The following is a 113,911-nucleotide window of genomic DNA, read 5'->3' as shown; positions in this document are numbered from 1 at the left end:
GGCAGTGCGGCCTGTTCCCGTTTCATCAGTTATGATGGCCCCGAGGTGACCCGGATCGAGGTGCATAAAAGCAGCCGTCAGATGTATCTGTTCCACAATCAGACGCTGTTGGAGCATTATGAGTTCGAGCTTGGCTTTGCGCCTGCCGGTGACAAGCAGGTGGAAGGCGACGGGCGCACACCCGAAGGGCGCTATTACATCGACCGGCGCAATCCGAACAGCGACTTCTACCTGTCCATCGGCATCAGCTATCCGAATGACGCCGACCGGGCCGAAGCCGCCGCGCTTGGGCAATCACCGGGCGGAGATATCTTTATCCATGGCACGCCGCGCCCGTTTCGGCGCACCGATGACTGGACCTGGGGCTGTATCGCGGTGACCAATGCAGAGATGCGGCAGATTTACGCGATGGTAAACACCGGCACCATCATCGACATTTTTCCCTAAAACACCCCTGCCTTAAACGGTTTCTCTCTAACCGGTCGGCGCATTGGCCGGGCCTGCGGTGCCGCCGTCACCGGTGACAAGGGTCCACCAGATCTTGCCGTTCGGCTCCTGAAAGAAGGCGAATCCCAGATCGCGGGCATTCGGGTCGGTGATGACATCGCGGGTATCGGGCTGCTGCATCCAGGCGGCCACGGTTTCCAGCTCGGATTCATAGGTTTCCGAGATGTTTTCGCCCAGAACCGTGCCCGGATAGCCAACCCGCCGCGCCCGGTCGATGGGGGAAGACCCGTCAGAGCCGAAATGCCACGGCCGGTTCTGCACCGACATGTCACGGGAATGGGTGGCCGCCGCCGCGTTCAGCTCGGCATTCAGCTCTACCTGTGCCGCCCCTGCGGCAGACCGCAGGGAGTTCACACTGTCCAGCACACGAAACTGGATGCGCGCGGTGTCATTGGTGTTGATTCGGTAGATCACCGGCAATGGCTGGCCATCAGATCCAAGGCGCGGGCCGGTATTCGACGCACAGGCCGAAAGCGCAAGCGCCGCTGTCGAAAGAATCATAAACCGTCTGTCCATTGTCGAAATACCTGTCTCAAAGCCCCGTTTATTGCCCAGACCCTTACAGTCCGGCTTGCGGTCAATCAAACACAACCGGCAGATTTCCGCATGTTCACAGCATTGTTTGATTTGCGACTGCGGCCTGTAGGTCATAGTTTGCGCGCCAAGAACGGGCACTGCCCGCAGGAGAACACCATGCCAAAACCATTTTCTTCACATTTGTCCCGCCGTTTGTTTCTGGGCAGCGCCGCTGCCGGGCTGGCCGCACCGGCCCTGGCACAGACCGCGCCTGAAACAACCGAGATCGAACGCGATATATCGCAATCCGTGCGCCACAATATTTCCAGCTTCCGCACGCTGGATTGGCGGCCCTATTTCAGCGACACGCAGAACGGGGCGATTCTGGTGGATATCACCTCGCGGGCGCTGCATTTCTGGAGCGAAGACCAGAACACATATCGTCTGTACCCCACATCCGTGCCGATGACCGATGATCTGACCCGCCGCGGCCGTACCGAAGTGGTGCGTCTGGTGGAAGGCCCCGATTGGCGACCGACACCGGCCATGCAGGAGCGCAACCCGGAATGGCCGGCCTATGTGCCGCCCGGCCCCGATAATCCGCTTGGCACCCATGCGCTTTATCTGGGCTGGACCTATTACCGGATTCACGGCACCCATGACACACGTAAGATCGGGCGCCGGTCATCGAATGGCTGCATCGGGCTTTATAACGAGCATATTGCGGAACTGTTCGGGATGACCAACCGCGGAACACAAGTGTTGCTTATTTGACGACAAATCATCTTTCGTGCGAATTCGGACTATTCCGCAGCATTGCAATCACCTGTCATTGCTGATTAAACCGGACCACGAGGTACAGTCTTGGGTGCCCTAATAGTTGCGCAATTCCGCGCCATAAGGGCGTATCTTGGAGGATACAATGAAAAAACTCGCTCTCGCCGCCACTCTTTCGGTAGCCGCCACCTCCGCTTTTGCAGGCGGCATCGCAGAACCGGTTCTGGAACCTGTTGTTATTGTTGAAGACACATCATCTTCGGCTGGTGGCATCATCGTTCCGATCCTGGCACTTATTTTGATTGCTGCTGCTGCGTCTTAACTAAGTCAGTTACCTGACAGCACAGTTTCAAAAGGCGGCCCGTTAGGGCCGCCTTTTTCTATATAGACAGGGGGCTGCAGGGCTATAAAGAACTGCATTCAATGACCGCCCCCCGCCTTTGACCTGAGCCATGGCATATCACCAATCCCCCGGGGAGAGCCGAAGGCATGGCAGGGTATTTGTGATCCGCGATGTCTCAGGTGTAAGGCAGCATGCTGTAACCGCCTATTCAAACAGGACGCATAGAATCGGAGGAGCCGGTTTCATCCTTCCTCCGCCGGCAGCCCTGCCATTCATCCATTTCAGGACATGGTCCAAAGCTTTGGATCCGCGCTTGCCGCGAAGCGCGATTCTGCTGCGATCAGAGCTTGGTTTCCGCCGCAATCTGCGCCCGCGATTTCCGGGCCCGTTCGGTGGCGGATTTCAGCTGACCACAGGCGGCCATGATATCCTCGCCCCTGGGGGTTCGGATCGGGCTGGCATAGCCCGCCTTATAGACGATATCGGCGAACCGTTCGATCCGCTGCCAGTCTGACCGCTGATAAGGCGCACCGGGCCATTCGTTGAACGGGATCAGGTTGATCTTGGCGGGAATGCCCTTGATCAGATTGACCAGACGGCGGGCATCTTCATCGCTGTCATTCACATCTTTCAGCATCACATATTCAAAGGTGATGCGTTCCGAGTTCGAGGCTTTCGGATAGGCCCGCAACGCGCCCAGAAGCTCCGCAAGCGGCCATTTCCGGTTGATCGGCACAAGCTTGTCGCGAATCTCATCGGTGGTGCCATGGAAGCTGACCGCCAGCATGCAGCCGATTTCATCCGCGGTGCGGGCAATTTCAGGCACCACGCCCGAGGTGGACAGCGTGATCCGCCGACGGCTGAGCGAGATACCTTCGGGGTCCATGGTGATTTTCATCGCATCGCGGACATTTTCGAAATTATACAGCGGTTCGCCCATGCCCATCAGCACCACATTGCTGAGCAATCGGGGCCGCCTGTCCGCGCCCTCGCCGGGTTCGGGCCATTCATCCAGATCATCCCGGGCCAGCATGACCTGACCGACAATTTCGCCTGCCGTCAGGTTGCGCACCAGTTTCTGCGTGCCCGTGTGACAGAAGGAACAGGTCAGCGTGCAACCGACCTGGGACGAGATGCACAGCGTCCCGCGATCTTCCTCGGGGATATAGACAACCTCCACCTCATGACCGCCGGCGATGCGCACCAGATATTTGCGGGTGCCATCGGCAGACACCTGACGCGACACCACCTCGGGCCGGGCAATGACAAACGCCTCTGCCAGCTCTGCCCGGTAGGATTTGCTGAGATTGGTCATCGCGTCGAAATCGCGGATGCCTTTCTGATAGATCCATTGCCAGATCTGTCCCACCCGCATTCTGGCCTGTTTCTCGGGCGTGCCATGGGCGATCAGCACGTCGCGCAAGGCATCACGGGTCAGACCCACCAGATTGACGGGCCCGTCAGGCAGTTTGCGCGGAAGGGTCAGAACGTCCTGTGTAACAGGGGCGCTGGCAGTCATGGCGTGCATCCTCTGGGTCCAAGCGGCTGACATATAGCGCGGCGCGCCCCAAGGCAAACCCCCGGGGATGCAAACCCCGTGATCAGCCGCCGCAACGGGCCTCGGCATCCTCGACCGCAGCGGTAAAGCCAAGAAGCGAAAAGGTATCCTGCGTTTGCGTCCCGCGGGAGGACCGCGCGGTCAGAACCGCCTCGGCGCCGCGTTTCATCGCCGTGACGATGCGCTGATCATCCTGCTCGGACGCGGCCCAGGCCATTTCGCCATCGGTGAACATCTCAAACGTGGTGCCGCCGATCTCCATCGTGACGGTGGAGCCTGGCGCAAACGGATAGCCGCCGGTGAACGAAACCTCGCCGCGTTTTTCCTCGGCCGGCCAATAGCTGATAAACATCAGAATCTCACCCCGGCGCACGGCCACAACACGGCCATCGCGGGTATTGACGGTTTCACGGGGGGTGGAAACCACCCAGCACTGGGTCGGGTCATCTTCGACAAAGACGCTCCAATCCGTTTCGGCGTTCACCCGGTTTGAGGATTCTTCCTGCGCCGCGACGTCATATGCCGTCAGGAACAACGCAATCCCGGCCAGCGCACAAAATACTCTGTGTCTCATCTTCCCTATCGCCTCCAGCCTTACTCTGCCTCGCGCCGTTCCTGGCATTATCTGCTCTTGCTCGGTGGATCGGGCGTTTCTCTTTTAGCTGTTGCAGATTAACCTGAATCACAAGGCGTGGGAAAGCCCCGGCGGCATAAATTCGCCGGGAGGTGAATGGGAGCGGAAAAATGCCGAATGCGGAAACACTGGTTGAGGTCTGGCGCGGGTCGATCTGCGAAAGCCGACACCGGGGGCATGCGGTGATCTGGGATGCGGGTGGCGATGTGGTGGCGGCCTGGGGGAACCCCGATATGGTGATCCTGCCGCGCTCCTCCTGCAAGATGATCCAGGCCCTGCCGCTGATCGAAAGCGGGGCGGCGGATGCGTTCGGGTTGAACGAGGCACATCTGGCCCTGTCCTGCGCGTCTCATCAGGGCGCCCATATCCATACCGATATGGTGGAAACCTGGCTGGGATCTCTGGGGCTGGACGAAGCGGCGTTTCGCTGCGGCCCGCAGATGCCCAATGACAAGGAGGCCCGATACGGGTTGATCCGCGCCGGGGAAGAGCCGGGCCAGCGGCACAACAATTGTTCCGGCAAACATTCCGGTTTTCTGACGCTCGGCAAGCATCTGGGCGCGGGGCCGGAATATGTGGATCTGGATCACCCGGTGCAGCGCGCCGCAAAAGCCGCGTTTGAAGAGGTGACAGGAGAGGACAGCCCCGGGTACGGGATTGATGGATGCTCTGCCCCGAATTTCGCCTGCACCCTGACCGGGCTGGCCCGTGCCATGGCCGGGTTCGCCGCCGCACAGGGTACGGGTACTGCCCGCGACAGGGCGCAATACCGGCTGACCCGGGCGATGGCCGCCTATCCGCATCTGGTGGCCGGGGAAGGCCGGGCCTGCACCCGTCTGATGCGCGCGATGGAGGGCCGCGCCTCGATCAAGACCGGGGCCGAGGCGGTGTTTGTGGCGATTTTGCCGGAGCAGAAGCTTGGCATGGCGGTCAAGATCGAAGATGGCACCACGCGCGGGGCCGAGGCGGTGATCACCCGGCTTCTGATCGGCGCGGGCCTGCTGGATGCGGACCATCCCGACGCAATCCACTATCGCCACGGCCCGATCCGCAACTGGCGCGGGATCGAGACCGGCCAGTACCGGGTGACAGACAGCGTGACAGGCTGGACCTTGTAAGAGCCTGCTATAGCGTTTCGAGTTAAACATGAATCACTTTTTCGCTGCCTCTCCCTTCGGTCGAACGCGAAAAGTGATGACATATGTCTCAGGTTAAACTCGAAAAGCTTTATTGCACCGGCCTCTGAAAGGCCGGGTTTCCCGTGAACCGCAAGGGCCGGAATTCTGCAGAATTCCGTGTGGAAAACTGAAGTTTTCCACCTGTGCAGCGCATTTCGGGTTTGAACCGGAATATATTACCCGTTTTGCACAGATACCTCCGCACTCGGGGTCAGAGACAGGATTTTATCCATAATCTCTTTTTTCTTCAAAGGCTTGGTCAGGTAATGATCAATGCCTGCCTCAAATATCCGCGTCTCGTCCCCGGCCATGGCATGGGCCGTAATGGCCACAATCGGCACCCGGGGCAGACCGTTTTCAGCCTCATATGCGCGGATCGCCTGTGCCGCCTCCAACCCGTCCATCACCGGCATGGAAATATCGGTGAACACCAGATCAGGCGGGTTGGCGACATATGCCTCAAGCAACTCACGGCCATTATCGGTGATCTGAAGATCAAGCGTGAGACTCTGGATCATCTTTCGGAAAATCAACTGGTTGGTCTTGTTATCCTCTGCGGCCAGCAGGCGGGGTGCGATCTTCTCCCCCTGTCTGTCATCTGTCAATTCTGCGGGCGCGGGCAGCGTGTCAACGGGTGTGGATACACCCCCGGGATCCTCTTCCTGCCCTTCCGGCAGCGAGACGCAGAGACGAAGCCCGAAGGCAGACCCGGCCCCCGGTTCACTTTCCAGCCACATCTCCCCTTTCATCTTTGTGATCAGCTGGCGCGAGATCGCCAGACCAAGCCCGGTGCCCTCGAACCTGCGGTTCGCCTGATCCTCGACCTGATTGAACTGACCGAACACATGGGCCTGCATCTTGGCGGGTATGCCGATGCCCGTATCCTCGACAATCAGGCGAAACCTCACCTGCCCCTCGGACCTGTCATCGCAGATCACCCGGACCAGCACATGCCCGGCCTCGGTGAATTTCACCGCATTGCCGATCAGATTGGTCAGAACCTGCCGGATGCGCCCGCGATCCGCCACGATCCGGTCGGGCATGAGCATGTCGTAATCCATCTTCAGCAGCAGATCACTGCCCTGGATGCCCGGACGCAGAAGCCGGAAAATCTCGTTGATCATATCCTGCAGATCAAAGATTTCCGCCCGGAATGCAATCTTGTCAGCCTCGATCTTGGAATAGTCGAGCACATCATTGATGATCACCAGCAAAGCCTCGCCCGAGTTCCTGATCGTCTCGGTATAAAGCCGCTGTTCTTCGTTCAGCTCCGTCTCGCACAGCAGATCGGCCATCGCCACGACACCATTCATCGGCGTGCGGATCTCATGGCTCATATTCGCCAGAAAGGCCGATTTGGCCCGGGTTGCAGCCTCGGCCAGATCGCGGGCCTGCCGCAGGTCATGTTCCCGGCGAATCGTATCGGTGATGTTGATCGCAAGCGACACCACATCGCCCTGGGGGGTGCGTTCATCATGCAGGCGGATATAAACACCGTTCCAGAGCTTCAGCGTCCGTTCCGGGATATCATCCGCCTCCCAGCGGGCGATCATGTCATCAACCCAGTCATCCGGGGCAACCCCTTCCAGATCGACGATGCCTTCATCCACCGCAATGCGCAGAACAGCGTCATAGCTGGTTCCGGGGGCGATGTCGGACAGGCCGTCGAAGACAGAGACAAAAGCCGGGTTTGCCGCGATCAGCCGCCAGTCATTGTCGAAAATCGCGAACCCGTCTTCGATGGCTTCCAGCGAATCCCACAACCGACGTTCTGCCACCACGGCTTTTTCGGTGGCAACCTCAAGCTCGGCCTTGACCTGGGTCGTCTGGCCTTCCAGTTCCGCATGGGCCTCGCGCTGTTCGATGACCTGATAAGACAGGGCATTGGCATGATCGGCGAGCTTCCTGTTGACGGCATAAAGTTCCTCGGACTTCTGGGCCAGCAACCGTTCGGCAGCCAGTCGCAGGCGCCGTTCCTGCGCCAGACGGTCATCCGGTCCCGCGCTGCCCATACTGATCCTGTATCTTGTCTTGCCGTCAGTCGCGCAATCATCCGTCAGCAGGCTGAACATTGGCTTAACACTGAACCACGGAAATCGTGGACAGAAAGCGGACAGTCATGGCAGCATGGGGCATATTTTCTTTTTTGATCTTTTGGGGAGGCTGCCATGCGCCCGCTTTTTGCTTTTTTGATATGTTTTCTTTCTGCACTTCCCGCCCTGGCGCAAGAGGCCGTGCCGGATCGCTATATCGCCATCACCCGCGATATGGATTTCCCCGGCGGCGATCTGCGGCCCCTGTTTGATACAAGTTTCGAGGCCTGTTCCACCGCCTGTCTGACCGACCCGGATTGCAACGCCTTCACCTTCAACCAGCGGTCCAATGCCTGTTTCCCCAAAACCGCCATGCTTGCACAGGAGCCCTATGAAGGCGCCCTCTCGGCACAGGTTTACCCCACCGATCCCGCTGTGCTTTCCCGGCTTGGCGGTCGGGTCGCGGCGCTGTCCTTCCTGCAATCCGGCGATCTGGCCAGCGCGCGAAACCAGGCCGAGGGGCTGGCCACACGCCAGTATGCCGGCACCTGGACCGCCGATCAGCTGGTGCAGGCCGCCCGCGACGCGGCAGGGCGCGGCGACAGGCAGGCCGCCATGCGCCTGACCGGGGCGGCGATCACCCGCAGCGATGCACCTGCACTCTGGTCTGAATATGCCCGTCACCAGCTGGCGTTGGGCAATCTAAGCGACCAGCTGCGTTATCAGCTGGAAACCGGCGCCATCCATGCCGCGATCAACGCCGCCTTGCGCGCGCCTGACGGGCCGGTTCTGGCCGATGCGCTGGATGTTCTGGCCCAGGGGCTTGAACGCCGCGGGCGCGGGCGCGACATGATCCCCGCCCTGCGGCTGGCGCTGGCGCAGGGGTATCGCGATGATCTGTCTCAGGCGCTGGACCGGGCGATCGGGCTTTACGGGTTCCGCGTGGTGGAAACCCAGGTGGATAATGAGGCCGCCCTGCCCCGCATCTGTGTGATCTTTTCCGAAGATCTGGCGCCCGGCGGCGTCAGCTACGGGGATTTTCTGCAATCCGCTGTCACCGGTCTGAGTGTCGAGGCGGAAGAGCGGCAGCTTTGCATCTCGGGCGTCAGCCATGGCCAGCGCTACGAGATGACCCTGCGCGCAGGCCTGCCCGCCGCCTCGGGCGAGGTGTTGCAGGCCCCGGTGTCGATCCGGCAATATGTGCAGGATCGCACGCCGGGCGTCCGCTTCCCCGGGCGTGCCTATATCCTGCCGAGAAGCGAGGCCGCCGCGATCCCGGTTGTGGCGGTGAACACCGATGCCGTGGCGCTGCGCCTGTTCCGGGTGTCCGACCGCAATCTGGTGCGCAGCCTGCAGGAAGAATATTTCGGCCGCCCGCTGAACGCCTGGGAGATTAACCGCTTCACCACGGAACTGGCCGAAGAGGTCTGGACCGGCACGGGCGAGGTTGCCCAGGACCTGAACCGCGATGTCACCACACGCCTGCCCATGGGCGATGTGCTGGCCGATCTGGGGCCCGGTCTTTATGCGCTGGAGGCACGCGCCGCAAACCTGCCTGCCCGCGACACCGCGGCGGCCACGCAATGGTTTCTGGTCAGCGATCTGGGCCTGTCCGCGATGAGCGGGGCCGATGGCGTGCATGTGGTGGTGCGCGGCCTGTCGGATGCGGGCGCGCGGCCCGGGCTGACCGTCAGCCTGATCTCGGAATCGAACCGGGTGCTGGGCGAGGCGGTGAGTGATGCCGATGGCTATGCGCTGTTCGAGGCCGGTCTGGCGCTTGGCCGGGCGGGGGCCGCACCGGCGATGGTCACCGTCACCGATGGCGATGTGGATTATGCCTTTCTGTCGCTCCGCGAGGCCGAGTTTGACCTGTCGGATCGCGGGGTGGAGGGGCGCGAGGCCGCAGGCGCGATTGATCTGTTCCTGACCACCGAACGCGGCGCCTATCGCGCGGGTGAGACGATCCATGCCACGGCGCTGGCCCGCGACGGGCAGGCCGGGGCGATCACCGGTCTGCCGCTGACCGCTGTTCTGACCCGCGCCGATGGGGTGGAATATACCCGGCAGCTGCTGGAAGAGACCGGGGCGGGCGGGTTTGTCTTTGCCCTGCCGCTTGGAACAAATGTGCCGCGCGGCACCTGGCGGCTGGCCGTCCATGCAGATACCAACGCGGCGCCTCTGGCCAGCCGGACCCTGCTGGTCGAGGATTTCCTGCCGGAACGTATAGATGTGACGCTGAACCTGCCGGAGGGGCCGATCCGCCCCGCCGGTCTGCTGCCACAGCTTGAATTGCAGGCCGATTATCTTTTCGGCGCGCCCGCAGGCGATCTGCCGATTGAGGGAGAGCTTGCGCTGCGCGCCCGGGCCACACTGGAAGACTGGCCCAGTTACCGGTTCGGACGTCATGATGACAGCCCCCAGCCCCGCTTTGCCGAACTGCCCGGGGGCACCGTCACATCCGCCGATGGCAGCGCCATGCTGCCCCTTGATCTGCCCGATATCAGTGGCCCGCCCCATCCCCGTGATCTGACGGTGACCCTGCGTGTCTCGGAAGGGTCGGGCCGCCCGGTGGAACGCCAGATCACCCGCAATGTGGAGCCGCAGGGCGCGCTGATCGGCATTCGCCCGCTGTTCGACGGCGCGCTGCCCGAAGACAGCGAGGCCGCTTTCGATCTGATCGCGGTCAATGCCAATGGGGCGCTGCCCGTAACCTGGACCCTGAACCGGGTTGAACGCCGCTATCAGTGGTATTCCCGGAATGGTGCCTGGAACTGGGAACCGGTGACAAGCCGCACCCGGATCGCCACGGGCGAGGCCGTATTGGGCAATGACCCGGTGCGGATCACCCAGGCCCTGCAATGGGGGGAGTTCGAGCTGCGGGTGGAAAGCAGCTCGGGCGCCTATACGACAAGCTCGGTCGGGTTCAGCGCCGGGTGGTATGCGCCCGCCGGGGCCAGTGGCACACCTGATGTGCTGGATGTTTCACTGGATGCCGAAAGCTATCGGCCCGGCGATACCGCGGAATTGCGGATCGTGCCGCGCCGGGGCGGCACTGCCCTGATCCGGGTGATGTCGAACCGTCTGATCGACATGCGGATCGTGGAACTGGGCGATGACCCGGTGGAAATTGCCCTGCCGGTGACCGATGACTGGGGCAGCGGGGCCTATGTCTCTGCCACGCTGCTGCGGCCCGTATCCCGGATCGACACCCAGACCCCGGCCCGCGCTTTGGGTCTGGCCCATGCCCATATCGACCCGGGCGAAAGGGCGCTGGATGTGGCGCTGGACGCCCCGGCAGAGGCCATGCCGCGCGGCCCGCTGGACATTGCCCTGCGCGTCGAGAATACCGCCCCCGGGGATACGGTGTATGCCACGATCGCCGCTGTTGATCTGGGCATTCTGAACCTGACCGGCTTCGAAAGCCCCGACCCGGCGGGCCATTACTTTGGCCAGCGGCGGCTTGGAATGGCGCTGCGCGATGTTTATGGCCGCCTTATCGACAGCCGCAGCGGGGCCGAGGGGCGCGTGCGGTCCGGCGGCGATGGCGGCAGCGCCGGCCGCATGCAGGCCCCGCCCCCGACCGAGGCGCTGGTGGCGTTCCAGTCCGGCGCGCTGACCGTTGGGGCCGATGGGTTGGCCCGGGCCCGTTTCGACATTCCGTCCTTCAATGGCACGGTGCGGGTGATGGCCATCGCCTGGTCGCAGACCGGGATCGGCCAGGCCGAGGCGGATGTGCTGATCCGCGACCCGGTTGTGCTGAGCGCCAGCCTGCCGCGGTTCATGGCCCCTGGTGACACCGCACGCATGCTGCTGGAAATCACCCATGCCACCGGTCCGACCGGCCCGGTTACCATCGGGATCAGCAATGGGGAGGGCCTTGATATCGGGGCCTATCCTGTCTCTGTCACTCTGGGTGAGGGTCAAACCCAACGCCTGTCTGTACCGGTCACCGCCGGGACGGGAACCGGATTGCAGGAGATCACGGTGGCCCTGACCACGCCCGATGGCACAGTGCTGACCAAACCACTGGCCCTGCCGGTGCAGGTCAATGACCCGGAACTGGCCGAAACCAGCCTGATTGCCCTGAACCCGGGTGAGGTTTTCACCCTTGATGCCAGTGTCTTCACCGGGCTCCGGCCCGGATCGGGCCGCGCCACGCTGTCCGCCGGTCCGCTGGCGCGGTTCGACGCGCCGGGTCTTCTCCAGATGCTGGACCGTTACCCCTATGGCTGCACCGAACAGGTGACCAGCCGGGCGATGCCGCTGCTTTACCTGTCTTCCGTGGCAGAGGCGATGGAGCTGACCACAGCAGCCGATCTGGATCTGCGGATCGCTCAGGCCATTGATGAGGTGCTGGTCAATCAGGCGGGCAATGGGGGTTTCGGCCTCTGGGGCGCGTATTCCGGCGATCTCTGGCTTGACGCCTATGTCACAGATTTCCTGTCCCGCGCGCGGGCGCAGGGGTATCAGGTGCCCGATCTGGCCTTCAGCCGCGCCATCGACAATCTGCGCAACGAGGTTTCATTCTATCCCGATTTCGAGACTGGCGGCGAAGATCTGGCCTATGCGCTGATGGTGCTGGCCCGCGAAGGCACTGCCTCGATGGGCGATCTGCGCTATTATGCGGATGTGAAAGCGGTGGAGTTCAGCAACCCGATGGCGCTTGGCCAATTGGGGGCCGCTTTGGCGATGTATGGCGATCAGCCGCGCGCCGATGCGATGTTCCGGGCCGGATATGCCCTGCTGCGCAGCAAACAATCGCAGCCCGAGTTCACCGGCTGGCGCGTCGATTATGGCAGCAACCGGCGCGATGCGGCGGGGCTGCTGACGCTGGCGGTGGCTGCCGGTTCTGATGCGGTGCCGGTCTCTGATCTGGCCACCGCGCTCAGCCCGGCGGGTCATGCACTTTCCACCCAGGAGGCGACATGGAGTCTTCTGGCCGCCCATGCCCTGATCGACGCAGACCCGATTTCAGACCTGCAGATCGATGGCCAGCCGGTCACCGGCCCGCTGGTGGAGGTTTTGCGCGCCGGCGACAGCACCAGCCGTGCAATCACCAATGCAGGGACCAGCCGTCAAAGCCTGACCTTCACCCGCTTTGGCGTACCCGCAGGCGCGACCGAGGCCTTTGGCAACGGGTATCGCATCACCCGCAGCTATGTCACGCTGGAAGGCCAGCCCGCCGATCCGGCCGATGTGCCGGTCGGCACCCGGCTGGTGGCCCTGTTGACCGTGACCCCGTTTGAAGATCGCGAGGCCCGGCTGATGGTCAATGACCCGCTGCCCGCCGGGTTCGAGATCGACAATCCGAACCTGATCCGCGGGGGCGATATCCGCGCGCTGGACGGGGTCGCGCTGGACGATGTGGCGACCCATACGGAGTTTCGGCAGGACCGGTTCCTTGCCGCTGTCGACTGGCGCTCTGACCGCAGCTTCCGTCTGGGCTATATCGTGCGGGCGGTGACGCCGGGTGATTTCCATCATCCCGCCGCCAGTGTCGAGGATATGTACCGCCCGCAATACCGGGCGCAGACCGCCTCGGCCCGCCTGATGGTGACGGGGGAGTAAGACCGGTGCGGCGGTTGCGCACCCCTTTGATCACCCTGGCCCTGCTTGCGACACTCATCGCGGTGGGGCTGGTCCGGGTGAACGCCTGGATCGCGGCCACCGACCTGCCGGGTCTGGTGCCTGATACGGGCATTGAAGTGGTGGATCGCGAGGGCAGGCTGCTGCGCGCCTATACGGTCGAGGATGGGCGCTGGCGTCTGCCGGTCCGCCTGGCCGAGGTGGACCCGGGCTTTATCGACATGCTGGTGACCTATGAAGACCGCCGCTTTCGCACCCATTCCGGCGTCGATCTGCGCGCCTTTGCCCGCGCCGGTTGGCAGGCGCTGTGGAACCGGCGGATCGTTTCGGGCGGGTCGACCCTGACGATGCAGGTGGCCCGCCTGCTGGAAGACAGCGGCACCGGTGCATGGGGCGGCAAACTGCGCCAGATCCGGGTCGCGCTTGCCCTTGAACGGGTGCTGAGCAAGGATGAGATCCTGACGCTTTACCTGCATCTTGCCCCCTATGGCGGCAATTTGGAAGGCATCCGCGCCGCCAGCCTCACCTGGTTCGGCACCGAACCCCGCCGGCTGACCGCTGCCCAATCCGCGCTTCTGGTCGCCCTGCCGCAGGCGCCCAACAGCCGCCGCCCCGACCGCTTCCGTGGGGCCGCGCGCCTTGCCCGGAACCGGGTGCTGGACCGCGCCATCCGGTTCGGCGCCCTGACCGAGACCGAAATCACCTGGGCCCGCCGCGCGCCGATCCCGTCAGCGCGGCGGGATTTCCCGGCACTGGCCCCGCATCTGGCCGACCGGGTCGTGCAGGACCGCCCGACCGCCACGCGCCATGACCTGACACTGGACGCAGAGCTGCAAGCCCGGATGGAAACGCTGGCCGCGCAGGCCGTTCAGGGCCGCGATACCCGGCTGACCGCCGCGATCATGGTCATGGACCACCGGACAGGCGCATTGCGCGCCTCGGTCGGGGCAGCGGCGTATAGTGATGACACACGGCAAGGCTTTGTGGATATGACACAGGCCCTGCGCTCGCCGGGCTCCACCCTCAAACCGCTGATCTACGGGCTGGGCTTTGAAGCTGGGCTGATCCACCCCGAAAGCCTGATCGAGGATCGGCCCATCCGGTTCGGCAGCTATGCCCCGCAGAATTTCGACAATGCCTTTCGCGGTGAGCTGAGCGTGCGCCGCGCCTTGCAGGCCTCGCTCAACATTCCCGTTGTCAGCCTGCTGGACGCAATCGGCCCGGCCGAGTTGCTGACCCGGATGCGCCGCGCCGGGATGCGGGCGGAACTGCCCCCGGGCGATCCCGGTCTGGCCATCGGCCTTGGCGGGCTTGGCACACGCATGGAAGACCTGATGCAGCTTTACGCGATGATTGCCCGGGGCGGGAACGCAGCACCGTTGCGCATCCGCACAGAGGATCCATCAGGTGAGGGCACACGCGTCCTGTCACCCGTCGCTGCCTGGTATCTGGGCGATATCCTGTCCGGCGTCACACCGCCGCCCAATGCGCCGCGCAACAGGCTCGCCTATAAAACCGGGACCAGCTATGGCCATCGCGATGCCTGGGCCTTCGGGTTTGACGGGCGTCATGTGGTCGGGGTCTGGCTGGGCCGTGCCGATGGCGCTTCGGTCCCCGGCGCCTTTGGTGCGGATATTGCCGCACCGCTGCTGTTCGAGGCCTTCGCCCGGCTTGGCACTGATCTTGCACCGCTGCCGCCACCGCCTCTGGGCGCGCTGACCGTCCCCCGGGCAGAGCTGCCGCCGCCGCTCCGCCGGTTCCGGCCACAGGGCGGGGGGGCCAGAGATACAGATGCCCCCGAAATTGCCTTTCCCCCCGACGGGGCCGTGCTTGCGGGGTCTGCGGATCTGCCGCTTCTGGCGCGGGTTGATCGGGGCACGCCGCCTTTTACCTGGCTCTGGAACGGGCGGCCGGTGGCCACAGGTGTCTTTGACCGTCAGGTTGATCTGGGCTCAACCCGTCCGGGATTTGTGGAACTGACCGTGATTGATGCGGAAGGCCGCGCCGAACGCGGCTTTCTGGAGATCGCGCGGTAAAGCACCCCGCCCTGAACCTGCATCACCCATACCCTGCCACGCCTTTGGCGTTCCGGGGCACATTGGCGATACGACATCGCTCAGGTTAAAGGCGGGGCGCTGTATCTTATGACATTGATAAATTAACGGCTTCGCCAATGTCGATACCCGCATTGGCGGCTTGGTATAATGGTCGTGGCGGGTTTTTTGTCGTATCAACTTCGCGGGACACCCAACGGCTTTCCTGTAGCTGTCGAAGTGATTGCGACAATGCTCTGTCTGTCACCGAGACGAGTGCGGTCTTTATTTCGCTGAAATACCGTGGTTTTCGACTTACGGCCAACACCGGAACGGTCCATGCCCGACGTAATATTGCGCTTTGTGTCTCGCCGGGGACTGCGGTTTTTATTTTTTCTGCGATCACCGCAATTTCCGCGCCTTTGGAGGTCAGTCGGTACTCAGGCCGCAACGGATGGCCGTGACCAGGGTTTCGTTCCAGCAATCCAAGATTGACCAAATGAACCAAGCTTGGCGCAAACGCGGTTCGGCTGGCACCTGATGCAGAAAGCAGGGGTGCCTGTCGGCCTGGTATGCCGCTGTGCATGAGCGCAAGTATGTTCAGTGACCAGGCCCGCGACGTCACCTTGACAAGCATATCGATGTCCATAAAGTATAGCTTATATATTTTCAGGTCAAAGGAAAGCACAATGTCAGTCGTCGCGCTTGATAATACGATAACCATCGCCCTGTCCGTGCGAGATCGCCATGCCAGCGCGCGTTGGTATACTGATATGCTGGGATTTGAACTCAATTACCACATTGATGAAGCTGGATGGAGTGAGCTCTACACCAAAACAGACGGTGTAACCTTGGGGCTGGGGGAACATGTGGAGCCCGTACCAGGTAACTCTGTGCCGGTTTTTGGGGTCGCGAACATTGATGCGGCACGTCGTGATCTGGAAGCGGTAGATGTGAAGTTTGATGGCCCGACAGATGTGGTCGAGGGAATGGTCAGTACCGCTACATTCTACGATCCCGACGGGAACGCGCTGATGTTGGCCCAGGACCTGACGAAGGTGGTGTGACATGCCAAAACCGCTCCGGCTTTGCCGGATGGTCCGGCCTGCCGCCGTATTATTGAACCGCGACCTGCCCCCTTGCGACCCAAGGTCAGGTTCGGATCATCAAGGAGACCCGCCATCATGACCCATCTTCTGCGTCTGACCGTTCTTTTGCTCTGTTTCGCCGCCCCGGCCTTTGCCCAGGATGTGGCGGGCAGTGCCGATCACCCGCTGGTGGGGCGGTTCGATGGCAGCACGATCCGCAGCTATGAGACCCAGGAATTCGATGAGGTCCATGTGGCCCGCACAGCCGGGGAGGTCAGCACAGTTGAAGGCGCGGTGACGCGGCTGTCTTACGCCTACCCGGCAGAGACCTCGCTGTTGCAGATCACCCGGAATTTTGAGATCGCGCTGGAAGATCGCGGTTTCGATATCCTGCTCAGCTGTGATCAGGATGATTGCGGGCGGATCAACTACGATGTTGAGCAGTTCGGCAATTCACCTTCCTGGGCCGATGCGTTCAACTATCGCTATGTGATGGCCAGTCGCACGGGTCCCGAAAGCACGGCCCATGTCAGCCTGTTTCTGTCGGTCAATAACCGCAATACCTATTCCGTGGTGACCGTGACCGAGGAAGAGGCGATGGCGATCCGAATGATCGACGCCGCTGAGATGCAAAGCAGCATCGGGGACACCGGCCGCGTGGCGCTTTATGGCATCACATTTGATACAGATCAGGCGACAATCCGGCCTGAAAGCGCCCCCACCATTGCCGAGATGGGGGCGTTTCTGGCCACTAACCCGGATGTACGGGTGGTGATCGTGGGGCACACGGACAATCAGGGCGCGATGGCGTATAATCTGGCCCTGTCCGCCCAGAGGGCCGAGGCGGTTGTCGCGGCCTTGCGCGATGATCACGGGATCGAGGCGGACCGGATGGCCCATGCCGGGGCCGGGTTTCTGGCACCCGTGGCGGTAAACACAACCGCCGAGGGCCGGGCGCTGAACCGCCGGGTCGAGATGATCGCGCGTTAAAGCGTTTTGCGTTTTATATGAGGCACCCCATCGAAAACCGCGTTCGACCCGAAGGGGAGAGGCCGCGGTTTTCGGTAAAGATCGAATGCAAACCGCTATAAATCGCGCGCCACACCCCCCTTTTCCCGAATCAACCGGACGCCCTGTTGTGCCTGATGCGCGGCGGGGGTGTGCTTTGTGTTGCATTTCTCACGGGTCTGCGAGGGTAACCGGCTGTTTTCGTGAGGGATGTTGCCATTTCTCACGGAACCGAGAGGGCCCGTGTTTCAAGGGCAACCGGTGCAGGGTTTATGTGCATATACGCACCATTATTCGGTATTTATCACGGGTTCGTGGGGTGAAACACAGGTCCGCCTGCCCTAAATTCATCTCATCGGAAGCACAGACTTCCACCAACATACGACCAACACACACGACCAAACACACACACCCGAAAGGACCATACCCATGAAACGCTTCGCTCTCACCACCGCTCTCGCCCTGGCCGTTGCCGCACCTGCTTTTGCAAATGACCAACTGGCCGCCTCGCTGGGCGTCGATGCCGGGGACTACACTGTCGCCGAACTGATCCATCTGCGCGACGCACAGGAAAACGGTGATTATTCCGTGGCCCGCTACATCCGCAACGGCGGCGGGTCTGAAACCATCTCCACCCAGTCCTTCGGCGGCACCTCGGCGTCCGATTTCGCGCTGCGGGTTCTGGAAGAAGGCGATGACCATATCCGCGCCAATTTTGTCCGCAACGGCGGCGCCGAGACGGTTTCGACCCAAAGCTATGGCAGCAACCCGGTGGTGGACGCTTTCATCCTGCGCAACCTGCAGGAAGATGACGACCACATCCGCGCCTTCAACCTGAGCCATAACTAAGGCACATCGCCTGACCATACCAAGAACGGCCAGACGGGGCCCTCCCTCCCCCGATACGGCCAGACAAAAAAGCCCCCCGGCAAACGCAGGGGGGCTTTTTTAGAGCGGTTTGCGTTTGATCTGGCCTGAAAACCGTTGCCTCCCGGCGGTTCAGAGCCGCTCAATGGCCAGCGCGATGCCCTGGCCGCCGCCGATGCACATGGTGATCAGCGCCTTGCGGCCGCCGGTCCGCTCCAATTCATACAGCGCCTTGACCGTAATGATCACGCCGGTGGCGCCAACCGGATGGCCCAGGGCGATGGCCCCGCCATTGGGGTTTACCCTGGCCGGATCAAGACCAAGCCCTTTGTTCACCGCCAGCGCCTGCGCCGCGAAGGCCTCATTCGATTCGATCACATCGAAATCGGTGATCGACAGGCCGGTGCGGGTCAGCAAAGCCTCAACCGCGGGCACCGGGCCGATGCCCATCACCTCGGGGCGCACACCTGCATGGGCATAACCCAGAATACGGGCGCGCGGGGTCAGGCCAGCGGCTTCTGCCGCCTCGGCCCGCGCCAGAACCATCGCGCTGGCCCCGTCATTGATGCCACTGGCATTGCCTGCGGTCACGGTGCCGTCTTTCTGGAACACCGTGCGCAGCCCGCCCAGCATCTCTGCCGTGGTGGATTTGGGGTGTTCATCCGTGTCAAAATCGACCATCTCGCGCCTCACCCGGACGGGGACCGGCACGATCTGATCCTTGAAATACCCCGCCTTGATCGCCCTGGCCGCGCGGGTCTGGCTGTCCAGCGCAAACGCATCCTGTGCGGCGCGGCTGATATCATGTTCGGCGGCCACATTTTCGGCGGTCACCCCCATATGGCCGGTGCCGAACGGGCAGTTCAGCGCGCCCAGCATCATGTCCTGCGCACGGGTATCCCCCATTTTCTGGCCCCGGCGCCCCACAGGCAGGATATGCGGCCCCCGGCTCATGCTTTCGGCGCCGCCCGCCAGGCCAAATTCCGCATCGCCCAACATCAGGGATTGCAGGACCGAGACGATGGCCTGCGCGCCGGAGCCGCAAAGCCGGTTCACATTCATCGCCGGCACCGTATCGGGCACGCCGGCCTCCATCGCGGCGACGCGGGACAGATACATATCGCGCGGTTCGGTATTGATGACATGGCCAAAGGCCACATGGCCAATCTGGGTGCCTTCGACACCCGCACGGTCCAATGCGGCCCTGGCAACGATGGCGCCCAGATCAATCGGCGCGGTTCCCGCCAGTGCGCCGCCGAATGTGCCGATTGCCGTGCGCGCGCCCGACAGGATCACGATATCACTCATTCATTCTCTCCTCCGTCAATCAATACTGGATCTGTCGCCGGACAGCTTGTCTATCCCGGCCAGAAACCCCCCTGCCTCAGCACCCAGACTGGCCAGCAGTTCCGCCTGGAATGCCTGCGCCAGCGGCGCCAGTTCCGCCATCATCCCATGGCCCTTTTCGGTCAGGGCCAGTTCGACAAGGCGCCGGTCGGTCGCATTGGTGCGTTTGGTGACATAGCCCGCCTCTTCCAGCCTTGTGGCCGCCCGGCTGACCTTGGATTTATCCATATCCACGCGGGCATGAATTTCACGCACGGACACGGCGGTTTCCTGGCTCAGATGGGCCACCACCCGCCATTCTGCCCGGTTCAGGCCAAATCTTTCGCGATAGATGCGCGCATAATCGCGGCTGAGCTGCCCGGCCAGAACCGACACCCGATAGGGAAGAAACATATCAAGGGTGAAAGGCGTGGTCATCAGGGTTCCATCGCATAAGCTGCCATCACAGACTGGCGCGAAACCTGCGCCGGTTCAAGCGCATGACCGCCCCCGGCACAGATGCGCCGGGGGCGAAGAGATCATATCAGGCCGCAGAAAACTGCAACGGGCGCACCTGCTGGAACATGCCGGTGGCGCGCAGTTTTTCCAGCACCGGGGCGGGCGGCTGGTCATCCAGATAGAGAAGCGCAATCGCATCCTGCCCGGCCCCTGACCGGCCAAGGGTGAAGTTCGCGATATTCACCCCGTATTCGCCCATGGTCTGGCCCAATGTCCCGATGATGCCGGGGATATCGTCATTGGTGGTGTAGAGCATATGCGCCCCCACTTCGGCGTCGATATTGATGCCCTTGATCTGGATGAAACGCGGTTTGCCGTCGGAAAAGACCGTACCGGCGATGGAGCGTTCCCTCTCGGCGGTTTTCACCTGCAAGCGGATATAGCCGTCGAACACACCGGTCTTGTCCTGGGTCGTGGTGGAAATCTCGACCCCGCGTTCCCTGGCGATTATCGGGGCACTGACCATGTTCACATCGGGGTTTGTGACCTTCATGATCCCGGCCACCGCCGCACAGTTCAGCGCATCAAGATTCATATCCTTGACCAGCCCGTTATAGGTGATCGAGACCGCCATGATCGCCTCATCGGTCAGTTGCCCGACAAACTCCCCCAGATTTTCGGCCAGTTTCAGCCAGGGGCCCATCACCGCAGCCTCTTCAGCGGTGACCGAGGGCATGTTCAGCGCGTTCGAGACCGCACCGGTCAGCAGATAATCCGACATCTGTTCGGCGACCTGCAGGGCGACATTTTCCTGCGCCTCGGTCGTGGCCGCGCCCAGATGCGGGGTGACCACGACATTCGGCAGGTTGAACAGCGGGCTGTCGGTGGCCGGTTCCACCGCGAACACATCAAACGCCGCACCGGCAACACGCCCGTCTTTCAACGCCAGGGCCAGCGCCTCTTCATCCACCAGACCGCCGCGGGCGCAGTTCACGATACGCACACCGGGTTTCAGTGTGGCGATGTTTTCAGCACTCAGGATGTTCCGGGTCTTGTCGGTCAGCGGCACATGCATGGTGATGAAATCGGCGCGCGGCAGAAGCTCCTCAAGCTCGACTTTCTCGACACCCATTTTCATCGCCCGCTCTTCACTGAGGAACGGGTCATAGGCGATGACTTTCATCTTCAGCCCCAAAGCCCGGTCACACACGATTGACCCGATATTCCCGGCCCCGATCACGCCAAGCGTCTTGTTGGTCAGTTCCACCCCCATAAAGCGCGACTTTTCCCATTTCCCCGCATGGGTGGAGGCATTCGCCTCGGGGATCTGCCGGGCCACGGCCATCATCATCGAAATGGCATGTTCCGCCGTGGTGATGGAGTTTCCGAAAGGTGTGTTCATCACGATGATCCCCTTCTTGGAGGCCACGGGAATATCCACATTGTCGACGCCGATCCCGGCGCGGCCCACAACCTTGAGATTGCCGGCGGCGGCGATGATCTTTTCGGTCACCTTGGTGGCGGACCGGATGGCAAGACCATCATATTCGCCAATCACGCTCAGCAGTTTGTCTTTGTCCTTCCCGATAGCGGGATCGAAGGTCACATCAATGCCGCGGTCGCGGAAAATCTGTACGGCGGTTTCGCTCAGCTTGTCGGAAACCAGAACTTTGGGGGCCATGTCAGGCACTCCTTTGTCTAAAACAGGGTCTGATAAGGGAAGTCAGGCGGCGGTGGCCTGTGCTGCAATCTCGGCCTCGAACGCCCGGGACAGCCAGGGCAGCATCGCCTCTATGTCCGAACGCTCAACCGTCGCACCACACCAGATCCGCAATCCCGGGGGAGCGTCGCGATAGGCCCCGATATCCAGCGCGATGCCTTCCGATTCCAATCGTTTGGCCACGGCTTTGGCAAAACCGGCACCATCGCTGATCCGGCTATCGTTGAATTTCAGACAGACGGAGGTATTGGACCGGGTTGCCGGATCAACCGCAAGGTTTTCGATCCAGGGTGTTGCGGCAATGAAATCGAAAATCGCCTGCGCATTGGCATCGGCCCGGGCCATCAGGGCCGGCAACCCGCCAATCTCCCGCGCCCAGGTCAGGGCGAACAGGTAATCCTCGACCGCCAGCATCGAGGGCGTGTTGATCGTGGCGCCGGTAAAGATCCCCTCGATCAGCTTGCCGCCCTTGGTCAGCCGGAAAATCTTCGGCAGGGGCCAGGGCGGGGTATAGCTTTCCAGCCGGTCCACGGCACGCGGCGACAGAACCAGCATGCCATGGGCCGCTTCACCGCCCATGACCTTCTGCCAGGAGAATGTGGTGACATCCAGCTTGTCCCAGGGCAATGCCTGCGCAAAGGCGGCACTGGTGGCATCACACAGCGTCAGACCGGCACGCTTCTCCGGGATCGCCTCGCCCGAGGGCATCCGCACGCCCGAGGTGGTGCCATTCCAGGTGAAACAGACATCGTGATGATAGTCCAACGCGGCCATATCAACGATATCGCCATATTCGGCGGTATGAACCTTCGCCTCGATCTTCAGCTGCTTGACCACATCGGTCACCCAGCCCGCGCCAAAGCTTTCCCAGGCGACCATGTCCACCGGGCGGGCGCCCAGCAAATTCCACATCGCCATCTCGAACGCGCCGGTATCGGAGGCCGGCACGATCCCGATCCGGTAATCGGCGGGGATGCCCAGAACCTCGCGGGTGCCTTCAATGGCCGCTTTCAGCTTGTCCTTGCCAATCGCCGCCCGGTGCGACCGGCCAAGGGCCGCATCCGACAGGTGATCAAGCGACCATGTGGGGGGTTTGGCGCAGGGGCCAGACGAAAAACGCGGATTGACCGGCCGCGCGGCCGGGGTGTTCGTAACCATCGGTGGTATCCTCACAGATATGCGCCCCTCGTTGGGGAGGGGTGTCCCACTGGTCGGATACCCGAATCCCAGAAAAATATGCAAGCGATAAAAGCACCTATAGCGCAGGTTGTCGCAAGTTGATGGAGAATGGATCGAGAACGGCACAGGTAGATCCGTGCAATTTGTTCCCTACCTGTTCTGTCGCTTCTTCTTAGCATGGTTCGAAAGAAAAACCCCGCCGACGCTGTAACGTCAGACGGGGCCGATCTGAAACTGAAAGCACGGCCCTCTCTCATCGGGACTGTTGCATTAAACGGCTAGGACGCGCGCGCCCTGAGCGCCGATGGCGTGGTACCCATCTCTCGCTTGAACGCATTGTAGAAAGACGAACGTGAATTGAATCCCACATCATAGGCGATGACCAGGATCGTCTCTTCTGTATCGTGCAGTTGTTTGACGGCATCCTGAATGCGCCACTTGTTTACGTAGTCAAAGAAGTTGGACCGCAACGTCGTGTTCAGCGTTTGCGAAACATAGTTCGATGTCACTTTGATATGCTTTGCCAGATCCCACAGGGACAGGTTTGGATCGCGATATAACAGGTCCTTGATCATCGCCTGTTCGATCTTGCCCGCAATCCGCTTTGCATGCTCATCGGTCAGGGCAGATCGTTCATATTTTGACTTGGTTTCCTCTGATCTTTCTGGAAACGTCTTGCCATTCATCGGCTCTCTCATCAGCCCCGGCTGTTGGCGCACGCCCCAGATGGCAATCACCCATGTAATCGCAACACTGACAAGGCGGTCCATCAGATCGGATGCATTCAGAAAAGACTGAGGGATCGCCAGCCCAGACAGTTCCACGCCGAGCTGACCAACACTCAGCAGCAAATAGGCGCTGACGGTTGTGGTGATCCACCAGATCCAAGAGAGTTCCCTGTTTTCTGTTGTAGCAAACAGATCCTTGAGCCGAGCACGATAGGCCGACATCATCCGCATGGTCAGAAACAGATAGACGGCGAGTTGCCCGTAAAAGACAATTGCCACCACCTGAACGTAGATGAAGGTGGACTGGGTCAACAGGCTGAAGCCATTGAAATCCAGGATGTCCTGTTCGAAAGCGGACCTTGGCAGCATGAACATCAAAGGAATCCCGATGAGGGACAGCACCAATGGCAATGCATGCCAGCCCTTGTGGGCGATCCGGTTCGCGCCATCCTCAGACGTCAGCGCCCGGACATATAGCCAAAACAACAAAGGCTGCGCCAGCGTGGCAGGAAGGGTTATACTTCCCCACCGCGCGATCATCACTTCATAGCCGTACTGGCCCCACAAAAGATCGATGATGCCGACGAGGAAGTTGATCGTTTGCGCGGCAAAGAATAGCGCCAAAGGCACATAGATCCGTTGATTGCGCTGATGCAGAAAAAGTTGATTCGCGCAAAAGAGCGCAACGCCAAGTTGAAATGCCAGTATTATGGGATCGTATGTATTTCCGGCCATATCCAGCCTCTTATTGGATCTGAGGGGGTGCGATTTACCAACACATTGCCGCGGAAAACAGGGGTTGGGGATTGAAGCGATGTCCTCACCGGCAGGCGACTACAGTTTTGATCTTAAAGCCTTTCGAGTTTTCGTTGAGACATGATCATCGCTTTTCGCGTTCGACCGAAGGGAGAGGCAGCGAACAAGTGATTCATGTTTAACTCGAAACGCTATAGGGTCTGGGTTCATCCGTTTATAGCAAGACCAAGATGGTCGCTGTGAGTGCGATCCGAAGCTTGCTGATCGAGAGACAGCCCAATCGAAAACAGCAGTTGAACCTTGGGCGAAAGACAATGGAAGCAAACGCAACCGCGTTCAACACGCGAGCTCTCAGGCCACCATCTGTTCGGCTTTTTTCAGGTCGACGCTGACCAGTTGGCTGACGCCCTGTTCGGCCATGGTCACCCCGAACAGCCGGTCCATCCGCGCCATTGTCACCGCGTGGTGGGTGATGATCAGGAATCTTGTATCCGTGCGGCGGCACATCTCGTCCAGCAGGTCGCAGAAGCGCGCGACATTGGCGTCGTCCAGGGGCGCATCCACCTCATCCAGCACGCAGATCGGCGCGGGGTTGGCCAGGAATACCGCGAATATCAGGGCCAGCGCGGTCAGGGTCTGTTCTCCACCAGACAGCAGCGACAGGGTGCTCAGCTTCTTGCCCGGCGGCTGACACAGAATTTCCAGCCCCGCCTCCAGCGGGTCATCGCTTTCCACCAGCACCAGCTTGGCCTCGCCGCCGCCAAAAAGATGGGTGAAAAGCACGCCGAAATTCCGGTTCACCTCTTCAAACGCGGTCAGCAGCCGTTCACGCCCCTCGCGGTTCAATGCGGCAATACCGGAGCGAAGCGTCTTGATCGCCTCTTCCAGATCCAGTTTTTCCGCCTCCAGCGTGTCATGTTCCTGCCGCACGGCCTCTGCATCTTCCTCGGCGCGCAGGTTGACCGCACCAAGCGCATCGCGCTGGCGGCGCAGGCGGACCACATCCGCCTCGATCCGTTCTGCCCCCGGCATCTTCTCAGGATCCGCGTCGAGGCTTTCAAGAAGCGCCTGCGGGGTCACCTCCATCTCCTCCATGATCCGTTCTGCGGCCTGATCCACGGCCTCCGATGCCGCATCCCGGCGGGCCTCGGCCCGGGCGCGGGCCTCGCGGGCATCGGATGCGGCGCGCTCTGCATCACGCTCCGTGGTCACGGCGGTTCTCAACGCGCCTTCGGCAACCGATAACGCATCACCGGCGGCGGCCCGGCGGGTTTCGGCCTCGGCAATCGTTTCGGCCAGGGCGTCGCGTCGCGTGGTAATCTCGGCGGGCAGGGCCCGGGCTGTTTCAAGCTCGGCTTCAGAACTCAGCTTACGGCTGTCCAGCTCTGCGATCCGGGTTTCGGCAGTGGCCAGACGTTTGCGCCAGGTCTCCACCTCGTCTTTTATCTGGGTGATCCGTTTCACCCGCGCCTCGCCATCACGTTTCAACTCATCAAACCCGGTGCGTTTGGCCAGCATGGTCAGGCGCGCGGCCTCGACCGTGATCTTGGTTTCCGCCACCTGATCACGAATGCTGTCCAGATCATCCAGTTCCGCCTGCGCGGCCTGAGCATCGGTGAGATCGCGGCGCGCAGTGGCGGCGTCTTCCTCATGGCGCTGCGCTGCGCCGCGCAGGGTTTCCAGCTTGCCGGCCAGAATGTTCCGCTCGGCCTCGGCCCGGCTGAAGGACCGGCTGGCCTCTGCCACCTGAGCGTCTGCGGCGCGGCGGGCCTCCCGCGCGGCCTTGTCGGCCTGGGTCAGATCAGACAGGCGCGCGGCATTGCTGTCATGGGCCGCCCGGGCGCGGTCGGCGGCGGTGGTGGCGCGTTCCAGCTCTGCCGACAGATCATTCAGCTGGTTGACCTGGCTCAGCCGCCGCGCCGCAGTTGAGGACCCTTCGGAGGCAGGCAGGGCAAACCCGTCCCAGCGCCAGAGATCACCCTCGCGACTGACCAATCGCTGACCGGGCAATAAAGTGGCCTGCAAGCGGGAGCCATCTTCCTGTGCCACCACACCGACCTGCGACAACCGACGGGTGAGAACCCCGGGCGCATCCGCATACCCGGTCAGGGCCGAGGCGCCGGCGGGCAAGGGTTGTTCAGCCTCATAAGGGGGGAGATCGGTCCAGCCGCTGGCCCCTGTCTTTGAAGCGAGGGGCGCTTTCAGATCATCGGCAAGGGCGGCGCCAACGGCGGCCTCAAACCCCGGGGCAACCTGCACCTGATCAAGGATCTGATCGCCGCTGCCCCGCTCCCGATCCAGCAGCTTTGTCAGCGCACGCACCTCTGCGTCCAGCGTGCCCAACTGCCCCTCGGCCTCGGTCCGGGCGGCGCGGGCCTCGCCTTCGCTGGTCTGGGCCCGGGCGCGGGCGGTTTCGGTTTCGGTAAGCGTCGCATCGGCACGGGCGGCGAGATCGGTTGCGGCGGCAAGCGCGGTCTCCGCCTCTTCATGGTCGCGGGTCAGCAAGGTCAGCCGGTCCTCGGCCTCGATCGCCGCACCCCTGGCCTTTTCCGCCTCGCTGGTGTTGCGGGCCTCGGCCCGGGCCGCATCTTCGACCAATCGCCCGGCCGATTGGTGGCGTGCGGCAAGGCGTGCGGCATCTTCGGTCAACTGGCTGAGCGCATTTTCCCGATCCGCAAGAACACGCGCGGCCTCTGTCGCTTCGGTCGAGGCGTTGGTCAATGCCGCCTCATGCCCCTCCGTGGCGGCTTCCAGATCGCTCTGCTCCCCGGCCAGCCGCGCAATCGTGTCACCGGCATCCGCGTTCAGATGCTGTTCACGCCCGATATCATGGGTCAGCTGTTCGATCCGGGCGGTCAGGGTTTCGATGGTTCTGGCCGCGCGGGCGTCCTCATCATCCAGTGCGGCACGCTCCACTGTCACGCGCTGCAACAGGGCGGCGGCAATGGCCTCCTCTTCGCGTTTTGGTGGCAGATCGGCCTCGGCGGCCTCGCGGGTTCTGGCCGCCTGTTGCGCCGCTGTTTCCGCCCCGGCGGCGATACGCAGGGCCTCTTGCAGGGCCATATCCGCGCTTAACCGCGCCTGATCCGCCTCGCGCCAGCGCAGATACAGCAACAACCCTTCGGCATGGCGCAGATCAGCGCCGATCTCGCGATAGCGCGCGGCCTGTTTCGCCTGACGCGCCAGTTGTGACAGTTGCGCGGCCAGTTGTTCCAGCACATCGTCGATGCGCGCCAGATTGGTTTCGGCCCCTTTCAGCTTCAACTCTGCCTCATGGCGCCGCTGATAAAGGCCCGAGATACCGGCGGCTTCCTCCAGCACCCGGCGGCGGGCTTTCGGCTTGGCGTTGATCAGTTCAGAAATCTGCCCCTGCCGGACCAGCGCCGGGGAATGCGCACCGGTCGAGGCATCGGCAAACAGCATCTGCACATCGCGGGCGCGCACATCCTTGCCATTGGTCTTATAGGCACTGCCCGCATCGCGGGTGATCCGGCGCACGATTTCAAGCTGGTCCTCGCTGTTGAAATTCGCCGGTGCCAGACGTTCGGAATTGTCGATGATGATCGACACTTCCGCGAAGTTCCGCGCCGGGCGGGTGGCGGCGCCTGCAAAGATCACATCCTCCATCCCGCCGCCGCGCATCGCGGTGGGGCGGTTTTCGCCCATCACCCATCTGAGCGCCTCCAGCAGGTTCGACTTGCCACAGCCATTGGGGCCGACCACGCCGGTCAACCCGTCCCCGATCAGCAGATCGGTCGGGTCGACAAAGCTTTTGAAGCCATTCAGTCTGATCTTCGAGAAGCGCAACTGCCTGCCTGCGGTGATTCCGTTGATCGCTGATTGTCTGGCCCCGATGCCCCCCAAGTCAACGAAGAACCCCTTTATCTGCCCCTATTCGGGTGATTATCCACAAGATATAGGCAATTTTCTGCGTTATTGCAGCGATTGATCACTCAGGGCAGTGTGTTCGCATGGTTACAGTGACCCGCACCGATCCTGTCTCAGATGATGCGCTCCGCCTTATTGCGGGCAGCGAGGCTGAACAAGCAGCGCTATACCCGCCCGAAGACCGGTTTGCGGCATCGCCTGACCAACTGGTTGCCGATGATGTGCGGTTTTTCGTGGCGTATTTCGAGGGCGAGGCGCTTGGCTGCTGCGGGTATGCGGTATGTGACGGGTATGGCGAGTTGAAACGCATGTATGCCGAACCGGCGGCGCGCGGGACCGGCATTGCCTCGGCCCTGATCGAGGCGGTGGAAACTGCGGCCCGTGCCGAGGGTATTGCCCTGATGCGGCTGGAAACCGGACAGTTGAGCCCCGCAGCCATCGGGCTTTATACGCGCCATGGCTATATTCGCCGGGGGCCGTTTGGTGATTACCCGGAAAACGGCAGCTCGGTCTTCATGGAAAAGCCGCTTTGATACGGTTTGCGTTTGATCTGAACGCAAAACGCTGCCTCATACAGACCGCAACCCGGTATGATCTCGGTCGAGGTTCCTTTTGCGCTGTTCGGTCTTACGCGCTGGTCTGCCCCGGGGCGGCCTCAAGCAGGTCGCCCGGCTGACAGTCCAGCACCGCGCAGATCTTCGCCAGCGTCTCGAACCGGATCCCTTTGACCCGGCCGCTTTTCAGCAGGCTCAGATTCTGTTCGGTGATGCCGATCCGGGCCGCCAGATCGCGGCCCTTCATCTTGCGGCGTGCCATCATCACATCAAGCCGGACGATGATTTCCATCAGATAAACCCCCGGTTCTCTTCGGCAATCTGCGCGGCTTCGCGCATCACCCACCCGATCACCACGATCAGGCCACCTGCCATGAAGAACCCGACATGGCCATCGGTGAAACTGATCGAAAGGGTCCGTTCCCCCGGAGGGTTGCCCATCGTCAGAAGCAGGACAGTCACCGTATTGGACAGGATGCCGACAATGCCGACCGCGACCAGGCCCTGCCCGATGCGCAAGATCCGGTCAGCACATTGCGCGCTGAGGGTCTCCCCCTTTTTGTAGCAGGCGAAAAGCCCGCGCATTTGCCACAAGACATAGACGGTCAGAAGAATCCCGACCAGTTGGATCGCAAGGATTGTCCCGTAGGTGCCGGTTCCGATCACATCCGGCAGACGGTATTCCGCATAGGTTTCGCGCAGATCGCCAATGCCCGCCTCACCAATGGCAAAGGCCACGACAATCAGGACAGGCAATGCGATCAGCCCCAGTGTCGTGGCCAGATGCAGCAGTCGTGCAAGCGAGATGATGCGGTTAAGGTCAGATGTAGACATTTGATATTTCTTCTTTCCAGATTTATATTTATTACTGTATTACAGTAAAAAATGATTCGGAAAAGAGGAAAATGAAATGACTGAACGATTCATGTTTTCGACCGCTATCGCGATCACGGCCCTTGTGTTGAGCATAACCTTGCTGAAAGCCGATCCGGTTGAGCCGGTTGACCCTTTGATGGCTGACCCAAATGGCGTTGCGGCGCAGGTCATCCTGCCTGACAATGTGGCGCTGCCCGAAGACGGGGCGGTTATGGTGGTGTCGGGCGTGAACACCCTGACCCGGGCGGTTTCCAGTGAACAATATGTGCTGATCCCCTCGGAACAGCGTGATCTCTATGTGCTGAGCCGGGATGACCAGACGCGACTGGCACAGCAACAGGGGCTGATCCTGGGCTGGATGGCAGAGGATATCGACGTGGATGGCGCGTTCAATTTCACAATTGCCCCCTGCCAGACGGGCGGGGAGCCAGACGGGCAGGCACGGGTGTCTATCCAGTTACGGGCAGAGGTTGAGGGACCGTTTTTGCCAATTGTTGAAAATATGCGTCTGCGCAGCCTTCTGGGGCATGATCTGAGCGAGTTACAGGTCTGTTCCCGGGCTGGTTGAGATGGGCCTTTCCCTCTTGACCCGGGCGGATTGCGACACGTCCACCAGACGGCGCGTGCCCTTCGTGCCACCGCAATCCGCCCAATTCGCCACACACCGTTGAGATCGGCGATGGCCGATGTTATCTTTGGCATATGCCCGGCGCCGGGGCTTTTGACGGCGCGTATTATGGAGGACATTGTCCTGGCTGGACCAACCCTTGCGGCTTCGCAGAAAGCCGCACCTGCGGCGCCAAACGCGCCCGAACTGCAAGATGTGACAAGCGAAGAACTTCTTCAGCGTATTCTTGCCTCTCTAAACGATGACAAGGCCGAAGATGTCGTGCAGATCGACCTGCGCGGCAAGTCATCCATGGCCGATTACATGGTGATCGCCACCGGTCGGTCGACCCGGCAGGTTTCGGCGATTTCCGAGAAACTGGTGGATCGGCTGAAAACCGTCACCGGTCGCCGGTGCAAGATGGAAGGCAAGGATGCGGGCGATTGGGTGCTGATTGATGCGGGCGATATCATCGTTCATGTCTTCCGCCCCGAGGTGCGGGAATTCTATCAGCTTGAAAAAATGTGGATGCCGGGCCAGGCCGCTGCGGCGCCGCAGTAAGCGCGTATGCGGGTGCATCTGTGTGTTGTGGGCCGGCTGCGGGCCGGTCCTGAACGCGAACTTATCGACGATTATCTGACGCGGTTTGACCGTACCGGACGGGCCCTGGGGCTTGGCCCCGCACGGGTGGTTGAGGTCGAGGACAAGAAAGGCGGCGGACCGGATGCCGAGGCGGCTCTGTTGCGCCGGGCCCTGCCCGATGGCGCGGCCATCTGGATGCTGGATGAACGGGGCCGGGTGATGACTTCGCCCGAATTTGCAACCGCAATGGGCGATCTGCGCGATCAGGGTCGGGGCGATCTGGCCTTTGTGATTGGCGGCGCGGATGGCTTGACCCCGTCATTTCGGGCAGAGGCCGGTCGCGCAGTCTCATTCGGGCCGATGGTCTGGCCGCATATGCTGGCGCGTGTGATGTTGGCCGAACAGCTCTACCGCGCGGCCTCTATTCTGGCGCAAAGCCCCTATCACCGGGTGTGATCCTTGCCTGTGCCGACGGGCTTGCGTAGAACGCAGGCCATGAGCAATCCGAAACCTGTCGTTCTGTGTATTCTTGATGGCTGGGGGATAAACCCGGCGATCGAAGGGAATGCCCCTGCGCAAGCCGCCACGCCGCATTTTGACCGGCTGATGGCAGACTGCCCCCATGCAGAACTGACCACCCATGGCCATGATGTGGGCCTGCCTGCGGGGCAGATGGGCAATTCCGAGGTTGGCCATACCAATATCGGCGCAGGCCGGGTTGTGGCAATGGATCTGGGGATGATTGATCTGGCCATTGAAGATGGCAGTTTCTTTCAGAATGCTGCCCTTCTGGCCTTCATTGACGCGCTGAAAACCTCAGGCGGGGTGGCGCATCTGATGGGGGTTGTGTCTGACGGAGGCGTGCATGGGCATCTGAGCCATATCCTGGCCGCCATACAGGCGGTGACCGATGCAGGCGTGCCAGTTGTGATCCATGCAATCACCGACGGGCGCGATGTGGCCCCTAAATCCGCCGACGGGTTCATTGCCGCGTTAGAGGCTGACCTGCCCGAAGGGGCGCGGATCGGCACGGTGATTGGCCGCTATTTCGCGATGGACCGCGATACAAGATGGGATCGTGTGGCGCAGGCCTATGCCGCGATGATCGGCGGCAAGGGGGCCCATGCGGACAGCGCGGCGGCGGCGGTTGCGGCGGGATATGCGACCGGCAAGACCGATGAGTTCATCCCGGCCACGGTGATTGGCGATTTCGCCGGTCTGACCGATGGTGACGGGTTCTTCTGCCTGAATTTCCGGGCCGACCGCGCGCGCGAGATACTCAGTGCAATCGGCGACCCGGGGTTTGACGGGTTCGACACCGGGCCACGGCCCGAACTGGCAGGGCTGTTGGGGATGGTGGATTATTCCGACACCCATACCGGGTTCATGACCACCGCCTACCCGAAACAGAAACTGGTCAACACACTCGGCGCCTGGGTGGCCAGACACGGGTTGCGGCAGTTCCGGCTGGCCGAGACCGAGAAATACCCCCATGTGACGTTTTTCCTCAATGGCGGCAAAGAGGTGCCGGAGGCGGGGGAGGATCGGTTCATGCCGAAATCCCCCGATGTGGCGACCTATGATCTGCAACCCGAGATGTCAGCGCCCGAGGTCAGTGACAGCTTCGTGGAGGCGATTGAAGCAGGGTATGATCTGATCGTGGTGAATTATGCCAATCCCGATATGGTTGGCCATACCGGCGATCTGGAGGCCGCGAAAAAGGCCTGTGAGGCCGTGGATACCGGGCTGGGGCGGGCTCTGGCAGCGCTGGAGGTTGCCGGAGGCGCGATGATTGTCACCGCCGATCACGGCAATTGCGAGGTGATGATTGACCCGGAAACCGGCGGCCCCCATACGGCGCATACGCTGAACCCGGTGCCGATGATCCTGGTGGGCGGGCCGGAAGACGCGCAAATGCAAAACGGGCGGCTGGCCGATCTGGCGCCCACCCTGCTTGCGCTGATGGGTCTTGATCTGCCGCCCGAGATGACCGGAAAGAGCCTGATCATATGAGCCGAATGGTCCGTCTGGTGCTGATCGGTCTTCTGGTCTGGCCCTTCTCCGCCTGGCCCGATACCGACCCGGCATTGACCGCGCAGAATGCGGCCCGGATGCTGGATGCGGCCGCCACCTCTCTGGTTGAGGCCGATGGCGCCCGCGACCGGGTCGAGGCCTTGACCGAAACCGTGCGCGCCTATGAGGAAGGCTTGCTGGCGCTGCGCGAAGGGATTCGCCGCGCCGCGCTCAGGGAACAGACCATTCTGGTGGTGTTCGAGGCCGAAAGGGACCGGCTGGCGCGTCTTCTGGCCGTGCTGCAAACCATTGAACGCGCCCCGGCGCCCTTGTTGATGCTGCACCCTTCCGGCCCGCTTGGCACCGCCCGTTCTGGCATGATCGTGTCGGATGTCAGCCCGGCCATCGCCGGTGAAGCCGCGCGGTTGCAGGGGCAGCTAGAGGAAATCAGCCTGATGCGCACCTTGCAGGACAATGCGCTGGCACAGTTGCGCGATGGGCTGAACGGCGCGCAGGAGGCCCGCGCGCAACTGTCCCAGGCCATCGCCGACCGCCGGGTTCTGCCGGAACGGTTTGAGCTGAACACCGATGCCATGCTGCAACTGATGGAAAGCGTCGATTCGCTGGACAGTTTTGCCGAAAGCCTGCGCGAACAGCCCGCCGGGACGGATTTAAGCGGATTTGACCTGCCGCAATTCGCCGAAGCCCGGGGCGCATTGCCCCTGCCGGTTCTGGGGCGGGTTTTGCATGGATTTAATGAACAGGATGCCGCCGGCATCGCCCGGCCCGGTCTGGTTCTGGCAACCCAGCCCCAGGCCATCGTCACCGCGCCCTGGCCCGCAACTGTCCGATATGCCGGGCCTTTGCTGGATTACGGCACGGTCGTGATCATAGAACCCGATGGCGATTACCTGCTGGTTCTGGCAGGTCTGGCAGATGTTTTTGTCCGCGCGGGCGAGGTGTTGCCACCCCAGGGCCCGATCGGGTTGATGGGCGGCGCGCCAGAGGCCAGCGAGAGCGTTATTATCACAAATGCGCAAGGTGGTGGCGGAGATTTGTCAGAAACGCTTTATATAGAACTCAGAGAAGCAAATGTGCCCGTGGACCCAAACGTGTGGTTCATCACTGAATAAGAGATGAGGATAAGGCTCAGATGAAAAGATTTGTCATGGCGGCTCTTGGCGGAACGGCGGCAAGTGTCTTGCTGACCACACAAATCGCCGGCCCACTGATTGCACAGGAAAATGACCGCAATGCCTCGGTCTATGAACAGCTTGACCTGTTTGGCGACATCTTCGAACGGATCCGCGCGAATTATGTGGAAGAGGTGGACGAGGCCGACCTGATCGAGGCCGCCATCAACGGTATGCTGACCTCGCTTGATCCGCATTCCAGCTATCTGCCACCACGCGATTACGACACGATGCAGGTGCAGACCCGGGGCGAATTCGGTGGTCTGGGCATCGAAGTGACCATGGAAGAGGGGTTTGTGCGCGTCATTACGCCGATGGATGACACCCCCGCGATGGAGGCCGGTGTCGAAGCGGGCGATTTCATCACCCATGTGGATGGCGAGGCGCTGCTGGGCCTGACCCTGGAACAGGCGGTTGATCTGATGCGCGGGCCGGTCGGCTCGGAAATCGTGATCACCCTGGTGCGCGAAGAGGTGGATGAACCCTTTGACGTCACTATTGTGCGGGACCGTATTCGCCTGACCGCCGTACGGGCGCGGCTGGAAGGCACGACCGCAATTCTGCGCGTCTCAACCTTCAACGATCAGACCTATCCGAACCTGCGCGAGGGGCTGGACGAGTTGATTGCCGAGATTGGCGGGCTGGACAACCTTGATGGTGTGGTTCTGGACCTGCGCAACAATCCCGGCGGGCTGCTGACCCAGGCGATCCGGGTGTCGGATGCGTTTCTGGAACAGGGCGAGATCGTCTCGACCCGGGGGCGTGACCCGGAAGAGGGTGAACGCTATAACGCCACCCCCGGCGACCTGATCGAAGGTCGCCCGGTGGTGGTGCTGATCAATGGCGGCTCGGCCTCGGCCTCGGAAATCGTTGCAGGGGCGCTGCAGGACCATCGCCGCGCGGTGGTTGTGGGCACCAACAGCTTCGGCAAAGGCTCTGTCCAGACGGTGATGCCGTTGCAGGGCGAAGGCGCGATGCGGCTGACAACCTCGCTGTACTACACACCCTCGGGCCGGTCGATTCAGGCCCTGGGCGTGGCGCCGGATATTCTGGTGGAACAGCGTGAAAGCGTCGAGTTGGAGGACGGCCGGCCAGAGCGGACCGAGGCCAGCCTGCGCGGATCGTTGCAGAACTCCACCCTGACCGAGGATGAACTGCGCCAGCTGGAAGAGGAACAGGCCGTTGCCGAAGCCACTGCCGCGCTGCGCAATGAGGATTATCAACTGGCCTATGCCATCGACATCCTGACCGGTCTGAATGCGCTGGCCCCCGGCGCGCAGTAACGGGTCGTGACGCCCGAACAGATCGCCGCATTGCCCTACAGGCCCTGCGTCGGCGTTGTTTTGCTCAACGCCGACGGTCTGGTGTTTGCGGGCCAGCGGGCAGATATGGCAACACCGGCCTGGCAGATGCCCCAGGGCGGTGTGGACAAGGGCGAAAAGCCCGAAACAGCGGCCTATCGGGAGCTTCTGGAAGAAACCGGGGTGGATGCCGGTCACGTAACCCTGATCGGCCAGACCGCCGACTGGCTGTATTATGATTTGCCGGCGGAGGTTGTGCCAAACCGCTGGGGGGGGAAATATCGCGGCCAGAAACAGATGTGGTTTCTGATGCGATTGGAGGCAGAGGATCGGGTGATCGACCTGTGCCACAAGGATGTGGAATTTTCCGACTGGCGCTGGATATCCGCCGCCGAATTACTGGATGTGATCGTGCCCTTCAAACGGGGCATCTATACCCAAGTGCTAAAGGAGTTTGCCCTGTGCTGAAACGCCTGTGTCTGACCGCCATTCTGGCCCTGACCCCGATCACCCCGGCGCTGGCCCAGACCTGCCAGCCGCCAGATGTCACCGACAGTTTCAACACCGCCGGGGCGCGGGAAGAAACATTCGTGATGGTGGTGGGGGAACTGGTCCGTACCGGGCCCGAAACCCTGTTGCCCGATGAGGAGCAGACCGCGTCAGAGGGTGACCCTGCCTCTTACACGTTTCCCGGGCAATTCCTGGGCCGTGTCGCCTCGGCCAACGGGTTTGTGGATGAGGTTGATGTGTCCGTGACGGTCGATGTCACCTGCACCGCGGACGGGTGCGGGGCACCACCGCTGGAAACATATGCGCTGTTCTTTTTGCGCCGTGATGCCACCCGTCTGGTGTTCGAGGCCAATCCCTGTGATCCGTTTTCCTATGAAAACCCGACCGAAGAGGAATTGCTGGAGGTTATAGGCTGCGCCCTTGGGGAGGCCTGCGGACCCGCAGAATAAAGCGTAAATCTTGGATAGAGCGTCGGCTCAAAATTCTGCACCACACATATTACGCAGAGGGCATCTCCCGCGCCCCGTGGGGGCGGCTCAGACGCTGCCCGGCGGTGCCGCTGGGCGGGAGGGTGATGTGGGGGTGGTTCAGAGTTTCAATCCGATACTAAAGCACCCTGCCTGAAACTTGAATCACAAATGCCCTGCCACGCTTCGCGTTCTCGGGACATTTGTGATGAGCGATGTCTCAGGTTTAAGGCAGGGTGCTCTATAAGCGTCGGAATTCTCCAGAATTCCATGTGGAAAACTGGAGTTTTCCACCCCGTCGCTGACGGTGTATTTGCATCTGACGCTCCTGTTCTACACCGCCCCGGAACCTCAGCCATGACGTATCGCCACTATCCCCAAGAGCACCGAAGGGGTGGCAGGTTTAAGACGGGGTGCTTGCAGGTATTCGCAAAGATGCTGCGGGCTCAGAGATCATATGTCCGGCGCTGCTGAACCACCGCTTTCATCACCCGGATCAGTTCCTGGCTGATCCCCGGCTCTGACAGGGCGTGACCTGCGGTCTTGATCATCTGCAATCGGCCGCTCTTCCACCCCTGGGCCAGCAGAGTGGCCGACATCGGCGGGCAGATCATGTCATAGCGGCCCTGCACGATGGTGCCGGGGATATGGGCAATACGGTCAAGATCGCGCAGGATCTGGCCGTCTTCCTCCAGAAAGCCGCGATTCATGAAATAGTGGTTTTCCAGCCGGGCAAAGGCGCGGGCATAATCCGCCGGGCTTTCGCCGCCAGCACCATCGCTTTCCATCGAGGCCAGCGCGTTTTCCCAGGAGGCCCAGGCGCGCGCAAACCGGGTTTCGACCATCAGATCGCCCGAGAACAGCCGCCGGTGATAGGCCGCAATCAGATCATCCTGTTCCGCATCAGGCACCAGCGATGTGAATTTCGCCCATTGTTCCGGCCAGAACTGCCCCGCGCCCCCGCCATAGAACCACTGCAACTCCCGCTCGGTCGACAGGAACACACCGCGCAGCGCCAGATAGGCCACGGATTGCGGATGGGTCTCGGCATAGATCAGCGCCAGGGTCGCCCCCCAGGAACCGCCAAAAACCGCCCAGCGATCAATGCCAAGACTGGTGCGGATACGCTCGATATCCCCGACCAGATGCCAGGTTGTGTTGGCATGGATTGCCGCATGGGGCCGCGACCGGCCGCAACCGCGCTGATCAAACAGGATGATCCGCCAGTCTTCGGGGTTGAAATACCGCCGCATCGCCGGGCTGCACCCGCCGCCGGGGCCGCCATGCAGCACAACCACCGGGGCGCCCTTCGGATTGCCGCATTGCTCTACATAGACGTGATGGCCATCGCCCACATCCAGCATCCGCTGATCATAGGGGTCTGTTGGCGGAAACAGATATGCGGCTGCGCGCTTTTGGCCAGAGAATTTGTCCATACCGATCCTATATAGACTTATGTGACGGGTCCGACATGGGCTCCAGAGTGACAAGATCGGGAAGGGATGTCCATGAACAGCGCCACGCAAACCGTGGATGCCGGTGAGATCGCCAAATTCGAGGCAATGGCCGCCGAATGGTGGGACCCGCACGGCAAATTCAAGCCGCTGCATATGCTGAACCCGACACGGCTGGATTACATCACCTCACAAATCGCCGCGGAGTTCGGGCGGGACCTGAAAACCGATATGCCGTTTGACGGGTTGCGCATTCTCGATATCGGCTGTGGTGGCGGGCTTCTGTCAGAGCCCATGGCGCGGTTGGGCGCCGATGTGGTGGGCGCCGATGCGGCCGAGCGGAACATTCCCGTGGCACAACTCCATGCGGAGCAATCGGGGCTTCAGATCGATTATCGCTTTACCACCGCCGAGACGCTGGCCGAAGCGGGGGAAGAGTTCGATGTGGTGCTGAACATGGAGGTGGTCGAACATGTGGCCGATCCGCAAGGGTTTCTGACCGCCTGCCAGACCCTGCTGAAACCCGGCGGGCTGATGATCTGCTCGACCCTCAACCGGACCCCCAAAAGCTTTGCCATGGCGATTGTGGGCGCGGAATATGTGATGCGCTGGCTGCCCAAAGGGACCCATGACTGGCAGAAATTCATCACGCCCGATGAGCTGTTCACGCTGATCCGGGGGGCGGGTCTGACACCGGTGGACCGCAAAGGGTTTGTGTTCACCCCGATCACATGGGCATGGCGCCTGTCAGACCGGGATTTGAGCGTGAATTACGTGACCGCAAGTACAAAAGCGGACTAGCGGGGGCCTGAGGTCCGCACCTGACCACAACTGTCTGTGGACCATAAGAGTATAGATTTTAAGAATATGCATGCCGGTTCAAACCTCTCCTGAGCAACCGAAAAGGCCCAGATGAGGTCAGCTTTTTCATATCAATTGATTTATTTGATACTGGAGCAGTCGCGGCGGCTCAGCAAAACAGAGCCGCACATCATCACGTTCTCAGCTGGTTCGGATGTCAGGCAGTTTGCTCAAAGTGAATTGGGTTCTGCACTCTGATCGTGACCTATTCATTTCTTGGACTATTCCCAATAGTTTGCCTCATTGCCCTCCAATGTCAGGAGTGCAGTATGTCAGATCAGTTTTGGCTCAGTGAAGATCAGTTGACGCGGATTTCCGGGTTCTTTGCGTTGCCGCACGGGGTGCCCCGGGGTGATGACCATAAGGTGATCAGCGGCATCATCCATGTCATCCGCAACGGGTTGCGCTGGCGGGATACGCCTTCCGTCTAGCCGAGAGGAATACCTTTGGGCATCTGTCATATCGTGTTGCGACGCGGCGCCAGTCCTTTATAGCGTTTCGACTTTACATTGAAGCAGTGCAACGGCTTTCGCGTTTGAGCCAAAGGCGAAAGACAGCGAAAGGCGTTTCAACATAAAGTCGAAACGCACTAGGGTCTGTTGAGATTCACATTCAAGATCAGCAGTTTGCTGACCTGGAAGCAGAGAATTTTGATCAGATTAAACGATTTCTGCTTTAAGCCACAAGCTGGGTGCCCGATTTCCCCGTGATCCGCGCGGTGATGATCTGGCTTTCGGGCTGGTCACGGGCAAAAGCAACCTCGGTGAACTGCTCTGTCCGGCCCATATGCGGGGATTCCATCAGGATCTGATGGATCTGGCCGATCTGCGCGTCCAGATGGGTTTGCACACGCGCGGCCCCGGCATCGCGCAGGCGGGCAGCGCGGGTTTTGATGTCAGGCCCCTGAACCTGCGGCATCCGCGCAGCGGGGGTGCCCGGGCGCGGCGAATAGGGGAAGACATGGAGCCAGGTCAGATGGCAGGCCTCGACCAGGCTCAGCGCATTTTCGAACTGCGCTTCGGTCTCGGTCGGGAAGCCCGCGATGATATCGGCACCATAGGTCATATCCGGGCGCAGGCGGCGCGCCTCTTCGCAGAACCGGATCGCATCATCGCGCAGATGGCGGCGTTTCATCCGTTTCAGGATCAGATCATCACCGTGTTGCAGGCTCAGATGCAGATGCGGCATCAGCCTTGGTTCCGTGGCGATGGCCATCATCAGATTGTCATCCACCTCGATCGAGTCAATTGAACTGATCCTGAGGCGCGGCAGATCCGGCACCAGTTTCAGGATGCGCATGACAAGATCGCCCAGCTTTGGTGTCGCCGGCAGATCAGCCCCCCAGGAGGTCAGATCGACCCCGGTCAGCACCACCTCGTTATAGCCGCGATCCACCAGGCGTTTGATCTGCTCCACCACCACACCCGCAGGGACCGACCGGGAATTGCCCCGCCCATAGGGGATGATGCAGAAGGTGCAGCGGTGATCGCAGCCGTTTTGCACCTGCACATAGGCGCGGGACCGGCTGCCAAACCCGTCAATCAGATGCCCGGCGGTCTCTGTCACCGACATGATGTCATCAACCTGCACCTTTTCGGTGGCGCCGATGAAATTCGCACCCGCAAGATTGCGCCAGGTCTGTGCCGCCATCTTTTCGGTATTGCCGATGACCCGGTCGACCTCCTCCATCGCGGCGAAGGTCTGCGGTTCGGTCTGCGCGGCACAACCGGTGACAACCAGCATTGCGTCCGGGTTTTCGCGGCGCAGTTTGCGGATTTCCTGACGCGCCTTGCGCACGGCTTCGGCGGTCACGGCGCAGGTGTTGACGACAACCGTATCGCCCAGACCGGCACTGGCCGACAATTCCCGCATCGCCTCGGTCTCATAGGCGTTCAGACGGCAGCCAAGGGTGTGAAAGACGGGCGCGCGACGATCCATTTTCAGAGCGCCTCAAGAAACTCAGGGGTCAGCGTGCCCGAGAAGACATGCGCCGTGGGGCCGGTCATCCACACCCCGTCCTCGCGCCAGTCCACCGCGATATCACCCCCGTCCAGGGTCATTGTCACCGCCCGTCCGGTCAGCCCGCGCCGGGCCGCCGCCACCGCCACCGCGCAGGAGGAGGAGCCCGAGGCAAGGGTCACCCCCACCCCCCGTTCCCAGACCCGCATACGCAGATGGTCAGGGCCGATCAGATGGGCGAATTGCACATTGGTGCGCTCAGGGTAAAGCGGGTGATGTTCCATCCCGGCCCCGCGCGCAGCCAGATCCACCGCCTCGGCATCGCTGACAAAGAAGGTGCAATGGGGGTTGCCCATGCCGGTGGCGACCGGGTCCCCCTTTATGGGCAGGTGCAGGCTGTCCATCGCGCTGGCCAGGGGAATATCCTGCCAGTCAAGCTGCGGCAGCCCCATATTGACCGCGGTCAGCCCGTTGCCTGCATCTTTTGCCTGCAACACCCCCCTCTCGGTGCGCAGGGTCAGGGCGCTGACACCTGTCCGGTCCATCTCATAGCGCGCAATGCAGCGGGTCGCGTTGCCACAGGCCGCCGAGAGCGAGCCGTCAGCATTGAAGAATGTCAGGGCAATATCAGCTATGTTGTGCTCAGAGATCACCGCCAACTGGTCGAATCCGACGCCCCTGTGACGATCTGCCAGCCCACAGGCCAGTTCCGCCGTGATCACCACAGGCCTCGCCCGGGCGTCGATCACCACGAAATCATTGCCCAACCCATGCATCTTCATGAAGGGCTGGCCTTTATTTGCAGGCATCTGGTCCATCCGCGCGCATATAGACGCATCCGCACGCATTTGAAATCCCCCACCCGGATTTCCGCTTGACGGCTTGGCCCTGCCTTTCTAGGTAGTCGCTTCGTGTGGGCCCTTAGCTCAGTTGGTAGAGCAACTGACTTTTAATCAGTGGGTCGCAGGTTCGAATCCTGCAGGGCTCACCAATATTTTCAGGTTTTTGTCAGTAGACCATAAGAGTGCAGATTTGGAGCATAAGCTTACTGATCTGCCGGTTTGGTCAATTTTCCACACCAATTTGATACTGAAATCGAGATGACTCGTCGCTTTGGGCTAGCGGAGACAATCTCGGTGGACCGTTGAGTTGGTAAGGCAACGCTTTTTGATAGGATGTACTGTGGGTTCGAATCCTACCACCCCAGCCAGCTTTCCTGTGTATGCCGTCCGGCGTGAATCGTAACTTTTGGCGGATAAGAACGCAACTTCGTGCATTTACTTCAATTTGGTGCCCTTTCGAGTTGTCTAGGATACCTGTTTGCGAGTTTCTGATAATTGTCCCGAACACACCCGATAGTCACTGTGTTCGCAGCAAATGACGACCAAAGCTGATTCCGTGGCAATCGAATGTTGGCCTCCTTGGTAGGCAAACGGCATCCCCAAAACAGCCAGCCGTTTTCAATCCTGAAATTTGTAAACTTCGATGTCCTGGCGTGCCATATAGAATGCCATTGGTACAAATTCGGTATACAAGTCGTGCCCAGCAGTAAGAAGCATTCGATGGGTATTTTTGTGCGAGATACCTCCATGGGGGAGTAAACAACTAGGCAGCGTACTTACAAAGAGCTTCACGTTTCCAGCCTGTTATGATTCATTTCCCGCAAGACAATATGCGGAGCAGTGGAATGGCGCGGTCAGATTTGAGCGATTTGGAGTGGGAGTTCATCAAAGCAGTGCTCCCAAATAACAGCCGAGGGGTTAAGCGTGTCGATGATCGGCGTGTGATCAATGGCATCTTCTATGTCTTGCGCACAGGCATCCCGTGGCGCGATTTGCCCGATCAATACGGCCCCTACACAACGATCTACAACCGTTTCAACCGATGGACTTATGCGGGCATTTGGGATCGGGTAATGGAGGCGGTCGCCGATGCGCACAATATCGACACCGTGATGGTGGATGGCACATCGGTTCGGGTTCACCATTCTGCAGCGACGCTCAAAAAAACGACCCGCGTCGTTGCATGGGCCGGTCGCGGGGTGGGTTAACCACGAAAATACATGCACTTACCAATCAGGACGGGTTGCCGATCCGCTATGAACTGACGCCGGGCCAAGCCCACGATGCACCCCCATGCGAACAGCTTTTGGACGGGCTGCAACCTGGCCAATACGTTCTGGCTGACAAGGCATATGACGCGGATTCGATCCGCAAGATGATCTGGGAACAGGGCGCCATCGACGTCATCCCGTCCAAATCCAACCGCAAACTGCCCGCCGAGTTCGACGTCGATATCTATCGCGAGCGCAACAAGATCGAGCGGTTCTTTGGCCGCCTCAAAGCTTCCTTCCGCCGTATAGCCACCCGATACGAAAAGACATCTGCCAACTTCTTGGCGATGATCAAACTCGCATCCGTCAGGCTATGGTGCCAGTTTTATGAGTCCGCTGCCTAATCCTTCCAACAAAGTTCAACATACCTTCTTGAGCTATGCGGTCGAAGGTTGCCTCCGTGGCTTCAGTGAACTTATGAGCGAGGCTCGCAACCTTATCCTCTCCTCCTCCAGAGATCGCGAACTTGTAGAGCTCTTGACTGAAGTCTCGGTACCCTTTGAAGTCACCACTGAATGCAAGATCTGCAGCTTGTGGTGAATTTAGTACAAAACGGTGTTCTGCCTGTTCGAATAGCTTCGTCAATACGGCAGTCTTAGGGATAACAATGCCAAGATCGCGCCGTTGGGCCTTTTGGAGTTCTCGCCATCGGAACAAGCTATCGGTAACTATAAATGCGCCAGTTATCTGGGCCAGATACAAGGTCATCTCAAAATTCGGTGACATGTTTAGCATCAACAATTGCCCGTTGCCTGTTTCGGACTTGTCCTCATGATCCTTAATTATGGCAAGCGGATCGGCTTCATTTTCCCTAGCAATATGCTCTAGAAGCCTGTCTATTCCAGCGTCGTCGATGTCCGGTATCGCATCTATTATGTTTGACCGCCTGAAGCTTTTGGGCATCGTTCTGATCGACCTGCGCATATCATCCATTTGTGCCCATTTTGAGCGTAGATCGTCATCTATGTTGTGTTCTTCGCCTGCGTTACGCTGCCGTGAAAGTGAGAACATTTGCTCTCTTAAGTGTTGATCAAAAGTACATGGGTCAGGAATAAAATTGATGACACCAGACTCGATAAACGGCATCAATTTGAGCTACCCCCCGAAATTTGGACACTGACGTAAGCTATGATTTGCTGTCTGCTGATCTCCGACGAAGAGGAGATCAGAGATGTCGAAACGGAAGAACCACAGCGCTGAGTTCAAGGCGAAAGTTGCGCTTGAAGCTTTGAAGGGGGAACGCACTGTTGCTGAGCTGTCGAGCCAGTTTGGCGTCCATCCCACGATGATCCACAGTTGGAAGCGGGCGCTGTTGGAAGGCGCGTCAGGCGTGTTTGAGCGGGGTGGAAAGAAAGCCCCAGAGATCGACGAAGAACAGGTCAAAGAGCTGCACGCAAAGATTGGGGAGCGGGCGGTGGCCAACGATTTTTTGTCACGAAAGCTCAAGCCCTGGGGCCTGAAGTGAGGCGCGGCATGGTCGAGAAGGACAATCCCAATTTGTCGATTGGCAAGCAGTGCAATCTGCTGTCGATCTCGCGGTCGTCGTTTTACTACCAGCCCAAAGGCGAGACGGCGATGAACCTGATGTTGATGCGCCAGATCGACGAGCAGTTCCTGGAAACGCCGTTCTTTGGTGTTCGCCAAATGACCTGGCATCGCTGATCCCATGCTTGCGGCACAATTCCTTTGCGCCAAGCCCGGCTTGATGTTCCTTCAAGATACCAATGATCTGTTCTTCGCTGAAACGGCTTCTCTTCATCGTCTGTCTCCTCAGGTGGAGAACAGGCTAACCTCAAACCGAGGACATTTCAGGGGAGCAGGTCAATCATGACCGCGGAGTTTGCCTTCGTCGAAGTGACGCGCGAAAAGGCGGTGGAGATATCTAGAGCCATCGCCGCGGCAGGGCGGGCTTGGCATATCCATGCGCTCCATCCCGGCTGCCGGTTCAATCCGCGTCCCGAGGGCCACTGCTTCGTCGTCGAGGATACAGATGCGGCGGAAACCTATTGCGCCTTTTCCGATCAGCCCTTCACCAAGGAGTGTCACGAACTGGTGCAACTGCTGCATGGCAACTCTATCCTCAATTCAGATTGCAGCACCGGAGATGCCAAAGATCAACCGATCGTCAAGTCCGCCGCCGAAGCGTTTGCGAAGGGAGAGAAATGGCATCACCACATGATGAAACCCGGCTGCGTGCTCAGTCCGTTACCGTCCCACTACGTCATCACGCTGGAGCGCGAAGGCAGCGACGAAGTGGAAACGCGGACGAGTGACCTGCCATTGGACGATACCCTACGAGAGATCGAATTGCTGTATTTTAAACAGTACGACTGATCGGTCATTTTGAGGCTGGCGGGTTGAAGAAACAGGATCAGGAGCAATCCGTTGTTCTTTCCGACCGATCGACAAACCCTCAAAAATAGCAATGGAAATGAAGTAGAAGTCTGGATGTCGACGTTTGTTTGGATTTTGATGCTACAAACATAATTGAATTATCAGATTCGCGAAAGTCCGCCTGTAATTTCCGACAGACACAGCTGCCCCTCGAGAGAGAGACCGATCAAGCTTTGTTCTGCACTCTGATCGTGACCTATTCATTTCTTGGACTATTCCCAATAGTTTGCCTCATTGCCCTCCAATGTCAGGAGTGCAGTATGTCAGATCAGTTTTGGCTCAGTGAAGATCAGTTGACGCGGATTTCCGGGTTCTTTGCGTTGCCGCACGGGGTGCCCCGGGGTGATGACCATAAGGTGATCAGCGGCATCATCCATGTCATCCGCAACGGGTTGCGCTGGCGGGATACGCCTTCCGTCTATGGGCCGCATAAAACCTTGTATAACAGGTTCACGCTGGTCACGGATGGGTGTGTTCGACCGGATATTCACGGCACTGACGGCCGAAGGTGGACCACCTGACCGGCTGATGATTGATGCCACCCAGCTCAAGGCACACCGCACGGCATCCAGCCTGCTCAAAGGGGGGATGTTCCCCGGGCTATCGGGCGTACAAAAGGCGGTTTGAACTCGAAATTGCATGCGGTTTGCGATGGTTCGGGTCGTCCGGTGCGCCTGCTTTTGACGGAAGGACAACAGAGCGATCACAAAGGCGCTGCGACCCTGCTGCCTGATCTGCCAACCGCATCCGAGCTGATCGGCGACAAAGGCTATGACAGTGACGCCTATCGCAGCGCCCTGATACTGTCGATCAATCAACGTCGATGCCACGTTCTGCGAGCAGATCAACCACATCCTGATATGACAGAGGATACCGCAAAACCAACGAACGGCGCAAAGAATGATGTCCCGCGGGAAACGATGATGTTTAAACGGAGATTTGCGCGGCATAACCAACATTATTGAATCGCTTGTTCGCGGCCTCTCCCTTCGGTCGAACGCGAAAGGCGATGATCATGTCTCAATGAAAACTCGAAAGACTTTAAATGCCAAAACATGACCAAAAGAGCCGTTTAATGCAACAGTCCCAATCGAAACGCATCAGGCGTTTTGCAGCAAACTCAACGCGACCGCCGCCGGGGAGCTTACACCGCCCAGGCTGGCGATCTGCGCCCGGCTGGTAAAGGCCTGGATCAACGCCTCCACCTCGAACCGGTCGTTGAACCGCGACAGGTCTGAACTGCCCAGAACCGCCTCGGACCGGTCCTTGAAATTGGTCAATTGCTGGTCAAGATCAAGCGTCCCAATCCCCGAGGGCAGGCCCAGTGCGGTTTCAAACACCCGGCGCAGGGGCGGATTGCCCAGAACCGTAAACCAGGCCGCGTCATTTGATATGTTGCGGGCTGCAAGTTCGGGCAATTCCCGCTCTGCGCTCAGGGCCAGGCGCATATCCTCATTCTCGACACCGATGGCCAGTTCAAATTCCTGCCGTTCAAACCCGGCGAGGATTTTATTGGCAAATCCCGGGAACCCGGTTTTCGCGGGCAGGGATGTGCCAAAACCAAACGCCTCGGAAAACGCATGATAACGCTTGTCGGTCAGACGGTTGGCCAAAGCATCATCGGCCAGAACGCCATCATCCAGAACCTTCCTGATGAAGGCTTTGTTGGGCACATCATCCTGCAGGCCGAACGCCCCCAGTGCCACGCGCAACAACCGATAATCTTTTACAAGATCTTCGCTGTTTGTCACCGCCCCGATATTCTCGCGGAAATATTGCATATCGCGATCAAGCGCAGGCGATCTGGAAAATGCCGCCGATTGCTCGGCCATCGTGCGGGTCAGGAAGGTCCAGCCGGAATATCCGCTGGAGGGAACAAAAGGTTGAAAATTCATGTCCGGGCCGTCGCCAGATACCGGTCTTCGCGCGGCAGCAGGCTGCGCAGGGATTTCAGCGCCTGATAGGTCTGGCCATTGACCAGATGATCGGTGGCTGTGGCCAGTTGCGCCCGGCTGTCAGTGTCTGTAAAAACCCGGCTCAACTGCTCCATCCCGCGCAGAATCTGCGGTTTGGCGTCTTCGAATTCCGCATCCCCCGACAGGACAAGCTGCGCAATATAGCAGACCCGGCGCACGGGTGTGGTAACCTCATCCGGGTGAAGCGCATCGCGCAGCCGCAGGATATGCGCATTGGGGGTGATGATCGACAGGCGCGACCGGCGATCCCCATTCTCGATCACGGCCCCGTTGATCAGCACCCGTTCTTTCGGGCTGAGTTTCAGAACCAGACCGCTCATGCTGCCTGCGCCTCACCGCGCAAGCCGCGCATCACGGCAGTGTTGATGTCGATCAGAGGCGCTGGCGAGGCACCGGCATTCAGAACCTTGCGGCTATGAAGGCCGGTAAATTCACAGAGATACAGAATCTGCGCCCGCAACGCCTGTGGCAATGCATTGTCAGTACCTGCCACATCCGAGGCCAGTATCGTCCAGAGCTGGCGGTTTTCATGGATCGCGGCGGCCATTTGCCCGATGGCGGCACCGGGTTTGGCCGCCTGGGTCAGGCGGGCGGTGATCTGCTCGAAAATGGCGTATTCGGTGCTGCGATCTGTGCGCACGGGCGTGCCGGTCTGGCCATAGGCAGAGCGCGCCATGTTGGTGCTGTTCACGAAAATGTCTCCTTCCCGGGGGCGGGATTATCTTGAAACAGGGGAAGTCACCGGGGCCGGTCCGGGCCCCGGTGATGCCTAGGTTTACCGGAACAGCGACAGAATACTCTGCGGCGCCTGATTGGCGATGGAAAGCGACTGGGTGGCCAGCTGCTGCTGCACCTGCAATGCCTGCAACCGGGCCGAAGCCTCCTCCATATCCGCATCGACCAATGTTCCGATCCCGGATTTCATCGAATCGATCAGAGAGCCGACAAAATCAGACTGGTTTTCAACCCGGCTTTGGGCCGAGCCGAACGCAGCCGCCGAGTCGATCGAGGACTGGATCATCGTCTCGATATTCGCCAGTGCCGAACTGGCCCCGCCATTTGTGGTCACATCGATCGCGTCCAGACCGAAGAGACCACCCGACGCGGTGCCCCCATCCATGGCCGCCGTTGCAAGCGCCTGGTCCGAACCGCTATTGTCGATTTTCAGACTGGCCTGACCGGTGGAGGCATTGATCGACACCTGGGTGGAAATCCCCTCGATCCCGGCACTGTCGACGGCGGTTTTCAGGCCACGGGCCACATCTTCGAAGGTTTCATTTTTACCGGCTGTGTAAAAATATGCCTTCCCGCCGATCGAGGCCTGATAGCTGTTGCCCTCTGCCACGCCAGCCCCGGTGGTGAAGAAAACCTCTTCCGCCCGCTGGTCAATCGCCCCGCTTTCGGTGGTGGTGTTCCCCGTCGCGGCGCCATTGATGGTGTGGATATAGGTATTGCCATCCCCGCCTGAAACAGAATCGGTGATTGCAACATCCAGCGCCTCAAACGCCCGGGTTGAGGTGACGACAATCTGGTTGGTGCTGTTTGACGCGAATGTCACATTCTCCAGATCCAGGGCCTGAAGACTTGTCAACAAGGCATCCCGGGCATTGGTTTCGGTCTGGTCCGCCGCAGCGGAGGTATAGCTGACACTCTGCCCGCCGATACTGATTGTCGTCGAATCGCCCGCATCCCAACCATCGCTCTGGGCAAACTCGATCACTGCGGTATTGCCGGTGGCCGACAGGGTGCCGCCCGAATAGGCCGAGCCCGCCGCCGCATCCAGAATTTGGCCGGACAGATCGGTGCCGCCGCTGCCGACGCCATTGGTTCCGGCGCTGGTGCCCAGATCCTGTCGGCTGACCGTGATGCTGGACGCGGTCACCGTGCCCGAACCGGAGCGGTCAAGCGAGGAAAGGATATTCACGTCATCGGTGCCCTGCACCAGATTGAGGCCGTTGAACTGCGCGGCCCCCACAATCGAGCCGATCTGCCCCCTGAGGGCCTTGATATCAGTCTGGATCTTTTCACGATCCACATTCTCTTCCTGAGATGCGACGATCTTGCCTTTGATATCGGTCAGCAGGTCGGTGACTTTTTCCGAAGCGTTCCGCGCCACGGCAACGGTGGATTCCCCCAGGCTGAGGCTGTCGGAGATTGCCTTGAACCCCATCACATCGGATTCCATGACTTTCGAAATGGCCCAGACCGCGGAATTATCCTTGGCAGAACCGACGGATTTACCGGTAGAGATTTCGCCCTGCACATTCTGCAGGTTCGAATTGACCTGTTTCAGGGTCTGCAATGCCACCATTGCGCTGTTATTCGTCAGAATACTGGACATGTATTGCCCTTCCTTTTTGCATTCATGGCGCAGGTTCTGCGCCGGGATCAGTCACCGCCCCCACGGGCAATGCGGAACGTCTTTCTGACGCTTGCAACCCGGGCCATACCCGGATCACGCCACCATCTGGTGCGTGCCCGACACTCGTCGCAAAGCTCTAATAAGCTCCTAAGCTTTCAGGCTCTTTGCGAAGGATTTTAGGGCTTTTCGATTTGCATTTGAGTCATCGTCGCACGATCTCATCCGCGCGTGACGGGAAGCGGCTGTGGAATTAGAGCAGAAATCGTTTAATCCGAATCAAAATTCTCTGCCTCCGGGTCAGCAAACTGCTGATCTCGAACGCGAATTTCGATGAGTGATGGTGCAGATTAAAACGATTTCGCTCTAGCTGCGCTGTTCAACACATGGGCGCGCGGTGCCGATTTCAGAGGATCGGCCAAGCGCGTCATAGCCTGTAAAACTGCGGGCAGATGCCGGGGCCAGCAAGGCATTTGCCGATTTGAACCCGTCCAGCGTCGCCGCAATCAACGCGCCATTATGTCGGGCAGCATCGCGCAAAGCGATCAGGTCAGTCTCATCCTCCCCGCGCGCGGGCCGGCCATGCAGAAGGGTTTGGAACGCATGTTCAAGCACAGGCCCGAGTTTGGCCACCGCCGACAGATCCCCCTGTCGCAATGCCTGCCCCTGACGCTCCAACAGCAGGGTCATATTGCGCATACGGGGGGCTGCGGTGCTCATACGCCTGCCCCGGTCCGGTCACGCGCGACAAGCGACCGGAACAGGTTTTCGGCCAGCCCGATCCCCCGGCGGCGGCCATCTGCCGGGCATGTTCCAGCCTCAGGAACGAGGCGAATTGTTCTTCGCCCGCACCACCGCCAAACGCCCCCCGTGCTTCGCCGAATCGCGCCTGTTTCAGCATTTCGGCAAGGAATGTCGCCTCAAGCTCCTGCGCGGCCTGTCGCAAACGGGCTTCATCCTCCGCAGATACCGGCGCGGGTGCCGCATTTGGGCGGGCGGCGGGAAGGGCGGCAGGGATCGCATCAGAGCTCATGGCCAATACACTCAATTCGAAACATTTCGACCGCATCATGACCGGTTGAGGTAAAGAATTGGTAAGGCCCGGAGGCGATGCTTGGTGCAGGTGATCACTTCAATGGGCCGCATAGAACATGCAACCAGCACAGATATTTGCCGCAATGCAGACCGTTTCCCCCCACGGGGAGGGAGAGGTGATTGCAGACGCAGACAACACCGGGACAAGGTTTGAAACCCTGTTTCAGAACCGCAAGACGGGAGCAGCGGCACAGGCCGGCACCAGCGGTCTATGGCCCATCCCCCTGTCGCAGATCGCCATGGCACCGCAGGTCGCGGGGCCTGCATCCATCGCGCCCCTGTCCTTACCGCAGCAGACCGGGGCAGAGGGTGAAACGCCCCCGGGTCAATCCGATGACAAAGCAGCAGAGCCTGAAATCGCCCTGGATCTGCCGGTCACGGCCCTGCCCCTTTCATCCGAAGACGCCATGCGCGCAGATATGCCGGGCGATGAAACAGCGCTGACTGTCCCGATCACGGAATGGACCGGTGAGACCGGCACAGAGATTGCAAACCCGATATCGGCAGAAGGCGGGCAGGCGGCACTGGCACCCCAAATCACGGGTGCCCCTTCTGCGCCCGTGACGCAGATATCCGTTGCGCCTTCGGCATCAGACCCGGCAGTGGATACCCCTTTGGGGCAGACGGATGCATCGCGCGCGCCCACGACGCGTGACGCACAACCGATCCCTGCACATGCAGGCTCTGCAAGCCGAACGTTTGCCCCTTCATCACCTCAGGAATCGCAAGGCCCCCTCCCTGCAAGGGCCGAAACATCAGGGCCTGCATCCCCCCCGGACATCACCGCGAACCCGCCTGCCCCCATGCCGCACGAGAACCGGCCTGACAGTGGCGCGGCATGGAACAGAGGGGAAGTCGCCCGGCAACACCACGCATCCCTCCCAGTATCTGAGGCGATGGCGCAGGGGGACACCGGGGCGCGGAAAGCGACAGCCGAGGCCAAACCGGAAACCCCTGTGCCACAGCAGACAGAGCTGAGGCCTGCATCACCCGCCCCTGCTTTCCAGATACAGAGGCACAGGATGATGTCTGCGCAACAGGGCATATCGGTCCCGCCGGACGGCACGGGCGCACCCGACATGAACAGCGACGCGCCAGTTATATCGCCCAGACCAACCGCCAGTTCCGGAAACATATCTGCACCGCCACCGCCGGCAGGGCCGGGCGACGCGTTGGCTCAAACGCCGGCACCGGTCCGTCTCTCCTCTGGCCTGCAGGAAGAGGCCCCCCAATCCAGTTCATCCGGGATGCAAACCAAACCTGGCGGGTCAGACATATCCCCACCCATCCCGCAGCAATCCCCAAAGGTCGCCCCTGAGGGTCTGGCCGCACGCCCCTCGCAGGCATCGGTCAGCCCCGTGCAGACCATCGCACTCGACACCATGCATGCGCCCCGTGGGACGATTGCCACAGTGCAGACACCGCCATCCCTGCCCCCCCGCGCGCCTGCATCGCCCAATCCACTTGGTCCATCCATGGAACCGCTTGCCCGGCATCTTGCAGCGGGCAGTGACCTGCCGCTGACAGAGCTTCTTGCCGATCCTTCGATCCTCTCTCATACGCCCGGGTCATCCGCGCCGCTCAGCACGATCCCCGGCCCGCAAACCACCATTGCCCAAAGTGCCGCGACGCAGATGGCGGCGGCCCTGCACCCCCAGGCAGGCCGTCCGGTCCTGGATCACCCCACAGAGATCGCACTGGACCCGCCGGAACTGGGACGCGTGCGCATGGTCTTCAACCAGATTGATGGCGTGATGGCCCTGTCAATCACCGCTGACCGGCCCGAAACGCTTGACCTGATGCGCCGCCATGCAGACCTGTTGGCGCAGGAATTCTTCCGCGCCGGGCTTGGCGATACCGCATTCAGCTTCCAACAGCGCGAGGACAATCCCGCCTCGGGTTCCCCGACCACCGGGGAGCAGGGTACAAAAACCCCTGCCCCGGAGGACCCCGCGCCCGTAACCGGCCCCGGGCACAGCACCCATGACGGCGCGCTGGACCTGCGCCTTTAAAGCAAACCACCCCGGAAAGGAGACCGTATTATGGACGCCGTTCAAACCGCGCAATCAAACAGCACCGGGCCCCAGCCCACCCCGGATCCCGCATCAGATGACCGTCTGCTTACGTCGGATTTTCAGACCTTCCTGACCATGCTCACCACCCAGATGCAAAACCAGGATCCGCTCAATCCGATCGAATCGACCGATTTCGCCACCCAGCTCGCCACATTCTCGGGCGTTGAACAGCAGATCCGCACCAATGATCTGCTGACCAGTCTACAAAGCAGCCAGGACCTGATGAACATGGGCCAGCTTAGCGGATGGGTGGGGATGGAGGCCCGCGCCGAAATGCCCGCCACCTTCACCGGCACCCCGATCAATCTGGTGATCACACCCGATGACCGGGCCGACCGGATGGCGCTGGTGGTACGGGATGCAAACGGTGCCGAGATACAGCGCCTTACCTTTGCGCCCGGCGATGATACAATCACCTGGGCCGGGGTCGACGCCGATGGAAACCCGATGCCCCAGGGCATCTACAGCTTTACGGCAGAGGCTTATGCCGATGACATATTGATCGAGGAACAGCCGGTGCAGGTCTATGCAGATGTGGAAGAGGCGCTGATCCGCGATGGCGAAACCTGGCTGATCATGGCCGGGGGCGTCAATATCCGCGCCGATCAGGTGCAGGGCATCCGCAACCCCTGATCCGATGCGGCCGTCACATCAAAACCACCCGATAAGCAGCATCAGCAAGGCACCTGCCGCAACACCGACCAGGGCAAACAGGGCCCGGTCCGGCCAGCGCGAGGACGCGGGTTCCGGTCGCGGCTGATTTTGCGCCAGAAGCGCGGCCTCGGCCAGTTGCGGCAGGCGCGGGCCAAAGCGCGACAGAACCCGCGCGGTTCTGATCAGGTCCGAGATCAATGCCCTGGGCCCGATGCTGCGGGTGATGTAATCCTCGACCACGGGGCGGGCCACATCCCAGATGTTGATATTCGGGTCCAGCGAGCGCGAGACCCCCTCGACCACCACCATGGTGCGTTGCAGCAAGATCAGTTCGGTCCGCGTCTCCATCCCGAACTGCTCGGTCACGTCGAACAGATAGGCCAGCAGACGCGCCATGGAAATGCGGCTTGCATCCATGCCGAAAATCGGTTCCCCGACAGAGCGGAGCGCCTGCGCAAACTCGTCGATATCGCGGTCCGCCGGCACATAACCCGCTTCAAAATGCACTTCGGCGACACGCCGGTAATCCCTGCGGATAAAGCCCATCAGAATCTCGGCATAGACCCGGCGCGTATATTCATCCAACCGCCCCATGATCCCGAAATCAAGCGCGATAAGGTCACCGTTCGGCCCGATCTTCAGATTGCCCTGATGCATATCCGCATGGAAAAACCCGTCCCGAAGCGCATGGGTCAGAAACATCTGCAGGGTGCGCGCCGCCAGCAGCTTGCGGTCATGGCCCGCGGCCCCAATCGCCTCGGCCTCGCCATAGGGGATGCCCCTGGCCCAGCCCAGGGTCATCACCTGACGGGAACACAGGAACCATTCCACCGGCGGCACCTGAAACCCCTCATCCCCGATGGTGTTGGCGGCATATTCCCCGGCTGCCGCCGCTTCGATCCGCAGGTCCAGTTCCCGCAGCACGACCCCCTCGAAATGCATCACCACATCTTTGGGCCGCAACCGGCGCGATGCCGATGACAGGGTCTCCACCAGCCATGCGATCAGATAGAATGCGTCAATATCCTTGCGAAAGGCCCGCTCAATCCCGGGGCGCAGCACTTTCACCGCCACGTCCTGCCCGGTCTCGGCCAGGGTCGCGCGGTGGACCTGCGCGATAGAGGCCGCGGCAACCGCATCGGAAAATTCGGAAAACAGCGCCTCCAGCGGGTGTTCCAGCTCATGGGCGACAATGGTTTTGGCCTGATCGGTGGGAAATGGCGGCAGTTTGTCCTGCAAAACCCGCAACTGGGTGGCCAGATCGGGGCCCACCACATCGGGCCGGGTCGAGAGGATCTGCCCGAATTTGATATAGGCAGGCCCCAGGGCGGTCAGCGCGCGGGTGATCGGCGGCAGGTTGATATCGCCCTTCAGGCCCAGCCATTTGAACGGCCAGCCCAGAACCCGCGCCGCGATACGCAAGATCGGGGGGCATCAACCGCCTCCAGCGCCACACGCATCGCACCCGTCCGTTCAAAGGTCGCACCGGTGCGGATCACCCGCCAGATATTATGGGGACCACGCATGGGTTAAAGCTTCCACCCCGAATGCAGCGCGGCGATGCCCATACTGAGATTGCGATATTTCACCTGCCCGAACCCGGCATCGCGGATCAGATCCGCGAACCTGTCCTGATCGGGGAAATTGCGGATCGATTCGACCAGATACTGATAGCTGTCACGATCATTGGCGATCACCTGCCCCATGCGCGGGATCACGTTGAAGGAATACAGATCGTAAAGCTTTTGCAGCCCCTGATTGGGCAATTGGCTGAATTCCAGCACCATCAACCGCCCGCCGGGGCACAGCACGCGAAACGCCTCGGCCAGCGCATCGGGAATGCGGGTGACGTTCCGGATGCCGAAACTGATCGTGTAGGTATCGAAGCTGTTGGCCTCGAACGGCAGCGCCATCGCATCGCCCGCAACCCAGTCCAGCCTGTCATCGAGGCGCGCGGCCTCGGCCCGTTTCTGCCCTTCGGTCAGCATTGATTCGGTCATATCCAGCACGGTCGCCACGGCCCCGGGCGCGCGTTTGAGAAACCGAAACGCGATATCGCCGGTGCCGCCCGCCACATCCAGAAGCTTCTGCCCGTCGCGGGGGGCCAGCCAATCCATCATCGCGTCTTTCCAGACCCGGTGAATGCCGACCGACATCACATCATTCATCACATCATACCGCGAGGCGACATTGGTGAAAACGCCATGCACCATGCCCGCTTTCTTCTCCTCATCCACGGTCTGGAAACCGAAATGGGTGGTGCGGGTGTCATTCTCGCTCATGGGCCCTTGCCCTCCTGATCCTTGTGCCCTTGTAATGCAGAGCCCATGCAGCGGATACACCGCGCAGCCATAACAAGGAAAGCCTGCTTTGCCCGAACTTCCAGAGGTCGAGACAGTGCGTCGCGGGTTGGCCCCGGTGATGGAGGGGATGCAGATCGCATCGGCCGAGGCACGTCGCCCCGATCTGCGCTGGCCCCTGCCCGCCCATATGGGCGCGCGTCTCACCGGTGCCGTGGTCACCGCGCTGCGGCGCCGGTCGAAATATATTCTGGCCGATCTGGACACAGGCGAAACGCTGATCATCCATCTGGGCATGTCCGGGCGCATGCTGATCTCGGGTGTGGCGGGCCGGGACATGCAGGGGCAATTTCACCATACCCATCCGGCGCCCGAAAAACACGATCATGTGGTGATCGACATGGCGAACGGCGCGCGAATCACATTCAACGATGCAAGGCGTTTCGGCGCGATGGACCTGACACCGACCGCAGCGGTTGAAGATCACTGGCTGCTTGCCAATCTTGGCCCTGAACCGTTGAGCAACACTTTCAACGAAACCTATCTTTCCCAGCGTCTTGCAGGGCGCAGGACACCGATCAAAACCGCCCTGCTGGATCAACGCATCATCGCAGGCCTTGGCAATATATATGTCTGCGAAGCCCTGCACCGCGCCCGTATGTCCCCCAAACGTCTGGCGGGCAATATCTCTGCCCCGCGCATCGCAACATTGGTTCCGGTGATCCGCGAGGTGATCACGGAGGCGATTGAGGCGGGGGGCTCTTCGCTCAGGGATCACCGCCAGACCAATGGTGAATTGGGGTATTTTCAACATAATTTCCGGGTCTATGACCGCGCGGGCCAGACCTGCCCAACCCCCGGATGTGGTGGGGAAATCCGCCGGATTGTGCAATCGGGCCGATCCTCCTTTTACTGCGCGTCATGCCAAAGATAGCTTGAACCCGCCTATCAGACTGCTAACCCTAGCGGCTTGAGACCACAATCAAAGGCACCCGACCGCATGGCCTATGAGACCCTGATCGTCGAGATCGAAGACCATATTGCGCTGATCAGGCTGAACCGGCCCGATGCGATGAATGCGCTGAACAGCCAGTTGCTGGCAGAATTGTCGAAAGCTCTGAAATCGGCCGAACAGAATGACAAGGTCCGGGTTGTCGTGCTGACCGGATCGGACAAGGCCTTTGCCGCCGGGGCCGATATCACCGAGATGGCCGGGAAGACCTTTGTCGAGGCGTTCACCAGCGACCTGTTCGGGGAGGATGTGGATCAGCTTCTGAAATGCCGCAAACCGATCATCGCCGCCGTGGCGGGTTATGCGCTTGGCGGCGGCTGTGAACTGGCGATGATGTGCGATTTCATCATCGCCGCCGACACCGCCAAATTCGGCCAGCCCGAGATTAACCTGGGCACTGTGGCGGGTATCGGCGGCACCCAGCGGCTGACCCGCTTTGTCGGCAAATCGAAATCCATGGACATGCATCTGACCGGCCGGTTCATGACCGCACAGGAAGCTGAACAATCCGGTCTCGTCAGCCGCGTGGTGCCCGCCAAGAAGCTGATGGAGGAAACCATGGGCGCGGCCACCAAAGTGGCCGAGAAATCCGCCCTGACCGCGATGGCGGTGAAAGAGGCGGTGAACCGCAGCTATGAGACAACCCTGCGCGAAGGCATGTTGTTTGAACGGCGCCTGTTCCACGCGTTGTTTGCCACCGAGGACCAGAAAGAGGGCATGGCGGCGTTTCTGGAAAAACGCGAGGCGCAGTTCCGCGACAAGTGACCCGAAAGGGCGCCGGAAAACTGCAGTTTTCCACCTGGATTACGCGCGTAATCCGGCCCGTCCCGGGGCCAGGTGCCCAAAACGCGCAAAATCCCTTCCCTTCCGGGCACGAATCCCGTATGCGGCGCCGATACATGCGTGTGAGGCCCGCCCTGGCCAGAGTGGTCCGGTTTATCAAACCCGGTGGCAGGTCTTATGACGCGTTCGATATTCATCTGACCCGAAGGGGACCTGACACATGGCCAACTCGCCACAATCCAAGAAACGCGCCCGCCAGAACGAGCGCCGCTTTGCCATCAACAAAGCCCGCCGTTCGCGCATCCGCACCTCTCTGCGCAAAGTCGAAGAAGCAATCGCGTCCGGCGATCAGGCTGCGGCGCAGGCTGCCCTGCGCGAAGCACAGCCTGAACTGATGCGCGGCGTGACCAAGGGGGTGTTGCACAAGAACACCGTCGCCCGAAAAATGTCGCGGCTTTCCTCCCGTGTGAAGGCTCTTGGCGCCTGATTACGGGTCTTGATCCGTCCTTGTTTTATAGGTGTTCCGGCCGAGGCATTTTTTTTCGATTCAAAATATGATGTGGGATCAAGGCGCTAAATTCCTCATCGAGATTCGATTGCCTTAATTGGCCGGAGTCAAGAACGAAGAAACGTTGCCTGACCTCCCGGACTCCCGCTAGCTTAGCCTTGTGATTCAGATTGTCTGGGGGGACAGAACGGATAGGCGCGAACCGGGGTCGTGCATCGCCTGGCAGTGGCTTGACGATGCAGGAATGTGCTTTTCGGCTTGCGATTATCAACATCAAGGACAGCACCCGAACGGGCACGTTCGGTCTGTTTCAGATGTTGCCCTACGCCCGGGATGCGCCTGTCGCAAACCCGGGGCCTGGGGCCAGAAATGTCTCGATACCTGAACTGTGTTGAAACGCTGTTGGCATGTGTCCCGGTCCTTTTGACCTGGGGGTGCATGCCAGAGCAGGGTTTCTTGCATCGGTATTGCTGTGGCATTTGCCATGGCTGGCAGTGATCCGGCGAGGGGGCAATGATATGCAGTGCATATGTAGCCGCCGGGCTGTGGTGCAGACCGTCTGAAGCACAGGAGAACTTATAACAGGGCCGCCTCACAGAGGCCGCCTGCGGATTGGGTTGGCACTGGTCCGGGATAACAAAAAGACGGGTATAAGATGACAGACGAGATTTGGGGACATGTTCGTAACGAATTGATGAAGTCGATCGGGAAAAACAATTTTTCAGCCTGGATCGAACCGATCACCTTCCACAGTTTTGATGATGGCATTGTACGGTTTCTTGTGCCTGCGAAATTCATCGGCTCCTGGGTGTCTCAAAATTTCGGCGATGTGATTCTGCGCCATCTGATCTCTGCCGGGATCGGCGCGGACAGGATCGAATTCAAGGTCGACCCGAGCGCAATGGCCTCTGCCGGAAACGCCAATAACGCCCCGGCATCCGATATGCAGAGCCCGGCCGAAACCGCCAATCTGGGCAGCGGCGGGCGTTCAGGCGGCAATGGAAAGGGCAGCACTCTGCCCGCCGCCACATTGAACCCGAATTTCACATTTGATGCGTTTGTCGTGGGCAAACCGAATGAACTGGCCCATGCCGCCGCACGCCGCGTGGCCGAAGGCGGCCCGGTCTCGTTCAACCCGCTGTTTCTTTACGGCGGCGTCGGCCTTGGCAAAACCCATCTGATGCACGCCATCGCCTGGGAGCTTCAGACCCGCCAGCCACAATTGCGCATCCTTTATGTCTCGGCGGAACAGTTCATGTATCGTTTCGTCCGCGCGTTGCGCGAGAAGGACACAATCGGGTTTAAAGAGATGTTCCGCTCTGTCGATGTTCTGATGGTTGATGATGTTCAGTTCATCGCGGGCAAGAACTCCACGCAAGAGGAATTCTTTCACACATTCAACGCCTTGATCGAGATGGGCAAGCAGATCATCATCTCTGGTGATCGCGCCCCGGTGGATATGGAAGACCTCGACAACCGCATCGCCTCACGTCTGGCCTGCGGCCTGGTCGTCGATCTGCATCCCACGGATTATGAGCTGCGCCTTGGCATCCTGCAAACCAAGGCCGAAACCTATCGCGCACGCTATCCCAACCTGCATATCGCGCCCGGCGTGCTGGAATTTGTGGCCCATCGGATTTCCACCAATGTGCGCGTGCTGGAAGGCGCGCTGACCCGGCTGTTCGCCTTTGCCGATCTTATCGGGTCTGAAATCACCATGGATCTGACCCAGGAATGCCTGAGTGATATCCTGCGCGCCACCGACCGCAAGGTGACGATGGATGAGATATTCAAGAAGGTCTGCGAACATTACAATATCCGCCAGGCCGATCTGATCGGCCCCAGCCGCGCCCGCAACAATGCGCGGCCCCGGCAGATGGCCATGTATCTCTGCAAGAAACTGACCACACGTTCCCTGCCCGAGATCGGGCTGAAACTGGGCCGACGCGATCACACCACCATTCTGCATGGTGTCCGCAAGATCGAGGAACTGATGACGGTGGACAGCCAGATCGCCGAGGATGCGGAACTGCTGCGCCGGATGCTGGAGGCGTAAACGTCTAAAATCGCGGGAAATCGGGCCGAAACCGCGCTGAACCCCATTGACGCGGCGGCCCGAACCGCGACACTCCAACAAAACACTTGAGCCTGCGGGTGGAGGGGGTACTCTCACCGCCCTGTTATCTGTCGGAGCCCGGGCATGAAAATCTCGATCGAACGCGCCACATTGTTGAGCGCGGTAAGCCAAGCGCAATCCGTGGTCGAACGCCGCAACACCATCCCGATCCTGGCCAATGTGCTGATCGAGGCCGAAGGCGATGCGGTGTCCTTCCGCGCCACGGATCTGGATATCGAGGTGGTCGACAAGATCAACGCCCAGGTTGAACGGGCCGGCGCCACAACCGTCAGCGCGGTGACCTTGCATGAGATCGTGCGCAAGCTGCCTGACGGGGCGCTGGTGCAACTGAGTGATGATGGCGCTTCAGGTCGGCTGACGGTGGAGGCCGGACGCTCGAACTTCTCGCTGGCGACCCTGCCCAAGGAAGATTTCCCGGTGATGACCTCAACGGAATATTCCGCGAATTTCTCGGCCAAGGCCCCGGATCTGCGCCGCCTTTTCGACAAATCCAAATTCGCAATCTCGACGGAAGAGACGCGGTATTATCTGAACGGCGTCTATTTCCATGTGGCCGATGGTGAAACCGGCAAAGTGCTGCGCGCGGTTGCCACCGATGGGCACCGCCTTGCACGCGTCGATACGACCCTGCCAGATGGGGCCGAAGCGCTGCCCGGCGTCATTGTGCCCCGCAAAACCGTGGGCGAATTGCGCAAACTGCTGGAAGATGATGACGCTGAGATTGCGGTTTCCGTGTCCGAGACGAAGATTCGCTTTGCCACGCCCGAGATCACGCTGACCTCGAAAGTCATCGACGGTACCTTCCCCGATTATTCCCGCGTCATCCCCACCGGCAACACCCGCAGGATGGAAGTGGATGCCGGTGATTTCGCCAAAGCCGTGGACCGGGTGGCGACCGTATCTTCCGAACGGTCGCGCGCGGTGAAACTGGCACTGGATGAAGACCGCCTGATCCTGTCGGTCAACGCCCCTGACAGCGGCAATGCCGAGGAAGAACTGGCCGTGGCCTATGGCGATGAGAAACTGGAGATCGGGTTCAACGCGAAATACCTGCTGGAGATCGCCTCTCAGGTCGATCGTGAGAATGCCGTGTTCCTGTTCAATTCCGCGGGCGACCCGACCCTGATGCAGGAAGGCGGTGACAGTTCCGCCGTCTATGTCGTCATGCCGATGCGCGTGTGACAGCGCGCCGGAAAACGCGCGTTTCCCACCCCGTTTTCTTCGAAGAAAACGCCTCCCCGCGTTGATGGGATGCCGCGATGAAGGTCTTTCTTACCCATCTGCACCTGTCCCATTTCCGGTCCCATAAACGGGCGGATCTGGCGCTTGATGGCCGCCCTCTGGCGCTTTACGGCCCCAATGGCGCAGGCAAAACCAATATATTGGAGGCGGTTTCCCTGCTGTCACCCGGTCGCGGTCTGCGCCGGGCCACAGGCGATGACATTGCCCGCAAACCCGAATCCCTTGGCTGGAAAATCAGCGCCGGGATCGCCGGTGATCTGACCCATGAACTGACCACCGGGGCCGAGACGGGCCAGCCCAGAACCCTGCAGATTGACGGCAAAACCGCGCCGCAAACCGCGCTGGCCCGGATTCTGCCCATGGTCTGGCTGGTCCCGGCGCAGGACCGGCTCTGGATCGAGGGGGCCGATGGGCGGCGGCGGTTCTTCGACCGGATGACGATGAGCTTCACCCCCGCCCATGCCGAGGCCGTTCTGGCCTATGACAAGGCCATGCGGGAGCGTAACCGGCTGCTGAAAGACATGGTGCGCGATGCCCATTGGTATGACGCGATCGAGGTGCAAATGTCTGATGCGGCGGCGAAAATCACCGGCAACCGCCATGCGGCGCTCAGCCGGATCAGCTCTGCCCAGCAGGGTGCGCAAACCGCGTTTCCCACCGCCGATCTGACCCTGAGAGAAGCCGAAGGCGGCGAAGCCCTGCGCGCGGCCGGGGATTTCGCCGCGGCTTTTGCCGCCTCCCGCCCCCGCGATCTGGCGGCAGGGCGCAGCCTGATCGGCCCCCATCGCAGTGACATTGCCGGTATCTATGCCGCCAAGGGCGCCCCGGCGGCGCAATGTTCCACCGGCGAGCAGAAGGCGCTGCTGATCTCGCTGATCCTCGCCAATGCCCGGGCGCTTCGTGAAGACACCGGCACCGCGCCCCTTGTCCTGCTGGATGAGGTCGCCGCCCATCTGGATGCCAGCCGCCGCGCGGCCCTGTTCGACGAGATCTGCGCGCTGGACACCCAGGCCTGGCTGACCGGCACAGGCGCCGACCTGTTCACCGATCTGGGCGACCGGGCGCAGCATATATCTGTCACTGAACGCAGCGGTGTCTCCGCCATCCATTTCTCATGAGCCTTACACTCGCCCAGATCGCGCTTTATGCAGGTGCGCTTTTCATCCTGTTCGTGACGCCGGGGCCGGTCTGGCTGGCGCTGACCGCGCGCACCCTTGGCCATGGCATACGCGGGGCGATCCCGCTGATGCTGGGCGTGGCAATCGGTGATATGGTCTGGTCACTTCTGGCGATCCTGGGTCTGGCCTGGATTGTCGGCAGCTATGCCTGGGTGATGGACCTGCTGCGCTGGCTGGCGGTGCTGGTTTTCGCAGCCATGGGCCTGCTTCTGATCTACCATGCGGATAAACGCATTGACACCGACAGCCGTCTGAACCGGCCCGGGCAATGGGCAGGTTTTGCTGCCGGGCTTGCCGCGATCCTCGCCAATCCGAAAGCCGTGCTGTTCTACATGGGGATGTTGCCGGGTTTCTTTGATCTGACGGCGATCACCGCACCCGACATTCTTGCCATTGCGGTGATTTCCGTGATTGTGCCCCTGCTTTGCAATTTTGCCTTCGCGGCCTTTGTGGATCGTGCCCGGCTGCTGATCGCCTCGCCCGGGGCGCTGAAACGCACCAATCAGGTCGCCGGTGTGCTGCTTATGACTGTCGCTGTGGCAATCGCCCTGACCAACCCCTAAATCTTGTGTCATCTGCGTGACATCCCCCCAAACCCCCTATAAATTACCTATAAGAACAACAGAGGTCCGCATGGCCGAAAATGCACCTGCGTCTGAAGAATATGGCGCCGATTCCATCAAAGTTCTCAAAGGGTTGGAGGCGGTCCGCAAACGCCCCGGCATGTATATCGGTGACACCGATGATGGCAGCGGCCTGCATCATATGGTGTATGAGGTCGTGGATAACGGGATTGACGAGGCCCTGGCGGGCCATGCGGATGCCGTAAACGTCAAAATCCACGCCGATAACAGCGTTTCGGTCAGCGATAATGGTCGTGGCATTCCCGTGGGTATTCACGAGGAAGAAGGTGTATCGGCGGCCGAAGTCATCATGACCCAGCTTCATGCGGGCGGCAAATTCGACCAGAACTCCTATAAGGTGTCCGGTGGGTTGCATGGCGTCGGTGTGTCGGTCGTCAACGCGTTGAGCGACTGGCTGGAACTGCGCATCTGGCGCGATGGCAAGGAACACAGCGCCCGGTTTGAAGGCGGCTTTACCACCAAACATCTTGAGGTTCTGGGCGATGCAAACGGGCGCAAGGGCACCGAAGTGCGGTTCATGGCCTCGGCTGAGACCTTTTCGAACCTCGATTACAGTTTCAAGACGCTTGAAAACCGCCTGCGCGAACTGGCCTTCCTGAATTCGGGCGTGCGTATCATTCTGGAAGATGAACGCCCTGCCGAGCCGCTGCGCTCGGAACTGTTCTATGAAGGTGGCGTGCGCGAATTCGTGCGTTATCTCGACCGGTCAAAAACCTCTGCCATGGAAGAGCCGATCTTTATCACCGGCGAAAAGGACGGCATCGGGATCGAGGTCGCCATGTGGTGGAATGACAGCTATCATGAAACCGTTCTGCCCTTCACCAACAACATCCCGCAACGCGATGGCGGCACCCATCTGGCCGGGTTCCGCGGCGCGCTGACCCGGACGATCAATCTTTATGCGGGGTCTTCGGGGATTGCGAAGAAGGAAAAGGTAAATTTCACCGGCGATGATGCACGCGAAGGGCTGACCTGTGTTCTCAGCGTCAAGGTCCCTGACCCGAAATTCTCAAGCCAGACCAAGGATAAACTGGTCTCGTCCGAGGTGCGCCCGGCGGTTGAAAGCCTGATGAACGAAAAACTGTCGGAATGGTTCGAGGAACATCCCAACGAGGCCCGCGTCATCGTCAGCAAGATCGTCGAGGCCGCGCTTGCCCGCGAGGCGGCACGCAAAGCCCGCGAACTGACCCGTCGCAAAACCGCGATGGATATCGCCTCTCTCCCCGGCAAGCTGGCCGATTGCCAGGAAAAGGACCCGGGCAAATCCGAACTGTTCCTGGTTGAGGGCGACAGTGCCGGCGGATCCGCCAAACAGGGCCGGTCCCGCTACAATCAGGCGGTTCTGCCACTTCGCGGTAAAATCCTCAACGTGGAACGCGCCCGGTTTGACCGGATGCTGGGCTCACAGGAAATCGGCACCCTGATCACCGCACTTGGCACCGGTATCGGCCGCGATGAATTCGACATCTCGAAACTGCGCTACCACAAGGTCATCATCATGACCGATGCGGATGTGGATGGTGCCCATATCCGTACCCTGCTGCTGACCTTCTTCTTCCGGCAGATGCCCGAACTGATCGAGGGCGGGTATCTCTACATCGCCCAGCCACCGCTGTACAAAGTCGCGCGCGGCAAATCCGAGGTCTATCTGAAAGATCAGGCCAGCCTTGATGATTATCTGATTCAGCAAGGTGTCGAGGGGGCCACCCTGCGCCTGCAATCGGGGAAGAGATTGCCGGGGCCGATCTTGCCCGCGTGGTCGATGCCGCCCGCGCCTTCAAACGGGTGCTGGATGCTTTCCCGACCCATTATCCGCGCCGGATTCTGGAACAGGCCGCCATCGCCGGCGCCTTCGATCAGGGCCGCGCCGATACCGACCTGCAGGGCGTTGCCGATGATGTGGCCAAGCGGCTTGATCTGGTGGCGGTCGAATACGAACGCGGCTGGCAGGGGCGCATTACCCAGGATCACGGCATTCGCCTGTCCCGCGTGCTGCGCGGTGTCGAGGAGATTCGCACGCTGGACGGCGCTGTCCTCCGCTCGGGCGAGGCGCGCAAACTCTCCTCGGTCTCGAAAGACAGCCGCGAGGTTTACCGCGACCCTTCGCATCTGTCCCGCAAGGATCGTGACGTGCTGATCCACGGGCCGACCGAATTGCTGGATGCGATCCTTGAGGAAGGCGCCAAGGGGCTGAGCCTGCAACGTTATAAAGGCCTGGGGGAGATGAACCCCGACCAGCTTTGGGAAACCACGCTGGACCACGAGGCCCGGACCCTGCTGCAGGTGAAAATCGACGATCTGGCGGAGGCCGATGACATTTTCACCAAACTGATGGGGGATGTTGTGGAACCAAGGCGCGACTTCATCCAGCAAAACGCGCTGAGCGTGGAGAATCTGGATTTTTGAGGGCAGGGCAGACTGCCAGGCTCAAGCTTGTGGATGCTACACATAACCGAGGCGCCTGTCTCAACCCAAACGATAAACCTACAGTTTCGCGATGGTGTTTTTCACCAGCGCGGCGCGATCTTCTTTCAATGCGCGTGCAAAATCCTTTGGAACTTCAGTCTGATCATCCCAGGTTTCTGACCAGCACATGATTTCCAGAAGCACTGGAACCAGCCCTTTGCCCTTGTCCGTAAGACCATACAGGTAACGCGCCTTGTTGCCGGGGTCCTGCGCTTTGGTCAGGATGCCTTCCGCCTCAAGCTTCGACAGCCGGGACGCCAGAATATTGGTCGAAATGCCCTCTCCTGCATTCAGGAAATCCGCATAATGCCGCGCGTCTTTGAACATGATGTCCCGCAAAATCAGCAGAGACCAGATATCGCCGAAAATCGCGCCACCATAGCGGATCGGACATCCGTGCCATTCCGCTGAAGATTTTTTCACCATACGGATATCATAGCCCGGGCCGATGGCGCTTGCAAAAAGAAAGCACCTTAGCTATCAAGACGTCACTTGCAAATCGCAAGCGAAATAGCAGATGGAGGATCCCCGATGTTGCAGCATGTCTTATCGGTCGTGGCGTTCATGATCGTGTCCTTTGCCGCGCAGGGGCTTTCGCATTTCGTGATCAACAAGGATCACTTTGCCTCCGTAAGCTTCATGCGCCCCGATCCGGTCATCCCGCTTGGATTGCTGGTCATAGTCTTTCAGGGCGCGCTGCTTTCCATGGCTCTGCATGTCTGGAAAGGTGACGGGGTGCGCGTCGCAGACGGGATATTGGTCTCCCTGATTTTCGGCGCATTTCTGGTCAGCTACATCGCGATTGTGGAGCCGTCAAAATACCTTGTGCCATCAATCGGGGCCTGGGTTCGGGTTGAACTGCTTGTCGGCTTTGCCCAATTCGCCATTTTTGGCGTCATATTGGGGTGGATACACCAGAAACTATAGCGTTTCGGGCTTTCACCCCAAATGCCGCTCCCCCCGCGCTTTTGCCAGCGCGATCTGTTTCTGCCGCTCGCGGAACCGGGCGCGGTCGGCGTCATCATGTTCCCCCAGACAATGGTGGCACGATACGCCCTCTTCATATTCCGCCCGCGCCAGATCTGACGGGGTCAATGCCCGTCGGCAGGCACGGCAAAGCACATGGCCGCCTTCCGTCAATCCATGGCCGACGGAAACCCTTTCATCGAACACGAAACACGCCCCGCGCCAGAGGCTTTGTTCCTCCGGCACCTCTTCGAGATATTTCAGGATACCGCCTTTCAGGTGATAGACCTCTTCCACCCCCTGCCCCATCAGATAGCCGCTTGATTTCTCACATCTGATCCCGCCGGTGCAGAACATCGCAATGCGTTTGTTGTGGAACCGGTCTGCATTCGCCTCCCACCAGGCGGGGAAATCGCGAAAACTGCCCGTGCCCGGGTCCACCGCGCCTTGAAACGTGCCGATCGCCACTTCATACCCGTTGCGCGTGTCGATCACCGCCACATCGGGCGCGGTGATCAGCGCGTTCCAATCCGCCGGGTCCACATAGCGCCCGACGGCGCAGGTTGGGTCCACCTCCGGCTGGCCCATGGTCACGATCTCCCGTTTCAGGCGCACTTTCAACCGCCCGAAGGGCATCTCCCCGGCAAGGCTTTCCTTCCAGTCCAGGGTCTGGAACCCCGGCAGCCCGCGGATATGCGCCAGAACCGCGTTGATCCCCGCGCGCGGGCCCGCAATCGTGCCATTGATGCCCTCGCGCGCCAGCAGCAGCGACCCTTTCACCCCACCCGCCTCGCAGACATTCCGCAAGGGCGTGCGCAGGGCCTCGGGGGTTTCAACCCTGGTGAAATGATAAAGGGCGGCGACGATGAACATGGGGTGCGATGTAGACCTTTGACCGACAGGCATGCAAGTCATCACATGCCGCTCAGACCCGGTGGAGGTCGGGCATCTGGTCCGCAGCTATGGCCAGACCATCGGCAATCGCGGTAAAGGCATCGCCGCGCGCCATTTCCGCCCCCGGGCAAAGCCGCTGCAATGCCTGCTCCACCACCTGCATCAGGCTGGACCCGCCGACCAGAACCACAACATCCACCTGCCCCGCTGTCACCCCGGCCATCTCCAGCGCGGCAGAGGCGGCGGTGCTGATTTCTGCGGCATAGGGGCCAAGGGCCATTTGCAGATCACTCAACCCCATGGCGGCCCCAAGCTCAGGCTCAACCATATCCAACTGAATCTCGACCGCATCGCCCGCGTTTACGGCAATCTTCGCATGCTCCACCGCGAAGGCCAGATCATGGCCCAGTTCATGCTCCAGCACGCTGGCAAGCCGCCCGATCCGCGCAGGCTCCACCGCAAGTTTCAGCAGATCTGCCACATCCCGTCTGACTGCGGCGGTATACAGAAAGGGAATCTTCTCCCATGTGGCCAGATCCTGAAAAATCGCGTTCGGTGCGATATGGGTGTCGGCCCCGAACACATGCCGGATTTCCGAGCCCTGGCCCAGCAGGGGCATCACAAGCCGCAGGCTCAGCGCCTTGTCGAAATTGGTGCCGCCAAGACGCACCCCGTGGCTGGCCAGTATTTCCATACCCGTGTCGCCATCGCGAAACACGGTGAAATCCGAGGTGCCGCCGCCAATATCCACGATCAGCCCCGTGCGCCCCTCGGCCAGATGGCCATAGCCCAGCGCTGCCGCCTCGGGTTCATACAGGAACTGCACATCGCGGAACCCCGCCAGATGGTAACATTCCTCCAGATCTCTGGCGGCCTGCGCATCGCGCGCCATATCGGCAGAGTGGAAATGCACCGGGCGCCCGGACAGGGCGGTCTCGAACACCTCACCGGTTGCGGCTTCGGCCCGGGCTTTCACCTCGGCCAGAAACCCGGCCACAACCTCGATCAGACTGCGCCGCGCATGCCCGACCCAGCGGGTCTCGCGCATCAGCGATGTGCCCAGAACGCTTTTCAACGCCCGCATGAAGAGGCCTTCGCGCCCTTCGATCAGCGCCGCATTGGCGGCTGACCCAAACAGCACCTCGGTCTCATAGGCATCGTAAAACACAGATGTGGGCAATGTGTGGCGCCCCGGTTCCACCTCGATCAGGACCGGTTTGCCGTCACGCAGCACACCGGCCGCCGTATTCGACGTGCCAAAATCAAGGCCCAGCCTGCGGGTCATCGCAGCCTCCATCGCTGTCACGCACAACAAAGGCGCCGCAGGTATCCGGTTTCACACCGCATCACAACCCCGCATTGACCCTGTGCGCCCGGCTTCGTAACCATTCACCTGAACAGCGAAAGGACCATTATGCGCGACGCGACCCATGCCCTTGTTGTCATCGACGTTCAGAATGATTTCTGCCCCGGCGGGGCGCTGGCCGTGCCCGGCGGGGATGAGATTATCCCCGGGATCAACGCGCTGATGGAGGCGTTCCAATGCATCGTCCTGACGCAAGACTGGCACCCGGCGGGCCATTCCAGCTTTGCCTCTCAACACAAGGGGCAAGACCCTTATTCGGTGGTGGAATTCCCCTATGGGCCGCAAGTCCTCTGGCCTGATCATTGCGTGCAGGGGTCCAGCGGCGCCGCCTTCCACCCGGGCCTGACCACGGACCCGGCCCAGATTATCCTGCGCAAGGGTTTCCGCCGGGAAATCGACAGCTATTCCGCCTTCTTCGAAAACGATCACAGCACCCCGACCGGGCTGGAAGGGGCGCTTAGAACCCGTGGCGTCACCCATCTGACCATGGTCGGGCTGGCCACGGATTTCTGTGTGAATTTCTCTGCCCTGGATGCCGCCAGACTGGGCTTTGCCGTAGAGGTCGATATGAAGCTTTGCCGCGCCATTAACCTCGACGGATCGCTGGCCAGTGCAATAGAGGGGATGAAGCGCGCAGACATCACATTGTGATCGCCCCGGCAGATCCCTGCCATTTTCCCGGCTCGACACCGCAATCCCCTTCGGGTCTAACTCACACCCGAAGAGAGGAACCGCCCCATGGTCGACATCGCCACCCGCGTGCACAATCGTAAATGGAAGATCGACCCGATCGTCCGATCCCTGATCGACACGGATTTTTACAAACTGCTGATGTGCCAGTCGGTATTCCGCAACAGGCATGACACCCAGGTTACATTCTCCCTGATCAACCGGACCCATCGTATCCGCCTGGCCGATCTGGTGGATGAGGGCGAGTTGCGCGAACAGCTTGATCATATCCGAACCCTCAGCCTGTCACGAGGCGAAAGCACCTGGATGCGGGGCAACACATTCTATGGCAAACGCCAGATGTTCACCCCGGAATTCATGGACTGGTTCGAAGCCCTGCGCCTGCCCCCCTATCATCTGGAAAAACGCGACGGCCAGTATGAGCTGACATTCGAAGGCGCCTGGCCAGAGGTGATGTTGTGGGAAATCCCCGCACTGGCGGTGCTGATGGAACTGCGCTCCCGCGCGACGCTGGCCGATATGGGCAAATTCGAGCTTCAGGTTCTCTATGCCCGCGCGATGACCAAGCTGTGGCAGAAGATTGAGCGTCTGCGCCACATCCCGGACCTGCGCATCGCCGATTTCGGCACCCGCAGGCGGCACAGTTTTCTGTGGCAGGACTGGTGCGTGCAAGCCATGCGCGAAGGGCTGGGCACGGCCTTTTCCGGCACCTCGAACTGCCTGATCGCCAAGAACCGCGATCTGGAGGCGATCGGCACCAATGCCCATGAACTGCCCATGGTCTATGCCGCCCTGGCCGAGGATGACACGGCACTGGCCCGCGCGCCCTATGACGTGCTGGCCGACTGGCATGAGGAACATGACGGCAATCTGCGCATCATCCTGCCCGACACCTATGGCACCAGGGGGTTTCTGACCCATGCCCCCGACTGGCTGACCCAATGGACCGGTATCCGCATCGACAGCGGCGACCCGGCCGCAGGGGCCGAACTTGCCATCAACTGGTGGAAAAGCCGGGGCGAGGACCCGCGCGAGAAACTGGTGATCTTCTCTGACGGGCTGGATGTGGAGAAAATCGAGGAACTCCACAGCCAATTCGCCGGACGGGTGCGGGTGTCTTTCGGCTGGGGCACGCTTTTGACCAATGATTTCCGCGGGCTTGTCCCGGGCGAGGGCCTGGCGCCCTTCTCGCTGGTCTGCAAGGCTGTGGCGGCGAATGGGAAAGCGACGGTGAAATTGAGCGATAACCCGGAGAAAGCGATGGGCCCCGAGGCGGAAATCAACAGGTATAAACGCGTGTTCGGGGTGGGGCAGCAGGAGCGGGTTGAGGTGGTGGTTTGAGGCGACAGTAACTATGGAACCTAAAAAAGCTCATCCTCGTTTTCGACCAACGGCCGATTAAGATGTTCTTCTAAACGCAATCTAAGCTCTATCTCTGAAAGTTCTGGAGAGTACGGTGTATCGTTAAAGCTAACAACATTTAGCATAATCCGCCCCTTCTGTCGGCCATTTATCATCTGATAGGCAATTTGACCGACAACCTCATCGATATTTTGAGAGTTAACCCTTCCCTCATCATATCGAGTCCAAAAGCCTGGATCATAAATCTGGAAGAAAGCGATACCACCTCTGGCATCCCTACCTTTCCAACCTCTTTGGCGATCCATTTGATCCCAGTTTGGCGAAGTAACGAAGAATTTTACATTTTCAAATTTCCAATCTTCGTCATCATCTCTCTTGATAGGCGTTACTCTGCGCTGGAACTCCTCTCTCCTAATGGGAAACTCCGGAAAATCAGAAAATCCAACACCAGAAATCTGTGGGTTAAGCTCGCAAGCCTTGTAGAAATCACTCTTTGCTTCGAAAGCACTCGGAAAATTATTTACGTCTAAACCAGCGCTACGAAACTCTTCCGTGGTTTGAGTCAAAAAATGTTGGCCAAGTGAAGTGAGCGCCCCACATGCGATGAGCCCCTGTTCCATTTGTCTTTGGTCTTGTTCAAGAGCCTGGGTTTGATCGCCGTCCGACTCATGCCATTCCCGTATGGCATACCGCACTGCACTTCCAACTTCCTCACCCCATTCTTCAAGAGGTTGCCCAACAACACCTTCAACAAAACCCTTTCCGAAATCGCCAATCACAGAGCTGCTTATCGCACCCACAACAGCGCTAACCCCAGCGATCACAACCACGCCAAGTTTCTGCCCAAAGGAGCCAGCCTCCGGCGGCAGAACGTATATCTTATATTGAATCTGCCCGCCGAAGATTTCCTGATTGAAAGACTCGATGAGCTTTGAAAAATCAGTGGCAGTTGCAACAAATGTCTCTAACGACAGACTGTTTTGAGGGACATCATAAAAAACAGGAAAGACGGTTATAGGGCGGCCGCCGCCATCGATTGTTTGAATGCGCATGGATTGCCACTCGCGAAAATCACATTTGAGCTACTTCTCACTGTAGCGACTATTTATTCTAATGCCACTATAGAGAAATAGTTTTATACTGCGTCATAGCCCATCAAAATTACCACTATATATCAGCAACTTGCCGATCTATCGGCAACGAATTTTGATACAGGTTAACTGATTCCCACTCTGACACGCTAGCCTGAGACAACAAGATTTGTTGCGAGTATTTTGCCTTTTCATAGAAACAAGCCGCGTTGTGTCAACCCGATCAGCAAGAAGCACATTTGTTGCGAGAAAACTCCGGTCTGCTTGATACAAACCCGCTGCCCGGTCTTCTTCTGAAAACGCGCAACCCTTCATCCCCGGCATTTCCCAACACCGGCATCAGTTCCGCTCCCACGCCAGGTCATTCCGGGTCGACACCTCCCCGCATCCTCTTCACCTCCCCCCGCGCCTTCTTTGCCTCCACCCGTTTGCGTTTCTGGTTCGCCGAAACCTTCGTCTTCACCCGCCGTTTCGGCACCTCCGTTGCCCGGCGCACCAGATCGGCCAATCTCTCCCGCGCAATCTCGCGGTTTCTTGCCTGGTGGCGTGTGTCCTGCACGAAGATCACCACCGCGCCCTCCCTTGTCCAACGCGATCCGGCCAGCCGCCGCAACCGGCGTTTCACCGCGTCAGGCAGGTTGGGGGAACGTTCGGCCTCAAACCGCAATTCGACCGCCGTCGCGACCTTGTTCACGTTCTGCCCGCCGGGGCCCGAGGCGCGGGTGAAGCTTTCGGTCAGTTCCCAACTGTCCAGCGTAATCTGGTCGGTGATACGCATAGCTTGTCTCCTTTCCGGCATGTCACGGGGTCCATATCATGTAGGGAGCCCGGTTCCGCAGCAAAAAGGGCCGCCTGTACGGGCGACCCTTTCCGAGAAATCAGGAGGTGGGGCCGGTCAGAACCGGTGGTCCACCTGGGATGGGGCTCGCCCCACAGAATTGCCTAGCGGCGATCCTCCCAAGTTGTCCCGACACCATTCTCCAATACCTCTATAGACACTGGATCACCTCCTTTCGACTTGTTGCTGTTACAAGGATGCTGACACAGATTTTGTGTTTGTCAAAACAATTTATGCGAGATGTGCCACCATCCACCGGGTCAGAATGCGGAACGGGATCAGCGCGACAATGGCCAGCGACAGTTTCACACCCCAATCGGCCACCGCCAATGAGACCCAAAGCGGGGCAATCGGGCCAACACCCAGAAGCGGCAGGGTCTCGGCCGCCCAACTGACATCATTGGCCGGTTCAAGGAATGTCAGCACCCCCGAAAACGCAATGGTGAAGAACAGGGCCGTATCCACCGAAGACCCTATAATCGTTGAGGTAACCGGTGCTTTCCACCAGGTGCCGCCGCGCATCCGGTCAAAGATGGCAACATCCAGAAGCTGCGCCGTCAGAAACGCGATGCCCGAGCCGATTGCGATGCGCAATGTCACCAGCGGGCCGAATTCCCCGATGATCTGCGTGCCGATCAGGGAACAGGCCACCCCCACCAGAAACCCGGTGAAAACAACCCGTCTTGCCGCCGACACGCCATAGACGCGGTTCATGATATCGGTGACCAGAAAGGCCAGCGGGTAGGTGAATGCCCCCCAGGTCAGCCATTGGCCGAACAGGAATTGGACAAGAATGTTGGAGGCGACGACAATTGCCGCCATGGCGATCACGCCGGGCAAATAAGTGCGGGTCATTTCAGGGTCCGTTTTGACAAGGTGGCCGGAGACTTGGCCCGGGATCGGGCGATGGCGCGGCATAGACCCCTCAGCACCCTGTGGCAAGGGCTGACTTTGGATTGCCACAGCACCATCCCGTCATACCGACCCAATGCCGTCAGGTCAGGGTTTTCACCAGCGCCCCGGCAACCTGCGGGATCGTATCTGGGGCCAGGCCCGCAATATTCATGCGGCCATCCCCGACAAGATAGATGGCATGATCTTCGCGCAGGGTCTCAACCTGATCCGGCGTGGCACCGATGAGTGAGAACATACCCCGATGGGCCGCAAGAAAGCCGAACCGGTCCGAGCCTGCCGCGCCCCGCAAGGCCTCGGCCAGTGCAAGACGGGCCGTGTTCATGCCGTCGCGCATGCGGCGCAGCTCATCCCGCCAGATATCTCTCAGCGCCGGGTCATCCAGTATTGTCTGCACCACCCGCGCGCCGTGATCGGGCGGGAAGGCATAGTTCTGCCGGTTGAGATAGGCCAGCACGGCCTGCACTGCGGATTGACTGGTTTCATTGGCGGAGATGGCCAGAACACTGCCCACCCGATCACGGTAGAGCCCGAAATTCTTGGAACAACTGGTCGCGATCAGCATCTCGGGCAGCAGCCCGGCCAGATATCTTGTGCCCCGCGCATCCGCCTCCAACCCTTCGGCAAAGCCCATATAGGCGATGTCGATGAACGGGATCGCACCGGTTTTTTGCAGGACGGCGCCAATCGCCTGCCAATCCTCCATCGTCAGATCCACGCCCGTGGGGTTGTGGCAGCAGCCATGCAGCAGGACCAGATCACCCGGTTTCGCGGCCGCCAGATCGGCCAGCATGCCCTCGCGGTCGAGTGTCCCGGTTGCCGCATCATAATACCGGTAATCGCGTCGGCTCAGACCCAGATAGTCAATGATCGACGGGTGATTGGCCCAGGTCGGCGTGCTGATCCAGATGGTTGCCTCTGGATTCAGGCGTTTGGTCAGTTCCAGAACCTGCCGCACCGCGCCGGTGCCCCCCGGGGTGGCAAGGGCCGCGACTCGTGCGGCGGGCACCGCATCGTCCAGGATCAGCCGGCGCATTGCCGCAAGAAACCCCGGATCACCGGCAAGACCCAGATAGGTTTTGGTGTCCTGGCTGTTCCAGATCCGCTCCTCCGCCTGTTTCACGGCAGCCATGACCGGGGTGCGCCCATCGGGCGTGCGATAGACGCCGACGCCCAGATCAATTTTCCCGGGCCGGTCATCATCGGCAAACATCGCCATCAGGCGCAGGATTTTGTCGGTTTCGGGCGGGGTCAGGCTATCGAACATTGGAACGCCTTAAACAGGAAAACGGGACGGATCGCGGTCACGGGTCAGGATACAGGTCCGTTCAACCGTTCTGACCGGAACAAACCCGGCACTCTGGTACAGGCCAAGCGCACGCGGATGGTCCAGCGTACAGGTGTTGACCGTCATCTTTTCAACACCTGCCCCGGCCCATCCGATGGCGATGGCCGTTTTCAGCAAAAGACCACCCAGGCCCTTGCCCACCGCCTCGGGCACCATGCCGAAATAGGCCAGATCGCAGACACCCGGCTTGCGGAAATCAAGCTGAAAGAACCCCTGCGGCCAGCCGTCTTTCAGAAGCGTGCGCAGCTCAACCTGCGGGTGCTGTACAAAGGCGCGCAGGGTTTCGGGGTCTTCCCTGTGTTTGTCCTGCCATTCATAGGCCCGCCCGACCGCGTCATAAAGCGCCAGAAAATACCAGACCGGGGGGGATATGGCCTGTTCCAGCCTTGTGTCTTCCGGCAGCACCGGGGCCGCAGCCCCGGGCGGCTGGCGCATTTCCAGATAGGTGATGGTATAGGGCAGCGATGTGCCGGCCTTCAGCAGGCTCATCCGGTGGCAACCTTCAATTGATCGAACTGGCCCCATTCGGCCCAGGACCCATCGTAAAGCGCTGCATCCCGGTGGCCCAGCCTCTCCAGCGCCAGCATCAGTATCGCCGCCGTCACGCCGGAGCCGCAGGTGGTGATGACCCGCTTGCCCAGATCCACGCCCGCATCCTCGAACGCGGCTTTCAGCGCGGCTTTCGGTTTCATCGTCCCATCCGCATTCAGCAGGGTGGCGTAATGCACATTCAGCGACCCGGGGATATGCCCGGCGCGCAGACCCGGCCGCGCCTCGGGCTCGGCGCCTTTGAAACGCGAAGGCGCGCGGGCATCGACCACCTGCCAGTCCCCCAGTTTCGAGGCCGAGGCAACCTGGGTCACATCCTTCACCAGATGCGCCTGACGCTGCACGGTCATATGCCGGTCACGCAGTACCGGGGGCATATCCTCGGTCTCGCGCCCCTCGGCCTGCCATTTCGGAAACCCGCCATCCAGCACCGCGATGTCCGATTTGCCCATCAACCGGAACAGCCACCAGACCCGCGCCGCCGAAAACAGGCCCGCACCATCATAGACCACAACCTGATGGCCATCCCCCACACCCATGGCCCGCATGCGTGACATGAATTTCTCTACCGGCGGCGCCATATGCGGCAGGGCGCTGCGATGGTCGCTGATCTCGTCTATATCGAAGAACCGCGCGCCGGGGATATGGTCGGCGTGATATTCCGCCATCGCATCACGGCCCATATCGGGCAGATAATAGGAGGCGTCGATCACCCGCAGATCAGGGTCGTTCAGATGCGACGCCAGCCAGCCGGTGGAAACCAGGGTTTTGGGGTCATCTGCAGACATGGGCGGGCCTCTTTCTCAGGATCGGGTGTCTGGAAAATAGCCCTACGCATTCGGCCCTGCACTGGCAAGACCGTGCAATTTGTGCCGGGAAAGACACAGGTCACCCTTCGCGCAGCAGCCGGGCCTTTTGCCTTTGCCAGTCCCGCTTTGCCTCGCTCGCGCGTTTGTCGTGGTTTTTCTTGCCCTTGGCGATGCCGATCTTCATCTTCACCAGCCCGCGATGGTTGAAATACATCACCAGCGGAACCAGGGTCATACCCTCCCTCTGGGTCGCGTTCCAAAGCTTGGACACTTCTTTGCGACTGGCCAGAAGCTTGCGCCGGCGCCGTTCTTCATGACCGAAGGTCTTGGCCTGCAGATAGGGCGCGATATAGCTGTTCACCAGCCACAGTTCCCCTTCCTCCACGGCGGCGTAGCTTTCCGCGATGTTCGAGCCTCCCGCACGCAGGGATTTGACCTCGGAGCCTTCCAGAATGATCCCGACCTCCAGATCATCCTCAATCGCATAATCATACCGCGCCCGCCGGTTTTCGGCGATCACCTTATAGTTGGGGTCTGATTTTGTCTGGGCCATGGGGGCGGGATATAGGGGCTTATGCGTCGGGGTGCCAGCCCGGCGGCATATCGACCGAGGCGATCCAGGGCTTGATATCCAGAACCGGGGTGCCGTCAAAGGCGTCAATCGCGTCGATCCCAAGGGCTGTGCCCGCGATTTCGATGATCCGTACCGTGGCCAGTGCAACCGGATTGGGCCGAACAGATGGTGGCCTGAGGGCTCACGTGTTGAACGGGGACTGTTGCATTAATCGGTTGAGGCTGGTCTTGCGTTTTTTGTTTGCAGCGGATTATGCGGCTTCGAACATCTGAGAGATGAACAGGGTCTCTCCCTGAACAGCAGCTTGTTTATGATGAATGTGGCCGCGCTTGATGGTGCGTAAAGTCTCTATCCCGCTCAGGGTTGCTTTCGCCGTTCGCAAGGAACGAAAGTTCTGTCGGTATCCCAATAGTCGCATCATTGCGGCGTGATCGCTTTCGATCAAATTGCTTCGCCACTTTTGGTCAATATGTCGAATGCTGTCAAATGCGGATCATAACGATGGTTGATTTCGCGAATAACGCGCCGATATGCCTGCGCCTTGTCGGTCACGATTGTGACGGGCCGGGGGAGACGGACACGCTCAATCGCTTTGTTCAGAAAGGCCTTGGCGGCTTTTGCATCCCGCCGCGCGGTCTAACCGGAAGTCGACCATCTGGCCGTTTGCGTCAACAGCACGCCAGAGGTAGCGCCACTTTCCGCCGACACGGAGGTAAGTCTCATCCACGTGCCAATCTACGCTGGCGCGGCGGAGGTGCTTCTCGGGGCGCTTGGTCAGGTGTTCAGTCCCACAGAGAGGTGGAATGACCCGTTTCTTCGCCACCTCTGCCTTCGGATGACTGCAAACCGTGATCGCCGGAATTCTCCAGAATTCCGTGTGGAAAACTCGAGTTTTCCACCCTCTGCGGCGCATTCGCATCTCGGACCAGCCCGCGACCTATCTGCTACGGGTCACATATTGGGGTAGTTCGGCCCATCCCCGCCTTGCGGCACGGTCCAGTTGATATTCTGGCTGGGGTCTTTGATATCGCAGGTCTTGCAATGCACGCAGTTCTGGAAGTTGATCACAAAACGCGGGTCTTTGCCCCCTTCCTCGACCACCTCATAGACACCTGCCGGGCAATATCGCTGCGCAGGTTCGGCATAGTCCGGCAGGTTGACCGAAATCGGAATGGACGGGTCGGCCAGATGCAGATGCGGGGGCTGGCTTTCCTCGTGATTGGTCATCGAGAAGCTGACATTGGTCAGCCGGTCGAAAGACAGAACACCGTCAGGTTTGGGATAGGCGATGGGCTGGTAATCGGCGGCTTTGCCGGTGTGTTCCGCATCGGTCTTGTGATGGCGCAGGGTGCCAAGCAACGTGACCCCGGTGATATTGGCCACCCACATATCCATGCCGCCCAGAAACAGCCCGCCGGTCAGCCCAAAACGCGACCAGAGCGGTTTGACATTGCGCACGCGTTTGAGGTCTTTGGCGATCGGGCCGCTGCGCAATTCACTCTCATAGGCCTCCAGCGTATCTCCCGCCCGGCCTTCGGCAATGGCGGCATGGGCTGCTTCGGCCACCGCAATCCCCGACAGCATCGCATTATGATTGCCCTTGATCCGCGGCACATTCACCAGTCCGACACTGCACCCCAACAGCGCCCCGCCGGGAAACGCGGCTTTCGGCATCGACTGCCAGCCGCCTTCGCTGATCGCACGGGCCCCGTAGGCGATGCGTTTGCCGCCTTCCAGAAGTTCAGCCACCATCGGGTGATGTTTAAACCGCTGAAACTCCATATAGGGGGAGAGATAGGGGTTTTCATAGTTCAGATGGACAACGAAACCCACATAAACCTGATTGTTCTCAAGATGATAGATAAATGACCCGCCACCGGCATTTGACCCAAGCGGCCAGCCCATCGTGTGGGTTACGCTGCCCTCGCGGTGCTTGTCAGGGTCGATCTCCCAGATCTCTTTCATGCCCAGACCGAATTTCTGCGGGCTGCGCCCCTCGCTCAGATCATATTTGGCGATAACTTCCTTGCTGAGGGAGCCGCGCACGCCTTCGCCCAACAGCACGTATTTCCCGTGCAGTTCCATCCCCGGCTCATAGGCGTCAGACGGGGTGCCATCGGCGTTCTTGCCGAACTCGCCTGCGACAACGCCTTTGACACCACCGGCACCGTCATACACCAGTTCTGAACAGGCCATGCCGGGGAAGATTTCCACCCCCAACCCTTCGGCCTGTTCCGCCATCCACCGACAGACATTGCCCATCGAGACGATGTAATTGCCATGGTTGTTCATCAGCCGCGGCATGATGAAATTGGGGATGCGCATCGCACCGCCCTGGCCCAGCATATAAAACTGGTCCTTGCGCACGGGCACATTGATCGGGGCATCCTTGTCGCGCCAGTCGGGGATCAGCCTGTCCAGACCAGCCGGGTCCAGCACCGCGCCTGACAGGATATGCGCGCCGACCTCGGAGCCCTTTTCCAGCACGACCACGTTCAAATCCGCATCAAGCTGCTTGAGCCGGATTGCGGCGGACAACCCGGCAGGGCCGGCCCCCACGATCACCACGTCATATTCCATCGATTCGCGTTCGAACTCGGCCATATGCATCCTCTCTCGCTCACCCCGGTTTACATGACGGGGCTGCTACCATCTGCGCCGGAAAAGGCGTAGCGCGTCCGTGGGTTGCGGGTCAATCGTAACGCCGCATCATCAGACCCTTTTGATGTTGTCTGCGGATTGCCTGGTCATTTTCCAAACCGGGTTGTGTTTCCGAAACTGTCATTCAGGGTTTATTTGCAACCTGAGAAGTGACTGTTTCGACCTTATCGAGCCAATCGGCCGCAACCGTGCTGCGCCATCCTACGGCTTTCCTGATGCGGTCGTACTCTACCTGGATGTCGCGGCGGAAAATTGGCTCATGATGCGCAATGCGGTTCCGCAAATCGCGTATCGCTCTCAGGGTAGTATACGCTTCACTCCGTAGTTCTTGGACGGTCTGCCCTGCTTCCATGTTAGGCAGAACCGTTCGTAGATGGCGGTTCCACATTGTGCTGTCATGCCGGCTTGTGAACATGCGCTCCCAGAAAACAAATTTCAATTCAGCGATAATTTTACCTGCTGTAGGTTGGTTGCGATGTTGCAGAAGGTTTGCTCTTGGGCTGTAAGACCGTCTCGGGTTTGGCAGAGCGATCTCGAAACTTTGCTCGTATGGCCAGTTTGCGCCATATGTCAGTGCTATAGCCTCAGAGATTGCATTGCGAATACTGACTTCACACACTTGTAGAGGAGCAAAGAAGGCGCAGGAAACATCAAGGTTCCACTTATAGAGGTCTAACGCGTCAACCCGATGGCCATTTTTCTCGCCCAGATATGTCGCAAACCGTGGGGCTGAAAAAATGTCTGGCAGGACATGAATCTCATCAGGAGTGAACGGCATGGACCACTTAGTTTTACCTAACCATATGTCATTAAAGCATTTTATTTATGAAGAGGCAACGAAAACAGACATTGACTGCTATTGGCTTTAGTTGACTGTTGATATTTAGTTGATATATTTAGCGCTGAACGGCGCGTGAGGTCGCGGGTTTCGGCCACCCTCACCGTCAAACGACTAAGCAATAAAGTCCGCCCAGCGCGGACTTTATTGCTTTTAGGGAAGGTTGATGTTGTCTGCGGCAGTGAAAGACTACCGGCGGATGCCGGTAGCATCGCGTCTGGAATGTAATGCCAGATACTGAATGATGATATCGTCTGTCACGTTGCCGGATGTTGTGGAGAAATATCCACGGGCCCAGAAACGCCTGACAGGCCGTGCCGATCCTGCCCCTCAGGATCGGCGAAAGGGGTCAGGTAAATTGGGGTCATGTCGGCTTCTTCGAAGAATTGATCGCTCAGGGCCCCGACATCCCTCTGTTTGAACTGCGCGATGCCTTGGCTGATGCCACCGGCCTGCACGTCCAGCACGCCGCCATCGGTCACCCGACTGATACCATCGCGGTGCCAGTCCAAAATGCGCAGCAACCGGGCGGGAGCACCTGATTGCCCGCAAAGGCCATCCCTCATAGGGTACGACCCGGGGGTCGGATGTTTCCGCAAGCATTGGGTGGAAAATGACCAGTGACGCAAAGCGGCAGGAGGCCTTCGGGTTCACGGCAGAGGATTTGTCGGAAAACCGGGCGGGCCGCCTGTCTGCCACACAGCAGACGCGGCTGGAGGCGTATCGCAGGATACATGGCAAAGGCGCACGCGCGGCGGTGGTGGTTTTCGGGGCTCTCGCGCTGGCGTTTCTTGCCTTCTCGCTATTTGCCACCCAACCGGGAATGGATCAGGCCCGGCCGGTTCTGCTGGGTTTCTCCGGCGGGATTGTTCTGATCTTCATCGGGGTCTGGGTAAATGCCCGCCTTCACGGTCGGGCGCTGGCAAATGGCACGATTTCGGTTCTGGAAGGCCCGGTTTCAGTCTGGTCCAAAGAGATCAGGACACCGGAACACAAGCTGGGCACGGGATATTTCTACAAGATCAGGAGACGGACATTCCAATTTGAAGCGCCTGAACAGATGGCGGCGCTGGTCTCGGGTCAGGCTTATCGGCTTTATGTGATCCGCAATGGCCGGGTCCCCATTATTCTGTCGGTGGAGCCGTTGAACGGCTGATCTTTCCGGCCCGTCCCTTGCCAAACCCGGGCCTTGCCAAACCCGGGCCTATCCGCAAGATGGCCAGGCTCAAGGATCGGACCCCGTAAAATGCACCCCAACCCGGCTTATCGCGGCGAACCCCAGGCCCGGAACCTGAGTTTTGCGCGTGCGCGGGGGTTTGGCGCGCTGTCGATCAATGCGGAGCCTGCGCCGCTGATCTCTCATATCCCGTTTGTGCTGAACGCAGACGGAACCGAGGCCGGGCTGCATCTTCTCCGCTCGAACCCTATTGCCCGCGCCGTGACCGCCCCGACCCCTGCGGTCATCGCGGTCACCGGACCTGATGGCTATATCTCCCCCGACTGGTATGGCGACCCGGCCCAGGTGCCGACATGGAACTATGTCGCTGTGCATTTGCGCGGGCATCTTCACCCGATGGACCACGGGCAGTTGCGCGCGGAACTGGACAGGCTGGCCGCGCGGTTTGAGGCAGAGCTGTTGCCAAAACCGCCCTGGACCACCGACAAGATGCCGGAGGATGCGCTGAACCGGATGATGCGCACGATTTTGCCCTTCCGGTTCGAGATCACCGATATCGACGGCACCTGGAAACTGAACCAGACCAAAAGCGCCACAGTGCGAGAGGCCGCCGCCGCTGAGGTAAGCACCTCCCCCATCGGGCAGGAGACCGGGCTTTTATCCAGCCTGATGCTGGCCGTGAACGACCCGGAATAGACAGATGCCGCCTGCACCCCTACATGTAAGGGGATCAACAAACCGGAGATATCTATGGCCCTTCCCGTTGCGCCGATTGCCGGCTTCGCCTTGCGTTACGGGGCTGTGGCCCTGGCGGCCTATGCCGCAACCCGTGTGGCCGCGACCGGGCGGCGCGATCAGCGGGTCGAAGATGCGATGGATGAAACCCCCGAAGGCGTGACCCTGCGCCGGGATGATGAACAGATCAACGGCACCCTGCGCTGGTCCCGCTCCTATCGGTTGGGCCGATCCGGTCCCGGCGTGGAAATCGACGCAACCGGCTTCGCCCGCATAAAGGTCAAACGTCTGAAATGATGGAACTTATCGGCTCCCCCGCCTCGCCATTTGTCCGCAAATGCAGGGCTGTTTTATTGGAAACCGGGCAACAGGATGTGCCCTTCACGGATGTCGCCACCACACCGCTGAACACCGCACCCACAGCGGCGGCGGCCAACCCGCTTGGCAAAATCCCCGCCCTGCTCCGTGACGACGGGCCCACGCTTTATGACAGCCGGGTCATCACCCGGTTTCTTGATCATCGCGCGCAGGCCGGGCTGTACCCCGAGGCGCGGGTCTGGGACACCCTGACGCTGGAGGCGACCGCAGACGGGCTGATGGAGGCCGCCGTGATCTCGGTCTACGAAAAACGCCTGCGGCCCGAAGAGCTCTGGTATCAGCCCTGGCTGGATGCCCAGTGGGAAAAGGTCACGCGCACCCTGGATGCGATTGAGACCCGCTGGATGAGCCATCTGCACGGCCCGCTGGATATGGGCCAGATCGCCATCGCCTGCGCCCTTGGATATCTGGATTTCCGCCATGGCGACAAAGACTGGCGCCCGGGCCGGGACAATCTGGCCGCGTGGTATGCCGGTTTTGCCGAACGCCCGTCGATGCAGGGCACGATGCCCCCTGCAATGTGAGGATTTTACCTGCGACATTTCGGCCCGGCTGCGCCCGTTTGTCCGCTGGACGCCTACCCTCGCATTCCATAGAAACACGCAAAATGGTTTCGGGCGACCCCGGGGCCAGTTTGGTATTCAGGTCCACCCATTCCGGGCCCAGATAAGGGAGACGCGTTCGGTGTCACACGCAGAAGACAATCCCAGTTCGCGCCGCGACTTTCTGTTCTATGCAACAGGTGGTGTCGGCGCTGTCGCAACCGGGGCCGCCGTCTGGCCGCTGATCAATCAGATGAACCCGTCTGCCGATGTGCAGGCAGCCTCGACGCTGCGCGTGGATGTCAGCGATGTCCAGGTTGGCACGCAACTGACGGTGCTGTTTCTGGGCAAGCCGATTTTCGTCCGCCACCGCACCGAGGATGAGATCGAGACCGCCCGCGCCGTCGATCTGTCCGAACTGGTCGATCCCCTGTCGCGGAATGAAAATATTGCCGGGGGCTCTGACGCCACCGACGAAAACCGTTCCCTGCCGCCCTTCGGTGATGGCGAGAATACCGGCGAATGGCTGGTGATGTGGGGCGTCTGCACCCATCTGGGCTGTGTCCCGCTTGGCGATGGCGCCGGTGATTTCGGGGGCTGGTTCTGCCCCTGCCATGGCTCTCACTATGATACGTCGGGGCGCATCCGCAAAGGCCCCGCACCGGAAAACCTTCCGGTCCCAACCGTGTCCTTCGTGGACGAAACCACCATTCTGTTGGGTTAAGGAGGAAGACATGTCCGGCATTCCCCACGACCATTACGACCCGAAATCAGGCGCCGAGAAATGGCTGCACAAACGGCTGCCCATCGTCTCGCTGCTGTATGACACGCTGATGATCCCCACGCCCAAGAACCTCAACTGGATGTGGATCTGGGGTATTGTTCTGGTGTTCTTCCTGGTTCTGCAAATCGTCACCGGCATCGTGCTGGTGATGCATTTCACCCCGCATGTGGATATGGCCTTTGCCTCGATAGAACATATCATGCGCAACGTGAATGGCGGCTGGGCAATCCGCTATCTGCATATGAACGGTGCCTCGTTCTTCTTCATCGCGGTCTATATGCATATTTTCCGGGGTCTCTATTACGGGTCCTACAAGGCCCCGCGAGAGATCACATGGATCATCGGCATGCTGATCTATCTGATGATGATGGGCACCGCCTTCATGGGCTATGTGCTGCCCTGGGGTCAGATGTCGTTCTGGGGTGCAACCGTGATCACCGGGTTGTTCGGGGCGATCCCGTTCATCGGTGACAGCATCCAGACCTGGCTGCTTGGCGGCCCGGCGGTGGATAATGCCACGCTGAACCGTTTCCTGTCGCTGCATTATCTGCTGCCCTTCGTGATCCTGGGTCTGGTGATCGTCCATGTCTGGGCGTTCCACACCACCGGCAACAACAACCCGACCGGTGTCGAAGTGCGCCGCACATCGCGCAAGGAGGCCGATGCGGACACCCTGCCCTTCTGGCCCTATTTCGTGATCAAGGACCTGTTTGCCCTGATGGTGATCCTGGTGGCCTTCTTTGCCATCGTCGGCTACCTGCCCAATTTCATGGGCCACCCCGACAATTATATCGAGGCCAACCCGCTGGCGACCCCGGCCCATATCGTGCCGGAATGGTATTTCCTGCCGTTCTACGCGATCCTGCGTGCCTTTGACGGAGATGTCTGGGTTGTGATCCTGTCCAGCTTCCTGACCGGTGGCATCGTTGACGCCAAGTTCTTCGGCGTGATTGCGATGTTCGGGGCGATTGTGGTCATGGCGCTTGTGCCCTGGCTTGACACTTCCTCGGTCCGGTCCGGCCGCTACCGCCCGATGTTCAAATGGTGGTTCTGGCTGTTCATCTTCAACTTCTTCATGCTGATGTGGGTCGGCGCCCGCCCTGCGGAAGGGATTTACCCCTATATCGCGCTGATCGGGTCAGCCTATTGGTTCGCATATTTCCTGATCATCCTGCCGATCCTCGGGGTGATCGAGAAACCGCTGCCCCAGCCCGACACCATCGAGGAAGATTTCAACGCCCATTACGGCCCCGAGGCAGATGGCGGCGCATCCGCCCCGGCTTCGAACCCGGCTGAGTGAAGAAAGGACGACACTGACATGTTCAGGAACCTTGCCCTTGGCACGCTGACGGCGCTGGCCCTTGCCTCCGGGGGGGCCATGGCCGCCGGGACCGAGCCCCATGTGACCAATTACAGCTTTTCCTTCGAGGGGCCTTTCGGCGCGTTCGATCAGAACCAGCTGCAACGCGGCCTTCAGGTCTATACCGAGGTCTGCGCTGCCTGCCATGGTCTGCGCTATGTGCCGATCCGCACGCTGAGTGATGAGGGCGGCCCGGCGCTTCCCGAAGATCAGGTCAGGGCCTATATCGAACAGAACAATATCGAGGTCTATGATACTGACCTGCAGGATTGGCGCGCGGCCACGCCGAACGACAATTTTCCGATGTCAGCCCTGGATACCGCCCCCGATCTCAGCCTGATGACCAAGGCAAGGGCCGGGTTTTTCGGCCCCTATGGTCTGGCGCTGAACCCGCTGGTCAATGGTATCGGCGGGCCGGAATATGTGGCCTCGATCCTGACCGGTTATGAAGACCCGCCCGCCTGCGCCCCCGATGATTTTACCGGCCACTACAATCGCGTGTTTGAAAGCGGCGGCTACCCGGATGAGTGTCTGGATCATCACGGTCACCGCACTGTCGAAGGGTCGTGGATCGCCATGGCGCCGCCACTTTGGCCGGAAGGGGAGCAGATGGTCTATCATGATGATGCCCCCACCGATATGCAAAGCGTGGCCCTGGATGTATCGGCCTTTCTGACATGGACGGCTGAACCGCATATGATGGCCCGGAAGAAAATGGGCTTTACCGCTGTGATCGTCCTGAGCCTCCTGTCGGTCCTGCTCTATCTGACCAACAAACGCATCTGGTGGCCGGTCAAACACCGCGAAGACGCGGATACCCCGGCAGAATAAACCCGGTTCAGACAGAGACTTCTGTAAAATGCGCCCCATATCGGGCGCGTTTTGCGTCAGGTCGGGGAGAGCCAAAGATTCGGCCTGAAATTCCCCACCAACCCGCATCACCCACCGCCCGGCGGCACCGCCGGGCAGCGCCCACCCCTCGGTACGGGCTCTGCCCTCTGCGTGATGCATATGCGGTGCAGAATAAGCGATTTCTCTATATGTCAGGAACCGCGCCGGATCAGCTGACCCAGCCTTTCAGATTATCCTCGATCACGGCGGTCAGTGCCGTGATATGGGCCTCATCATCATTCAGGCAGGGGATATAGGTAAACTGGCTGCCGCCCGCCTCTTCGAAACTGTCCCTGATCTCTTCATTGATCTCTTCCAGCGTTTCGATGCAATCGGCGGAAAAGGCCGGCGCGCAGACCGCGATTTTGGTCTTTCCGCTTTCGGCCAGACGCGCGACCTCTTCCACCGTATAGGGGGTCAGCCATTCCTCGGGCCCGAAACGGGACTGGAAACTGGTGACAATCTCTGTGTCGCTCCATCCCAACCGTTCCTTCAGCAGGCGCGTCGTTTTCTGGCACTGGCAATGATAGGGATCCCCCTCCATCAGATAGCGTTTCGGCAACCCGTGATAGGAACAGACCAGAATATCGGGGCGTTCCTCCAGCGCGCCATAGGCCCGTTCGACCGATTGGGCCAGAGCCTCGATATAAAGCGGATTTTCATAATAAGGCTCCACCGTGCGTATGACAGGTTGCCATTTGATGCCGGTGATTACGCGGAAAAACGCCTCGCAGGCCGTGGCCGAGGTCGCGCCCGCATATTGCGGATAAAGCGGGAAGAACAGGATCCGGGTGCAGCCCCGGGCGATCAGATCATCCACCCTGGATTTGGTTGATGGATTGCCATAGCGCATGCAGTAATCGACCACCACTATGTCGCCATAACGCTCGGCCATTGCCGAGGTTATCTTTGCGGTCTGGTCTTTGGTGATCGTCATCAGCGGGCTTTCACCGGCCTCGTGATTCCAGATGGATTTATAGGCCGCCCCTGACGAAAACGGCCGTTTCGACAGGATCACCAGTTGCAGCAGCGGCTGCCAGAGCCAGGCGGAATAGTCGATCACCCGCTTGTCTGACAGAAATTCGCCCAGATAGCGGCGCATGGCCCAATAGCTGTAATCGTCTGGCGTGCCCAGATTGGCCAGAAGAATACCGGTCTTGCCGAAGGTCACAGCGGGGTGGTCGGCAGGCGTATGGCGTAACGCGGCGGAGGGCGTTGGCTGCAACATGGGTCTCTTTCTGAACGGGGCTTAATCTGGGGGCCGGTCTAGTGCGGGGCTGGCGGTTTCGTCAAACTCGGTTGTGTTCAATGCGTCAGCCAGCCGCGCTTTGGCGCTGCCCGGACGCATCGGTTTTTGCTGGCTGGCATGGGGTGTCCAGCCGGTCAGAAAGGCCAGCTCGAACGTCGCGCGAATACGGTTGTCTTCTGCCGGAAAACTGTCTGCATAGATCCGGGCGGCGCGGGCAAACAACCGGCGCGGCGATGGCATGCGATGGCGGCTGAGCAGGGCATTTGTCTCCCCCATGGCGCGCAGATCCTGCATCAGGCTGGCCAGCGAGGCATAGGTGACATCGCGCCGGGCACTGTCGGCCACGGGCAGGGCAAAGCCCGCGCGCTGCAACAGCCCGCCCAGATCCCGCAATTCGCCCATCGGGGCCACACGCGGTGACAGGCCGCCCAGTGTCTCGATCTCGGCCTGGCCCAGGACGGCGCGCAGTTCGCGCAACGTGTCGCCCGCGAAACACACCGCCAGAAACAGGCCGTCAGGCCGCAGGGCGCGGCGGCACTGCACCATCTGCCCCACCGGGTCATTGGCCCAGTGCAGACCCATCGCATGGATCACCAGATCATGGGCGCCAGGCGGCAGCGTCAGGGTATCCGCATCTGTCACCACCACGGCACCGGGCAGAAACCCGGCCCAGACCTCGGGGAAAGGCGTCACGATCGCGGGTGCCGTAAACGATCTGTTAACGTCGATGAGTCTTTCCTGAAGCTCGGCCATGGCCTCGTCATGGAGAAACCCGGCCCGGTCCAGCCGCGCGCGGGCACGGTGCCGGGCAAGGGCCGGGCGGTCCACAAGGGTGGCAGGCTGACGATCTGACATCACGGGTTCCGTTCGCTCATTCACTGGAACTTAGGGGGGCAGAATGAGATTGCAAACCGCCATACATGCGGTGTTTCCGCCCGAATGCCTGTGCTGCGGGGCGCGGGTTCAGACCGATTATGCGATCTGCGCCGCATGCTGGGGCGACACCCCCCATATCGACGGCGCGGCCTGTGACAAATGCGGCATCCCCCTGCCCGGGATCGAGGAGGACAACCCGATCCGGTGTGACACCTGTCTCAGCCTTGCGCGACCCTGGGATCGCGGTCGCGCGGTCTTTGCCTATGGCGGTACGGCACGGCGGCTGGTGCTGGGCCTGAAACATGGCGACAGGGCCGAAATCGCCCGGGCGGCAGGCCCCTGGCTGACGGCGAGGGCGGCGCCCATGCTGACACCGCAGACGCTTGCGGTGCCGATCCCGCTGCATCGCTGGCGATTGCTCAAACGTCGCTTCAACCAATCCGCCTTGCTGGCCCATGCATTGGGTCATGCCGCAGGGGTCAAGGTTGCACCGCAAGCCCTGATCCGCCCCCGCGCCACCAGAAGCCAGGATGGTCTGACCCGTCAGGCCCGGTTTGAAAACCTGCATGGGGCCATCGCGCCCCATCCGCGCCACGGGGCCACGCTCAAGGGGCGGGATGTCTTGCTGATCGACGATGTGATGACCTCTGGCGCCACATTTGCCGCCGCAACCGGGGCCTGCCTGAAGGCCGGGGCAAAAAACGTCTGCGTGATCGCCCTAGCGCGCGTGGCCAAGGATGATTAGATCACTCTCCACGATCAGATAACATGGACAGTGATTATGAAAACCGTAGAGATTTATACCTCCCCGCTTTGCGGCTATTGCCATGCCGCCAAACGCTTATTGACCGAAAAAGGCATCAGCTTTGCCGAATTCAATGTATCCAGAGACCCGACGAAACGTCAGGAAATGCTGACCCGCGCCAATGGCCGCCACACGGTGCCGCAGATTTTCATCGGTGAGGTTCATGTGGGCGGGTATGATGAAATGGCCAGTCTGGAACGTGACGGAAAACTGGACCCGATGCTGGCCGCATAACACGCATATGCGCTTGCCCCTTGCGGTAGCGGGCGGAGTTCTGTGTTATGCGCGCCATGAATTCCACAGACGATCCTCTTGCCATCGCGCTGTTCAGCGAAATGTTCATGGCCGATCAACTGGCCCGCAACCGCCTGTCCAGGGCGTTGCCCCAGGGCATGGAGCTGAGCCATTTTTCGGTTCTGAACCAGTTGGCCCGCAGCGGTGAAGAAAAAACTCCGGCGCAACTGGCCCGGATATTCCACGTCACCCGTGGGGCGATGACCAATACATTGGGCAAGCTGGAATGGGCAGGCCATGTGCATATCCGGCCCGATTGGGATGATGCCCGGCGCAAATTCGTCTCGATCAGCCCGGCAGGCCGGACAGCACGCGATGCCGCGCTGGACGCAATCGCCCCGATCCTCACCGCCACAATGGCCGAAATCGGCACCGACCGCGTCCGCGCCGCCCTGCCCGTGATCCGAGAGATGCGGCTGCGGCTGGAGGAGGACGGGTAGGGGGCAATGAGGCGCGTGTTGGATATGGTGGCTTTTGCCGACCATGCGCGCAACATCAGCGAAAGCTTACGTCAGCCACGTTTCGATGCCTGAAACCTCCCATGAGGATGCAGGCAAATCCGGCAAACCAGCGGTGTGGAAGCAACGGGGCCATGCCCTAGGGTCAGGACATCTGACTCTCAAAAACGGGATTGCTGTCGTATCCGGGAAAACGCTCTGTGTTTGGCCGGTCTGCTGCCCGCCAATCCGCGCTATCGCGGGATCATGGCGCCGCTTGGCTGCAAGTCGGTCAGGTCATATCCGTTGAACGCCAGCACCTCACGCGCGGCGGTTAGACGGTCGGCGGGAATGACGGGATCACGGTTCAGAATCCAGCCGGCGCGGCCATCGGGTTGGCCCAGAACGGCGGTGCGATAGCCTTCATCGACCCACAGCACCCAATAGGGCGCGGCCCCCGGCACCCCGGCAAGCCGCACCGACAGACGCCCGGGGCCCGAGAGGGTCGCCTGCCCCATGATCTCCCGCAGGGGCGCGCCTGTGCCATCAAGGCAGGTTTCGCGGATCGCCAGACTGCCATCGGGCTGCATCTGATAATCGGCGATGGCCCCGGCGCAACCGGACTGGACAGCATTGGGGTAGCGCGCAACCTCGTACCAGCGCCCGGCATAACGTGCGGGATCGAAATTCGCGTTCGAGGCGATGATGACCGATGGGTCGCGAAAGCCCGGGCCGCCAAGGCCACAGGCGCTTATGGCGCAAAGCAGGAACAGGGCACAGACAGGACGCATCGGAGCCTCACAGGTCAATCAGACCTACCCTTGGCCAGTTCGCAAGGCGGGGCAAGGCCTGTTATCCCCCGCGCGCGGCCAGAATATTCTGCCCAGCCGGATGTATCCCGACATCCATCGGCCAAGGCTCAACCGCGTTTTTCATTTGCACTGCTTCATCTGCACCACAAACCGCGATAGAGCAGGGGGATGACCCGGCGCGTTCTCTCCTCCAAACGTCTCAGCCTGATGGCCTGGCTGGTTGCGGCCCTGTGTCTGCTGCCGATCGGCGCGGTTCTGCTGGCCGCGCTGACCGGAGGCGTGGGAACCGTGCAGGGCCTGATGCAAAGCGTGTTGCCGCGCTATGCGGGCACAACCGCCGGTCTGGTGATTCTGGTCGCCGCAGGCACCGCGGTGATTGGAACGGGCGCGGCCTGGCTGGTGGTGATGACGCGGTTTGCGGGCCGTAAACTGCTTGAGATCGCCCTGGCCCTGCCAATGGCCTTTCCCGCCTATGTGCTGGCCTATGCCTATACGGATTTTCTGGACCATCCGGGTTGGGTGCAGACCACATTGCGCGATCTGACCGGCTGGGGCCCGCGCGATTACTGGTTCCCGGAAATCCGCTCGCTTCCCGGTGCGGCGCTGATGCTGGTGCTGGTGCTGTATCCTTATGTCTATCTGCTGGCCCGTGCCGCGTTTTTGCAGCAAAGCGCCACCGCCTATATCGCCGCGCGCACCCTGGGGCGCGGGGCCTGGGGCGCGTTCTGGCATGTCAGCCTGCCGATTGCCCGGCCCGCCATCGCCGGTGGCACATTGCTGGCGGTGATGGAGACCATCGCCGATTTCGGAACCGTGTCCTATTTCGGGGTGCAGACCTTTGCGACCGGCATTTATCAAAGCTGGTTCGCCTTTGCCGACAGGGCGGCGGCGGCGCAACTGGCGCTGTGTCTGTTGATCGTGGCCCTGGTTCTGGCAGCGCTGGAACGCACGCAACGCAAACATCAGCGGCATCATGGCGCCGGGCGCCGGTTCGAGGCGATGACCCCCGCCGATCTGACCGGTGCGCGCGCCTGTGGGGCGGTGATGTTCTGTCTGGTGCCGGTGCTGCTTGGGTTTATCCTGCCGGTGATCCTGCTGGTCAGCATGGGCTGGAACTCAGGGCAGCTTTTGGTCACGCCGCGCTATCTGGGCTTTCTGCAGAACTCGCTGACCCTGGCCTCGGTTGCGGCGCTGCTGACGGTGATCGCCGCAGTGCTGCTTGGGTTCAATGCGCGGCTGCATCCAACCCCGGCCTCCCGGGGGGCGGTTCAGCTGGCCGGGCTGGGCTATGCGGTGCCGGGCGGGGTGATCGCGGTCGGGCTTCTGGTGCCCTTTGCGGCTTTCGACAACGCGCTGGATGCCTGGATGCGGGCCACATTCGACATCTCGACCGGGCTGCTGCTGACCGGGTCGATCTGGTTGCTGATCATGGCCTATATGGTGCGGTTCATGGCCGCCGCCCTGTCGGCCTATGACAGCGGGCTGACCACGATCAACCCGAATATGGATGCGGTGGCGCGGACTTTGGGACGCAGCCCGCCGATGATGCTGCGCGATGTGCATCTGCCGATCCTCAAGCCAAGCCTGCTGACAGCTCTGCTGATCGTCTTTGTGGATGTGATGAAGGAACTGCCCGCAACCCTGATCATGCGGCCCTTCAATTTCGATACATTGGCGGTACAGGCCCACAGGCTGGCCAGTGACGAACGTCTGGCCGAGGCGGCGGTGCCAAGTCTGGTGATCGGGCTGGTCGGGCTGTTTCCGGTGGCGATCCTTTGCTGGGGACTGGGCCGGAGCAGAAGCACCGCACGGGGCTTTGTACCGGAACCGGAAGCCGCCGAGTAGCATGCCCGCAGGTGCCAAGCGCAAAACGGGCGCCGTCAAGGGCGCCCGCATGCAAAACCTGATCAGGTAAAGCGTTTATTCCCAACCCACATCGTTGAAGATCGCCTGTGAAGTGCCTAGGTTCTGGGCGACGGCAGACAGATCCACATCATCGGGTTTGAAGAAACCAAGATGCGCAACCGAGGGGGAGATCGCCACGCCGGGCACTGCCGGGTATTCATCATTCCCGGCCGAGAAATACTGCTGCGCCTGATCCGAGGCGAGATATTCCAGAAACGCGATGGCGTTGTCGCGGTTCGGTGCATGGGCCGCCACACCGCCGCCGGACAGGTTCACATGGGCGCCACTGCCGTTCTGATCGGGGAAGACCCAGCCGACACCGTCAATGCCTTCTGACAGGCCCTCGACCGGGCGCCGGATGGCGCGGGCGAAGTAATAGGTGTTGGACACGGCGATATCACATTCACCCGAAACGATGCCACGCAACTGATCGGTGTCACCGCCCTGCGGATCGCGGGCCATGTTCTCGACAACGCCCTGGGCCCATGCACGGGCCGCCTCTTCGCCCTGATTCTCGATGATCGAGGACAGAAGCGTCTGGTTATAGGTGTTGGTGGAGGAGCGGATGCAGATCAGCCCCTCATAGGCGTCATCGGCCAGATCCGCATAGGTGCTCGGCGGGTTTTCAAGCCGCTCATTGCTGTAGAAAATGATCCGTGCGCGTTGCGAGAACCCGAACCACTGATTGTCGTCATCCTGAAGATAGCCGGGGATACGCGCCTCCAGCACATCGCTGTCAATACTTTGCAGCAGGCCCATCTCGCTGGCGCGGTAGAGGCGCGAGGTATCGACGGTCAGAAGGATATCGGCGGGGCTGTTGGCGCCCTCGGCCTCCATCCGGGCGATCAGCTCATCGGCATTGCCCTCGATCCGGTTGATGGTGATGCCGGTCGCATCGGTGAAATCGGAATAGAGGCGTTCATCCGTATCGTAATGGCGCGAAGAATAGAGGTTCAGTTCCTCGGCCTGGGCTGCGGCGATGCCGCTGGCGCAGATTGCCGTACCGAGCAGAAGGGCAAGTGTGCGGGTCATGAGAGACGCTCCGTTGATCAAATTCTGTATTACCTGACTGTTTTTGTCAGTTTGGTGGGGTCTTGAACCGCATCGCGCCCCGCCTGTCAAGAATAGCCAATGGAAATGGTCGGAAAATTTGCCGTGTCACATAGTCTTGCCGCGCCGGACCGGGCAGGGCAGGGTGCGCCGGATTGAAGGGAAGAGAGGAACAGGGATGAAAGCCGGACTGGCCTTTCTTGTGCTGGGCTATGTGCTCAGCCAGTTCTACCGTGCCTTTCTGGCGGTTCTTGCGCCGGTTCTGGGGGCCGAGATCGGGGCCACCCCTGAGGATCTGGCGCGCGCCTCGGGCCTGTGGTTTGCCGCTTTTGCCCTGATGCAGATACCGGTGGGCTGGGCGCTTGACACAATCGGGCCCCGGCTGACGGCATCGGTTCTGTTCGCGGTTGGCGGCGCCGGCGGGGCCGCGGTTTTTGCCCTGGCGCAAGACCCGGAAACGCTCCAGATCGCCATGGCGCTGATCGGGATCGGCTGTTCACCTGTGTTGATGGCCAGCTATTACATCTTTGCGCGGGTCTATCCCCCGGCCATGTTCGCAACCCTGGCCGGTGTAACCGTGGGGGTCAGTTCGCTTGGCAATATCGCAAGCGCGCTGCCGATGGCCGTGGCGATAGATGCCTTTGGCTGGCGGGAAACGGTTATGGCCATGGCGGTTCTGACCCTTGGGATTGCCCTGGGCATGGCGCTGCTGGTGCAGGACCCGGCAAAACCGGAAGGGGAGCCGAAAGGGTCTCTGCTGGATATCCTGCGCATTCCCGGCCTCTGGCCGATCCTGGCGATGATGCTGGTCTGCTATGCCCCGGCGGCGGGGATCAGGGGCCTGTGGGTCGCCCCCTTTCTGACCGATATCCATGGCGCCACATTGGCGCAGATCGGGACTGTCACCTTGTTGATGGGTCTGGCGATGGCGGCGGGCAGCCTGACCTATGCGCCGCTTGACCGGCTGCTGGGCACGCGGAAATGGGTGGTTCTGGGCGGCAATCTGGTGGTGGCGATCTGTTGTCTGACCTTTTGGATGGCCCCGATGGCCCCCTATGGGATGGCCATTCTGCTTGTGACCATGACCGGGCTGTTCGGCGCAAGCTATGCGGTTGTCATCGCCCATGGGCGCAGTTTTCTGCCCGGGCATCTGACGGGGCGTGGGGTAACCCTGCTGAACCTGTTCGGCATGGGCGGGGCCGGGGTGATGCAATTTGCCAGCGGGCCGTATTTTGCCCGGCTCTCGGCCAGCCATGCCCCGCCGCAGGCCTTTGGCACACTTTTCGGTGTCTTCGGCGCGGCGGTGTTGCTGGGCTGTGCGGTTTACATCTTCAGCCGGGACCGCGCGGATTGAGCTGCTGGATTGCGCTTCCGGCGCCACGGCCCCCCGTTTTTCCAACAATTCCACCCATAGCTCTGGTCAAACCGGGGCCGGGGCCGGTATGGGCTGGCTCATACATTCAACTGACCTGCCCATAGCGGCACCTGTTCCGGCGGAGAGACCCGACCCATGTCCCCTGATTTCCTATCCCGCATGCGGGGTGACTGGCTTGGCAATATCCGCGGCGATCTGCTGTCGGGTCTTGTTGTCGCCCTGGCCCTGATCCCCGAGGCCATCGCGTTTTCGATCATCGCGGGCGTCGACCCGAAAATCGGGCTTTATGCCTCATTCTCGATCGCGGTTGTCACGGCGATTGCGGGCGGGCGGCCCGGCATGATCTCGGCCGCCACCGCGGCCACCGCCGTGCTGATGGTGACGCTGGTCCGCGATTACGGGCTGCAATATCTGCTGGCCACCACGGTTCTGGCCGGGCTGCTGCAAATCGCGGCCGGGTTTCTGAAACTGGGCTCGGTGATGCGCTTTGTGTCCCGTTCCGTCATGACCGGGTTTGTGAACGCGCTGGCTATTCTGATCTTCATGGCGCAATTGCCGGAACTGATCGGCGTGCCCTGGCTGACCTATGTGATGGTCGCAGGCGGGCTGGCGATCATCTACCTGTTCCCTTATGTGACCACCGCCCTGCCCTCGCCGCTTGTCTGTATCGTGGTTCTGACCGCGCTGGCCCTGCTGACGGGGATGGACCTGCGCACCGTCGGCGATATGGGGGAACTGCCCGACACCTTGCCGATGTTCCTGATCCCCGACATCCCGCTGACCTATGAAACCCTGCAGATCATCCTGCCCTATGCGGCGGCGGTGGCCGCTGTGGGCCTCTTGGAAAGCCTGATGACCGCGCAGATCGTCGATGATCTGACCGATACGAAATCGGACAAGAATCAGGAATGTATCGGTCAGGGGCTGGCGAATACGGCCACCGGTTTCATCGGCGGCATGGCAGGCTGCGCGATGATCGGCCAGTCGATGATCAACGTGAAATCCGGCGGGCGCGGGCGGCTCAGCTGTTTTGCCGCCGGGGTTTTCCTGCTGATCCTGATCGTGGTTCTGGGCGATATCGTTTCGGTCATTCCGATGGCGGCCCTGGTCGCGATCATGATCATGGTCTCGGTGGGCACATTCTCCTGGTCGTCGATCGTGAATCTGCGGGACCATCCGCGCAGTTCCTCGATCGTGATGCTGGCAACCGTGATCATGACCGTCTACACCCATAATCTGGCCATGGGCGTGCTGACCGGGGTGTTGCTGTCGGGTATCTTCTTTGCCGGCAAGATCGCACAGCTGTTCCGGGTCACCTCGTCCCTGTCCGAGGACGGGCTGACCCGCACCTATCATGTGGAAGGGCAGTTGTTTTTCGCCTCCGCCGATGATTTTGCCGCCGCGTTCGACTTCAACGAGGTGCTGGAGAGGGTCGTCATCGACGTGACCCGCGCCCATATCTGGGATATCTCCTCGGTTGCGGCGCTGGACATGGCGGTGCTCAAATTCCGCAGGGACGGCGCCGAGGTGGAGATTATCGGGTTGAACGCGGCCTCCGAAACCATCGTAGACCGTTTGGCGGAACATGACAAACCGGGCGCGATGGACCGGCTGATGGGGCATTAGGGGGGTAATCTGATGGGCAAGATCATCGCATTGGTGGATGGGTCGATCTATTCGGAAAGCGTGTGTGATCACGCGGCCTGGGTTGCCAAAAGCAAAGGCTGGAGCGTGGATATCGTCCATGTGATCGGGCGCCGTGATGAAAGCGCGGACCCACGCAATCTCAGCGGCAATATCGGGCTTGGCGCCCGCACGGCACTGCTCAATGAACTGGCGGAACTGGATGCGCAGAAAGCCAGGCTGGCGCAGAAACGCGGGCGGGCGATATTGGAGGATGCGGTTGCGCGGGCAACAGCCGAAGGCGTCGAAGCCCATGCCAGGCTGCGCATGGGCGATCTGGTTGAAACCCTGCGCGAGATGGAGGCGGATGCCGATCTGGTCATCGTCGGAAAACGCGGCGAGGCGGCGGATTTCGCCAAGATGCATCTGGGCAGCAATGTGGAGCGGGTCGCACGCTCAACCACCAGGCCCATGCTGGTGGCGTCGCGGGCGTTTCAGCCGGTGAAAAAGCTGCTGGTGGCGTTTGACGGCGGCACCCCGGCGCTGAAAGCGGTGGACCATATCGCCCGGTCCGAGCTGTTTGCCGGGCTGAAGCTGCATCTGCTGACCGTCGGCACGGATACAACCGAAACCAAACGCGGGATCGAAGGGGCGGCGGCCTTGCTGAAAGGCGCAGGCTATGAGGTGACCACCGAGATTGTGGCGGGTGAACCCGATAAGGTGATTGCGGACCGCGCCGAAGCCCATGATTTCGACCTGCTGATCATGGGGGCCTATGGGCATTCACGGATCAGAAACCTGTTCATCGGCTCGACAACGACCGAGATGATCCGCTCCTGCAAGGTGCCGGTGTTGCTGTTCCGATAGGATATTTTGCAACTGTAGACCCGCCCGGCGGCACCGCCGGGCAGCGCCCGAACCGCCCCCACGGGGCGGGCGCTTCGCTTCCTGCCCCTCGGTTCGGGCTCTGCCCTCTGCTATATGGTGGCGCGTAACCTCAGGCCGCGCGACGCCGGGGTCGGCGCGGTTTGCGATTGCCGGAACCCTGGGGTTTGCCATTGCCATGGGGCTTGCCGCCGCCACCGCCAAAGCGCCGCCCCTGACCACCACCGCCACCGCGCCGGGATTTGGCGGCTTTGACCGGGGCCGGGCGGGTGCCACCCGCGACGGGAATGTCGATCTTCATCACTTTTTCGACCTGTTTCAGCAGATCAACCTCTTCGGCGGAACACAAGGTAATCGCCTCCCCCTCGCGCCCCGCGCGCGCGGTGCGGCCGATGCGGTGCACATAATTGTCCGGCACATCGGGCAGATCGAAATTGATCACATAGGCCACACCGGGAATGTCGATGCCGCGCGCAGCCACATCAGTGGCGACCAGTGTCTTGATCCGGCCCTCGCGGAACGCCTTGATCGCCCGGTCCCGCTGACCCTGCGATTTGTTGCCATGGATCGAGGCGGCGTTGAACCCGTCTGCCACCAGCCCTTTCATCAGCTTCTCGGCCCCGTGTTTGGTGCGCGCGAACACAAGTGTCAGCGCCTCGGGATCCCGGGCCAGTATCTCCCGCAGCTTGGCGGGTTTGGCCGGTTTCTCCAAGAAATGGATCGACTGGGTGATCTTGTCAGCGGCCTTGCCCGGAGGCGAAACCTGCACACGGCGGGGATTGTTCAGATAGGCGGTGGACAATTCCTCCATCTGCTTCGGCATGGTGGCCGAAAACAACATGGTCTGACGCGGGGTGCCCAGTTTCGGAGCAATCCGGCGCAGCGCATGGATAAAGCCCATATCAAGCATCTGGTCCGCCTCATCCAGCACAAGATGCTGAACGGTATGCAGCTTCACCGCGCCACGATCCATCAGGTCGATCAGACGCCCCGGCGTAGCGACAAGAATATCAGCCCCGCGCTCCATACGCTTGATCTGGGCATTGATCGACTGACCGCCCACAACAACCTGCACCTTAAGCGGGGTGCCAGTGATGAAAACCCGCAGACTGTCTGCAATCTGATTGGCAAGTTCCCGGGTCGGCGCCAGGATCAGCGCCTTGGCGGTTTTCGGGTCGGGCTTGCCGGGCAGGGCCAGCAAATGCTCGATCAGCGGCAGACCAAAGGCCAGGGTCTTGCCAGTGCCGGTCTGGGCCAGGCCCATGATGTCATGGCCATCCAAAGCAAGCGGAATCGCCTGGTTCTGGATCGGGGTGGGTTCTTTGAAACCGGTTTTCTTCAGCGTGGTCATCAGGGTCGGCGAGAGGCCGAGCATATCGAAATCAAACAAAACAGTGCCTTTCTGGCGCGGTGCCGGATTGGCCCGCGCAATAATATCAATCCGGGCCGCGACACATCGCGGCAACAAAGGGTGCGACCTGACACTCGGCAACACGGGCGACCCCCGTGCGAACCGGCCAAATCGTCAGACCCTGCGTGATCGGGACCTGTAGGGAAATGATCATTCTGCCAGCGGTTTACGCCCAGCTGCTCACGCGGCAGCGCAGAATGGTTAAGCCAGCACATGCGTCCTTGCCGCGCACAAGTCAAGGCTGGCGGGGGTTTTCCTTTACGATTGCTTCCTTTATGCCCCGCGCATCCAGACCTGAAGGACGGACAAATGGGTTATCGAATCGTTGTCGTGGGTGCCACGGGCAATGTGGGCCGCGAAATGCTGAACATTCTGGCGGAACGCCAGTTTCCAATTGATGAAATCGCGGTGCTGGCCTCGCGCAAATCGCTTGGCACCGAATGCAGCTTTGGCGACGAGACCCTGACCACACAGAATCTGGATGTATTCGATTTTGCCGGATGGGATATTGCGCTTTTCGCCATCGGCAGCGAGGCAACCAAAACCTATGCGCCCCGCGCCGCCAGGGCGGGCTGCGTGGTGATAGATAACTCCTCGCTCTACCGCTATGATCCCGATGTGCCGCTGGTGGTGCCGGAGGTGAACCCCGAAGCGGTGGATGGCTATGCCAAAAAGAACATCATCGCCAACCCGAACTGTTCCACCGCACAGATGGTGGTGGCGCTGAAACCGCTGCATGACCGGGCAGTGATCAAACGCGTTGTGGTGTCGACCTATCAATCCGTGTCGGGCGCCGGCAAGGACGGGATGGATGAGTTATGGGACCAGACCAAGGGCATGTATGTGCCGGGTCAGGAAAAAGACCCGGACACATTCACCAAACAGATCGCCTTCAACGTGATCCCGCATATCGATGTGTTCCTTGACAGTGGCGAGACCAAGGAAGAATGGAAAATGGTCGCGGAGACGAAAAAGATCGTCGATCCGAAGATCAGGGTCACCGCCACCTGCGTGCGGGTGCCGGTTTTTGTCGGCCATTCGGAGGCGGTGAATATCGAGTTTGAGGATTTCCTCGACGAGGATGAGGCCCGCGATATCCTGCGCGAAAGCCCGGGCGTCATGGTTGTCGATAAGCGCGAGGATGGCGGCTATGTCACCCCGGTGGAATGCGTGGGCGATTACGCGACCTTCATCAGCCGCATTCGTCAGGACAGCACCATCGAGAACGGGCTGAACCTGTGGTGTGTGTCCGACAATCTGCGCAAGGGCGCGGCGCTGAACGCGGTCCAGATTGCCGAGACACTTGGCAATCGTGCGCTGAAAAAGGGCTGAACCCGGCGGCGGTTATTGAATAACCGTCGCCCAGAGGGGAAGGTTTGCGGGCATTTAACCCCAAAGGATTCCCCCCATGCGTCTTTCCGTTTCCGCCCTTGCCCTGATCGTGGCCGGTGCCGCCCATGCCGATGAGGTCATGCTGCGCGCCGATGTGACTGCGGCCACCGTTTATCTGCTCGGCGCAGAACTTACCCGGCAGGCAGAGGTCGATCTGCCCGCCGGGACCCATCGGATCTATATGGCGATCCCCGATCTGAATTGGGGGCAACTGCCCGAGGTCTCGGTCACCGGCGCGCGGATGATTGGACAGCCTGTACCGGTCGAAGATCAGCCTTTGGACGAAGGCGTGCTGGACCTGCCGGATCAGGCCGCCGCGCGCATAGCCGTTGAACAGGCGGAAGACGCTGTAGAACAGATCGCGGAGCAGATCGCCGCCTCTGAGGTCGCAATCCGCTCGGCCGAGGTGCAGCTGGCCTATCTGAATGCGATCAGCACTGGCGGCTCTGAAGGCATCGACATGCCTGGCAGCGCCGAACTGCTTGCCACGCTTCTGACCACATTGGGCGCTGAGATGGCCCGCGCGTCCGAGGAATTGCGCACCGCCCGCGTCGCCCGGCAGGAGCTGCACGAAGACCTGATCGCACGGCAGGGGGATCTTGATGACGCCAATCAGGCGCTCAGACGGCTCAAACCCTTTGGCGACACGGTGGATATGATTGCCGTGGATGTGACTCTGGAGGCTGCAGGCGATGTTGTTCTGACAACACATTATCTGACTGACGCTGCGGCCTGGCGACCCAGCTACCGGCTGGATCTGGCCTCTGAAACCGGTGCGCTGGATATCACGCGCAGCATTGTGCTGGAGGTGGATCAAACCATGATCTGGCGCGATGTCGCGGTCGATTTCTCCACAACCGATCCAATTCGCCGGCGATCCCCGCGCAGCGTCGGGCCCGACCCGGCCCGCCTGCATGAGCCCTTAAGACCGGCCCCAAGCCTGCGCGACAGTGCCGAGATGAGCATCGGCGCGGGCATCGCGGCCGAACCGGTTGTTATTGTGGAAGAGGCAGCCGCGCCAATTGAGATGATCTCAAATGGTCTGGCGCTGACCTATGTCTATCCGACCCCCGTCAGCATCGGCGAACAATCGATGATCACCCTGCCCTTTGACACGCTGAGCTTTGAGGCTGACCTGACCAATCTGGCCATCCCGCGCCGTGATATGACCGCGTTTCTGATGGCTGAGTTCGAGAATACCAGCGATGAACCGATCCTGCCCGGCTGGGCCCGGTTCTATCGCGACGGGGCGCCGCTGGGAGAGGGCGAACTGACCCTGCTGCCCTCAGGGGCCGAGACCGAGATGGCCTTTGGCCCGCTCGACCATCTGCGCCTGACCTGGCAGGATCTTTCGCTGGATGAGGGTGATCGCGGGATATTCGTACAGTCGAACACCCAGGACCGGCAGGTAAGCTTCACGGTCGAAAACAGCTCTGCCAGCGCCGAGGAGGTTCGCGTGCTTTACGCCACACCCTTTGCCGAGCAGGAGGATCTGGAGGTTGATGTGACGCTTTCCCCCCAGCCCGATGAACGCGATATAGATGATCTGCGCGGAGTTGTGGCCTGGGATGTCACCATCGCCCCCGGCGAGACGCAGGAATTCGGGATGGGTGTCAGCTTTGACTGGCCCGAAGGGCAGGTGCTGAACTGGCAGCCATGACAGCCGCCAGCGCGCCTATCCGGCTTCGGCCAGGGTTTTGAGGTTGGCAAGGCCGGTTTCATAATCGGCCCCCACCATGCCATCCATCATCAGCCCCATCCAGCGCCCGATGGGATTGTTGCCCATATCCGCATCAAGACCCCAGGTGATGTTTGTGCTCTCGCCGTCTCCGGTCAGGTCAAACCAGGCCCGGGCCGTGCCCATGCCCCCGAAATCAAGCGCGGTCGCCACCCGTTGATCGGCGACGCTTTCAACAATTTCCTGACGTCCATTGCCCACCTCGGGCACGTCCGAAACCCATTCCATTATCGCGCCCACACCCGCCTCGGGCCCGCTATGGGTGATCTGGACATTCGGGTCCCGGTCCAGCCAGGGCGACCATTCCTCGCCCCGTTGCAGGGAATTGACCAGCGGAAAGACATCGCCGGGGGGTGCGTCGATGGTGATCTGCCGTTCAATGATGACATGACGGGGCAGCAAATAGGCCCCGGCGGCCAGCACAGCGATCAGGATAACAAGCCCGATCAGGATATTTCGAATAAGACGCATACTATGTTCTCCCGGTGTAATCTGCGCCGAGAATAACATGAACAGCGCCGGATTTCTGCCTGTTGCAGAATCTTTGCCGGTCAAGCGCAAGATTTGCGATATCTCCGGTATTCGCACCCGGGCGGGCATAGGATATGATCAGACCATGACAAGTGCCATTCCAGCCTTTCAGGACCCCGCCGTCGCGGCGCGGTTTGCCTCTTTCCCCGACCGGGCGCGAAAGGGTCTGCTGACCCTTCGGTCGCTGATCTTCGAGACCGCCGCCGATCTGCCGCCGGTGGGGCCGCTGGAGGAAACGCTGAAATGGGGCCAGCCCGCCTATCTGACGCCGGAGACAAAGTCGGGCTCAACGATCCGGCTTGGCCTGCCCAAAGAGGGCGGGTTTGCGATCTATGTGCATTGCCAGACGACGATACTGTCAGAGTTTCAAAGCCTGTTCCCCGATGATTTCACCTATGAGGGACACCGCGCGATCCGGTTCGATGACGATGCGGACCTGCCACAGGACCAGATCGGCCTGCTGATCCGCCGGGCTTTGACCTATCACCTCAAACAGCCGGCCTGAAGCGCCCCGCCTTACACCTGCATGACCCATACCCTGCCCCGCCTTTGGCGTTCTCGCAGTATTGGCGATACGCCATGGCTCTACCGCCATCTTCGACGTTTAAGGGCCCTACCTTCAGGCGCAACCATGTAACCATCGTCAGAGACGCGCCAACCTTCGTTTGCGGCCATTTCCATGAAGGACATATGCCGCCCATCCGGCAGAATGATCCATGTGCCGAAGCGGACTTTGCCCTGCTTGGGTTCTGTCCATGAGCCATCCGGCGTTTGCTTCCTTGCCGAGGCGTGGATCATCATGTCGCCCATCGATCCAACCTCGCAGTTGGTGGCGGCGCGGATCGTCTTGCTATTGCTGCGCATAACTGCGCCATCCCTGCGCAGGATATCCATGATTGGGGCGTGCTCGCCTTTGAGCGGGCCATCGGCGCAGTGATACGCATGGCCGGGGGTGGTGCCCGTGCCCCAGAAATCCAGAATATGCGTGGAACTGTTGATCATGGTGCGCAGCACGCGCTTGGGGCCGAGCCTGCCTTGTGAATCATAGGCGACGACGACATCACCCGTCTTGATCTCGCTGATCAGCTTCTCCCAGACTTTCGAGAGCACAAGCTTCTCGTCATGGCTGCCATCTGCGCGCGGTTTGATCGAGGGATCAAGCGGCCACATCTGAATCGGCGTGTCGGAAAGGAAGCAGTGGTTTGTCTGATAGGGAGTGCCACCAAATCCAAATATATAACCGGCGTTATTCAAAAATACGGTATTAGTCGTTTGCAGCCATTCCTGCAATTCTTGCGCAGACATCAATGTTGCTAGGGAAGAAATCGCATATATTGAAATCTCTTGATTTAACCCAACCATTTCTGGAAGAGTATTAGCCTCCATCATTCAAGTGAGCATTGCATCTGCGGCGGCAGCCGGGTTGGAGAAACCCAAAGCTTCGTAATTTTCTATCGCGTACTCAATTGGTTCAGCGGCAGTCCAATTTTCAATTCCTAAGCCATAGTCAGGATTACTGAATACGACCTTATGGTTATCATAGTGAACGCGCGCGCCCAATTCTCCGGCGAAACCTTGTTGCTCAACCAAATCTGCCCGGGCTTGGAAATCAGCCACCATCAAATCATAGCTGATTTGCGAACTGGTGCTGAGGTTGATCGTATTGCCAGATTTAGCTGCTGTTTCTGCCATGAAAGCATTGGCGATCCGTCCAGAAAACGAATCTTCCCGAACAACACCACCAGCCAAGCCGCCATATTGATATCCACGGTCTTCTAAGTATGAATAATACGCGTCACGATTTTTAACCCCTTCAGAATAGATGTTGCCGACAAGCCCACTAAGGTGATCAATATCTTGCTGTGTGAGGTTTTCTGCCATTTCATAATTCCCCTATAATACATTCCGTATGCCGATCCGAGACATGCTCGATCACAGGCAGGTCAGAAAGATACCTACCATCAAATGTAATCCTGTAAAAAATCGGCTCAAGTTTCTTGAATAACTGGCATTGCGAGTATTCCACAGGCCCGTCGTCCCATCGATCACACTTCAGAATCGCTTCGACCCCGCCAACTTCCGGCAGGCCGCGAAAAAAGGTATCATATCGATTGGAAACCCTGTTCGGACCGGGGTAGGCATATCGGGTCCAATCACCATGATTTTCGTCTGGAAATGTCTTAAAACCTTCCGATGAATGGTAAGTAAACCCTGAAGCGCTCTCCAAGATTGTCCTTCCTCCTGTACTTGGCATTCCCCAACGGACCCTAGTCTCGAGTAGAGCGGATAACGGTCAACCCCATTATTAACAGAATATAAAAAGCGTGGGAAAGCTACCTCGTTCCGATCATCATCTGCATTGTCCACAAACAACACCCCACTTGGGATAGTGAAGCTTATTCCTCTTTCGGCACCATCTGTTCGTCCCGGCGGCACACCGGAGATAGGAACCCTAATTCCTGTAGGCCACTGAACTTGAATGACTCTGTCGCTGCCCGGTACACCGGTGGTGTGATATGTGCTGATAATAAACGGACCTGTCTCAAGAGGAGAAACTAAGCTTGGGGGTAATTCGCATGCAGCGGCATTTTGCGTGAGCGCAGGGTTTGCTGGTATGGATAGTGCCGAAAGCAATGCTGCACCCCGTATTATATTTTTCATCAATCTCTAACGCCGACAACGAAAACGGTCACTTGAATCATAGGTGAAAGGTCACACAAACGGTGGTTTTGTTACGCTCAATCTGAGAACGAACGACCAATGCCCTAGCCGTTACAAAACCCCATAACAAATGTTTGGCATCTTGGAAGGTTTTGGCATCATGCATGGTTCTGTTGCACAAATCGGATGAAGGCCATGCTTGCGAACGTTCCACTCACCCTCACCCTCCGCCTTCTGTCAGGTTAAAGACGAGGTGATGTAGAGCAGAAACCGCCCTAGGCCCCATACCCCTTAATCGGCTTCCCACATTGACCGAGCTGTGATTCACTTCTGCCAAAGAGGAGGTCGTGAGCATGGCCCGTCACAATCGTGACCGACAAGGCGCAGGCATATCGGCGCGTTATTCGCGAAATCAACCATCGTTATGATCCGCATTTGACAGCATTCGACATATTGACCAAAAGTGGCGAAGCAATTTGATCGAAAGCGATCACGCCGCAATGATGCGACTATTGGGATACCGACAGAACTTTCGTTCCTTGCGAACGGCGAAAGCAACCCTGAGCGGGATAGAGACTTTACGCACCATCAAGCGCGGCCACATTCATCATAAACAAGCTGCTGTTCAGGGAGAGACCCTGTTCATCTCTCAGATGTTCGAAGCCGCATAATCCGCTGCAAACAAAAAACGCAAGACCAGCCTCAACCGATTAATGCAACAGTCCCGGCAAAACAGGTGCGTTTGATCCTGTGACGTATTCCCGCAAGGAAGGCGTCGCTTTCAGGCTTGAGCCGGGCAAGTCTCTTGCGTAAGCAGATATCTGCTTCGGTCCGGACAGTGAAAATCATCCGGGTAAAAGGGAACTACGGTGCGGGCCCTGCCCAATTCCGTGACTGCCCCCGCAACTGTAAGCGGTGAGCGCGGCTGACAAAAAACCACTGGCCCCAGATGGGTTGGGAAGGTTCAGCCAAGCATCGACCCGCAAGTCAGGAGACCTGCCGAGGTGATCACCCTGTTCGGGCGCGGAGGGCGCCAAGAACAACGGACGTTCCGTCGTGGTGGCATTTTCACCGTCGGCGGCGGGGCCATTCCCCTTCCAAAGACATTTTTTGGCATCACCCGGCCCTGCGTATGGGGCCGATTTGGGGGATATCATGAAAAAGGCATTGGGCGCTTTCACCGCGACCCTTCTTTCAACCGCATCCGTGCAGGCGCAGGATGCGCCGGTTTTCGCGCTGGATGAAATCATCTTTTCCGCAGGGCTGACCGTATTGGAGGCCAGCCGCACCGGCGCCTCCGTGGCAGTTGTCACCGGGGAGGAGTTGCAGGAAAGCGGCGACATTCAGCTTTCTGATTATCTGGCCACCCTGCCCGGCGTCAGTATCAGCCAGAATGGCCCGATCGGCAGCAACACCTCGATCCGCATTCGCGGGTTGGGAGAGCGTTACATTCCGGTTCTGATCGACGGCATCGACGTGACCGATCCGTCCGGCACCCAGACCGCGTTCAATTTCGGCTCTCTGACCACAAGCGCCCTGTCGCGGATCGAGGTGCTTTATGGCTCCCAATCGGCGCTCTACGGGTCCGAGGCGATTGCGGGTGTCATCTCGATCACCACATTGCAGGCGCCTGACGAGATCGGCACCGAGGTCACCATCTCGGCCGAGGCCGGCAGTTACGACACCTATCTAGGCTCCATCGGGGTGGCATCGCGGTTTGAACGGGGCGAACTGGCGTTTTCCGCCACACGGCTGATCACCGATGGGTTTTCTGCCGCGGATGAGAATCTTGGCAACACGGAAGATGATGGCCACGATTCGACCACGCTGACCCTGACCGGCGCGTTTGACGTCACCGATAATCTTCGGCTGGGTTTCAGCGGGTTTTTCGAAGACAGTTTCGCGGAGTTTGACGGCTCTGGCGGGGCCGGGGGCGATGGCTCGCAGACCGGCGAAACCCGGCGGCGCGCGGGCCGGGTCTATGCCGAATTCAACGCCTTCGGCATCGACCATGAGATTGCCGCCATCGTCTCGGACACTGACCGGTATTTCCCCATCGGGTTCACCCAGAATTTCGAAGGGCAGCGGCGCGAGCTGACCTATAAGGGCACCGCAAGCCTGGGCAATGGTGGCGTGCTGGTCTTCGGCGCCGAAACCTCGGAAGAGGAATTCAGCGCCGATGCAATCAACGGCCGATATGACATCAACTCGGTCTATGGTGATCTGAACACGCCGCTTACCCCCGATCTTGATCTGTCGGCCTCGCTTCGCTTTGATGACCACTCGGTCTATGGTGGGCAGACAACGGGCCGGATCGCCCTTGCCTGGCGCCCGACACCGGACATGATTGTTCGGGTTTCCTATGGCACGGGGTTTCGCGCCCCGTCGCTGTTTGAACTGTTCAGCGCCTTCGGCAACCCGGCCCTTCAGCCGGAACAAAGCCGCAGCGCCGAATTGGGGGTGGAACAGGATTTCGGGCGTCTGACGCTTGGCGGGACACTGTTCCACACCGAGATTGACGATTTGATTCAGTTCTCAGGCGGCAGCTATACTCAGGTGCCGGGCACCAGCACATCACGGGGTGTTGAGGTGACAATGGATTATGAGATCACCGACAGTTTGCGACTGTTCGGCACTTACACCTACACGGATGCCAGGGATCGCAATGATGACCGGCTGATCCGGGTGCCCGAGCATGATATTTCTCTGGGCGTGACGGGAGAATTCGCACCGGGCTGGTCCGGCACCTTCACAGTGCAGCATGTGATGGATCGCCTCGATTCGGACTTTCCCGATATTGTGCCGATGCCCGATTACACCCTGGCAAATCTGACCATCACCCGGGAAATCAACGAGACCTCCGAGGTCTATCTGCGGGTCAACAACCTGTTTGACGAGGATTATCAGACCACCCGCGGCTATGGCACCAGCGACAGGGCGTTTTATGTTGGCCTTCGCGCACGTTTCTGATCGCCTCTCTGGTGTCCTTGCGGTGGCGGGTTTCCTGCTTGCCACCGCTCCGGCTTTGGCCGACGCGCCGCCTGCGCGGGTCGTCTCGATGAATCTGTGCACTGATCAACTGGCGATGATGCTGGCCGCGCCGGGGCAATTGATCTCGGTCAGCGATATTGCCACCGATCCCCTGATTTCCCCCATGCATGCCGAAGCGGTGGCCTATCCGGCGAATTTTGGCGGGGCCGAGGAGATTTATCTGCTGGCCCCCGATCTGGTTCTGGCCGGCACCTATTCCGACCCTGCCGTTGTCTCGATGCTGCGCCGGCTGGGGGTTGAGGTCGCCCAGATTGACATCGTCACCGGCCTGGATCAGGTCACAGACCGATTGGCCGAGATCGGGGCGCTTTTGCATCGCGAGGCGCAGGCCGGGGCTGAAATCGCCCGGTTCGAGACGGCGCTCGCCACGCTCAGCCAGCCACAAACCGGGCCCCGCGCCGCCTTCTATTATCCCAATGGCTATTCCCTTGGCACCGGCACCCTGTCTCATGACATTCTGACCACAGCCGGGTTTCGCCATGTCGCCGAAGACCTGGGCCGCGACAGCAGCGGCCGCCTGGCGCTGGAACTTCTGGTCATGGCCGCGCCCGATATGGTGATCCGCACCGGCAGCTATCCGGGCAATTCCCGGTCCGAGGAGATATTGGACCACCCGGCGCTGGAGGCGGTTATCGCCGCAGGCCACGGGTTTATCAGCGGCCCTGACTGGGTCTGTGGGACACCCCGGGTTCTGACCGCGCTGGCCGATCTGCGCGCGGCCCGTGACCGGATGGAGGCGCCGCCATGAAACGCCCTGCCCTTCTTCTGACCCTGAGCGCCCTTGTGGCGCTGCTGTTCTGTATTTCGCTTCTGATCGGCCCGGCGGGGTTTGGCATCGGCGAAAGCATCACCGCCCTGATCCGCGGCGAAGGGGAGGCGGTGACCCTTGTGATGCGCGAAATTCGTCTGCCGCGCGCGGTTCTGGCGATGATGGTGGGGGTCAGTCTGGGACTGTCCGGCGCGGCGCTGCAAGGCTTTCTGCGCAACCCGCTGGCCGAGCCGGGGCTGATCGGCGTTTCCTCCTCTGCCGCATTGGGCGCGGTGATTGCCCTGCAAACCGGGTTTGCCGCCAGCTTTGCACTGGCTTTGCCAGTTTCGGCTCTGACAGGCGCTTTAGTCTCTGTTTTATTGCTGCTTCTGCTGGCCGGATCAAGGGGCGGATCGCTGACACTGATCCTGGCGGGCATTGCCATCAGCGCGCTGGCAGGGGCGTTTCTGTCGCTGGTTCTCAACCTGTCCCCCAATCCTTTTGCGGTCAGCGAGATTGTGTTCTGGATGCTTGGCTCGGTCTCTGACCGGTCCTTTGACCATGTGGCCATCGCCCTGCCGGTGATGGCGGTCGGCTGGGCGCTGCTGGCCAGTCTTGGCCGGGGGCTGGATGCCCTGACACTGGGGCAGGACGCCGCCTCTGCCATGGGTATCCATCTGGCCCGCCTGCGCCTGCGGCTGGTTATCGGCGTTGCCGCCTCGGTCGGGGCGGCCACCGCCGTGGCGGGCGCCATCGGCTTTGTCGGGCTGGTTGTGCCCCATATTCTGCGCCCCTTTGTGGGCGCGCGCCCGGCAGCGCTTCTGCCTGCCTCGGCGCTGGGCGGGGCCGCCATGGTGCTGGCTGCCGATATCGCCGTGCGCCTGATCCTGCCCGACCGTGACCTGAAACTGGGCGTGGTCATGGCGATCATCGGCGCGCCCTTGTTCCTGCATCTGATCTACAAGACGCGGAGGCAGATGACATGAGCGCGCTTACCGTCTCTGACCTCAGCGTGCATCGTGGCGGCAGCGCGGTGGTGGATCATGTCAGCCTGTCCCTTGATCCGGGCGAGATTGTTGGCCTGATCGGCCCGAATGGCGCCGGAAAAACGACCCTGTTGCGGGGTATTCTGGGCCTTCAGCCCTGCACCGGCATGTCCTCCCTCGCCGCACTCCCCGCGCGGGTGCGGGCAAAAACCGCCGCCTGGATGCCGCAAACCCGCGAGATTGCCTGGCCCGTGGCGGTGGAAACCCTGATCATGCTGGGCCGTGTGCCGCATCTGGCGGGGGGTGCGAAACCCGGTGCGGAAGATCACGCCGCAACCAAAGCCGCGCTGACCGATATGGCGCTGACCGGCTATGAAACCCGCCCTGCCACCGCCCTGTCCGGCGGCGAACAGGCCAGGGTTCTGATTGCCCGGGTTCTGGCGCAGGACACGCCTGTGATCCTGGCCGATGAACCGATTGCCGGGCTCGACCCGGCGTTTCAGATCGCCACGATGGAGCTGTTTGCCCGCCTTGCCGCAGGCGGGAAAACCATTGTCACCTCGCTGCATGATCTGGGCCTTGCGGCGCGCCATTGCACCCGGCTTCTGCTGCTGGACAAGGGGCGGCTTGTGGCCGATGGCACGCCCAAAGACGTGCTGACCCGGGAAAACCTGCATCAGGTCTTTGGTATCGCCGCCCATATCGCCGAAACCGACCATGGGCTGATCTTTCAGCCGCTGGAGGTGACCCGATGATCCGCATCACCCTGTCCCGCCCCTGGCTGACCGCTGATCTGGGTCAGGAGATGCGGGTGTTAAGCTGGGCACCCCACCGCCCGGGGCTGGCCATTGCGCGGCAGGTGATCTGGCGCGAGGTCCGCAATCAGGATCTGACCAAAGGTCTGGACGCCACAGCATGGCTTGCCCGGGAACTGACCGGCATCGGCCAGACCGATGCGGTGGCAATGCTGACCTCGCGCAATATCGAAAAATACACTTTCGCAGAAGCCAGATCCGGCGCGTTTCAGGCCTCTTGCCTGGCCACGGTGGGCCTGTCCAATGCGGAACGGGTCGGATACCGGCAACCGGCCCTGGCCGCTGGCTATGGCACGGTCAATCTGCTTGTCACCCTGTCCCACGGGCTTGGCATGCCTGCGATGACCGAGGCATTGTCGATCGCAACCCAGGCCCGCACGGCGGCCATCCTGACCCATGGGCCCGGCCTGCCCGAAGGCCCCGCCACGGGCACCGGCACCGATTGCATCGCGCTGGCCTGCCCGCCGGGTGACATGGCCTATGCGGGGCTTCATACGGAACCCGGCGAGGTCATTGGCCGCGTGGTGTATGATGCGGTGAGCGAGGGCACCCGGGTCTGGATGAAAACGGAGAACCGCGCATGAAAGCCTTCCCCCCAAGCCGGATCATCTGCCTGACCGAGGAAACCGTCGAAACGCTTTATCTGCTGGGGGAGGATCACCGGATTGTCGGCGTTACCGGCTATGCCATCCGCCCAGCCAGGGTGCGGCAGGAAAAACCGCGCGTGGGCGCCTTTACCTCGGCGGATATCCCGAAAATCCTCGCATTGGAGCCTGATCTGGTGCTCACCTTCTCGGATCTTCAGGCCGATATCGTGGCCGAACTGATCCGCTCGGGCGTGGCTGTGCATGCGTTCAATCAACGCGATATTGCCGGTATTCTGGCGATGATCCGCACGCTGGGTGTGCTGGTCGGGGCAGGTGCCAGGGCCAAGGCGCTGGCCGCACGGTTCGAGGCAAGGCTGCAATGCCTGCGTGATCTGCCCCGCGCCCATCGCCCCCGGGTCTATTTCGAGGAATGGGATGACCCCGCCATTTCCGGCATCGCCTGGGTCAGCGAGTTGATCGAGATCGCAGGCGGTGAGGATGTGTTTGCCCATCTGCGCCATGAACAGGCCGCCCGCGACCGGATCATCGACCCAAGTGACGTGATTGCCGCCGCCCCCGATGTGATCATCGCCAGCTGGTGCGGCAAGAAAGTGAGGCCTGAGCGGATTGCGGCCCGCCCCGGATGGCAGGATATTCCCGCCGTGAAAACCGGGCGGATTTCCGAGATCAAATCCCCCCTGATCCTGCAACCGGGTCCCGCCGCCCTGGGGGACGGGCTGGACGCGATGCTGGATATCCTGTGGGGGGACATGGCCGAGAAAAGGGCAAGCGCATGAATGACGCGCTTACATTCCTGACCCAGGGTGGGCCGGTGATCTGGGCCATCGCCGCCCTGTCGGTGATCACCCTGGCGCTGAGCCTGTGGAAAATCTGGCAATTTCTGCAGATCGGGGTCTGGTCGGGCGGCACCGTCACCGACAGCGCCATTGCCTGCTGGCAGGCGGGGGATGCCGAAACGGGCCTGTCCCGTATCCGGGGGCGAAAATCGGTGCGCGCGCGTCTGGCCGCAACCGCGATGGCCGCGCGGCTTGACCCGGCACTGACGCCGGACACCGCGCGTGATGAAACCACACGGGTTGCCCGATCGCTCCTCTCCGAGGCGCGGGGCGGGTTTCGCGCGCTGGAGCTGATCGCGACAATTGCGCCTCTCCTGGGCCTGTTGGGGACTGTTCTGGGCATGATTGCCGCGTTTCAGGCGCTGCAGACCGCAGGCAGCCGCGCAGACCCGTCAGCACTGGCCGGCGGGATTTGGGAGGCCTTGCTGACCACCGCCGCCGGCATGGTCGTGGCCATTCCCGCCTCGATGATGCTGACCTGGTTTGAAAGCGTGGTCGACCGCCTTCAGGCCGATATGGAAGATGCCGCCACCCGTATCTTCACCCGGGGGCCGGAATGAGCTTTCAGTTCGCCATTCCCCGGCAAAGCCGCCGCCCCAGCCTGACGCCGATGATCGACGTGGTCTTTCTGCTGCTGGTGTTTTTCATGCTGGTCGCCCGGTTCGGACAGGATGGCGCCCTGCCACTGTCCCTGACCGGGCAGCAGGACAGTACCTATTCCGGGCCGCCGCGTCTGGTGGATGTGCTGCCCGATGGCCAGCGCCTGAACGGGCAGGATGCGGAACTGTCCCAAATTGTGGCGCACTTGCATGAGTTGATACCCGATCCGGCAGATATGATCATCCTGCGCGGTCGTGACGGGGCCAGCCTGCAACGGCTGGTGACCGTGTTGTCAGAGCTGGAGCAGGCCGGTTTTACCCGGCTGGTTCTGATCGAATGATGCAGTTTGGCCCCCTGCAAAGGCGCAGACACGGGCAAAGCATCGTGCCGATGATCAATCTGGTGTTCCTGCTGCTGATCTTCTTCCTGATGACGGCCCAAATCGCCCCGCCAGAGCCGTTTCCGGTGACGCCGCCCGAAGCCCGCGCCGACCCGGCGGGTCCGGCGCCCGATACGCTTTACATCGCCACCGATGGAATGCTGGCCTATGAGACCGCCCGCGATGCCGAGGTGTTCGAGGCGCTGCGCCAGCGCCCTGCAGATGCGGGCCCGCTTGCCATCCGGGCAGATGCAGACCTGCAAGCCGCCGGTCTGGCAGAACTTCTGCCCCGTCTGGCGGAAAGCGGGATTGCCGGGATCACCCTGATCGCGGGGCATCCATGAAGCGGATGCTGCATATCATCACCTTTCTGGCGCTTTCGGTTGCGGTGCATGCGGCGGCCCTTGTGCAGCTGCCCGGCAGCGGTGCCGCGGGCGCGGGGCAGGGCGGCGAGGATCGCGCGACATTGCAGGCCGCCACCGGCGATATGGGCGCGATGGTGGCCCGCTGGACCGCCCCGCCCCAGATCACGCAACCGCAGACCATGCAGCCTGTAAGCGCAGACATGGCTGAAATGCCCCG

107 protein-coding genes, 1 tRNA gene, 9 pseudogenes and 1 riboswitch (2 of these 118 running past the window's edge) are annotated in these 113,911 nt (G+C 60.5%); of the genes and pseudogenes, 67 read left to right on the top strand and 50 right to left on the bottom strand.

Translation table 11 applies throughout. The features are described 5' to 3' along the window. On the top strand, nt 1-447 hold the 3' portion of the coding sequence (locus E2K80_RS15515; protein WP_135375812.1) for a L,D-transpeptidase family protein. It extends 42 nt beyond the left edge of the window; 447 of the gene's 489 nt are visible here — the last part of the coding sequence; its start codon lies off the left edge, out of view; it ends in the stop codon at nt 445-447. Nucleotides 448-474: 27 nt separating this feature from the next. Here the strand turns inward: E2K80_RS15515 and E2K80_RS15510 are convergent, their stop codons facing one another. Further along, the gene (locus tag E2K80_RS15510) at nt 475-1,023 is read right to left on the bottom strand and encodes a CAP domain-containing protein (protein WP_135375811.1); all 549 of its coding nucleotides are present in this window, start codon (nt 1,021-1,023) and stop codon (nt 475-477) included. A gap of 177 nt (nt 1,024-1,200) precedes the next feature. Between E2K80_RS15510 and E2K80_RS15505 the strand changes: the two genes are divergently transcribed. Beyond that, nucleotides 1,201-1,797 (top strand): L,D-transpeptidase, encoded by a 597-nt coding sequence (locus tag E2K80_RS15505; RefSeq protein WP_135375810.1) that lies wholly within the window; start codon nt 1,201-1,203, stop codon nt 1,795-1,797. 148 nt (nt 1,798-1,945) lie between these two features. After that, nucleotides 1,946-2,122 (top strand): hypothetical protein, encoded by a 177-nt coding sequence (locus tag E2K80_RS19200; protein WP_168193220.1) that lies wholly within the window; start codon nt 1,946-1,948, stop codon nt 2,120-2,122. Nucleotides 2,123-2,483: 361 nt separating this feature from the next. Here the strand turns inward: E2K80_RS19200 and rlmN are convergent, their stop codons facing one another. Beyond that, a complete protein-coding gene (rlmN, locus tag E2K80_RS15500) occupies nt 2,484-3,662 on the bottom strand; it encodes a 23S rRNA (adenine(2503)-C(2))-methyltransferase RlmN (RefSeq protein WP_135375809.1) in 1,179 nt (392 codons plus the stop codon). A gap of 82 nt (nt 3,663-3,744) precedes the next feature. Further along, nucleotides 3,745-4,275, bottom strand: coding sequence for an invasion associated locus B family protein (locus E2K80_RS15495; RefSeq protein WP_135375808.1), 531 nt, complete (start codon nt 4,273-4,275; stop codon nt 3,745-3,747). Between the two features lie 170 nt (nt 4,276-4,445). Between E2K80_RS15495 and E2K80_RS15490 the strand changes: the two genes are divergently transcribed. Continuing rightward, entirely contained in the window at nt 4,446-5,453 is a 1,008-nt protein-coding gene (locus E2K80_RS15490) for an asparaginase (RefSeq protein ID WP_135375807.1), read from the top strand. A gap of 236 nt (nt 5,454-5,689) precedes the next feature. Here E2K80_RS15490 and E2K80_RS15485 read toward each other — a convergent pair whose 3' ends face one another. Beyond that, complete coding sequence (locus E2K80_RS15485) at nt 5,690-7,525, bottom strand: ATP-binding protein (protein WP_135375806.1); 1,836 nt, start codon at nt 7,523-7,525, stop codon at nt 5,690-5,692. Nucleotides 7,526-7,681: 156 nt separating this feature from the next. On the opposite strand from E2K80_RS15485, the gene E2K80_RS15480 reads away from it, so the two are divergent. Together E2K80_RS15480 and pbpC are read left to right on the top strand one after the other, a co-directional pair. Continuing rightward, nucleotides 7,682-13,114, top strand: a complete 5,433-nt coding sequence (locus E2K80_RS15480) for an alpha-2-macroglobulin family protein (RefSeq protein ID WP_135375805.1) — start codon at nt 7,682-7,684, stop codon at nt 13,112-13,114. Nucleotides 13,115-13,140: 26 nt separating this feature from the next. After that, nucleotides 13,141-15,168 (top strand): penicillin-binding protein 1C, encoded by a 2,028-nt coding sequence (pbpC, locus tag E2K80_RS15475; protein ID WP_238475733.1) that lies wholly within the window; start codon nt 13,141-13,143, stop codon nt 15,166-15,168. A 106-nt stretch (nt 15,169-15,274) separates the two neighbouring features. Here pbpC and E2K80_RS15470 read toward each other — a convergent pair whose 3' ends face one another. Then, entirely contained in the window at nt 15,275-15,889 is a 615-nt protein-coding gene (locus tag E2K80_RS15470; RefSeq protein ID WP_338014552.1) for a winged helix-turn-helix transcriptional regulator, read from the bottom strand. On the opposite strand from E2K80_RS15470, the gene E2K80_RS15465 reads away from it, so the two are divergent. The 3 genes from E2K80_RS15465 to E2K80_RS15455 all read left to right on the top strand — a co-directional run bounded on the left by E2K80_RS15465 (nt 15,855) and on the right by E2K80_RS15455 (nt 18,110). Next, a complete protein-coding gene (locus E2K80_RS15465) occupies nt 15,855-16,232 on the top strand; it encodes a VOC family protein (RefSeq protein ID WP_135375803.1) in 378 nt (125 codons plus the stop codon). The two genes, E2K80_RS15470 and E2K80_RS15465, sit on opposite strands and share 35 nt — an antisense overlap. A gap of 117 nt (nt 16,233-16,349) precedes the next feature. Beyond that, entirely contained in the window at nt 16,350-17,243 is an 894-nt protein-coding gene (locus E2K80_RS15460) for an OmpA family protein (RefSeq protein WP_135375802.1), read from the top strand. Nucleotides 17,244-17,690: 447 nt separating this feature from the next. Then, nucleotides 17,691-18,110 (top strand): hypothetical protein, encoded by a 420-nt coding sequence (locus E2K80_RS15455; protein WP_135375801.1) that lies wholly within the window; start codon nt 17,691-17,693, stop codon nt 18,108-18,110. Between the two features lie 150 nt (nt 18,111-18,260). Here the strand turns inward: E2K80_RS15455 and E2K80_RS15450 are convergent, their stop codons facing one another. The 6 genes from E2K80_RS15450 to E2K80_RS15425 form a co-directional block, all read right to left on the bottom strand. Then, the gene (locus tag E2K80_RS15450) at nt 18,261-19,436 is read right to left on the bottom strand and encodes an acetyl-CoA C-acyltransferase family protein (protein WP_135375800.1); all 1,176 of its coding nucleotides are present in this window, start codon (nt 19,434-19,436) and stop codon (nt 18,261-18,263) included. 15 nt (nt 19,437-19,451) lie between these two features. Continuing rightward, nucleotides 19,452-19,892, bottom strand: coding sequence for a MarR family winged helix-turn-helix transcriptional regulator (locus tag E2K80_RS15445; protein WP_135375799.1), 441 nt, complete (start codon nt 19,890-19,892; stop codon nt 19,452-19,454). Between the two features lie 106 nt (nt 19,893-19,998). Continuing rightward, entirely contained in the window at nt 19,999-21,594 is a 1,596-nt protein-coding gene (serA, locus tag E2K80_RS15440) for a phosphoglycerate dehydrogenase (RefSeq protein ID WP_135375798.1), read from the bottom strand. 42 nt (nt 21,595-21,636) lie between these two features. Then, nucleotides 21,637-22,791 (bottom strand): phosphoserine transaminase, encoded by a 1,155-nt coding sequence (locus E2K80_RS15435; protein WP_135375797.1) that lies wholly within the window; start codon nt 22,789-22,791, stop codon nt 21,637-21,639. A gap of 299 nt (nt 22,792-23,090) precedes the next feature. Further along, nucleotides 23,091-24,275, bottom strand: a complete 1,185-nt coding sequence (locus E2K80_RS15430; RefSeq protein ID WP_135375796.1) for a helix-turn-helix domain-containing protein — start codon at nt 24,273-24,275, stop codon at nt 23,091-23,093. A gap of 372 nt (nt 24,276-24,647) precedes the next feature. Next, nucleotides 24,648-28,103 (bottom strand): chromosome segregation SMC family protein, encoded by a 3,456-nt coding sequence (locus tag E2K80_RS15425; protein ID WP_135375795.1) that lies wholly within the window; start codon nt 28,101-28,103, stop codon nt 24,648-24,650. A gap of 164 nt (nt 28,104-28,267) precedes the next feature. Between E2K80_RS15425 and E2K80_RS15420 the strand changes: the two genes are divergently transcribed. Then, nucleotides 28,268-28,717, top strand: coding sequence for a GNAT family N-acetyltransferase (locus E2K80_RS15420; protein ID WP_135375794.1), 450 nt, complete (start codon nt 28,268-28,270; stop codon nt 28,715-28,717). Between the two features lie 94 nt (nt 28,718-28,811). Here E2K80_RS15420 and E2K80_RS15415 read toward each other — a convergent pair whose 3' ends face one another. Next, a complete protein-coding gene (locus tag E2K80_RS15415) occupies nt 28,812-29,030 on the bottom strand; it encodes a helix-turn-helix domain-containing protein (RefSeq protein ID WP_135375793.1) in 219 nt (72 codons plus the stop codon). Further along, a complete protein-coding gene (locus tag E2K80_RS15410) occupies nt 29,030-29,572 on the bottom strand; it encodes a DUF2975 domain-containing protein (protein WP_135375792.1) in 543 nt (180 codons plus the stop codon). Before E2K80_RS15410 ends, E2K80_RS15415 begins: the two co-directional genes overlap by 1 nt. 76 nt (nt 29,573-29,648) lie before the next feature. On the opposite strand from E2K80_RS15410, the gene E2K80_RS15405 reads away from it, so the two are divergent. The 8 genes from E2K80_RS15405 (at nt 29,649) to E2K80_RS15370 (ending at nt 36,269) form a co-directional block, all read left to right on the top strand. Continuing rightward, nucleotides 29,649-30,182: a hypothetical protein gene (locus E2K80_RS15405; protein ID WP_135375791.1), complete on the top strand. Its 534-nt coding sequence runs from the start codon at nt 29,649-29,651 to the stop codon at nt 30,180-30,182. Nucleotides 30,183-30,293: 111 nt separating this feature from the next. Continuing rightward, nucleotides 30,294-30,782, top strand: coding sequence for a ribosome silencing factor (gene rsfS / locus E2K80_RS15400; RefSeq protein ID WP_238475560.1), 489 nt, complete (start codon nt 30,294-30,296; stop codon nt 30,780-30,782). A gap of 6 nt (nt 30,783-30,788) precedes the next feature. Further along, nucleotides 30,789-31,259, top strand: a complete 471-nt coding sequence (gene rlmH / locus E2K80_RS15395; protein ID WP_135375789.1) for a 23S rRNA (pseudouridine(1915)-N(3))-methyltransferase RlmH — start codon at nt 30,789-30,791, stop codon at nt 31,257-31,259. Nucleotides 31,260-31,298: 39 nt separating this feature from the next. Further along, nucleotides 31,299-32,816 (top strand): 2,3-bisphosphoglycerate-independent phosphoglycerate mutase, encoded by a 1,518-nt coding sequence (gene gpmI / locus E2K80_RS15390; RefSeq protein ID WP_135375788.1) that lies wholly within the window; start codon nt 31,299-31,301, stop codon nt 32,814-32,816. Beyond that, on the top strand, nt 32,813-33,949 hold the full coding sequence (locus tag E2K80_RS15385) for a peptidoglycan DD-metalloendopeptidase family protein (RefSeq protein WP_168193219.1): 1,137 nt from the start codon (nt 32,813-32,815) through the stop codon (nt 33,947-33,949). The genes gpmI and E2K80_RS15385 overlap by 4 nt, the downstream gene beginning before the upstream one ends. A gap of 20 nt (nt 33,950-33,969) precedes the next feature. Next, nucleotides 33,970-35,292, top strand: a complete 1,323-nt coding sequence (locus E2K80_RS15380) for a S41 family peptidase (protein ID WP_135375787.1) — start codon at nt 33,970-33,972, stop codon at nt 35,290-35,292. 6 nt (nt 35,293-35,298) lie between these two features. Further along, nucleotides 35,299-35,778, top strand: coding sequence for an RNA pyrophosphohydrolase (locus tag E2K80_RS15375; protein WP_135375786.1), 480 nt, complete (start codon nt 35,299-35,301; stop codon nt 35,776-35,778). After that, the gene (locus tag E2K80_RS15370; protein WP_135375785.1) at nt 35,772-36,269 is read left to right on the top strand and encodes a hypothetical protein; all 498 of its coding nucleotides are present in this window, start codon (nt 35,772-35,774) and stop codon (nt 36,267-36,269) included. Before E2K80_RS15375 ends, E2K80_RS15370 begins: the two co-directional genes overlap by 7 nt. Nucleotides 36,270-36,733: 464 nt before the next feature. Here E2K80_RS15370 and pip read toward each other — a convergent pair whose 3' ends face one another. Beyond that, nucleotides 36,734-37,723 (bottom strand): prolyl aminopeptidase, encoded by a 990-nt coding sequence (gene pip, locus E2K80_RS15365; protein ID WP_135375784.1) that lies wholly within the window; start codon nt 37,721-37,723, stop codon nt 36,734-36,736. A 72-nt stretch (nt 37,724-37,795) separates the two neighbouring features. On the opposite strand from pip, the gene ubiG reads away from it, so the two are divergent. Continuing rightward, complete coding sequence (gene ubiG, locus E2K80_RS15360; RefSeq protein ID WP_135375783.1) at nt 37,796-38,542, top strand: bifunctional 2-polyprenyl-6-hydroxyphenol methylase/3-demethylubiquinol 3-O-methyltransferase UbiG; 747 nt, start codon at nt 37,796-37,798, stop codon at nt 38,540-38,542. Between the two features lie 329 nt (nt 38,543-38,871). Continuing rightward, nucleotides 38,872-39,033, top strand: coding sequence for a transposase (locus tag E2K80_RS15355; protein WP_135375782.1), 162 nt, complete (start codon nt 38,872-38,874; stop codon nt 39,031-39,033). Between the two features lie 244 nt (nt 39,034-39,277). Here E2K80_RS15355 and mtaB read toward each other — a convergent pair whose 3' ends face one another. Together mtaB and dapF are read right to left on the bottom strand one after the other, a co-directional pair. Continuing rightward, entirely contained in the window at nt 39,278-40,540 is a 1,263-nt protein-coding gene (mtaB, locus tag E2K80_RS15350; RefSeq protein WP_135375781.1) for a tRNA (N(6)-L-threonylcarbamoyladenosine(37)-C(2))-methylthiotransferase MtaB, read from the bottom strand. Nucleotides 40,541-40,542: 2 nt separating this feature from the next. Next, nucleotides 40,543-41,379 (bottom strand): diaminopimelate epimerase, encoded by an 837-nt coding sequence (gene dapF, locus E2K80_RS15345; protein WP_135375780.1) that lies wholly within the window; start codon nt 41,377-41,379, stop codon nt 40,543-40,545. Between the two features lie 97 nt (nt 41,380-41,476). Here dapF and E2K80_RS15340 point away from each other — a divergent pair. Both E2K80_RS15340 and E2K80_RS15335 read left to right on the top strand, forming a co-directional pair. Next, nucleotides 41,477-41,552 (top strand) — tRNA-Lys (locus E2K80_RS15340). A gap of 657 nt (nt 41,553-42,209) precedes the next feature. Next, a pseudogene (locus E2K80_RS15335) lies at nt 42,210-43,018 on the top strand (IS5 family transposase). Here E2K80_RS15335 and E2K80_RS15330 read toward each other — a convergent pair. Further along, nucleotides 42,981-43,760 (bottom strand): hypothetical protein, encoded by a 780-nt coding sequence (locus E2K80_RS15330; protein WP_135375779.1) that lies wholly within the window; start codon nt 43,758-43,760, stop codon nt 42,981-42,983. The pseudogene E2K80_RS15335 and the gene E2K80_RS15330 overlap by 38 nt on opposite strands. 85 nt (nt 43,761-43,845) lie before the next feature. Between E2K80_RS15330 and E2K80_RS15325 the strand changes: the two genes are divergently transcribed. Together E2K80_RS15325 and E2K80_RS19195 are read left to right on the top strand one after the other, a co-directional pair. Next, on the top strand, nt 43,846-44,139 hold the full coding sequence (locus E2K80_RS15325) for a transposase (protein ID WP_135372336.1): 294 nt from the start codon (nt 43,846-43,848) through the stop codon (nt 44,137-44,139). An 8-nt stretch (nt 44,140-44,147) separates the two neighbouring features. Further along, complete coding sequence (locus E2K80_RS19195) at nt 44,148-44,336, top strand: hypothetical protein (RefSeq protein WP_168193046.1); 189 nt, start codon at nt 44,148-44,150, stop codon at nt 44,334-44,336. On the opposite strand, the pseudogene E2K80_RS15320 reads toward E2K80_RS19195, so the two are convergent. After that, nucleotides 44,326-44,433: pseudogene (locus E2K80_RS15320) on the bottom strand (transposase); the annotation flags it as partial. The gene E2K80_RS19195 and the pseudogene E2K80_RS15320 overlap by 11 nt on opposite strands. A gap of 68 nt (nt 44,434-44,501) precedes the next feature. Here E2K80_RS15320 and E2K80_RS15315 point away from each other — a divergent pair. Together E2K80_RS15315 and E2K80_RS19670 are read left to right on the top strand one after the other, a co-directional pair. Beyond that, nucleotides 44,502-45,008, top strand: a complete 507-nt coding sequence (locus tag E2K80_RS15315; RefSeq protein WP_135375778.1) for a hypothetical protein — start codon at nt 44,502-44,504, stop codon at nt 45,006-45,008. A gap of 320 nt (nt 45,009-45,328) precedes the next feature. Beyond that, nucleotides 45,329-45,913 (top strand): annotated as a pseudogene (locus E2K80_RS19670) (IS5 family transposase); the annotation flags it as partial. Here the strand turns inward: E2K80_RS19670 and E2K80_RS20120 are convergent. The 6 genes and pseudogenes from E2K80_RS20120 to E2K80_RS15275 all read right to left on the bottom strand — a co-directional run. Further along, a pseudogene (locus E2K80_RS20120) lies at nt 45,882-46,018 on the bottom strand (IS6 family transposase); the annotation flags it as partial. The pseudogenes E2K80_RS19670 and E2K80_RS20120 overlap by 32 nt on opposite strands. A gap of 150 nt (nt 46,019-46,168) precedes the next feature. Then, nucleotides 46,169-46,963 (bottom strand): DUF1217 domain-containing protein, encoded by a 795-nt coding sequence (locus E2K80_RS15295; RefSeq protein WP_135375776.1) that lies wholly within the window; start codon nt 46,961-46,963, stop codon nt 46,169-46,171. Further along, nucleotides 46,960-47,364, bottom strand: a complete 405-nt coding sequence (flbT, locus tag E2K80_RS15290; RefSeq protein WP_135375775.1) for a flagellar biosynthesis repressor FlbT — start codon at nt 47,362-47,364, stop codon at nt 46,960-46,962. Before flbT ends, E2K80_RS15295 begins: the two co-directional genes overlap by 4 nt. After that, a complete protein-coding gene (gene flaF / locus E2K80_RS15285; RefSeq protein ID WP_238475559.1) occupies nt 47,361-47,735 on the bottom strand; it encodes a flagellar biosynthesis regulator FlaF in 375 nt (124 codons plus the stop codon). The genes flbT and flaF overlap by 4 nt, the downstream gene beginning before the upstream one ends. Nucleotides 47,736-47,819: 84 nt before the next feature. Beyond that, nucleotides 47,820-49,385 carry a flagellin N-terminal helical domain-containing protein gene (locus E2K80_RS15280; protein ID WP_135375774.1) on the bottom strand — a complete coding sequence of 522 codons (1,566 nt, stop codon included), beginning with the start codon at nt 49,383-49,385 and terminating at the stop codon, nt 47,820-47,822. 384 nt (nt 49,386-49,769) lie between these two features. Beyond that, complete coding sequence (locus tag E2K80_RS15275) at nt 49,770-50,123, bottom strand: hypothetical protein (RefSeq protein WP_168193217.1); 354 nt, start codon at nt 50,121-50,123, stop codon at nt 49,770-49,772. Between the two features lie 1,622 nt (nt 50,124-51,745). Here E2K80_RS15275 and fliK point away from each other — a divergent pair. Beyond that, nucleotides 51,746-52,510 carry a flagellar hook-length control protein FliK gene (gene fliK / locus E2K80_RS19185; RefSeq protein WP_168193216.1) on the top strand — a complete coding sequence of 255 codons (765 nt, stop codon included), beginning with the start codon at nt 51,746-51,748 and terminating at the stop codon, nt 52,508-52,510. A 30-nt stretch (nt 52,511-52,540) separates the two neighbouring features. Beyond that, entirely contained in the window at nt 52,541-53,206 is a 666-nt protein-coding gene (locus E2K80_RS15260) for a flagellar hook capping FlgD N-terminal domain-containing protein (protein WP_135375771.1), read from the top strand. Between the two features lie 18 nt (nt 53,207-53,224). Here the strand turns inward: E2K80_RS15260 and ubiB are convergent. Next, nucleotides 53,225-54,753 (bottom strand): annotated as a pseudogene (gene ubiB / locus E2K80_RS15255) (2-polyprenylphenol 6-hydroxylase). A 3-nt stretch (nt 54,754-54,756) separates the two neighbouring features. Next, nucleotides 54,757-55,509: a bifunctional demethylmenaquinone methyltransferase/2-methoxy-6-polyprenyl-1,4-benzoquinol methylase UbiE gene (gene ubiE, locus E2K80_RS15250; protein ID WP_135375770.1), complete on the bottom strand. Its 753-nt coding sequence runs from the start codon at nt 55,507-55,509 to the stop codon at nt 54,757-54,759. A gap of 88 nt (nt 55,510-55,597) precedes the next feature. Here ubiE and mutM point away from each other — a divergent pair, with 88 nt between their 5' ends. The 8 genes and pseudogenes from mutM (at nt 55,598) to gyrB (ending at nt 65,437) form a co-directional block, all read left to right on the top strand. Continuing rightward, complete coding sequence (gene mutM, locus E2K80_RS15245) at nt 55,598-56,461, top strand: bifunctional DNA-formamidopyrimidine glycosylase/DNA-(apurinic or apyrimidinic site) lyase (protein ID WP_135375769.1); 864 nt, start codon at nt 55,598-55,600, stop codon at nt 56,459-56,461. A gap of 66 nt (nt 56,462-56,527) precedes the next feature. Next, nucleotides 56,528-57,304 (top strand): enoyl-CoA hydratase, encoded by a 777-nt coding sequence (locus E2K80_RS15240; RefSeq protein WP_135375768.1) that lies wholly within the window; start codon nt 56,528-56,530, stop codon nt 57,302-57,304. A 238-nt stretch (nt 57,305-57,542) separates the two neighbouring features. Continuing rightward, on the top strand, nt 57,543-57,809 hold the full coding sequence (rpsT, locus tag E2K80_RS15235; RefSeq protein WP_135375767.1) for a 30S ribosomal protein S20: 267 nt from the start codon (nt 57,543-57,545) through the stop codon (nt 57,807-57,809). Between the two features lie 676 nt (nt 57,810-58,485). Further along, nucleotides 58,486-59,886 (top strand): chromosomal replication initiator protein DnaA, encoded by a 1,401-nt coding sequence (gene dnaA, locus E2K80_RS15230; protein WP_135375766.1) that lies wholly within the window; start codon nt 58,486-58,488, stop codon nt 59,884-59,886. 144 nt (nt 59,887-60,030) lie between these two features. Beyond that, complete coding sequence (gene dnaN / locus E2K80_RS15225) at nt 60,031-61,149, top strand: DNA polymerase III subunit beta (RefSeq protein ID WP_135375765.1); 1,119 nt, start codon at nt 60,031-60,033, stop codon at nt 61,147-61,149. 77 nt (nt 61,150-61,226) lie between these two features. Next, nucleotides 61,227-62,327 (top strand): DNA replication/repair protein RecF, encoded by a 1,101-nt coding sequence (gene recF / locus E2K80_RS15220; RefSeq protein WP_135375764.1) that lies wholly within the window; start codon nt 61,227-61,229, stop codon nt 62,325-62,327. Then, on the top strand, nt 62,324-62,950 hold the full coding sequence (locus E2K80_RS15215) for a LysE family translocator (RefSeq protein WP_135375763.1): 627 nt from the start codon (nt 62,324-62,326) through the stop codon (nt 62,948-62,950). The genes recF and E2K80_RS15215 overlap by 4 nt, the downstream gene beginning before the upstream one ends. A 70-nt stretch (nt 62,951-63,020) precedes the next feature. Beyond that, nucleotides 63,021-65,437: pseudogene (gene gyrB / locus E2K80_RS15210) on the top strand (DNA topoisomerase (ATP-hydrolyzing) subunit B). A 78-nt stretch (nt 65,438-65,515) separates the two neighbouring features. Here the strand turns inward: gyrB and E2K80_RS15205 are convergent. Further along, nucleotides 65,516-65,923, bottom strand: coding sequence for a winged helix-turn-helix transcriptional regulator (locus E2K80_RS15205; protein WP_135375762.1), 408 nt, complete (start codon nt 65,921-65,923; stop codon nt 65,516-65,518). Between the two features lie 105 nt (nt 65,924-66,028). Between E2K80_RS15205 and E2K80_RS15200 the strand changes: the two genes are divergently transcribed. Then, nucleotides 66,029-66,424 (top strand): hypothetical protein, encoded by a 396-nt coding sequence (locus E2K80_RS15200; protein ID WP_135375761.1) that lies wholly within the window; start codon nt 66,029-66,031, stop codon nt 66,422-66,424. Between the two features lie 12 nt (nt 66,425-66,436). On the opposite strand, the gene trhO is transcribed toward E2K80_RS15200, so the two are convergent. After that, nucleotides 66,437-67,336 (bottom strand): oxygen-dependent tRNA uridine(34) hydroxylase TrhO, encoded by a 900-nt coding sequence (gene trhO, locus E2K80_RS15195; RefSeq protein ID WP_135375760.1) that lies wholly within the window; start codon nt 67,334-67,336, stop codon nt 66,437-66,439. 52 nt (nt 67,337-67,388) lie between these two features. Next, nucleotides 67,389-68,642 carry an Hsp70 family protein gene (locus tag E2K80_RS15190; protein WP_135375759.1) on the bottom strand — a complete coding sequence of 418 codons (1,254 nt, stop codon included), beginning with the start codon at nt 68,640-68,642 and terminating at the stop codon, nt 67,389-67,391. A 129-nt stretch (nt 68,643-68,771) separates the two neighbouring features. Here E2K80_RS15190 and pncA point away from each other — a divergent pair, with 129 nt between their 5' ends. Beyond that, a complete protein-coding gene (gene pncA / locus E2K80_RS15185; RefSeq protein ID WP_135375758.1) occupies nt 68,772-69,374 on the top strand; it encodes a bifunctional nicotinamidase/pyrazinamidase in 603 nt (200 codons plus the stop codon). Between the two features lie 87 nt (nt 69,375-69,461). Beyond that, nucleotides 69,462-70,754 carry a nicotinate phosphoribosyltransferase gene (pncB, locus tag E2K80_RS15180; protein ID WP_135375757.1) on the top strand — a complete coding sequence of 431 codons (1,293 nt, stop codon included), beginning with the start codon at nt 69,462-69,464 and terminating at the stop codon, nt 70,752-70,754. A 20-nt stretch (nt 70,755-70,774) separates the two neighbouring features. Here the strand turns inward: pncB and E2K80_RS15175 are convergent, their stop codons facing one another. The 13 genes and pseudogenes from E2K80_RS15175 to E2K80_RS15115 form a co-directional block, all read right to left on the bottom strand. After that, nucleotides 70,775-71,827, bottom strand: coding sequence for a hypothetical protein (locus E2K80_RS15175; protein WP_135375756.1), 1,053 nt, complete (start codon nt 71,825-71,827; stop codon nt 70,775-70,777). A gap of 400 nt (nt 71,828-72,227) precedes the next feature. After that, nucleotides 72,228-72,644: an alternative ribosome rescue aminoacyl-tRNA hydrolase ArfB gene (gene arfB, locus E2K80_RS15170; protein WP_135375755.1), complete on the bottom strand. Its 417-nt coding sequence runs from the start codon at nt 72,642-72,644 to the stop codon at nt 72,228-72,230. A 291-nt stretch (nt 72,645-72,935) separates the two neighbouring features. Further along, on the bottom strand, nt 72,936-73,559 hold the full coding sequence (locus E2K80_RS15165; RefSeq protein ID WP_135375754.1) for a queuosine precursor transporter: 624 nt from the start codon (nt 73,557-73,559) through the stop codon (nt 72,936-72,938). Between the two features lie 139 nt (nt 73,560-73,698). Beyond that, nucleotides 73,699-74,883, bottom strand: a complete 1,185-nt coding sequence (locus E2K80_RS15160; RefSeq protein ID WP_135375753.1) for an amino acid aminotransferase — start codon at nt 74,881-74,883, stop codon at nt 73,699-73,701. Nucleotides 74,884-74,892: 9 nt separating this feature from the next. Next, nucleotides 74,893-75,453 carry a GNAT family N-acetyltransferase gene (locus E2K80_RS15155; protein WP_168193215.1) on the bottom strand — a complete coding sequence of 187 codons (561 nt, stop codon included), beginning with the start codon at nt 75,451-75,453 and terminating at the stop codon, nt 74,893-74,895. Continuing rightward, nucleotides 75,450-76,301 (bottom strand): 3-mercaptopyruvate sulfurtransferase, encoded by an 852-nt coding sequence (gene sseA, locus E2K80_RS15150; RefSeq protein WP_135375751.1) that lies wholly within the window; start codon nt 76,299-76,301, stop codon nt 75,450-75,452. Before sseA ends, E2K80_RS15155 begins: the two co-directional genes overlap by 4 nt. 100 nt (nt 76,302-76,401) lie before the next feature. Beyond that, nucleotides 76,402-76,875, bottom strand: a complete 474-nt coding sequence (smpB, locus tag E2K80_RS15145) for an SsrA-binding protein SmpB (RefSeq protein ID WP_135375750.1) — start codon at nt 76,873-76,875, stop codon at nt 76,402-76,404. A gap of 19 nt (nt 76,876-76,894) precedes the next feature. Beyond that, a complete protein-coding gene (locus tag E2K80_RS20115) occupies nt 76,895-77,014 on the bottom strand; it encodes a TrmO family methyltransferase domain-containing protein (RefSeq protein ID WP_443216560.1) in 120 nt (39 codons plus the stop codon). Nucleotides 77,015-77,146: 132 nt separating this feature from the next. After that, a pseudogene (locus E2K80_RS20110) lies at nt 77,147-77,674 on the bottom strand (IS6 family transposase); the annotation flags it as partial. 173 nt (nt 77,675-77,847) lie between these two features. Then, complete coding sequence (locus tag E2K80_RS15130; protein ID WP_135375749.1) at nt 77,848-79,500, bottom strand: electron transfer flavoprotein-ubiquinone oxidoreductase; 1,653 nt, start codon at nt 79,498-79,500, stop codon at nt 77,848-77,850. A gap of 181 nt (nt 79,501-79,681) precedes the next feature. Further along, nucleotides 79,682-80,335: an Abi family protein gene (locus E2K80_RS15125; protein WP_135375748.1), complete on the bottom strand. Its 654-nt coding sequence runs from the start codon at nt 80,333-80,335 to the stop codon at nt 79,682-79,684. 249 nt (nt 80,336-80,584) lie between these two features. Next, a pseudogene (locus E2K80_RS19665) lies at nt 80,585-80,701 on the bottom strand (IS200/IS605 family transposase); the annotation flags it as partial. Continuing rightward, nucleotides 80,653-80,961, bottom strand: coding sequence for a hypothetical protein (locus E2K80_RS15115; RefSeq protein WP_135375747.1), 309 nt, complete (start codon nt 80,959-80,961; stop codon nt 80,653-80,655). The pseudogene E2K80_RS19665 and the gene E2K80_RS15115, both read right to left, overlap by 49 nt. A 47-nt stretch (nt 80,962-81,008) precedes the next feature. On the opposite strand from E2K80_RS15115, the gene E2K80_RS15110 reads away from it, so the two are divergent. The 7 genes from E2K80_RS15110 (at nt 81,009) to E2K80_RS15080 (ending at nt 86,202) form a co-directional block, all read left to right on the top strand. After that, a complete protein-coding gene (locus E2K80_RS15110; RefSeq protein WP_135375746.1) occupies nt 81,009-81,551 on the top strand; it encodes a hypothetical protein in 543 nt (180 codons plus the stop codon). A gap of 90 nt (nt 81,552-81,641) precedes the next feature. Then, a complete protein-coding gene (locus E2K80_RS15105; RefSeq protein ID WP_135375745.1) occupies nt 81,642-82,268 on the top strand; it encodes an FMN-binding negative transcriptional regulator in 627 nt (208 codons plus the stop codon). Between the two features lie 54 nt (nt 82,269-82,322). Next, nucleotides 82,323-82,604: a hypothetical protein gene (locus E2K80_RS15100; protein WP_135375744.1), complete on the top strand. Its 282-nt coding sequence runs from the start codon at nt 82,323-82,325 to the stop codon at nt 82,602-82,604. Continuing rightward, nucleotides 82,604-83,209: a glutathione S-transferase family protein gene (locus E2K80_RS15095; protein ID WP_135376647.1), complete on the top strand. Its 606-nt coding sequence runs from the start codon at nt 82,604-82,606 to the stop codon at nt 83,207-83,209. Before E2K80_RS15100 ends, E2K80_RS15095 begins: the two co-directional genes overlap by 1 nt. Before the next feature lie 160 nt (nt 83,210-83,369). Continuing rightward, nucleotides 83,370-83,951, top strand: a complete 582-nt coding sequence (gene petA / locus E2K80_RS15090; RefSeq protein WP_135375743.1) for a ubiquinol-cytochrome c reductase iron-sulfur subunit — start codon at nt 83,370-83,372, stop codon at nt 83,949-83,951. A gap of 10 nt (nt 83,952-83,961) precedes the next feature. Continuing rightward, on the top strand, nt 83,962-85,311 hold the full coding sequence (locus E2K80_RS15085; protein ID WP_135375742.1) for a cytochrome b: 1,350 nt from the start codon (nt 83,962-83,964) through the stop codon (nt 85,309-85,311). 18 nt (nt 85,312-85,329) lie between these two features. Continuing rightward, nucleotides 85,330-86,202, top strand: coding sequence for a cytochrome c1 (locus tag E2K80_RS15080; protein WP_135375741.1), 873 nt, complete (start codon nt 85,330-85,332; stop codon nt 86,200-86,202). Nucleotides 86,203-86,431: 229 nt separating this feature from the next. Here the strand turns inward: E2K80_RS15080 and hemH are convergent, their stop codons facing one another. Together hemH and E2K80_RS15070 are read right to left on the bottom strand one after the other, a co-directional pair. Continuing rightward, on the bottom strand, nt 86,432-87,490 hold the full coding sequence (gene hemH / locus E2K80_RS15075) for a ferrochelatase (protein ID WP_135375740.1): 1,059 nt from the start codon (nt 87,488-87,490) through the stop codon (nt 86,432-86,434). A 21-nt stretch (nt 87,491-87,511) separates the two neighbouring features. After that, nucleotides 87,512-88,366 (bottom strand): methyltransferase domain-containing protein, encoded by an 855-nt coding sequence (locus E2K80_RS15070; protein WP_135375739.1) that lies wholly within the window; start codon nt 88,364-88,366, stop codon nt 87,512-87,514. 43 nt (nt 88,367-88,409) lie between these two features. On the opposite strand from E2K80_RS15070, the gene E2K80_RS15065 reads away from it, so the two are divergent. From E2K80_RS15065 to E2K80_RS15055, 3 genes are read left to right on the top strand one after another with little or no spacing between them, the layout of a single operon-like run. Then, nucleotides 88,410-89,132: a ComF family protein gene (locus E2K80_RS15065; RefSeq protein ID WP_135375738.1), complete on the top strand. Its 723-nt coding sequence runs from the start codon at nt 88,410-88,412 to the stop codon at nt 89,130-89,132. 36 nt (nt 89,133-89,168) lie between these two features. Beyond that, nucleotides 89,169-89,426, top strand: coding sequence for a glutaredoxin 3 (gene grxC / locus E2K80_RS15060; RefSeq protein ID WP_135375737.1), 258 nt, complete (start codon nt 89,169-89,171; stop codon nt 89,424-89,426). 56 nt (nt 89,427-89,482) lie between these two features. Beyond that, nucleotides 89,483-89,926: a MarR family winged helix-turn-helix transcriptional regulator gene (locus tag E2K80_RS15055; protein WP_135375736.1), complete on the top strand. Its 444-nt coding sequence runs from the start codon at nt 89,483-89,485 to the stop codon at nt 89,924-89,926. 251 nt (nt 89,927-90,177) lie between these two features. Here the strand turns inward: E2K80_RS15055 and E2K80_RS15050 are convergent, their stop codons facing one another. Next, a complete protein-coding gene (locus E2K80_RS15050; protein WP_135375735.1) occupies nt 90,178-90,714 on the bottom strand; it encodes a lipocalin family protein in 537 nt (178 codons plus the stop codon). Between the two features lie 189 nt (nt 90,715-90,903). Between E2K80_RS15050 and E2K80_RS15045 the strand changes: the two genes are divergently transcribed. Next, nucleotides 90,904-92,580 carry an ABC transporter permease gene (locus E2K80_RS15045; RefSeq protein ID WP_135375734.1) on the top strand — a complete coding sequence of 559 codons (1,677 nt, stop codon included), beginning with the start codon at nt 90,904-90,906 and terminating at the stop codon, nt 92,578-92,580. Nucleotides 92,581-92,655: 75 nt separating this feature from the next. Here E2K80_RS15045 and E2K80_RS15040 read toward each other — a convergent pair whose 3' ends face one another. Next, the gene (locus E2K80_RS15040; protein ID WP_135375733.1) at nt 92,656-93,672 is read right to left on the bottom strand and encodes an extracellular solute-binding protein; all 1,017 of its coding nucleotides are present in this window, start codon (nt 93,670-93,672) and stop codon (nt 92,656-92,658) included. A 196-nt stretch (nt 93,673-93,868) separates the two neighbouring features. Here E2K80_RS15040 and E2K80_RS15035 point away from each other — a divergent pair, with 196 nt between their 5' ends. From E2K80_RS15035 to E2K80_RS15025, 3 genes are all read left to right on the top strand, one after another. Continuing rightward, on the top strand, nt 93,869-95,044 hold the full coding sequence (locus E2K80_RS15035) for an MFS transporter (protein ID WP_135375732.1): 1,176 nt from the start codon (nt 93,869-93,871) through the stop codon (nt 95,042-95,044). A gap of 156 nt (nt 95,045-95,200) precedes the next feature. Beyond that, entirely contained in the window at nt 95,201-96,691 is a 1,491-nt protein-coding gene (locus E2K80_RS15030; RefSeq protein WP_443216535.1) for a SulP family inorganic anion transporter, read from the top strand. Between the two features lie 12 nt (nt 96,692-96,703). After that, nucleotides 96,704-97,555: a universal stress protein gene (locus tag E2K80_RS15025; RefSeq protein ID WP_135375731.1), complete on the top strand. Its 852-nt coding sequence runs from the start codon at nt 96,704-96,706 to the stop codon at nt 97,553-97,555. 130 nt (nt 97,556-97,685) lie between these two features. Here E2K80_RS15025 and E2K80_RS15020 read toward each other — a convergent pair whose 3' ends face one another. Continuing rightward, nucleotides 97,686-98,963 carry a DEAD/DEAH box helicase gene (locus E2K80_RS15020; protein WP_135375730.1) on the bottom strand — a complete coding sequence of 426 codons (1,278 nt, stop codon included), beginning with the start codon at nt 98,961-98,963 and terminating at the stop codon, nt 97,686-97,688. A gap of 330 nt (nt 98,964-99,293) precedes the next feature. On the opposite strand from E2K80_RS15020, the gene E2K80_RS15015 reads away from it, so the two are divergent. Both E2K80_RS15015 and E2K80_RS15010 read left to right on the top strand, forming a co-directional pair. Next, nucleotides 99,294-100,316: an aspartate-semialdehyde dehydrogenase gene (locus E2K80_RS15015; RefSeq protein ID WP_135375729.1), complete on the top strand. Its 1,023-nt coding sequence runs from the start codon at nt 99,294-99,296 to the stop codon at nt 100,314-100,316. 76 nt (nt 100,317-100,392) lie between these two features. After that, nucleotides 100,393-102,036: a DUF4139 domain-containing protein gene (locus E2K80_RS15010; RefSeq protein WP_135375728.1), complete on the top strand. Its 1,644-nt coding sequence runs from the start codon at nt 100,393-100,395 to the stop codon at nt 102,034-102,036. A 15-nt stretch (nt 102,037-102,051) separates the two neighbouring features. Here E2K80_RS15010 and E2K80_RS15005 read toward each other — a convergent pair whose 3' ends face one another. Next, nucleotides 102,052-102,585 carry an SRPBCC family protein gene (locus E2K80_RS15005; RefSeq protein WP_135375727.1) on the bottom strand — a complete coding sequence of 178 codons (534 nt, stop codon included), beginning with the start codon at nt 102,583-102,585 and terminating at the stop codon, nt 102,052-102,054. A gap of 145 nt (nt 102,586-102,730) precedes the next feature. Here E2K80_RS15005 and E2K80_RS15000 point away from each other — a divergent pair, with 145 nt between their 5' ends. Beyond that, nucleotides 102,731-103,150, top strand: coding sequence for a DUF1801 domain-containing protein (locus tag E2K80_RS15000; RefSeq protein WP_135375726.1), 420 nt, complete (start codon nt 102,731-102,733; stop codon nt 103,148-103,150). 80 nt (nt 103,151-103,230) lie between these two features. Here E2K80_RS15000 and E2K80_RS14995 read toward each other — a convergent pair whose 3' ends face one another. Next, nucleotides 103,231-103,950: a hypothetical protein gene (locus E2K80_RS14995; protein ID WP_135375725.1), complete on the bottom strand. Its 720-nt coding sequence runs from the start codon at nt 103,948-103,950 to the stop codon at nt 103,231-103,233. An 84-nt stretch (nt 103,951-104,034) separates the two neighbouring features. Continuing rightward, complete coding sequence (locus E2K80_RS14990; RefSeq protein ID WP_135375724.1) at nt 104,035-104,526, bottom strand: hypothetical protein; 492 nt, start codon at nt 104,524-104,526, stop codon at nt 104,035-104,037. A gap of 1,137 nt (nt 104,527-105,663) precedes the next feature. Between E2K80_RS14990 and E2K80_RS20105 the strand changes: the two are divergent. From E2K80_RS20105 to E2K80_RS14935, 11 genes and pseudogenes are all read left to right on the top strand, one after another. After that, nucleotides 105,664-105,977 (top strand): annotated as a pseudogene (locus E2K80_RS20105) (DDE-type integrase/transposase/recombinase); the annotation flags it as partial. A 139-nt stretch (nt 105,978-106,116) separates the two neighbouring features. Next, nucleotides 106,117-106,324, top strand: a riboswitch (cobalamin riboswitch). Between the two features lie 137 nt (nt 106,325-106,461). Further along, nucleotides 106,462-108,276 (top strand): TonB-dependent receptor plug domain-containing protein, encoded by a 1,815-nt coding sequence (locus E2K80_RS14980; protein ID WP_135375723.1) that lies wholly within the window; start codon nt 106,462-106,464, stop codon nt 108,274-108,276. 22 nt (nt 108,277-108,298) lie between these two features. Further along, entirely contained in the window at nt 108,299-109,105 is an 807-nt protein-coding gene (locus E2K80_RS14975) for an ABC transporter substrate-binding protein (protein WP_338014551.1), read from the top strand. Next, nucleotides 109,102-110,091, top strand: a complete 990-nt coding sequence (locus E2K80_RS14970; protein ID WP_135375721.1) for a FecCD family ABC transporter permease — start codon at nt 109,102-109,104, stop codon at nt 110,089-110,091. The genes E2K80_RS14975 and E2K80_RS14970 overlap by 4 nt, the downstream gene beginning before the upstream one ends. Then, the gene (locus E2K80_RS14965) at nt 110,088-110,846 is read left to right on the top strand and encodes an ABC transporter ATP-binding protein (protein ID WP_135375720.1); all 759 of its coding nucleotides are present in this window, start codon (nt 110,088-110,090) and stop codon (nt 110,844-110,846) included. The genes E2K80_RS14970 and E2K80_RS14965 overlap by 4 nt, the downstream gene beginning before the upstream one ends. Continuing rightward, the gene (locus E2K80_RS14960) at nt 110,843-111,490 is read left to right on the top strand and encodes an adenosylcobinamide amidohydrolase (RefSeq protein ID WP_135375719.1); all 648 of its coding nucleotides are present in this window, start codon (nt 110,843-110,845) and stop codon (nt 111,488-111,490) included. The genes E2K80_RS14965 and E2K80_RS14960 overlap by 4 nt, the downstream gene beginning before the upstream one ends. After that, nucleotides 111,487-112,290 carry a cobalamin-binding protein gene (locus E2K80_RS14955; RefSeq protein ID WP_135375718.1) on the top strand — a complete coding sequence of 268 codons (804 nt, stop codon included), beginning with the start codon at nt 111,487-111,489 and terminating at the stop codon, nt 112,288-112,290. The genes E2K80_RS14960 and E2K80_RS14955 overlap by 4 nt, the downstream gene beginning before the upstream one ends. Further along, nucleotides 112,287-112,910 carry a MotA/TolQ/ExbB proton channel family protein gene (locus E2K80_RS14950; RefSeq protein ID WP_135375717.1) on the top strand — a complete coding sequence of 208 codons (624 nt, stop codon included), beginning with the start codon at nt 112,287-112,289 and terminating at the stop codon, nt 112,908-112,910. The genes E2K80_RS14955 and E2K80_RS14950 overlap by 4 nt, the downstream gene beginning before the upstream one ends. Continuing rightward, the gene (locus E2K80_RS14945; RefSeq protein ID WP_135375716.1) at nt 112,907-113,290 is read left to right on the top strand and encodes an ExbD/TolR family protein; all 384 of its coding nucleotides are present in this window, start codon (nt 112,907-112,909) and stop codon (nt 113,288-113,290) included. Before E2K80_RS14950 ends, E2K80_RS14945 begins: the two co-directional genes overlap by 4 nt. Further along, nucleotides 113,290-113,673, top strand: coding sequence for a biopolymer transporter ExbD (locus E2K80_RS14940; RefSeq protein ID WP_168193214.1), 384 nt, complete (start codon nt 113,290-113,292; stop codon nt 113,671-113,673). Before E2K80_RS14945 ends, E2K80_RS14940 begins: the two co-directional genes overlap by 1 nt. Next, nucleotides 113,670-113,911, top strand: partial view of a TonB family protein gene (locus E2K80_RS14935; RefSeq protein WP_135375714.1) — the beginning only. 562 nt of this gene lie beyond the right edge of the window; only the first 242 of its 804 coding nucleotides appear in the window; its start codon is at nt 113,670-113,672; its stop codon lies beyond the right edge, outside the window. Before E2K80_RS14940 ends, E2K80_RS14935 begins: the two co-directional genes overlap by 4 nt.

It is taken from the genome of Rhodophyticola sp. CCM32, from assembly GCF_004751985.1.
Taxonomy (GTDB): Bacteria; Pseudomonadota; Alphaproteobacteria; order Rhodobacterales; family Rhodobacteraceae; genus Rhodophyticola.
The sequence above is the reverse complement of the archived record's forward strand: the minus strand, read 5'-3'. Positions and strand labels throughout refer to the sequence as shown.

Bases quoted from the DNA above. Each gene is read 5' to 3' on its own strand.
- E2K80_RS15510 (WP_135375811.1), bottom strand. From the start codon at position 1,023: ATGGACAGACGGTTTATGATTCTTTCGACAGCGGCGCTTGCGCTTTCG.
- E2K80_RS15505 (WP_135375810.1), top strand. From the start codon at position 1,201: ATGCCAAAACCATTTTCTTCACATTTGTCCCGCCGTTTGTTTCTGGGC.
- E2K80_RS19200 (WP_168193220.1), top strand. From the start codon at position 1,946: ATGAAAAAACTCGCTCTCGCCGCCACTCTTTCGGTAGCCGCCACCTCC.
- rlmN (WP_135375809.1), bottom strand. From the start codon at position 3,662: ATGACTGCCAGCGCCCCTGTTACACAGGACGTTCTGACCCTTCCGCGC.
- E2K80_RS15495 (WP_135375808.1), bottom strand. From the start codon at position 4,275: ATGAGACACAGAGTATTTTGTGCGCTGGCCGGGATTGCGTTGTTCCTG.
- E2K80_RS15490 (WP_135375807.1), top strand. From the start codon at position 4,446: ATGCCGAATGCGGAAACACTGGTTGAGGTCTGGCGCGGGTCGATCTGC.
- E2K80_RS15485 (WP_135375806.1), bottom strand. From the start codon at position 7,525: ATGGGCAGCGCGGGACCGGATGACCGTCTGGCGCAGGAACGGCGCCTG.
- E2K80_RS15480 (WP_135375805.1), top strand. From the start codon at position 7,682: ATGCGCCCGCTTTTTGCTTTTTTGATATGTTTTCTTTCTGCACTTCCC.
- E2K80_RS15465 (WP_135375803.1), top strand. From the start codon at position 15,855: ATGTCAGTCGTCGCGCTTGATAATACGATAACCATCGCCCTGTCCGTG.
- E2K80_RS15470 (WP_338014552.1), bottom strand. From the start codon at position 15,889: ATGGTTATCGTATTATCAAGCGCGACGACTGACATTGTGCTTTCCTTT.
- E2K80_RS15460 (WP_135375802.1), top strand. From the start codon at position 16,350: ATGACCCATCTTCTGCGTCTGACCGTTCTTTTGCTCTGTTTCGCCGCC.
- E2K80_RS15455 (WP_135375801.1), top strand. From the start codon at position 17,691: ATGAAACGCTTCGCTCTCACCACCGCTCTCGCCCTGGCCGTTGCCGCA.
- E2K80_RS15450 (WP_135375800.1), bottom strand. From the start codon at position 19,436: ATGAGTGATATCGTGATCCTGTCGGGCGCGCGCACGGCAATCGGCACA.
- E2K80_RS15445 (WP_135375799.1), bottom strand. From the start codon at position 19,892: ATGACCACGCCTTTCACCCTTGATATGTTTCTTCCCTATCGGGTGTCG.
- serA (WP_135375798.1), bottom strand. From the start codon at position 21,594: ATGGCCCCCAAAGTTCTGGTTTCCGACAAGCTGAGCGAAACCGCCGTA.
- E2K80_RS15435 (WP_135375797.1), bottom strand. From the start codon at position 22,791: ATGGTTACGAACACCCCGGCCGCGCGGCCGGTCAATCCGCGTTTTTCG.
- E2K80_RS15430 (WP_135375796.1), bottom strand. From the start codon at position 24,275: ATGGCCGGAAATACATACGATCCCATAATACTGGCATTTCAACTTGGC.
- E2K80_RS15420 (WP_135375794.1), top strand. From the start codon at position 28,268: ATGGTTACAGTGACCCGCACCGATCCTGTCTCAGATGATGCGCTCCGC.
- E2K80_RS15415 (WP_135375793.1), bottom strand. From the start codon at position 29,030: ATGGAAATCATCGTCCGGCTTGATGTGATGATGGCACGCCGCAAGATG.
- E2K80_RS15410 (WP_135375792.1), bottom strand. From the start codon at position 29,572: ATGTCTACATCTGACCTTAACCGCATCATCTCGCTTGCACGACTGCTG.
- E2K80_RS15405 (WP_135375791.1), top strand. From the start codon at position 29,649: ATGACTGAACGATTCATGTTTTCGACCGCTATCGCGATCACGGCCCTT.
- rsfS (WP_238475560.1), top strand. From the start codon at position 30,294: ATGGCCGATGTTATCTTTGGCATATGCCCGGCGCCGGGGCTTTTGACG.
- rlmH (WP_135375789.1), top strand. From the start codon at position 30,789: ATGCGGGTGCATCTGTGTGTTGTGGGCCGGCTGCGGGCCGGTCCTGAA.
- gpmI (WP_135375788.1), top strand. From the start codon at position 31,299: ATGAGCAATCCGAAACCTGTCGTTCTGTGTATTCTTGATGGCTGGGGG.
- E2K80_RS15385 (WP_168193219.1), top strand. From the start codon at position 32,813: ATGAGCCGAATGGTCCGTCTGGTGCTGATCGGTCTTCTGGTCTGGCCC.
- E2K80_RS15380 (WP_135375787.1), top strand. From the start codon at position 33,970: ATGAAAAGATTTGTCATGGCGGCTCTTGGCGGAACGGCGGCAAGTGTC.
- pip (WP_135375784.1), bottom strand. From the start codon at position 37,723: ATGGACAAATTCTCTGGCCAAAAGCGCGCAGCCGCATATCTGTTTCCG.
- ubiG (WP_135375783.1), top strand. From the start codon at position 37,796: ATGAACAGCGCCACGCAAACCGTGGATGCCGGTGAGATCGCCAAATTC.
- E2K80_RS15355 (WP_135375782.1), top strand. From the start codon at position 38,872: ATGTCAGATCAGTTTTGGCTCAGTGAAGATCAGTTGACGCGGATTTCC.
- mtaB (WP_135375781.1), bottom strand. From the start codon at position 40,540: ATGGATCGTCGCGCGCCCGTCTTTCACACCCTTGGCTGCCGTCTGAAC.
- dapF (WP_135375780.1), bottom strand. From the start codon at position 41,379: ATGGACCAGATGCCTGCAAATAAAGGCCAGCCCTTCATGAAGATGCAT.
- E2K80_RS15330 (WP_135375779.1), bottom strand. From the start codon at position 43,760: ATGCCGTTTATCGAGTCTGGTGTCATCAATTTTATTCCTGACCCATGT.
- E2K80_RS15325 (WP_135372336.1), top strand. From the start codon at position 43,846: ATGTCGAAACGGAAGAACCACAGCGCTGAGTTCAAGGCGAAAGTTGCG.
- E2K80_RS19195 (WP_168193046.1), top strand. From the start codon at position 44,148: ATGGTCGAGAAGGACAATCCCAATTTGTCGATTGGCAAGCAGTGCAAT.
- E2K80_RS15315 (WP_135375778.1), top strand. From the start codon at position 44,502: ATGACCGCGGAGTTTGCCTTCGTCGAAGTGACGCGCGAAAAGGCGGTG.
- E2K80_RS15295 (WP_135375776.1), bottom strand. From the start codon at position 46,963: ATGAATTTTCAACCTTTTGTTCCCTCCAGCGGATATTCCGGCTGGACC.
- flbT (WP_135375775.1), bottom strand. From the start codon at position 47,364: ATGAGCGGTCTGGTTCTGAAACTCAGCCCGAAAGAACGGGTGCTGATC.
- E2K80_RS15280 (WP_135375774.1), bottom strand. From the start codon at position 49,385: ATGTCCAGTATTCTGACGAATAACAGCGCAATGGTGGCATTGCAGACC.
- E2K80_RS15275 (WP_168193217.1), bottom strand. From the start codon at position 50,123: ATGAGCACCGCAGCCCCCCGTATGCGCAATATGACCCTGCTGTTGGAG.
- fliK (WP_168193216.1), top strand. From the start codon at position 51,746: ATGCAAACCAAACCTGGCGGGTCAGACATATCCCCACCCATCCCGCAG.
- E2K80_RS15260 (WP_135375771.1), top strand. From the start codon at position 52,541: ATGGACGCCGTTCAAACCGCGCAATCAAACAGCACCGGGCCCCAGCCC.
- ubiE (WP_135375770.1), bottom strand. From the start codon at position 55,509: ATGAGCGAGAATGACACCCGCACCACCCATTTCGGTTTCCAGACCGTG.
- E2K80_RS15240 (WP_135375768.1), top strand. From the start codon at position 56,528: ATGGCCTATGAGACCCTGATCGTCGAGATCGAAGACCATATTGCGCTG.
- rpsT (WP_135375767.1), top strand. From the start codon at position 57,543: ATGGCCAACTCGCCACAATCCAAGAAACGCGCCCGCCAGAACGAGCGC.
- dnaA (WP_135375766.1), top strand. From the start codon at position 58,486: ATGACAGACGAGATTTGGGGACATGTTCGTAACGAATTGATGAAGTCG.
- dnaN (WP_135375765.1), top strand. From the start codon at position 60,031: ATGAAAATCTCGATCGAACGCGCCACATTGTTGAGCGCGGTAAGCCAA.
- recF (WP_135375764.1), top strand. From the start codon at position 61,227: ATGAAGGTCTTTCTTACCCATCTGCACCTGTCCCATTTCCGGTCCCAT.
- E2K80_RS15215 (WP_135375763.1), top strand. From the start codon at position 62,324: ATGAGCCTTACACTCGCCCAGATCGCGCTTTATGCAGGTGCGCTTTTC.
- E2K80_RS15205 (WP_135375762.1), bottom strand. From the start codon at position 65,923: ATGGTGAAAAAATCTTCAGCGGAATGGCACGGATGTCCGATCCGCTAT.
- E2K80_RS15200 (WP_135375761.1), top strand. From the start codon at position 66,029: ATGTTGCAGCATGTCTTATCGGTCGTGGCGTTCATGATCGTGTCCTTT.
- trhO (WP_135375760.1), bottom strand. From the start codon at position 67,336: ATGTTCATCGTCGCCGCCCTTTATCATTTCACCAGGGTTGAAACCCCC.
- E2K80_RS15190 (WP_135375759.1), bottom strand. From the start codon at position 68,642: ATGACCCGCAGGCTGGGCCTTGATTTTGGCACGTCGAATACGGCGGCC.
- pncA (WP_135375758.1), top strand. From the start codon at position 68,772: ATGCGCGACGCGACCCATGCCCTTGTTGTCATCGACGTTCAGAATGAT.
- pncB (WP_135375757.1), top strand. From the start codon at position 69,462: ATGGTCGACATCGCCACCCGCGTGCACAATCGTAAATGGAAGATCGAC.
- E2K80_RS15175 (WP_135375756.1), bottom strand. From the start codon at position 71,827: ATGCGCATTCAAACAATCGATGGCGGCGGCCGCCCTATAACCGTCTTT.
- arfB (WP_135375755.1), bottom strand. From the start codon at position 72,644: ATGCGTATCACCGACCAGATTACGCTGGACAGTTGGGAACTGACCGAA.
- E2K80_RS15165 (WP_135375754.1), bottom strand. From the start codon at position 73,559: ATGACCCGCACTTATTTGCCCGGCGTGATCGCCATGGCGGCAATTGTC.
- E2K80_RS15160 (WP_135375753.1), bottom strand. From the start codon at position 74,883: ATGTTCGATAGCCTGACCCCGCCCGAAACCGACAAAATCCTGCGCCTG.
- E2K80_RS15155 (WP_168193215.1), bottom strand. From the start codon at position 75,453: ATGAGCCTGCTGAAGGCCGGCACATCGCTGCCCTATACCATCACCTAT.
- sseA (WP_135375751.1), bottom strand. From the start codon at position 76,301: ATGTCTGCAGATGACCCCAAAACCCTGGTTTCCACCGGCTGGCTGGCG.
- smpB (WP_135375750.1), bottom strand. From the start codon at position 76,875: ATGGCCCAGACAAAATCAGACCCCAACTATAAGGTGATCGCCGAAAAC.
- E2K80_RS15130 (WP_135375749.1), bottom strand. From the start codon at position 79,500: ATGGCCGAGTTCGAACGCGAATCGATGGAATATGACGTGGTGATCGTG.
- E2K80_RS15125 (WP_135375748.1), bottom strand. From the start codon at position 80,335: ATGCCGTTCACTCCTGATGAGATTCATGTCCTGCCAGACATTTTTTCA.
- E2K80_RS15115 (WP_135375747.1), bottom strand. From the start codon at position 80,961: ATGAGGGATGGCCTTTGCGGGCAATCAGGTGCTCCCGCCCGGTTGCTG.
- E2K80_RS15110 (WP_135375746.1), top strand. From the start codon at position 81,009: ATGACCAGTGACGCAAAGCGGCAGGAGGCCTTCGGGTTCACGGCAGAG.
- E2K80_RS15105 (WP_135375745.1), top strand. From the start codon at position 81,642: ATGCACCCCAACCCGGCTTATCGCGGCGAACCCCAGGCCCGGAACCTG.
- E2K80_RS15100 (WP_135375744.1), top strand. From the start codon at position 82,323: ATGGCCCTTCCCGTTGCGCCGATTGCCGGCTTCGCCTTGCGTTACGGG.
- E2K80_RS15095 (WP_135376647.1), top strand. From the start codon at position 82,604: ATGGAACTTATCGGCTCCCCCGCCTCGCCATTTGTCCGCAAATGCAGG.
- E2K80_RS15085 (WP_135375742.1), top strand. From the start codon at position 83,962: ATGTCCGGCATTCCCCACGACCATTACGACCCGAAATCAGGCGCCGAG.
- E2K80_RS15080 (WP_135375741.1), top strand. From the start codon at position 85,330: ATGTTCAGGAACCTTGCCCTTGGCACGCTGACGGCGCTGGCCCTTGCC.
- hemH (WP_135375740.1), bottom strand. From the start codon at position 87,490: ATGTTGCAGCCAACGCCCTCCGCCGCGTTACGCCATACGCCTGCCGAC.
- E2K80_RS15070 (WP_135375739.1), bottom strand. From the start codon at position 88,366: ATGTCAGATCGTCAGCCTGCCACCCTTGTGGACCGCCCGGCCCTTGCC.
- E2K80_RS15065 (WP_135375738.1), top strand. From the start codon at position 88,410: ATGAGATTGCAAACCGCCATACATGCGGTGTTTCCGCCCGAATGCCTG.
- grxC (WP_135375737.1), top strand. From the start codon at position 89,169: ATGAAAACCGTAGAGATTTATACCTCCCCGCTTTGCGGCTATTGCCAT.
- E2K80_RS15055 (WP_135375736.1), top strand. From the start codon at position 89,483: ATGAATTCCACAGACGATCCTCTTGCCATCGCGCTGTTCAGCGAAATG.
- E2K80_RS15050 (WP_135375735.1), bottom strand. From the start codon at position 90,714: ATGCGTCCTGTCTGTGCCCTGTTCCTGCTTTGCGCCATAAGCGCCTGT.
- E2K80_RS15045 (WP_135375734.1), top strand. From the start codon at position 90,904: ATGACCCGGCGCGTTCTCTCCTCCAAACGTCTCAGCCTGATGGCCTGG.
- E2K80_RS15040 (WP_135375733.1), bottom strand. From the start codon at position 93,672: ATGACCCGCACACTTGCCCTTCTGCTCGGTACGGCAATCTGCGCCAGC.
- E2K80_RS15035 (WP_135375732.1), top strand. From the start codon at position 93,869: ATGAAAGCCGGACTGGCCTTTCTTGTGCTGGGCTATGTGCTCAGCCAG.
- E2K80_RS15030 (WP_443216535.1), top strand. From the start codon at position 95,201: ATGTCCCCTGATTTCCTATCCCGCATGCGGGGTGACTGGCTTGGCAAT.
- E2K80_RS15025 (WP_135375731.1), top strand. From the start codon at position 96,704: ATGGGCAAGATCATCGCATTGGTGGATGGGTCGATCTATTCGGAAAGC.
- E2K80_RS15015 (WP_135375729.1), top strand. From the start codon at position 99,294: ATGGGTTATCGAATCGTTGTCGTGGGTGCCACGGGCAATGTGGGCCGC.
- E2K80_RS15010 (WP_135375728.1), top strand. From the start codon at position 100,393: ATGCGTCTTTCCGTTTCCGCCCTTGCCCTGATCGTGGCCGGTGCCGCC.
- E2K80_RS15005 (WP_135375727.1), bottom strand. From the start codon at position 102,585: ATGCGTCTTATTCGAAATATCCTGATCGGGCTTGTTATCCTGATCGCT.
- E2K80_RS15000 (WP_135375726.1), top strand. From the start codon at position 102,731: ATGACAAGTGCCATTCCAGCCTTTCAGGACCCCGCCGTCGCGGCGCGG.
- E2K80_RS14995 (WP_135375725.1), bottom strand. From the start codon at position 103,950: ATGTCTGCGCAAGAATTGCAGGAATGGCTGCAAACGACTAATACCGTA.
- E2K80_RS14990 (WP_135375724.1), bottom strand. From the start codon at position 104,526: ATGGCAGAAAACCTCACACAGCAAGATATTGATCACCTTAGTGGGCTT.
- E2K80_RS14980 (WP_135375723.1), top strand. From the start codon at position 106,462: ATGAAAAAGGCATTGGGCGCTTTCACCGCGACCCTTCTTTCAACCGCA.
- E2K80_RS14970 (WP_135375721.1), top strand. From the start codon at position 109,102: ATGAAACGCCCTGCCCTTCTTCTGACCCTGAGCGCCCTTGTGGCGCTG.
- E2K80_RS14965 (WP_135375720.1), top strand. From the start codon at position 110,088: ATGAGCGCGCTTACCGTCTCTGACCTCAGCGTGCATCGTGGCGGCAGC.
- E2K80_RS14960 (WP_135375719.1), top strand. From the start codon at position 110,843: ATGATCCGCATCACCCTGTCCCGCCCCTGGCTGACCGCTGATCTGGGT.
- E2K80_RS14955 (WP_135375718.1), top strand. From the start codon at position 111,487: ATGAAAGCCTTCCCCCCAAGCCGGATCATCTGCCTGACCGAGGAAACC.
- E2K80_RS14950 (WP_135375717.1), top strand. From the start codon at position 112,287: ATGAATGACGCGCTTACATTCCTGACCCAGGGTGGGCCGGTGATCTGG.
- E2K80_RS14945 (WP_135375716.1), top strand. From the start codon at position 112,907: ATGAGCTTTCAGTTCGCCATTCCCCGGCAAAGCCGCCGCCCCAGCCTG.
- E2K80_RS14940 (WP_168193214.1), top strand. From the start codon at position 113,290: ATGCAGTTTGGCCCCCTGCAAAGGCGCAGACACGGGCAAAGCATCGTG.